The sequence below is a fragment of the Microbacterium sp. NPDC012755 genome (assembly GCF_042901325.1).
Lineage (GTDB): Bacteria > Actinomycetota > Actinomycetes > Actinomycetales > Microbacteriaceae > Microbacterium > Microbacterium natoriense.
Map to the genome: position 1 here is coordinate 1,756,782 of NZ_JBIBCT010000001.1, position 110,337 is coordinate 1,867,118.

Genomic DNA, 110,337 nt, shown 5'->3' on the forward strand with positions numbered 1-110,337 from the left:
GATGAAGGACAAGGAGAAGCTCATCACCGCGTACCACGAGGGCGGCCACGCCCTCGCAGCCGCGGCCATGAACTACACCGACCCCGTCACCAAGATCACGATCCTGCCCCGCGGCAAGGCGCTCGGCTACACGATGGTGCTGCCGCTGGACGACAAGTACTCGGTCACCCGCAACGAACTGCAGGATCAGCTGACCTACGCCATGGGCGGTCGCGTCGCCGAGGAGATCGTGTTCCACGACCCGACCACCGGCGCCTCGAACGACATCGAGAAGGCGACCTCGATCGCCCGCAAGATGGTGCTCGAGTACGGCATGACGACCGAGCTCGGCCCGGTCAAGCTCGGCACCGAGGGCGGCGAGCCCTTCGCCGGCCGCGACATGGGCCGTGGCCGCGAGTACTCCGAGACGATCGCCCAGCGGGTCGACGCCGAGGTGCGCGCCCTCATCGAGCAGGCGCACAACGAGGCCTACCAGGTGATCAGCGCGAACCGCGACATCCTCGACAAGCTCGCCCTCGCGCTGCTCGAGGAGGAGACCCTCGACCACAACCGCATCGCGGAGATCTTCACCGAGGTGCAGAAGCTCCCCGAGCGTCCGCTGTGGTTGTCGAGCGACGATCGCCCCGTATCGGAGCGTCCGCCGATCGAGGTGCCCAAGAAGGACGTCTCGCTCGCGGCATCCGTCGAGGCGCCGTCCGCTGCGCCTCGCACGCAGCCGGGATCGGCAGGTGCCGGTCACGCACGACCTGCGACGGCGTGACCGTGGCCGTCGACCGGGAACGCGTCGCACGCCTCACTCATGAGCTTCTCGAGGCGATCGGCGAGGATCCTGACCGACCGGGCCTCAAGCAGACCCCGTCGCGGATGGCGGAGCTGTACTCGGAGTTCTTCGCCGGCGTGGGAGAAGACCCCGCCGAGCCGCTCGCGCGCACGATCAGCGTGACGAGGGGACCGGCGCCCGACACGCTGCCCTCGGGTGCCGTGCTGCTGCGCGACATCCGTTTCCGCTCCGTCTGCGAGCACCACCTGCTGCCGTTCGCAGGGCACGCGCACATCGCCTACCTCCCCGGAGAGCAGGTCGTCGGGCTCGGCGCCCTCGTGCGGGTGGTGGAGATCCTCGCCGCCCGCCCCCAGGTGCAGGAGCGGCTGGGCGAGCAGATCGCCGACACCATCGCCGAGCATCTCGACACCCGTGGTGTGCTCGTCGTCCTCGACGCCAGCCACGGCTGCGTCACGATGCGCGGCGGACGTCAGCCGGAGGCGACGACCCTCACGATCGCGGCCCGCGGGGAGTACACGGATGCCGTGGCCCGCACCGAGCTCATCGCCCTGATCGGCCGGGGCGCGGAATGACCGGCATCTGGGGGATCGTCAACGTCACGCCGGATTCGTTCAGCGACGGCGGACGCTACCTCGACGTCGAGCGGGCGGTCGCGCACGGTCTGCGTCTGCGCGCCGAGGGGGCGACCGTGCTCGACATCGGCGGCGAATCGACGCGACCGGGCGCCGACCGCGTGACCCCGGAGGTCGAGCAGGCGCGCGTGATCCCTGTCATCGAGCAGCTCACCGCCGCGGGTGCGCCTGTGAGCATCGACACGCTCAATGCGTCGACCGCCGCTGCGGCGGTGCGGGCGGGAGCGCGGATCGTCAACGACGTCTCCGGAGGGCTCGCCGACCCGGAGATGCGCGCGGCGGTGGCCGAGTCCGGCGCCGACTACGCGATCGGACACTGGCGCGGGTTCTCCGCGGACATGTACGCCAACGCCGAGTACCGCCGCGTCGCGCGCGAGGTGGCGGGAGAGCTCCAGGAGCGCATGGGGGAGGCCGCGGCATCCGGCATCGCGCCGTCGCGCCTCATCATCGACCCCGGCGTCGGCTTCGCGAAGGCCGGCCAGCAGAACTGGGACGTGCTGCGCGGGCTCGACGAGATCGTCGCGCTCGGACCCCGTGTGCTCATCGGAACCTCGCGCAAGAGGTTCCTCGCCGAGACCCTCGACCAGGGTGAGCCGATAACGGAGACGCGGCGAGACCTCGCGACCGCCGTTACGAGCGCCCTCGCGGCCCGCTCGGGCGTCTGGGCGGTGCGCGTCCACGACGTGGCCGCGACGCGGGATGCGCTCGCGATCGCGCACGCCTGGGAAGGATAGACCCCCCATGTTCCCCATCGACGAGATCGCCCTCACCGGGCTCACGGTGTTCGGCCGGCACGGCGTCTACGAGCACGAGCGCCGGGACGGACAGGAGTTCACGATCGACGTGCGGCTGAACCTGCCGCTGGGGCCGGCCGCGGCATCCGACGACGTCGCCGACACCGTGCACTACGGGGAGCTCGCCGAGAAGATCGCCGCCGTCGTCGCCGGCGAGCCCGTGAACCTCATCGAGACCCTCGCGGCTCGCATCGCCGATGTCGCGCTCGAGGATCCGCGGGTCCTGTTCGCGACCGTCACCGTGCACAAGCCGCACGCTCCCATCCCGCTCACGTTCTCCGACGTCTCGGTGACCGTCCGCCGGGCCCGCCCCGAATCCGCCGTGGAGTTCTCCGCATCATGAGCCGCAACCTCACCATCCCGCCCGACATCACCGTCCCCCGCGAAGGGAGGGCGGATGCCGTCGCCGTCGTCGCCTTCGGCGCGAACCTGGGCGACCGCGAGGGCACCATCAGGAAGGCGGCGGAGCGGATCGCGCGACTGCCTCTGGTGAGCGACGTGCGCCTGTCCCCCCTGCACGAGACGGTCGCCCTGACCCTGGACGGCCCCGACCCCGACGCGCCGGGCTACGTCAACGCCGTGGCGCTGGTCACGACCCGTCTCGCACCGAGCATCCTGCTCGGCATGCTGCACGCGATCGAGGACGAGAACGGGCGCGAGCGCCAGGTGCGCTGGGGCGACCGTACGCTCGACCTCGACCTGATCGCCTACGGCGACGAGTCCTCCGACGAGCCGAACCTCCAGCTGCCGCATCCTCGCGCCGCCGAGCGGCTGTTCGTGCTCGACCCCTGGCTCGATCTCGATCCCGACGCCGTGCTCTCCGGTCACGGGCGCATCGCCGACCTCGCCGCCGCGCTGCGCAGGCAGGGGAGCGCATGAGGCGCACCTCCGCCGGCGTCCTCGTCGTGCTCGCGCTCGTCGGCGCGGGGGCGGGGTTCCTCGTCGACCAGGTGCTCACCGCGATGGGGAGGGTGACCTTCACCCCGTCTCTGCTGCTGCCCGTCCTCCTCGTGATCGTCGGCGCCGCGGCGCTCGCGCTGGCGTGGCCGGTGCGCCGGAGCGTGCGGACGGGCGTCCGCATCGATCCGTTCCGTGCGACGCGCGCCGTGACCCTGGCCCGCGCATCGAGCCTGCTCGGCGCGATCATGGCCGGATTCGGCGCCGGACTGCTGGTGTTCCTCCTGTCCCGTCCGATAGATCCACAGGTAGGGTCGACTGTGGCGATGATCGCCCTGATCGCGAGCGCGGTCGTGCTCGTGATCGCCTCGCTCATCGCCGAACAGTTCTGCACTCTTCCGAAGGATCCTGATGACTCAGAACCCCGAGAACCCTCCCCTGATCCCGGCTCCCCTGAGTTCGGCGGCAGTCACTGACGGCGGCGCCCTCGACCAGGGCACCTACACGGCGCTGCGCACGACACGCAGCGAGTCGCGGCTGGAGCTCGACGGCGTGTGGCACCAGATCTCCCCGCGCTACGTCGTGTCGCAGATCGTGCAGAACCTGATCTTCATCGCCATCGTGGTGATCGCCGCTCTCGTGCTGGCGTTCGTCCTCGGACAGCTCTGGGCGCTCATCCCCGGAGCGGTGATCGTCGTCATCACGCTCATCACGCTCATCATCCTGCCGAGGCAGGCGCGGGCGATCGGCTACATGCTGCGCGACGACGACATCGTGTTCCGCAAGGGCATCCTGTGGCAGCGGATGATCGCGGTGCCCTACGGGCGCATGCAGCTCGTCGACATCACGCAGGGACCGCTCGACCGCGCCTTCGGGATCTCGCAGCTGAAGATGGTCACGGCTGCGGCGACCACGGGCGTGCAGATCCCCGGCCTCACGCAGGCGGCGGCGGAGGCACTCCGCGACACGCTCATCGAGGTGGCCGAGACCCGCCGGACCGGCCTGTGAGCGAGCAGTTCCCCGCCCAGGCGCAGACCAAGGGCCCCGCAGCGAGCGACTCCCTCGCCGACGGCGAGTGGCATCGGATGCACCCGCTCACCCCGCTCTTCAAGGGCGGGCTGGCGCTGCTCATCATCGGCGGCTTCCTGATCGCGAACCTGCGCGACAGGCTCATCACCTGGGTGATCGACATCTTCGAGCCCGACGCGCACTACGACCAGTACAACGGCGGCGACCCCGTCGACTGGGTGCTGTCGAACAACCTGGCGATCATCGCGCTGCTGTCCGTCCTCGCCCTGGTGGTCGTGCTCATGGCGATCTTCTGGGTGATCTGGCGATTCCAGCAGTTCCGCATCACCGGCGACCACGTCGAGGTGCGCAAGGGCATCATCTTCCGCTCGCACCGCAGGGCGCCGCTCGACCGCGTGCAGGGCGTGAACCTGACCCGCCCGTTCCCCGCCCGCATCATCGGCCTCGCGAAGCTCGAGGTCGTCGGCGCCGGTACCGATGCGAACGTCGACCTCGAGTACCTCGCCACCACCCGTGCGGAGTCGGTGCGCAGCGACATCCTGCGTCTCGCCTCCGGTGCACGTGCGGCGAGGCAGGCGGCCGTGGACGCCGCGTCCGGACGCCCGGTGGCGGATGCCGCGGCGGCGCCGTCGTCGGCTCGCGCCCAGTTCGTCGGATCGGTGAACCACGGCGTCACCGGACTCATCGCCGGTGTCGACCTCGCCGACGTCGCTCCCGAGAGCGTCGTGAAGATCCCGACCGGGCGTCTCGTCGGCTCGCAGCTCATCTCGAGTCTGCTGTGGGTGGCGTTCTTCGTCATCATCCTGCTCGTCGCGACCGGCGGCATCTTCATCGGCGGCCTCATCGACGGGCAGCCGATCACCTCGGTCATCGGGCTCGGTGTGGGATTGGGCATCGGCATCCCCATGGTGATCGCCGTGGTCGGCATCACCTGGGCGCAGATCTCCAAGTCGCTGCGCTATTCGATCGCCCCCACGCCCGACGGCGTGCGCATCACCTACGGCCTGCTCACCACGGTCACCGAGACTCTGCCGCCCGGCCGCATCTTCGCGGTCGAGGTGTCGCAGTCGCTGCTGTGGCGCCCGTTCGGCTGGTGGACGATCAAGATCAACCGCATGGGCGGCAAGAGCGCGGCGCAGCAGCAGTCGGGCAGCGCGCAGCAGTTCAACATCGTGCTCCCCGTGGGCAAGCGGGCCGACGTCGAGCGTGTGCTCGGGCTGATCCTCCCCGACGCCCCCGTCGCCGACATCCCGCTGGTATGGGAGCACGGCATCCTCGGCCCGGTGGCCGGGGACCCCTACCGCACCATGCCCGCCCGCGCCTGGTGGCGTCGACCGGTGTCGTGGAAGCGGCACGGCTACGCGGTCACGGACTTCGGCCTGCTGCTGCGCAGAGGAACGGTCTGGCGCAAGCTCGCGATCTTCCCGTTGGCCCGACTGCAGGGCGTCTCGCTGTCGCAGGGGCCGATCGACCGGGCGCAGCGCGTCTCCGGCGCGCAGGTGCACTCCGTGCAGGGGCCGATCACCGGCCTGCTGTCGGGGCTCGAGAGAGCAGACGCGCTCGACCTCATCAACGGCGTGAGCCGGGCGGCCGTGCTCGCCGCCTCCCGCGATCACAGCCACCGCTGGGGAGAGCACGCCCCGGATGCTGTTGCCGTCCCGCCCGCGTACGCACCGGCGGGTTCCGGGATGCCGCCGACACCGCCGCCGTACATCCCCGGCGCTCCCGTGGCGTCTCCGACGACCCCCGCTCCGCCGGTTCCGCCCGGTACGGCTCCGGTTCCGCCGCCGTACGTGTACCCCGGTACCCCGTCGACCACGTCGGGCGCTCCGGTGCCTCCGCCCTCGACCGCAACGGCCCCGGTTCCGCCGACGTATGCGGCCCCCGCGGCGCCGCCTGTTCCGCCGGTTGCTCCGCCGACGTACGCGGCGCCGCCGGTTCCGCCGGTCGCTCCGGTTCCGCCGGCATACGTCGCCCCGCCGGCCCCGCCCGTCGCCCCGCCGGCCCCGCCCGTCGCTCCGCCGGCCCCGCCCGTCGCTCCGCCGGCCCCGCCCGTCGTCCCGCCCGCATCGACCGATGAGTGACCCCCTGCGCCGCGACGGACGCCTCGGCGTCGGGATCATCGGCGCCGGGCGAGTCGGACCGGTGATCGGCGCGGCGCTCGCCGGTGCCGGTCACGCGGTGACCGGGATGACGAGCGGCTCCGACGACGAACGCGCGTCGGCGGTGCTCCCCGGCGTCCCGGTACTCGATGCGCTCGACGTGGTCCGCCGCAGCGAGCTCGTGGTGATCGCAGTGCCGCACGATCAGCTTCCCGCCCTCGTCGCGGGGATCGCCGAGCTCGGCGGCTGGCAGATCGGTCAGCTCGTCCTGCACACCGACCCGGCCTACGGCATCGAGGTGCTGCGTCCCGCGGCCGAGCGCGGTGCGATCCCGCTCGCCGTGCATCCGGCCATCACGTTCACCGGGACGTCGATCGACCTCCGGCAGCTGCAGGCGGGGTATGCCGCCGTGACCGCGCCCGCTCCCGTCCTCCCGATCGCGCAGGCGCTCGCCGTCGAGATGGGGTGCGAACCGGTCGTGGTCGGCGAGGCCGACCGTGAGGCGTACGCGGATGCGATCGTCGCCGTGACGGAGTTCTCGCGGTCGCTCATCGGCCAGTCGACCGGACGGCTCCGAGAGATCGGCATCGAGAACCCCGGGGGGTACCTCTCGGCGCTGGTGCAGTCCACCGTGGAGCGGGCGCTGCGCGAGGCATCCGATCCCTCTCCGTTGATCTGAGTCTGCGGTGAGCCCGGTACGCGCAGCGGGCTGACGGACATCGCGCTGACCGTCGGGGGATGACGCGCGGAGTACGTGCGTCACGCCGAGGAACGTGTGCCGCGCCGAGCGGCGGATGCCCGCCGAAGGGCCGAGGCCGCCGCTCAGCGGCCTCCCGAGAAGCCTCCTCCGCCTCCTCCGCCGGAGAATCCTCCGCCGAAGGAGCCTCCCGCGCTCGAGGATCCGCTCGCGCTCGGTGCGGAGTACGAGGCGGCCGCCTGCGACGTCGCCGCGAACGCGGAGAGCTGCGAGTACACGAACGGCGCGGTGGGATCGCCGATCCAGGAGGCGCCGTGCCGCTCGTAGGCGTACACGGATTCGAGCACCTGGCCCCATTCGCGCTCCATGCCGAACAGCATCGCGTAGGGGAGGAGCCGCTCGTAGACGACGATCACGTTCGCGCTGCCGTCCTGCCGCCGCTCGGCGCCGGAGTAGGACTGCAGCATCCGGAGGCGATCGGCTTCGGCGACGCGGATGAACTCGCGCACGCCCATCAGATACTCGTGCCTCTCGGCGCCTTCGGGCGTCAGCACCGTGTGCCGTGTGAACGAGTAGATGCTCGACACGAGCACGACGAAGAGGGCGAAGCACATCGCCACGAGGGCGGGCACGGCCGTGATCCGGCCACTGACCACTCCCCAGAGCGCGAGCGCGAAGCCGACGGCGGCCACCCCGTTCGCACACCACTGCAGGATCACGGCGCCGCGGCTGCGCGCCTTGGTGGTGAGGCCCCGCGCGCTGGCGGCCTCCGTTCCCGATGTCGTCAGCGCCGTCATCTTCGCCGCGAACGTCTCGCTGCTCGTCGGCAGCGCGACCACCCCGGCATCATCCGCATCGGTGAACAGGGCGTCGAGGGCGTCGACGTCGAGCGGATCCGGGATTCGCGTGCCGGGCAGTCTCCGCAGTACCGGGTCGGGCGCTCCCTCCTCGATCCGCAGGGTGCCGCGCACGGCGAGATGCACGATCTCCGCGGGGATGGTGTCCTTGGCGCCGGGGACGATGGCCGCAGCGAGAAGCGGGGGCAGCGAGTCGGGGACGTCGTACTGGGCGACGACGATGCCGGTCGCACGGCGCCGCGATCGCGTGAAGGCTGACACGGCGAACCAGCTGCCGACCGAGAGGCCCGCGGCTCCGAGCGCCGCGATGCCCGGGACGGTGTCGGTGGTGTGGTTCGGGGTCCTGGCCGAAGGCTGTGCGACGACGCCTGGTTCGAAGCCGATGGCCACGGTGACGCCCTCGCCCGCTGCGAGTGCTCCGGTCTCGACCGTGAACCGCCCGCCGTCGCGGCCGAGCGTGCACTCATCGGTCGACCCCGAACGGCCGAGGTAGCAGCGTGAACTGCCCGTGAGCTGCGAGGTCAACGCCTCATCGAGGTCGATCTCCGCGTGGAACGACTCGATCGGCTGCGTGCTGTCGAGCGGCAGCAGGTCCCAGTAGAACTCGTCGGCGCGGCCGTCGGCGCGGTGCAGGATCACATCGCGCATCTCGTACTCGATGACGTAAGTGGTCAGGCCGTGCACGTAGGAGTCGTCTCCGGTGAGGACGAAGAGCACGCCGTCGTCCTCGTCGGTCTCGAAGGGTACGTCTGCGCCCGTGCCGTCGGTCACCGAGAGTATGCGGAGATCGAGCCCGGCGTTCTCGTAGGTCATCGGGATACCGCGGACGATGCCCCGGTTCTGGTCGGTGTCGGGGAATCGTGCGGTGAGGGTCTCCGTCGCATGCAGCCGTGCGCGCCCCTCGTCGTCGATGCCGAGCTCCATCCGGGTGTCCCAGGAGGCATAGGAGAAGTCGTCGACGTCGTCCCTTGCAGAGGGAAGCGACTGCGGGATCGACATGGCGGCCACGTCCGGGGCGCGCTCGGCGGAGGGGGATGCCGAGGCCGTTGCGGGCATCGACCAGAGCAGCCCTGCCAACGCCAGGGCGATCACAGCGGCGGCGTGGGCGAGGCGGGGTGCGGCCATGTTCCGAGGCTATCGACTGAGGCTGCGGGCAGGCGACCGCGCGCCGGTAAACTGGAGGGGACTTTCAAGGAGCCCCGCACATGACTGACGCGTCCGCCGCGCCCGAGCAGAACCCTGCGACCACCGACGAAGACATCCATGAGCAGAAGGCGGTGCGCCTCGCCAAGCGTGAGCGCCTGATCGCGAAGCGCGCGGATGCCGGCGGTGGAGCCTTCCCGGTCGGGGTCCCCGTGACGCACTCGATCCCCGCGCTGCGTGCCGAGTACGGCGAGCTCGAGGCCGGCGCCGAGACCGGCGTCGTCGTCGGCGTCGCCGGACGTGTGGTGTTCAGCCGCAACACCGGCAAGCTCTGCTTCGCGACGCTGCAGGCCGGCGACGGCACGCGCATCCAGGCGATGGTCTCCCTCGCGAACGTCGGCGAGGAGTCGCTCGCCGACTGGAAGGAGTACGTCGACCTGGGCGACCACGTGTTCGTGCACGGAGAGGTCATCTCCAGTCGCCGCGGCGAGCTGTCGATCATGGCGGACGACTGGTCCATCGCCTCGAAGGCGATCCTGCCGCTGCCGAACGCCTACTCCGAGCTCAGCGAAGAGGGTCGTGTCCGGAGCCGCTACCTCGACCTGATCGTTCGCGAGCAGGCCCGCACCACCGTGCGCGCCCGTGCGGCCGTGAACGCGAGCCTGCGTGCGACGTTCACGTCACACGACTACCTCGAGGTCGAGACCCCCATGCTGCAGGTGCAGCACGGCGGCGCCTCCGCCCGCCCGTTCATCACGCACTCGAACGCCTTCGACACCGAGCTCTACCTGCGCATCGCCCCTGAGCTCTACTTGAAGCGCGCCGTCGTCGGCGGCATCGAGCGGGTCTACGAGATCAACCGCAACTTCCGCAACGAGGGCGCCGACTCGACGCACAGCCCCGAGTTCGCGATGCTCGAGGCGTACCAGGCGTACGGCGACTACAACCAGATGGCCGCCCTCACCCAGGAACTCGTGCAGAACGCAGCCGTCGCGGTCGCCGGATCGACGACGGTGACGTGGGCCGACGGCACCGAGTACGACCTGGGCGGAGAGTGGGACCGCATCTCGATGTACGAGTCGCTCTCTGCAGCATCCGGTCGCACGGTCACTCCGCAGGACTCCGTCGAGGATCTGATCGCCTTCGCCGAGGCCAGCGGCGTCGACCTGCCTCCGCAGGCCACGCACGGCAAGCTCGTCGAGGAGCTGTGGGAGCACTTCGTGAAGGGCGACCTCGTGCGCCCGACGTTCGTGATGGACTTCCCCGTCGACACGTCGCCGCTCGTGCGCGAGCACCGCGCGATCGACGGCGTCGTGGAGAAGTGGGATCTGTACATCCGCGGATTCGAACTCGCCACGGGATACTCCGAGCTGGTCGACCCGGTGATCCAGCGCGAACGCTTCGTCGAGCAGGCGAAGCTCGCTGCACGCGGTGACGTCGAGGCGATGCCGGTCGACGAGGAGTTCCTGCGCGCCCTGGAGCACGCCATGCCGCCGTCGGGTGGCATGGGCATGGGCATCGATCGCCTGCTCATGGCGATCACCGGTCTCGGCATCCGCGAGACGATTCTGTTCCCGCTGGTCAAGTAGGACGCCCCGCTCCGCGTCGGAACGCCCACTCGGGCAGGAGCCCGTCGCTGACGATCGCATTCAGCAGTTCGGCGAGCCCGTGCTGCGGATCGATGCTGCGCACCAGATCGAGGTAGTGTGCCGCGTGAGTGGAGCGCCCGAGCGCCCACGACAGCCATGCCGCAGCCGTGAGGGGCCCGGGGCGCAGCTCTCGCGGCGCTCTGGCGGCTGCCAGCCGCACCACTGCGAGCGCGAGACGCAGCCGGTCGGGGTCGGGTGTCGGCCCGCGGCCGAGGAAGATGCCGGCGAGGTCGTCGGGGACCATCCGGCCGGTGCCGGAGAAGGCCAGCTGCGCCGACAGCGTGCGCACGCCCCCTCGCCGATCGCTCGCCCACTGCGTGAGAGCGACGTCAGGGAAGACCGGTCGAGCGAGGCACCACAGCAGCGCGGCCGTGGCGAACGCGGGCTGAGACTCCGGGGCGTCCAGCAGGAGCTCGAAGAACTCCGGGAGATCCTCGAGCATGGCGATCGCCGCGATCGCCTGCGGATTCTCCCGCCCGGTCAGGGGGCCGTGCTTCCCCCTGTCGAGGATCTCGGCCACGTCGAGAAGGGCACGTCCGACGCGTTCCTTCTCGCCCAGGTCTGCGCGGGGGAGATCGACGCCCGCCAGCTGGTCGCCGGAGACGTCTCCCACCAGGGGTGCGGTCGGGGAGGGAGCGGTGGGCGCCAGTTCCGGGTCGTCGTCGAGGTAGCTCGCCCACCCGCCCGCGCAGACGCACAGCGCGTCCACGATGCGCAGCCCGGCGTCGTCCGCGCTTCCGATGAGCTCGTCGACCTGCACACCGAGCGGGAGCACGAGCCCGTCTCCGGTTCGCGCAGGGCCGTCGTCCGGGTAGACGACGATGGCCACCCCGTCCACGCCATCCACCCTCGTGACCAGGCCGATGGCGGCCGCGGCGTACGTCGCCGGATCCGACTCGTCGTCGGGGAGGTCGAGGCGCATCGCGCCGTACGCTCTGGCTCCGATGAACGGGAGCAGGACGATGCTCCGCGTGGGCGTGAAGCCGGCGAGGACGGGGACGATGCCGAGGAACTCGGCGGAATCGGATGCACGGAGGATCGTGGTCATCCCCAGAGTGTGCTCGGCCGCAGCATCGCGTGGCGTCGGGAGAGGCCGTTGTGGATGAGAAAGCTGAGGACCCTCGAATGTGAGCGAAGAGTGGCTCGCGTACCATGGGGGCATGGAGAACTTCTGGCTCACGGCTGCCTGGTCGATTCTGCCGACCATCGCCGTGTGCACCGTCTTCTACTTCGTGATCCGCGGCATCCTCCGGTTCGACCGCACCGAGCGGCGGGTGCACGCGAAGATCGAGGCCGAAGAGCGCGCCGCGCGCGGACTCCCGCCCCGCACCTGAGCAACGTCCGCAGCATCGGCTACTGTGAAGCGAGCACCCTCCGCGGTGCCCACTGAGGCGATGTCCGCCGCAGTGACGACTCGCCGAGAGGGCAGTGCATGAGCGCCGAGGCATGGGGATGGTGGGTCGCCGCCTTCCTGGTCGCGCTCGATCTGGCGATCCGCATCACCGCGATCATCGTCATCCCGCGCAACAGGCGCCCCACAGCGGCGATGGCCTGGCTGCTCGCGGTGTTCTTCATCCCCTTCATCGGCGTGTTCCTCTTCCTCCTCATCGGCAACCCGCGGCTGCCTCGTGCCCGCCGCCGCAAGCAGGACCAGATCAACGAGTACATCCACGAGACGAGCGAGCAGCTGCACTTCGGCACGCTCCGGCCGAATGCGCCCAGCTGGTTCCCGCCCCTCGTCGAGATGAACCAGGCTCTCGGCGCGCTGCCGATCTCCGGAGACAACGGCGCGCACCTGATCTCGGAGTACCAGGAGTCGCTCGACGCGATGGCCGACGAGATCCGTCTCGCCCGGGAGTACGTCCACGTCGAGTTCTACATCCTGCAGTCCGACGCGGCGACCGACAACTTCTTCCGCGCGCTCGAGGAGGTGGCGGCCCGCGGAGTGCAGGTGCGGGTGCTGCTCGATCACTGGGCGAACCGCTGGAAGCCGCGGTACCGCCAGACGATCCGGAGACTCAACGAGATGGGCGCCGACTGGCATCTGATGCTGCCGGTGCAGCCGCTCAAGGGCAAGATGCAGAGGCCTGATCTGCGTAACCACCGCAAGCTCCTCGTGGTCGACGGCCGTGTCGCGTTCCTCGGATCGCAGAACGTCACCGACTCGACGTACAACCTGCCCAAGAACATCAAGCGCGGCCTGCACTGGGTCGACCTGATGGTGCGCATCGACGGCCCGGTGGTGCTGAGCGTGAACGCCATCTTCCTGAGCGACTGGTACAGCGAGACCGACACGGTGCTGCAGGAGATCGACATCACGCACGCCGAGACGGGTTCGGGCGATCTCGACTGCCAGGTCGTGCCCTCGGGACCCGGGTTCGAGGTGGAGAACAACCTCCGGCTGTTCCTCGGCCTGCTCTACGCGGCCAAAGAGAAGATCATGATCGTCAGCCCGTACTTCGTGCCGGATGAGGCGCTGCTGCTCGCGGTCACGGCGGCGGTCGATCGCGGCGTCGACGTCGAGCTGTTCGTCTCCGAAGAGGGCGATCAGGCAATGGTCTATCACGCCCAGCGCAGCTACTACGAGGTGCTCCTCAAGGCCGGGGTGCGCATCTGGATGTACCGCAAGCCGTACATCCTGCACACCAAGAGCCTCACGATCGACGACCAGGTGGCCGTCATCGGGTCGAGCAACATGGACATGCGGTCCTTCGGCCTGAACCTCGAGGTCTCGATGCTCGTGCGCGGCGAGGAATTCGTCGCGGAGATGCGCGAGGTCGAGGCCCAGTACCGCGCGCTGAGCCGTGAACTCACGCTGGAGGAATGGATGCAGCAGCCCCTCCGCTCGACGGTGCTCGACAACCTCGCCAGGCTCACGTCCGCCCTGCAGTAGCGGCGTCGAGAGTCCCCCCTGGAACTAGGGGGTACGGGGGAAATATCACGACGGGTAGCCTGTCAGCATGACGTCCCCCACTCGTGTCATCGCCGCCCTGTCCGTCCTCACCGCCGCGCTGCTCGTCGCGGGGTGCACCTCGACGCCCGGGGCGAGCACGCCGACGAGCTCCTCGGCGCCGTCTGCGGGATCGACCGCTCCGGGCGACGATCTCGACGACATCGAAGGCGCGCTGCTCGACGAGGGGCGCATGTTCGCCGTCGTGACCAGGGGATCGTCGACCTGTGTCCCGCAGGTCGATCAGGTCTCCGCTCAGGGGCAGACCGTCACGGTCACCCTCGTGGACGTGCAGTCCGACGGGGCCACGGAGAAGGCCTGCACGGCCGACCTCGCCCCCCGTGCCAGCATCGGCGCGTTCCCGGAGGGCGTCGACCCGACCAAGGACATCACTCTGAACGTGACGTACGGCGCGGTGACCGACGACGTCGACTTCGACGGCGACGCCGCGCTGACCGGTATCCCCGGTTCCTCGACCGACTACACCTCTTCTGCGGGATGGATCGATGACGGCGCACTCGTCCTGCTCACGTGGGGCTCGTCGAGCTGCCCGCCGGTCGTCGACTCCCTCGAAGGGTCCGGTGCAGCCGGCACCGTCACGTTCGTCACGGACGACACCCAGGTCTGCACCATGGACATGGCGCCGCGCGCGACCATCCTCGACTTCGGCGACGACGCCGTGGACGACGACGCGTTCACGCTCACCCTGTCGGGCGGCGGGCTCGACGGAACCGTGTCCGTGCGCTGACCGACGGTCGGCGCGAACCAGCGGCATCCGTCATCGTGGCGCTGCGTGAGCACGCCCGTCAGAGAGCGTGGATCGGGTGTCCGGCAGGGAGCGCGAGAAGAAGCGCGCCGGGGTCGACGCGGCACGTGATCCGTGCCGCCTCGCCGAACTCGTCGCCGTCCAGCTCGATCGGGATGGGCTTCGCAGCGGCGGCCTCGGCGGCGATCCCGCTGAAGTAGTGCACCGACGCGTCCTTGCCCCGCCGCTCGAGCACTCGTCGGCCCGCGCGGAACCGGCGGAGCACGGAGTTGTCCCACCAGATCTTGCGCCAGACTCCGAGCCAGCCGAACGCGCCGCTGGGCTGGATGACCGCGATGTCGAGTGTGCCGTCGGTGATCGACGCGTCGGGGATCAGCGCGATGCCGGCGGGGAGGGTGCCGCAGTTGGCGAACAGGATGCTCTGCACCTTGGTCGTGTGCAGCCGTCCGTCATCCACCTGGAACACCGCGCGGAACGGCTCCGCCGTCGCGAGAGAGCGCGCAGCTCCGTCGACGTAGGCGATCCACCCGACGGACTTCTTCAGATCTGCACGGGTGTTCGCGATCATGTCGGCGTCCAGCCCGATCCCCGCGAGCACGACGAATGCGTGCTCGGCCTCCTCGCCATCGGCTCTGGTGACCCTGGCCCAGCCGATGTCGATGGGATGCCGGTTCTCGCCGAGGGCGGCGCGCACCATCTCCGCCGGGTCGGCGAGCGGCAGACCCAGATTCCTGGCGAGGAGGTTCCCCGTGCCGCTCGGGAGGATCGCGAGCGGCACGCCCGTGTTCGCGATCGCCTCGGCGACCGCGCGCACCGTGCCGTCGCCGCCTGCGACGAGGACGACGTCGACGCCGCGCGCCAGCGCCTGAGCCGTCGCCCCCTGGCCGGCATCCTCGACCGTCGTGGGGTAGAAGGCCGGATGCTCCCACCCGAGGTCCCTCGACAGATCGCGGACAGTCGCGCGGAGGCGCTTCTCGTCGACCTTGATGGGGTTGTAGACGAGTGCGGCCTGGCGGCGTGCGGAAGAGCGCTTCGTCATGGCGCTACTCTAATCCCGACGATCGGCCGCCCTCGCCGCGACCGGAGAGGCGGAGGACCGGGATGGACGATGCGCGCCGCACGCTGCTGACCAGCATGATCGCGGGAGAGCCCGAGCGCCTGCGGCGGCGGAGCATCTCCCTGGGCGTCCCCATCGACGATGCCGACGACGTCGCCCAGCTCACCCTCCTCCGTGCCTGGAGGGGAATCGAGCACCTGGAGCGACCGGAGCCCGGGCAGATGTGCTCGTGGCTGGACACCATCGCCCGCAACGCCGCGATCGACCTGGCGCGGTTGCGGGCCCGACGGCCGGACGCGCCTCTCGACGAGGACACCCCGGATGACGCCGACGTGGCGGGAACCGTCGAGATCCGGACCTTCCTCGACGGTGCGCTCGCCGCGCTGCACGCGCTTCCGGAGACGCTCAGGGAGCCGCTGCTGTTGACAGCGGTCGACGGCCTCACCACGGCCCAGGTCGCGGAGCGCCTTGGCATCGCGCCGGCAACGGCCCGCCAGCGCATCTCCCGCGCGCGCAAGGCTCTGAGCGCGTGCCGGAGGTCGGGCATGGAGGCCGACTGAGGGGCCGGTGACGCCGGCCCCTCAGCATCGTTCAGGCGGTGCCGAAGGGGTTGTCGACGACGTAGCGCCAGCCGTGCTCCTCGTCGTACACGGCGACGTCAGCCGTCGTGCCGGCGAGAGCGATCTCGGATCCGTCGGGGCCGGTACCGGTGATCGTCCAGTCTGCGACGGCGAGACCCACGCCACCGGCCTCGAAGGCGCGGCGGACGGTCATGGTGATCGGCAGGTTCAGCCCCAGGAACTGCTCGAGGGCTCCGCGCACGGCGGCGTCGCCGGTGACCGGCTGGCCCGGCGCGGGCACGAAGACGACGCCGGGAGCGTTGAGGGCCATGAGGCCGTCGAGGTCACGGGCGTTGAAGCGCTCGGCGAAGGCGAGGTTGAGCTGATCGAGGGCGGTGACGGAAGTGGTCACGGGGTGTCCTTTCGTGCGAGACCGGCCGGGTGCAGGTCTCTACGGGGAAGACGACGAACGGGCGGAGTTGTGACAGGCGAGGCGCCCGGAATCGCACCCGTAGAATTGGTGGATGATCGACCTCGCTCTTCTTCGTGACAATCCCGAGATCGTCCGCCGCTCACAGGCTGCCCGTGGAAACGACCAGTCGACCGTGGATGCGGCTCTCGAGGCCGATCGATCGCGCCGTGCGGCGCTCTCCGCGTTCGAGGATCTGCGCGCGGAGCAGAACGCGTTCGGCAAGCAGGTGGCGAAGGCGCCCAAGGACGAGAAGGCCGCTCTCGTGGCGCAGGTGAAGGACCTGTCCGATCGCGTCAAGCAGGCGCAGGTCGTCGCCAACGAGGCGGCTGAGGCGGCATCCGCTGCGCTCGCGCGCATCGAGAACGTCGTGATCGACGGCGTGCCCGCCGGCGGCGAGGCCGACTTCGTCGAGCTGCGCCGCGTCGGCGAGGTGCCAGCCTTCGACTTCGAGCCCCGCGACCACCTCGAGATCGGCGAGATCCTCGGGGCCATCGACATGGAGCGCGGCGTCAAGGTGTCCGGCTCGCGCTTCTACTTCCTGCGCGGCGTCGGAGCGCGTCTGGAGATCGCGCTGATGAACCTCGCGCTCGACAAGGCGCTGCAGAACGACTTCGTGCCGCTGATCACCCCGACGCTCGTGCGTCCCGAGATCATGCAGGGCACCGGATTCCTGGGCGCTCACGCCGATGAGGTGTACCACCTCGACAAGGACGACGACCTGTATCTGGTGGGTACCAGCGAGGTCGCTCTCGCCGGCTATCACAAGGACGAGATCGTCGATCTGTCGAAGGGCGCCCTCCGCTACGCGGGATGGTCCACCTGCTACCGCCGTGAGGCCGGATCATACGGGAAGGACACCCGCGGCATCATCCGCGTGCACCAGTTCAACAAGCTGGAGATGTTCGTCTACACGACCCCCGAGGATGCCGAGGCCGAGCATCTTCGTCTCGTGGCGCTCCAGGAGGAGATGCTGACCTCGCTCGGCCTCGCCTACCGCGTGATCGATGTGGCGGCGGGCGACCTCGGTTCGAGCGCGGCCCGCAAGTACGACATCGAGGCATGGGTGCCCACGCAGGGTGCCTTCCGCGAGCTCACCTCGACGTCGAACTGCACGACCTTCCAGGCGCGGCGCCTCGACGTCCGCCACCGTCCGGAGGACGGTGGCAAGACGGCTCCGGTGGCCACGCTGAACGGCACTCTCGCCACGACGCGCTGGATCGTCGCGATCCTCGAGACGCACCAGCAGGCCGACGGGTCGGTGCGGGTGCCCGAAGTGCTCAGGCCCTACCTGGGCGGACTCGAAGTGCTGGAGCCCGTGGCGTGACCGCTCCCTGGCTCATCGGCCTCGATGTCGACGGAACCATCCTGCTGCAGGACGAGACCATGAGCCCCGGCGTGCCTGAGGCCGTCGCCCGTCTGCGCGACGCCGGCCATGAGGTCACGATCGCCACTGGTCGCAGCTGGATGGCGACCCGGCGCTACGTCGAGGAACTGGGGCTGACTCCGGAGTTCGTGGTGTGCTCGAACGGCGCGGTCACCATGCGCATGGTCGACGGCGAATGGACCAGATGGAACGTGGAGACCTTCGATCCGTCGCCCGTCCTCGCGCTGCTCCAGGACCGTCTCCCCGAGGCGCGCTACATGGTGGAGCTCGGGTCAGGACAGCGCCTGTACACGCAGCAGCTGGACGACTGGACGCTCGACGGCGGACGTCAGGTCACGTTCGAGGAGCTCGCGGACGAGCCGGTGTCGCGCATCGTCGTCGTCTCGCCGGGGCACGACGAGGAGGACTTCCACCGGCTGGTGGCGGATGCCGGCCTCAATGAAGTGTCCTACGCGATCGGCTGGACCGCCTGGCTCGACATCGCTCCGAACGGCGTCGACAAGGGCACCGCGCTCGAGCGGGTGCGCGGCGAGCTCGGCTTCGACGGCGAGCGTGTCCTGGTCGCGGGTGACGGCCGGAACGACATCGGCATGTTCGCCTGGTCGCAGTCGGTCGGCGGGCGTGCGGTGGCTATGGGACAGGCGCCCACAGAAGTGAAGGATGCGGCGGGAGAGGTGACCCTGGACGTGATCGACGGAGGCCTGGCGCGCGCCCTGAACACGCTTCCAGCCCCCGCCCAGGTCAACGCCGGAGAATAGAACTCGGCTAGACTCACGGCTTGTCGGCAGATTCGTCTGTCGGGAGGGTTGTCCGAGCGGCCGATGGAGCTGGTCTTGAAAACCAGTGGGCAGAAATGTCTCAAGGGTTCGAATCCCTTACCCTCCGCTGGTGGCTGTGAGGTAGCCCGAAGGGTGGCCGCTCAGCCACCGATCGGCTGAGTGGGATTCGTGAGGAGGACCGCCGCAGGCGGACCACCGGTTCCCGTACTCTCCGCTTCATGAGGGATGCGCCGCCGGGGAGGGCGAGCATCACCCAGAACCGAAAGGCCCCGAGTGAGTAAGAGCACCCGACGCCGTCGTACCGTCGCACGCCACGGCCAGTTGCGCACGCCAGGGCCGATCAGCCAGCTTCTGGCGTTCATCGCGATCGGCCTCGCAGTCGTGCTCGTCAGCGGCATCGCCGTGGCGGGCTACGTGGTCTACGACCTCACGAGCACGGTCAGCGCGAACGCCGTCGAGCTGGAGGGGCAGAAGGAGCTTCCGCCGGACATCGGCGCCTACGAGGGCGGTTTCAACCTGGTGCTCACGGGCGTCGACACCTGCGAGGACGCCTACAAGCAGTACTTCGGTCCCCGGTGCACCGGTAAGGACGCCGAGGGCACGCTCAACGACGTGAACCTGCTCGTCCACGTCTCCGATGCGCCTCGCCGAGTCACGGTCGTCAGCTTTCCGCGCGACATGATGGTGCGCATCCCGCAGTGCGAAGACGTCGAGGGCAACACGCACTCGGCGATGAGCAAGCAGCCGCTCAACGTCGCCTACTCGGACGCCGGACTCAACTGCGTCGTGAAGACGATCTCCGAGCTCACGGGCCAGGAGGTGCAGTTCGCCGCATCGGTCACGTTCGGCGGAGTCATCGAGATCACCAACGCGATCGGGGGAGTGGACGTGTGCCTCGCCTCTCCGATCCGCGACAAGAACACCGGTCTCGACCTTCCCGCGGGCAACCACACGATCTCGGGCATCACCGCCCTGCAGTTCCTCCGCACCCGCTACGGCGTCGGCGATGGCAGCGACCTGGGACGCATCGGCAACCAGCAGCAGTACATGTCGAACCTCGCGAAGAAGCTCATCAGCAGCGAGACCCTCGGCAATGTGCCGGTGATGCTCAAGCTCGCGACGACCGCGATCGACAATCTCGAGCCGAGCGAGTCGCTCGCCGATCCGATGAAGATCGTGCAGATCGCCCTGGCTCTGAAGTCGGTCAAGTACGAGGACATCGTGTTCCTCCAGTACCCGACGGTCACGGATCCCGACAACGCGAACAAGGTGGTCGCGAACAAGACCGCCGCGCAGGCGATGTGGGACGCGATCAACGCGAACGCGCAGCTTCGGGTGACTCACGAGAACACCAACAGGGATGGCGTCGTCGTCACCGATCCCGGCACCGCGACCGAGACCCCGGTCGACCCGGGCGCGACGCCAGACCCGACCGCGACTCCGGAGAATGTGGTGGCGCTCCCCAACTCCATCAAGGGGACCTCTGCCGCTCAGACGGTCTGCTCCAACGGCAAGGTCAACTGACCCGTTCCTGCTCAGCGCCGCGGCGCGAGGGCGTCGATGAGGCGCTCGACGATGTCGGCCATGTCGACGCTCGGATCGATCATCCACTGCAGCTGCAGGCCGTCGGCGACCGCCTGCAGCACCCGCGCCATGGTGTCGGGGTCGAGGGCCGGCTCGCGCGTGGTGTCGCGGTGGAACCCGGCGGCGACCGCCTCCCGCAGCCGCTCGCTCCGGTCGAGGAAGTACGCGTGGGCGGGATGCTCGGGGTCGACGGCATCCACCGCGAGCCGTGAGAAGAGCTCGACGAGGCCGGGCACCTCGGTGTTGTGGCGGATGACGGCGATGAGTCCGTCTCGGGGGTCGGCGTCGTCGGAGAAGCGCGGATCCATGCCGTCGTGCTCGTCGCGTTTGCGGAGGACGGCGGTGAAGAGCTCCTCCTTCGACCCGAAGTAGTGCAGGAGCGCGGCGGGGGTCACCCCGACCACCTCCGCGATCTGCTTGAGGGAGGCGTTCTGATACCCCCTGCGGCCGATCACCTCGAGGGCGCTCTCCAGGATCTCCTCGCGGCGCGCCACGCCCTTCGCGTATGAACCTCGTCGTGCCATGCATCCGAGGGTAAACCTGAACAACGTTTGATATCGAATCCTGACTGTCGTATGGTTTTCGCAGGACATCGCCGTCGCCTGTGAAAGGAACCCTCATGACCGATAACCCGGCATCCGACCTCACCCTCGAGGAGAAGGCGTCGCTCACCAGCGGCGCGGACTTCTGGACAACCAAGGCCATCGATCGCGCGGGCATCCCGTCGATCATGATGACGGACGGCCCCCACGGGCTCCGCAAGCAGGCGGGCGGCACGGACCACCTCGGTCTCGCGAGCAGCGTTCCCGCGACCTGCTTCCCCCCAGCGGTGGGCATCGGCTCGTCGTGGGACCCTGAGCTCATCGAGCGCGTCGGTGCGGCGATCGGCGTCGAGGCCGCGATCGAAGACGTCGCGGTCGTGCTCGGCCCCGGCATCAACATCAAGCGCTCTCCGCTGTGCGGACGCAACTTCGAGTACTTCTCCGAGGATCCGATCGTCTCCGGCGTGCTCGGTGCGGCCTCGGTGCGCGGTGTGCAGTCGCAGGGCGTCGGCACGTCGCTCAAGCACTTCGCCGCCAACAACCAGGAGTTCGACCGGATGCGGTCGAGCTCCGACGTCGACCCCCGCCCCCTGCGCGAGATCTACCTGCGCGGCTTCGAACGCGTGGTCAAGGACGCAGCGCCGTGGACCGTGATGTGCTCGTACAACCGTCTCAACGGCGTGTGGACCTCTGAGGACCCGTGGCTCCTCACCAGCGTGCTCCGCGACGAGTGGGGCTTCGATGGACTCGTCGTCTCCGACTGGGGCGCCGTGAACGACCGCGTCGCCGGAGTCGCCGCGGGTCTCGACCTGGAGATGCCCGCATCGGGCGGGCGCACGGATGCCCAGCTCGTCGCCGCCGTGCGCGCGGGGGAGCTCGCAGAGAGCGTGCTCGACACCGCGGCATCCCGCGCGATCGATCTGGTGCGCAAGTCGGAGCGGCGCCCGGTCGTCGCTGGTCCGCTGGATGTCGACGCCCATCACGCGCTCGCGCGTGAGGCCGCTGGTCGCTCGATCGTGCTGCTCAAGAACGACGGCGGCGTGCTGCCGCTGTCCCCGTCGCAGAAGGTCGCCGTCATCGGCGCGTTCGCCGCCGAGCCCCGCTTCCAGGGTGCGGGCTCCTCGCTCATCAACCCCACACGGGTGGATGCCGCTCTCGACGCTCTTCGCGCCGTCGCGGGCGATGCCGTGTCGTACGCTCCCGGATTCGCGGTCGAGGGCGGGGCGATCGCGGCGTCAGGGCGCTCGGCTGAGGAGCTGCGCGCCGAGGCCGTGTCTGCGGCGTCGTCGGCCGAGGTCGCGGTCGTCTTCCTGGGGCTGCCCGCCGCGGAGGAGTCGGAAGGCTTCGACCGTGAGCACATCGACCTCCCCGCCGCGCAGCTCGCTCTGCTGGACGCCGTGCTCGAGGTGAACCCGAACACGGTCGTCATGCTCTCCAACGGCGGCGTCGTCGCGCTGCCCTTCGCCGACCGGGTGCCCGCGATCGTCGAGAGCTGGCTGCTCGGACAGGCCGGAGGCAGCGCTGTCGCCGATGTCCTCTACGGAACCGTGAACCCCTCGGGCAAGCTCACCGAGACGGTGCCCGTGCGTCTCGAGGACACCCCCTCCTACGGCAACTTCCCCGGCGAGTTCGGCCACGTCCGCTACGGCGAGGGGCTGCTCGTCGGCTACCGCTGGTACGACGCCAAGGGGCTCGACGTGACCTTCCCGTTCGGCTTCGGCCTGTCGTACACGACGTTCGCGTACGGAGAGGCGACGGCATCCGTCACCGAAAGCGGCGACATCGCCGTGTCGTTCGCGCTGACGAACACGGGTGACCGTGACGGCCGCGAGGTCGCGCAGGTGTACGTGTCGCTGGCGGGGTCGATCGCGCAGCGTGCGCCGCGCGAGCTCAAGGCGTTCTCCTCCGTCGAGCTCGCCGCGGGGGAGACCCGCACCGTCGAGGTCGTCGTGCGCCGAGAGGACCTCGCGTACTGGGACATCCGCGTCGACCGCTTCGTCGTCGAGGGCGGCGAGTACACCGTCGAGGTGGCGGCATCCAGCCGCGACATCCGCTCCACGGTCGCCGTGGCGGTGGAGGGCGACGCCGTCGTGCTGCCTCTCACGATGAACTCGTCGATCGGCGACGTCGTGGCGCACCCGGTCGCAGGTCCCATCGTGATGGGCGCGCTCGGCGGCTTCATGGGCGAGCTGACCGGCGCCGACTCCTCGGCCGCGTCGATGATGCCCAATGACGAGGCGATGCAGAAGATGATGGCGTCGTTCCCGATCGGTCGCCTGGTCGGCTTCCCCGGCATCGACGTGACCTACGAGCAGGTCGAGCAGCTGCTCGCCGCGGCGAACGCGGGCGCGGTGCCGCAGGGCTGACCGGCGCACCGTCGCTGCCCCACCGGCGCCCCTCCTGTGCATCTGCAGAGGAGGGGCGCCGGCATGTGCGGAGGGCAGACGATGGATGCCGGCATCGACCCCGTGTCAGTCGAACTTCGGCAGCGTCAGCGCCTGCCAGGTCTCCGGGCCGACGACGCCGTCCGCTGGTGGAGCGAACATCGTCTGGAAGCTGCGCACCGCGGCATCCGTCTGCGGGCCGAACGAGCCGTCGACGGCGAGCGGCGCAGGGAGCAGAGTCTGCACGGCGCGCACCGCCTCCCCGGTCGCGCCGAGCGAGACGGTGTCGATCAATGCGGGCCAGTCGAGGAGGCCGACCGTCGTGCTGATGAAGGTCGCCCGCAGCGTCTGCTGGAACGCCTGGATCGCTGCGCCGCTGAGGGGTCCGAAGGCGCCGTCGGCGGCGATCGTCGCTCCGCGATGCCGCAGCAGATGCTGGGCGGCCAGCACCCGCCAGTTCGAGTCCTGCGTCGCCCCCACCTTCACGAGCGGCCAGAGATCGGTGCCCGGGATGAGCGCGCTCAGGAACGACCAGGTCTCGTAGCCGGCGGCGCCGTCCTGCCCGAGCCCCCACGCCCACTGGAACTGGCGCACGCGGTCGGCGGTGAGCGGACCGAAGTCGCCGTCGACCACCAGCGGGTCGAGCCCGGGCGAGGGCACGAGCCCGAACTGCTGCACGGCGCGCACCGCGTCTCCGTGATCGCCCTGCTGGCTGGCGACGTAGAGGTGGGGCCAGGTCTGCGGCCCGACCACGCCGTCGGAGGGCAGCCCGACGGCGGTCTGCCGGGCGGACACGGCCGCCGCGGTCTGCGGCCCGTAGACGCCGTCCACGACCACGGTGTGGCCGTGGACGCGCAGGAAGTACTGGATGCTCCGCACCGGCGCCCAGTCAGCGCCAGGTCCGATCGTGCTCCACGGTGCGACGTTCATCGTCTTCTCCTTCGTCGGCGAAAGATCTCTCCCAGGGAAGGAGCGCGCTGAGCCGTCGGTGATACATCGGCGACGGCATCCGGGTCGTTCCACGGCCACGGAGACCCGATTCGTGACTGCACGTCCGACCCGTTATGATTGCAGGGTGCATCCGTGTCTTCGGCTCGGATGCCTGGAGACGTCGCATAGTCCGGCCGAGTGCACCACCCTGCTAAGGTGGAGTCCCCTCACGGGGACCAGGGGTTCAAATCCCCTCGTCTCCGCAGTAGATTCCCTGGTCAGAGCCCGTCTTTCGAGACGCTGTCGACGTTCTCGCTCCGATGATCCGCGCGTGTGGATCCCTGCTCCGGGCGTGCGACAGGAGCGAGCGAGGTTGTGCACGGCACGCGGCCGGGCAGGCGTTGATCGCCGAGAGGACCATCATGACTTCTGGATACTCGGATGCGCCGCTGACCCTGGCTCTCGTGGATCCTCGGTCTCCGGACGGGCGCGCGATTCTGGAGCGGTTCTTCATCGACATCGTCGGCCGGTACTGGGGGCGGCCGGCGACCGCCGCTGAGGTGACGGCGGCGATGCTCGACGAACCGAGCGACGACCTCTGCGGCGACGAGGGGTTCCTGCTCGTCGCCCGAGACGGGGGCCGCGCGGTCGGCTGCGGTGGCATGAGGGTGATCGAGCAGGGAGTCGGGGAACTCACGCGGGTGTTCGTCGACGGCACCGCACGAGGACGCGGCGTCGGACGGGCGCTGCTCGCCGAGATCGAGTCGATCAGCGCGCGTCGCGGCATCCGCACGCTGCGACTGACGGTGCGCGACGACCTCGCCGAAGCGCATCGCCTCTATCGTCGGCTCGGGTACGAGACCGTCGAGCACTTCTCCTCGTCGCCCTACGCCGACCACCAGCTCGCGAAGACCCTGGAACCGCTCGTTCCCTGAGCGGACGGCGCGGGTGGCGGATGCCGCAGGCATCCTGCATCGGTTTCGCGGAGTGACGTCGGCGCGCACTTCCGCGCACCCGGCGTCTGTGGCGGGCTGCGGAGCGTGCCAGTGGCGCGGGCGGAGCGGCGCATGCCGTAGTGGCAATTTCTGCTGTTCTTAACTCGCGGATCGGTGATCGTGGGGTGCACTTCTTTCATACGGTTGTGGCATCCCGATCCGATCACAGTGAGGTGCGCCCGATGACCACTCCGCGGCCCGGTCTTGCGCTGCACGGCGACGGCACCTCTTCCCGCGACGCGTACTTCGTGTCGGACAGCACGGGCATCACCGCGGAGACGCTGGGAAACGCGCTGCTGGCGAACTTCCCCGCGGTGACCTTTCGGCGCCACACCGTGCCGTTCGTCGACACCGTCGTCGGCGCGGACAACGTCGCCGCCGACATCAGGGCGAAGCGCGGAGACGGCGAGGAGCCGATCATCTTCACCACGGTGAAGTCCGCGCAGATCCTCGCCGCGCTCGCCGATGCGGGCGGAGTGATGATCGACCTCCTCGGCGGGCACCTGCGCGAGCTGGAGACGAGCCTCGGGAGCACGGCATCCGAGCAGCTCGGACAGTTCCACGGGGTGGGCGACATGGAGCGCTACTTCGCCAGGATGCGCGCCGTCGAGTACGCCATCGAGCACGACGACGGACAGAGCATGCGCGCCCTCGACATCGCCGACGTCATCATCATCGCGCCGTCACGCTGCGGCAAGACGCCCACGACGATGTACCTGGCACTGCAGTACGGGCTCCTCGTCGCGAACTATCCGCTGACCGACGACGACTACCCCGCAGACGGTCTTCCGCGCACGGTCGCGAAGTACGCGTCGAAGTGCTTCGGCCTCACCACGACGCCCCTCCGGCTCAGCCAGGTCCGGCATGAGCGCCGCCCGGACAGCACGTACTCGAGTCTCGCCCAGTGCACGCTCGAGATCCGCCGGGCCGAGGATCTCTACCGCCGCAACCGCGTGCCCTTCCTGAACTCCTCCACGAAGTCCGTGGAGGAGATGTCCGCCGTGATCATGCAGTCCATGCGGCTGCGGAGCTGAACAGCTCGTCTCGTCTCTGCGTTCGTCTCTGCGTTTCGTCTCTGCGTTTCGTCTCGCTTCGCTCGCTCAACGACCATCGCTCGCTCAACGACCACCGCTCGCTCAACGACCATCGCTCGCTCAACGACCAGGTTCCGACCCGAAAGAAGAACACCATGACCACCATCCTCTGGTTCACGCAGATCGGCATGAACGACGTCGCTCAGGTCGGCGGCAAGAACGCCTCGCTGGGCGAGATGGTCTCGAACCTGTCGGGCGCGGGCGTGAGCGTCCCCGGCGGCTTCGCGACCACCGCCGATGCCTACCGGGACTTCCTCGCGGCGGACGGGCTCTACGACCGCATCCGCTCGACGGTCGAGTCCCTCGACGTCGACGACGTCGCCGAGCTCGCGCGCGTCGGCGCGAACGTGCGCGAGTGGATCGAGAGCCAGCCGCTCCCCGCGGCGTTCGAGTCCGACATCCGCGAGGCGTACGCGACCCTCGTGGCGTCCGACCCACAGCCCGACTCCGTCTCCTGGGCTGTGCGCTCCAGCGCCACCGCGGAGGACCTGCCCGACGCGTCGTTCGCCGGTCAGCAGGAGACGTTCCTCAACATCAGCGGCATCGACAACATCCTCGCCGCCATCCGCAGCGTCTTCGCCTCCCTCTACAACGACCGCGCGATCGCGTACCGGGTGCACCACGGATTCGACCACCACGACGTGGCGCTGTCCGCCGGCATCCAGCGGATGGTGCGAAGCGACGTGGGCGCATCCGGCGTGCTCTTCACCGTCGACACCGAGTCGGGCTTCGACCGGGCCGTGTTCATCACCAGCGCGTACGGGCTCGGCGAGGCCGTCGTGCAGGGCGCGGTGAACCCCGACGAGTTCTACGCCTACAAGCCGGCCCTGCGCGACGGGCGCCCGGCGATCCTGAAGCGGTCGGTGGGGGAGAAGGCCGTGAAGATGGTCTACGCCGATGCGACCCAGGTGGGCGCGAGCACCGTGTTCACCGACGTGCCGGTCGCGGAGCGCGCGCGGTTCAGCATTACGGATGCCGAGGTCGAGGAGCTCGGGCGCCAGGCGCTCGTCATCGAGGAGCACTACGGCCGCCCGATGGACATCGAATGGGGCAAGGACGGCATCGACGGAAAGCTCTACATCCTGCAGGCACGGCCGGAGACGGTCGTGAGCCGCACCGACGGCAACGTGACGCGGCGCTTCGTGCTCGACGCCCCCGGCACGGCGATCACGGTGGGGCGCGCCATCGGGCAGAAGATCGGTGCGGGTCCCGTGCGGGTGATGACCTCGCTGGATCAGATGGACGAGTTCCGCCCCGGCGACGTCCTCGTCGCCGACATGACCGATCCCGACTGGGAGCCGATCATGAAGCGCGCCTCCGCGATCGTCACCAACCGCGGCGGCCGCACCTGTCACGCGGCGATCATCGCGCGCGAGCTCGGCATCCCCGCCGTCGTCGGCACGGGGGACGCCACCTCCGCGCTGCGCGACGGGCAGGAGGTCACCGTCTCCTGCGCCGAGGGGGACGAGGGCTTCGTCTACTCCGGCATCCTCGGTTTCGAGGAGGTCGTCACGCACCTCGACGAGATGCCCGCGAGCCCCGTCAAGATCATGCTCAACGTCGGCACCCCGGATCAGGCCTTCGCCTTCTCGAAGCTGCCCAACAAGGGCGTGGGGCTGGCCCGTCTCGAGTTCGTGATCAACCGGCAGATCGGCATCCACCCTCGGGCGCTGCTCGATCACGACACGCTCCCCGCCGAGCTGAAGGCCGACATCGCCGAGCGCATCGCCGCCTACGACTCTCCGCGGGACTACTTCGTGAAGCGCGTCGCGGAGGGCGTCTCGATGCTCGCCGCGGCCTTCGCACCCGAACCCGTGATCGTGCGACTGAGCGACTTCAAGTCCAACGAGTACGCGAACCTCATCGGCGGCGAGATCTACGAGCCGCACGAGGAGAACCCGATGATCGGCTACCGCGGCGCATCCCGCTACATCTCGGCGGACTTCCGCGAGTGCTTCGACATGGAGTGCGAGGCGCTGCGATTCGTGCGCGACGAGATGGGGCTCACGAACGTCGAGATCATGGTGCCCTTCGTGCGCACGCTGGGCGAGGCGGCCGCCGTCACCGAGCTGCTCGCCGAGAACGGCCTGCGCCGCGGCGAGAACGGACTGCGCGTCATCATGATGTGCGAGCTGCCGTCGAACGCCGTGCTCGCCGACGAGTTCCTCGAGTACTTCGACGGCTTCTCGATCGGCTCGAACGACATGACCCAGCTCACGCTCGGCCTCGACCGCGACTCCGGGCTCGTCGCCGCGACCTTCGACGAGCGCGACCCCGCGGTGCTGAAGATGCTGTCGATGGCGATCGAGGCGTGCCGCAGGGCGGGCAAGTACGTCGGCATCTGCGGGCAGGGTCCGAGCGACCACCCCGACCTCGCCGACTGGCTCGTCGGCGAGGGGATCGAGTCGATGTCTCTCAACCCCGACACCGTGGTCGAGACCTGGCTGCGGCTCGCGAGGCTGAACGCGTAGGCGCGGGGCTCAGCTCGCGGCGAGCACCGAGAGCACGTTCCCTGCGGGGTCGGTGAACCACGCGATGTCGGGTCCGCGGCCGGGGCCGCCGTGCGCGATGCCCTTCGCGTCGGTGCCGAAGTCGGGGTCGACGTAGATCTTCGTCACGACACCGCGGGCGTTGAGCTCGTCGACTGCGGACTCGACGTCGTCGACCGGGAAGTTGAGGATCGTGAAGCTCGCGGGCGTGTGGTTCGGCTTGGCGTACACGAGGATCGAGCCACCCTGGGGTAGACGGATGTCGAGGAACCCCATGGCGTTCGTCGACACGTCGAGTCCCAGGGTCTCGCCGTAGAAGGAGCGGGCCGCGTCGATGTCGTCGACGCTGAACCCGCTGAACGCGTGCGTGGTCTGGAAGGCGGTCATGCGTTCAGCATGCGCCCGTCGGCGCGGCCTGTCCAGAGGCCGGCCGACGGGCATCGCCGATCACTCCGCCGCGGAGTACTCCTCCTCGCCGGCGATCACGGTGAGCACGACGTGAGCCTCGAGCAGCGAGGCCGCCCCATCGGCGAACGGATCGACGTCGAGCACCGCGAAGTCGGCGGCCTGCCCGACGGCGATAGTTCCGCGCCAGGCGCCGTCGCCGACGGATGCCGCGGCATCCCGCGTCGCGTGCGCGATCGCCCGCTCCAGGGGCAGCGCGAACTGCGGATGCACCGCGGGCGCCGACGGGTCCAGTGCCGACGCCCTGGTCGCCGCGACGTACATGTTCGCGAGGGCCTCGTGCGGCGCGGTGGGCGCATCCGTCGAGAAGGCGAGGAGCGCACCGGCATCCTCGTACTCGGGCCAGGCGAACGCGCGGTCGACGCGATCATCGCCGAGCTGGGCGGCCCAGTTCGCGAAGATCGCGGGGTCGGCGTGCACCGGCTGCATCGACGCGGTCACTCCGAGCCTCGCCATGCGTTCGGCTGTGCCGGGGGCCGCATACTCCAGGTGCTCGATGCGATGGCGTCGGGGGCGGTCTCCGTTCTGCGCGACGGCGTGCTCGATCGCGTCGAGTGCGAGCGTGCTCGCGGCGTCGCCGATCGCGTGCATCGCGATCTGCAGGCCGGCCGCATCCGCCGCCGCGACGACGGGGAACAGCCGCTCGGCCGGCCAGATTGCGTCGGCGTTCGACCCGTCGGCGTAGGGGTTCTTCATGGCGGCCGTGCACGCGTCGATCGTGCCGTCGAGCACGAGCTTGATGCCCCGCACCCGCACCCCGGCCTGCGGCGCGGCGTCGAGCTCGGCCGCCCGTGCGACCTGGGCGAGGTTCGCGGCGTCGTCTCCCGTGTTGGCGACGAACCAGTGCGCGTCGATCCGCAGCGGTAGGGCCCCTCGCGCGGCCGCGCGGCCGAGTGCGGCGAGACCGAGCTCATCGAACGCCATGTCGACGGCTCCGGTGACGCCGGACTCCAGATAAGCGGCGACGACCCGCTCGACGTCGGCGTCGCGCTGCGCGTCGGTGGTCGTGGCGTCGCGGTGCGTCCAGGCGAACTGCTGGGCCGCGGTCTCGTACAGCATCCCTGTGGCGTCGCCGGCGGCATCCCTCTCGATGCGCCCGCCGATGGGGTCGGGGGTGTCGCGCGAGATGCCGAGCCTCGCCAGCGCGGCGCTGTTCACCCAGCACGAGTGGTAGTCGTTGGCGTCGAGGAAGACGGGGATGTCGGAGACGGCGGCGTCGATCATCGCGGCGGTCGGCTGGCCGCCCTCGATCGCGTCGAACAGCCAGCCGCGACCGTACAGCTCGCCGTCCGCCTGAGCGCGGGCGGCCCGCAGGCGCTCCTGGATCTCCTCGAGCGTGCGCGCGTCGGTGAGGCCGACCTGTCCGAGCGCGCTGCCCATCATGAGCAGGTGGGTGTGCGCGTCGGTGAATCCGGGCACCACCGCCCGGCCGTCGAGGTCGACGACCGCATCGGATGCCGGAGCATCCGCCTCCGCGCCCACGAAGACGAACGTGCCGTCCTCCACGACGACGGCCTCGGCCCACTGTGCGTCGTCGGCGGCGGTGAAGAAGCGGGCGTTGCGGTACAGCGTGCGGGTCACTTCTACTCCCTCTGGTCGCTCAGTGCGGGTCATGCGGGGATCTCCTCGTGGGCGACGGTGGTGGCGGTGCGCTCGAGGCGCGTGGACAGCAGGGCGATCGCCCCGGCGGGAACGGCGAGGACGAAGCTCGCGATGCCGAGCGCGATCGCGAAGCCCTCGTAGCCGAGCACGCTGACCAGCGCGGCGCCGATCACCGGGGTCAGGGCGGAGCCGACGAGATAGACGGCGAGGAGCGGCCCGGACCAGCGGCCGTCGGCGTCGAGGGCAGCCGAGGTCGAGACGAAGTACATGAACGCGACCGCGTACACGGTGTTCCAGGCGATGAAGACGACGATGAACGCCGTCGGATCGGTGGTGAAGCCCTCGACGATCTTCAGCGCCCCGCCGAGGACGAGCAGGATCACGAGCGGCACCGCCCGGCCGAGCTTGTCGCCGACGATCATGAGCAGCAGGGAGCCGAGGAGTCCTCCGGCGGTCGCGCCGCTGAGGGCGATGCCGAGCCCCTCGGGGGTGAGGCCGGTCTGGTCTGCGCCCATGACTCCGGCCATGGCCCACAGCGAGTCCTCGCTGGCGGCCCAGAGCGCGAACGTCACGAGCAGGCCGAAGCCCGCGATCGTCACGAGGCGAGACCGCGCCGGAGACACCCTGACCGCGCCGGTCTCGGGGATGTCGATCGGCATGGCCTCCGCCACGGCCGCCGCGGCCTGCGGTGCGATGACGGGCGCCGCCGGCAGCCACGCCGACACGAGCAGGCCGATCAGGCTGAACAGCGCCAGAGCGCCGAACACGTCGATGGGGGCGAGGCCGATCAGCGGGATGACGGCGAGCACGACGGTGATGACACCGCGGTTGGCGAGGCCGTTGAACCCGGCGACGCGGTCGGGGTTGCGGAACGCGGCCAGCGCCGCACCGGATGCGGCGACCGCGCCGCCGGCGCCGATGCCGCCGGCGAGGAGCCCCGGAAGCACGAGGCCGGGCAGGAACGCCGCCGCGCCGAAACCGAGGACGGCGAGGGCGAGGCCGGTGCGCGCGACCGTGCGGCGGTGGATGCCGGCGCACAGCGGTGCGATCGAGAGCCCGGAGACGGCGGTGAGCAGCAGGGTCGCCGTCACGAGCCAGCTGGCCGCGAGCACGTCGATGCCGAGGGCGGTCTGCGCCGCGGTGATCATGTACGGGGAGAGGTTGACGCCGAGGTAGCCGGCGATGCCGATGGCGAAGGTGGCGGTGGCGGTCGGCAGGCGGAGGGGGACTCGGGTGCGGAGATCGGGAACGGTCATGGAGGACTCCAAGGGCGGGCGCACGGCGGTGTACGCGGGTGTCGAGTGAGGCGGGATGCGCGGGTGGGGCATGCCACGCATAAACGAATGGTGTTCGTAAACGAATGGTGTTCATTATTATGCACAGAGGAGATGTCGCAGGGAAGACCCTGTGTTGCGAGCACGTGACGATCTCCTGGGAATGAGGAGCCATGCCGAGACCGACCACGCCGCTGCTGTCGGCCGAGATCATCGGCGACGCCGGACTCGCCCTCTCGCGCGCGGGAGAGCCGTTCGGTGTCAACGCCATAGCCCGGAGCCTCGGCGTGCGGCCGTCGTCGCTCTACAACCACGTCGACGGCATGGACGGCATCGTCGAGTTCATGCGCGGGCGCCTCATCATCGGATACCGGGTCGAGCCGTCAGGCGACGCATGGGACGACTATCTGGTCGACGTGCTCCGCACACAGCGCCGCATGTACGCCGACCACCCGCAGCTCGTGCCCCTGCTCATCGGCAAGACGATCACCCACCCCTCGGTGATCGCCGCCTACGACGAGCTCGCGACGGTGCTCGTCGACGGAGGATTCCCCGAAGACGAGATCCTCGCGATCATCGCCCTCATCGACGCCTTCGCCATCGGCTTCGGACTCGACCTCGCCTCCCCGGATGACATCTGGCAGCCGGAGGGGGAGACCCGCACCCTCGGGCGTCTCCTCGACGGAGCAGAGCGCGGCGAGGCCCGCTCCGACCGCACCTTCGAGCTCGGCGTCTCGGTGCTGCTCGACTCGCTGCGCGCGCGGCTGGCCGCCTGAACCCGAGCCGCACCGGTTCGTCGAGGTCGCGGCTCGCCCCCCGGCATCCGTCCCTCATCTCGGGTAGTCTCGCCCGCATGCCCACCGCAGCGACGCAGACCCACAAGCGCGAGGCGTTCGGCTCGCGGAACGTCTTCATCCTCTCCGCGATCGGATCGGCCGTCGGCCTCGGCAACATCTGGCGCTTCCCCTACGTCGCGTACGAGGGCGGCGGAGGCGCGTTCCTCATCCCCTATCTGTGCGCCCTGCTGACCGCCGGCATCCCCCTGCTGTTCTTCGACTACGCGATCGGTCACCGCTTCCGCGGGTCGGCACCGCTCGCCTTCCGGCGCCTGCACCGCTCCGCCGAGACGCTCGGCTGGTGGCAGGTCCTGATCTGCGTCGTGATCTCCGTCTACTACGCCGTCATCATCGCGTGGTCGGCGATGTACACGTGGTTCTCCGCACAGCTCACCTGGGGCCCGGGCAACGAGAACGACTTCTTCTTCTCCGATTTCCTGCAGTCGGCGGACGTCGCGAAGACGGGCGTCTCCACAGAGTTCGTGCCGCAGGTCGGCCTTCCTCTCGTCGTGGTCTGGCTGGCCGTGATCGTGATCATGTGCCTCGGCGTCAAGAAGGGCATCGGGCGCGCGAACATGATCCTCATGCCGCTGCTGACCGTGATGTTCGCGGTGCTCGTGGTGCAGTCGCTCTTCCTGCCCGGCGCCCTCGACGGGTTGAACGCGTTCTTCACACCCGACTGGGAGGCGCTCGCCGATCCCGCGGTGTGGGCCTCGGCGTACGGCCACATCTTCTTCTCGCTCTCGGTGGCGTTCGGCATCATGGTGACCTACTCGTCGTACCTGAAGCGCAAGACCGACCTCACCGGGTCGGGGCTGGTGGTCGCCTTCGCGAACTCGGGCTTCGAGATCCTCGCCGGCATCGGCGTGTTCGCGGCGCTCGGGTTCATGGCACAGGCGCAGGGCACCGACGTCTCCGGTGTCGCCTCGTCGGGCATCGGACTGGCGTTCATCGCGTTCCCCACGATCGTCTCGCAGGCGGCCGGCGGATCGATCATCGGCGTGCTGTTCTTCGGGGCGCTCGTCTTCGCGGGTGTGACGTCGCTGATCTCGATCCTGGAGGTGATCGTCGCCGCCCTGCAGGACAAGCTGGGGTGGAGCCGCATCCGCACGACGCTCACCGTGTCGATCCCGCTGGCGGTCATCTCGATGGCACTCTTCTCGACGACGACCGCGCTCTCGGTCCTGGACACGACGGATGCCTTCGTCAACGCCTTCGGGATCATGGCGGTGGCCCTCGTCGCCGTGATCGTCGTCGCCTGGATGCTGCACAGGCTCCCCGCGCTCAAGGATCACCTGAACCGGCGGTCGAGCTTCCCCGTCGGACGGGTGTGGATGCTGCTCGTCGGCGTGCTCGCACCGGTCGTGCTCGGATACCTCTTCATCACGGGGCTGATCGACAAGATCGCGAACCCCTACGGCGGGTACCCGTCGTGGTTCCTCGGCATCTTCGGGTGGGGCATGGTGATCGCCCTGGTGGTGCTCGCCTTCGGTCTCGCACTGCTGCCGTGGGGTCGGCGCTCCCACGCGAAGGACGACCCCGACTACGACGAGTTCCTCGCGGTCGAGCACTACGACCCCGATCAGGAGACCGCCGCGCACGCGCAGCCCGAGCAGAGGGGAGCGGTCGCATGAGCGCCGCAGCCGTCGTCATGATGATCGTCGCCATGGTCACGGTCTGGGGCGGCCTCATCGCCGCGATCGTGAACCTCGCTCGCCACCCCGAGGTCGCGGAGAGCGAGCCGGAGGCCCCGCCCGTCGAGCTGTAGCGGACGCGCCCGTCAGGGGCGGACCTGGGTCCGGATCAAGGCACTCGCCCTCGACGTCGACGAGGGCGGTGATCCGCCTCAGCTCCCGTAGGGCGCCTTCGGCGGATCCGTCACCACGGGCTGCGGCTCGACCAGACTCTCGTCCTCGTTGAAGTACACCGGCCCGCCAGCGGGGAAGTAGAACTGCGGCACCGAGTCCACACCTTCTGTCGCCGGGATCGAACGCCACGTCAGGACGTCGTCCCCACGGTTCTCGTCATCGCCGACCATCGCCGAGAGAGCATCAGACTCTCCCGGCGTGCACGGGGTGTCGGCCGATGCCGTCACCGTGCCCTCTGCCGGCCGAATGGTCAAGACGGCTCGGCCCACCGCATCGTCCTCGGCGATGACGTTCCACTCGGCGCGGTCTCCCTCGCCGTAGACGGCCGCTTCCGACTCCAGCCCGGCATTCGCGAACGCCTTGACGGCCACGTCGCTGAGGGCCTGTCCGTCGACGTCAGGCAACGCCACGGAGCGTCGGTACGCGAAACGGTAGCCATCGTCGGCAAGGCCGAGATCGCACGCGATCGGGAAGGCTCCGTAGCCCCCGATCGGCACGTCCCACACACCCTCGTGCACGCCCATCAGGACGGTGTGCATGGTGTTCGACATCGCGAGATAACGCTGCTCTCCGTCGCGATACAGCTCATCGCCTTCGGGAGCCGCCTGCGCAGCACATCCGGTCGTCACCAGCACCAGTCCGGCGGCCACGACCGCCCACGCGTAACGCATGGCTGCCACCCTAGTATCCACATTGCCCGGGAGACGAAAGCCCTCGGGCGATCAGCACCCACATGCCGTGCTCGCTGCCCTCGCCACCCACCTCGGTGCCGAGCTCTCCGGTCGTCACGATCGACCTCACGGTGGAGAACGACTCACTGCCTGTGAATCTCGCCCGCCACCCCGAGGTCGCGGAGAGCGAGCCGGAGGCCCCGCGTCGAGCTGTAGCGGACGCGCCCGTCAGGGGCGGACCTGGTTCCTCAGCTCCTCGCCCGCGATGAGCCGTGCGACGTTCTCGTCGATGAGCGCGCTCGCGCCGACGGGCCTGTTGCCTGCGACGTGCGGGGTGATCACGAGGTTCGGCGTCGTCCACAGCGGGGACTCCGCGTCGAGGGGCTCGGTCTTCATCACGTCGATCGCGGCGGTGCGGAGCCGGCCCGTCGCCAGTGCGTCGATCAGGGCGTCCTCGTCGACGGTGGCGCCGCGGCCGACGTTCACGAACACGGCCCCCGGCTGCAGCATCCCGAACACCGGGGCGTCGAAGAGGCCGGCGGTCTCAGGAGAGGCGGGGACGAGGGAGACGAGGACGTCGGTCTCGGCCAGCACCTCGGCGGCGTCCGCCTCCGCGCGCACCTCGAACCCGGACCGGATGCCGGAGCTGCGGGCGATGCCGTGCACGTCGGCGCCGAGCAGACCGAGCATGGGGGCGAGTCGTGCGGCGATCGAGCCGAAGCCCCAGATCGTCACGCGGGATCCGGCGAGGGTGTACGCGGAGCGGGTCTCCGCGGCGCTCTGGGCGGAGATGAAGTCCGCGTCCCACCGCCGTTGGCGCTGCGCGTCGTGGAGCAGGTCGAGTCGGCGCACCGCCCCGAGGATCAGCGCGAGAGCGTGCTCGGCGACGGGGCCGTCGTGCAGGGAGCGCCCGGAGCAGATCCGCACGTCCGCGGCGAATCCGGCGGCGAGTACGGCATCCGGCCCCGCAGCCAGCGTCTGCACGAGCCGCAGCTCCGGCAGATCCCGCACGGCGTGGTCGAGCTGGCGCCCCGGGTTCTGCCAGGTGACCAGCACCTCGGCATCCCTGTGCTCTGCGGGGATGTCCGCGGACACGTCGTAGACCACGACCTCCGCATCGGATCCGAGCTGCAACTCGATGGTGTTCGGGACAAGGATCTTCATGGCGCCTCCCTCACCAGGAAAGCACATCGCGCACGGGGCCCGGTGCGGGCATGATCGGATCGGACCGGAACGATCGGGTGCGAGCCCGCCGCCGGAAGGGATGCTGGACAGGAAAGGAGGACCCCATGATCGGAGCACTCAACGCACTGGTCGATCTCGTGGAGCGGGATGCCGCGGCCGAGGTCGACGTCGCCGGGTTCGCCCGCGCGCAGGGAACCACCGAGTACCACCTGCGCCGGATGTTCTCGGCGCTCGCCGGAATGCCCCTGTCGGAGTACGTCCGGCGCCGTCGTATGACGCTCGCCGCCGCGGAACTCGTCGGCGGGGCGCCGAACGTCCTGGACGTCGCGGTTCGACACGGCTACGGCTCGGTCGAGGCGTTCGGCCGGGCGTTCCGCGCCGTGCACGGCATCGGCCCGGCGGAGGCGCGACGAGACGGGGGTCCTCTCCGCACACAACCCATGCTCCGGTTCCGCCTGAGCGTAGAAGGGAGCGTCCCCATGGACGTCACCGTCATCACCCTGCCCGAACTCGTGCTCGTCGGCCACGCCGCCCGCGTGCCGCTCATCCACGAGGGCGTCAACCCGCACATCCAACAGCACATCGCCGCCATCGCACCCGAGGAGCACGTGCGGCTCAAGGGGCTGAACGACGCCGAGCCCTCCGGCATCCTCGCGGTGACCGGCGACATCGAGCCGGACGCCCCCGAGGGGACGACGCTGACCTACCTGCACGGAGTGTCCCTGGCGCCGACCACCGCCGTGCCGGACGGCCTCGACGTCGTGCGCGTCGAGAGCGGAGCCTGGGCCGTCTTCTCGGCGACCGGTCCGTTCCCCGACACCCTGCAGAGCCTGTGGGCGGCGACCGCGACCGAGTGGTTCCCGTCCAATCCCTGGCGGCTGCGTCCCGGCCCCTCGATCGTCCGCTACCTGGAGTTCACCGGGACGCACGCGACCTGCGAGCTGTGGCTGGCCGTCGAACCGGAGTGACGGCGGTCGACGGCACGCACCATCAGACTTGATGGATCCGAAACGGGATTTGGACCGCTTGCGGCGCTTCTCTGCGTTGCTTTCCTGCTGACGCGCGACAATCGGCGGAATTGACCTGTCCGGGGGGATCAGCATGTCAGCATCAGAACGGAACGTCGCGGCACTCGTCGGAAACGGCATGTCGATAGCGTTCGAACCCAGCCTCAACCTCACGAGCATCACAGAGGAGGTCCTGCGTCGTATCGAGTCCGAGGACGGAGGCCAGGTCGTTGAGGCGATGAAGAAGGTCGCGGAGTGGGCTCTTCCCGACGGCGCGAGCAGCGATCACGATTTCGAGTTGCTGGTCGGGGCGTTCGGGTTCGAATCGCGTACTCTGGGCCTTCTCGATTCGCTCGCAGCTCTGCGCGAACCCGCCGACGAGGACCTGCGAGACGCCATCGACGCCGTCGCCAGGTTCGCGCAGCGTGTGCGCGACGGCGGAATCGCCCACGTTCTCGAGGTCATCGCCGAACGATCCCATGCCTCGCAGGAGCGGGCGGCTCCGATGCGACGGCTCATGTCAGCGCTCATCCATGACTTCGACGGGCGGATCTCCATCGGGAACCTCAACTACGACACTCTCTTGCTCGCGGCTCTCATGAAGGTGTGCCCGAAGGAGTTCTCAGATCTCGGAGACGGGCGAAAGGAGACGACAGTGGTGCTCGGACTGAGCGAGCATCCGGCAAACCGACTTCGACGTAGACGCGCCGACTTCCCGAAGTACCAGCGGGTGAGGCTGCTGCATCTTCACGGGTCCCTCACTTACTGGTCCGACGGAGACACCTCTGTAAAGGTCTCCTTGCCCGAACTTGAAGCCGCCTCGCCCTGGCGCGCGATCCGATCGGGGGAGACGACCGCGAGACCGCTCGTCGTCCTCGCGAATCCGCAGGAGAAGCCCGAACAGGTGCGACGGCACCCCTTTGGCTTGGCGTATGACCTCTTCTCGGATGCGCTCGACGAGGCCGACAGCTGGCTGGTGGTCGGTTACTCGTTCAGGGATGAATCGGTGAATCTGCGGATGCAGGAGTCGCTGGCCGCCTATGAGGAGCCGCCGCGGATGCTCGTCGTGACGCACGGAGACTCGCCGAGCCGTCAGGAGATCAGCCGCGCGCTGGGGGTGGAGCCGTCGAGCACTCATGCGTGGCTGCATATCGACAAGCGCGGTGCGTACGGTCTGGAGGCGCGTTCGTCGTGGTCGTGGTTCACCGGAGGAGACGAATGAACTGGTGGCACCGGCGGCGCAGCGTCCCACCAACACCAACACCAACACCAACACCGGACGCACTCTCCCCGCGAGACATCGTCGCGGGGTATGACGAGTACGTCGCGGGCGTCAGGACGAAACTCACCACAGCCGCGATCACCGTCGTGATCCTGGGGGTGCTCGCCGCGAGCCTGGGAGTTCTGACGTCGATGGCGCCCGACTCGCAGGGGCAGACGCCGGTCCTCTTGCCCGTCTCCGCGGAGCTCGCGGTCGGCGGATTCAGTCTGCTCGCCGCGGTCGCTATCGCCCTGCAGTTAGCGGTGCGTGCAGAGGACGCGCGCGTGTGGGCCGCATCGGCAGGGGATCCTCCACGACAGAACGGCGTCGCGCACGAGGCCCGTACCGTGGGCCGGAGGTTGTTCCTTTCGCAGTTCGCCGAGCTGATGGTGCCCGTTTCACTCGGCCTCGGACTCTACGTCTCCTGGCCGTTCGTTGTCCAGGAGCCTCTTCATCTTCTCGGGGTGCTCGCGCCCCTCGCCGGAGGACTGATCGTCGCAGTGGTGGCCGCGGATGCCAGCGCCGCCGCCGACCCGATCTTCTCGCAGCGCGCGCAGAAGGTCGCGTGGGCCCAGAAGAAGCGCCGGGTCCTGGGGAGCGGGCTACGCACGGCGATGTCTCTGATGGTGCGGCCTTCGGCGAAACGGATCGCGATGAGTGTGGCAGGGCTCGTCTTGGTGCCCCTCGCAGTGGGAGTCTCTGCCGCATCGCTGCGCTACATGCTCCTGGGCGAGCTGCCGACCCCCGCGGTGGTCGCCCCTCTCGCCGTCGCGGCCCTTGTCGTGGCCGTCCTGATGATGGTCTTTGCCACCTCGCTTTTCGTGCTCGCCATGGAGCGCGACCGTGTCACATTGTTCGCGGCGGCGACTGTGTTCGCGATGCTTCTCGTGCTCTACGTCCTGCAGGCGCTTCAGCTGGTGATCGACGACGGAACGCCGTCCGCGTCATCGGCGCTGGGCGGGCTCCTCATGCTCTCCCTCGTCGTCGCGCCAGGACTGCTCGCGGCATCGTCCCTGCGGGATCGCGGCGAATCCGAGTCGATCGGGCTTCTCCGATGGATAGCGGTCGGAGCTCTGAAGAAGGCCATCCGTCAGGGGGTCGTGAACGTGAATCGGCCGTGCGAACGCCGCAATGGTATGGCCATCGCGGCCGCATTGCTCGCGGTGCTTGTACCCCTGGGGTACTTGCTGGCGATGGTCGCGGACGCGCAGCTTCGCCGGGCGGCGTTCTCGGATGCGCCTCAGCGCGGTGGAGGGTGGGTGCGCGCCGCTCGTATCGTGACCTGGGTGACTGTCGTGGTGGGCTTGTCGGTCGCCGTCGTGCTCGTCCTCTGGGTGCGGTTCACCGCTCGCTGATCAGCGGTCGAGCGTTTCGAAGGTCTGTGATCCGGCCCGTTTCCTCTCCCAGCGCTCGCGGGTGAGGAAGGCGAGCTGTCCGGTCTTGGTCGGCAGGTCGACGCGCGGGCCGAGCTCGAAGCCGGACTTCACCGCCCGTGCGACGGCGCGCTCGTTGCGCACGTCGGGCTCGATCACGAGGCGGTCGACGTCGGGGCCGGCGAACAGGAATTCCGCCATCGCGTCGGCGACGAGCGAGGTGAACCTCGCGACGGGCGCGCCGCGGTCGCCGAGCAGGAAGTGGAGGCCGGCGTCTCCGGGGAGGGCGTCGTAGACCTCGCCGAGCGGATCGTTCTCGGGCTCGTACGTCTGCAGGAGCACGATCGGAAGCCCGTCGCGGCGCACGAGGAACGCGTGGTGGCTCGGCAGTCCGTCGACGAAGAGGTAGAGGTCGCGCAGCTCCTCTCGCGGAAGTTCGGAGAGCCCCCAGAAGCGCGAGGCGGGGCGGCTGACCCAGTCGTGCAGCAGGTCGAGCTCGGCCACCGGATCGAGCACCGTGAACTCCAGGCGCCCGAGAGCGGGCGAGTCCGTCGTGTGCACGACGGCGCCCGCCGGACCGCTCGCCAGGCGGGAGGTGCGGATGACGGTCATGATGCTCCTGTCGGGGTGTCGGCGTGCAGCGCCGCCCAGTCGGTGACGACCCTCGTGGGGTGGACGGCGGCCCAGTCGCGGAGCTGGTCGGAGAAGTGCGGGGAGTCGGGGGCGCCCGCGGCGCCGAACGGCACGCTCCACAGGCTCTGCTCGCGGTCGGCGAGGTCCCATGCCCACCGGGCGACGGAGCCCCGCCAGGCGCGGTCGGTGAGCCCGGGGGTCGATCCGGTGCAGCGCACGGCATCCCCGTCTCCGGACAGCTCGACGTCGAGACCCGCGACCGGGGCCGTGGCTCGGGGGACATCCGCGAGGACGTGCGTCGGCAGCATCCGGTGCGTCGATCCCCAGGAGCCGGCGTCCGCCGCCCTCTCCAGAGCCCGCCGCACCAGAGCGGGGGCGTCGTCGCGCAGGGCCGGATGCTGGAGCAGCCGGGGGAGCACCGCGGCGACCTGTCCTTCGACGCCCATCCACGGGTCGAAGACCGCGCCGAAGGGGTGCGGCTCCCGCAGCGGCGCCAGCGTCGGATGCGCGGCCGTCTCCTGCACGAGCGCGTCGCGCCAGGCGCCGAAGGCGCCGGCCGCCTCGGAGCCGGCATCCATACGTCCGTCCCATGCCGTGATGAGGTCGCGGACTCGCACGGCCGCGGGGGAGAGCGAGGCGTCGGGAGAGGGGAGCAGAGCGCGCAGCGGCGCCGTCGACCCCGATGCGGTGTCGCCCCAGATCGGCTCGAGGTCCGCGGGGGTGCGCGGGGCGAGGTCGGCGAGAAGACGGGCGATGCGCGACGCCCGATGAGACGACGGGTACGCCCAGCCGAGATCGATCGCCGCGGCGGACGGGCGCTCGTTCGCGTCGACGGCGACATCGCGCACGACGACGGCGCCGACCCTGTCGCGGTCGGGGGCGGGAGCGACGGAGGCGGCGGAGTGCGCGCGTCGGCGTTCGTCCCTCTCCCGTCGGGGGACCGTCCCGACCGTGGCCGACAGCACGTCGCCTCCGCGGTCGGCGGCGAGCACGCGATTGACGGGATCGATCCAGTGGTCGAAGGCAGAGATCACGTCCTGAGCCGTGCGCGCCCGCAGCAGCGGCAGGAGCGCTCCGGCCCCGAGATCGGCGTTTGTCCGCGCGGGATGCCGGATGCTCCAGGCCCGCAGCCCGCCGTCGTGCGGATGCGGATCGGTGACGATGCAGCCGCGAGACGTCTCCAGCGACTCGACCTCGATCGTGCCGCCTCCGCGCACCGCGATCAGCGACCTGAGCACCTCGACGGGCTCCCACCCGTGGGGTCCGAGCGCCTCGTACCCGCCCTGCACGGTCCGCAGACGCTCCTCGAACACGTCCACGCTGTGCGCGATCGCGTTCGTGATGCCCCAGGCGGCGTCGCCGGTGTGACCGAAATGCGGCACGCCGGGCACGCCGGGGAAGGCGAGCCCGATCACGTCGAACTCGTCGCACGCGAGCCTGACCTGCTGATACACGCCGGGGAGCTCGAAGATCCGGTGCGGGTCACCCGCGAGCAGCGGCATCCCGCTGGCGGTGCGCGATCCGTGCAGCGCCCAGGCGTTGCTGCCCGCCGTCGGGGTCGTCTCCTCACCGGCGTCGCCGGCGAAGAGGTCGACCCATTCGTCGCCGAGCGCCAGCGCGACCCGCTCGCGCCACAGCACGTGCGGGAACGTCGAGAACAGCGCGTGCGCGACGTGCAGCACGCCGAGCGGATCGTGGTCGTCCCAGGCGGTGAGCGGCCGGGTGTCTCCGAACGTCTCGTCGAGCACGCGGAACTCCGCCGCGCGGGAGCCTGCGGCATCCATCCCTCGGCGCACGCCCCCGGCATAGGCGCTCACGAAGGCGCGATCCTCCTCACCGAGTGCGTCGAACGCGCGCCGCGCGGTCTCGTCGAGCCGCGCTCGTCGGGCGAAGACGTCCCACACGACGCCCGCCTCCCCGATGAGCTCGGAGAGACGCCCCGCCGAACGCAGCCGGTCGATCTCGATCTGCCAGCCGCGGTCACGCGCGGTGACCTCACCCTGCGCCTCGGCGAGATCCCGCACGTCCGTCGCCCGGATGTGCGGGATGCCGAGGTCATCCCGGAACACCTCTGCCATCCGCTCAGCCTCCCACGGTCTCCCGTGCAGCGGGCTGCGGGATGCGCGCACGGCCGATGGGGTTCTTCAGCCGCCCCGCGTACATCAGCGACGAGGACTGGTCGGCGAGGTCCACCATCCTCAGGGTGTTGCGCAGCTGCAGCCGGTTCAGGCAGGAGTGCGCGAACGAGTCCGCACGCAGATCGACCAGGGACTCCAGCTCCGGATGCTCGGCGGCGTGCTCGTCGACCGTCTCCGCGACGAGCCGCCAGAACTCGATCTCCGGGAGCACCCCGTCGACGTGGAGGATCCCGGCCAGATGGCGCAGCACCCCGTCGAAGACATCGGTGAAGATCGCGAGCGCCTTCTCCTCGTCGTCGACGGGGGAGACGATCCTCCGCACATCCTCCGGCAGCGTGCGCGCGGAGAGCAGCGCCACCTCCTCGCCGATGTCCTTCATGAACACCCCGGTCGGCACGTGCTCGTCGAGGATCAGGATGAGGTTCTCGCCGTGGGGCATGAAGGCGAGGTCGTGCGCGAGCAGGCAGTGCACGACCGGACGAAGGTAGGCGCGCAGCACGCTGCGGACCCACTCCGCCGCGGGGATGCCGGAGGCGCGGACGAGTGCTCCGACGACCGAGCGGCCCTCTCCGTCGCGGTGCAGGAGCGAAGCCAGGGTGGCCAGCCTCTGCGAACCGGAGGCCAGGGGCACGGGGCTCTCCCGCCACAGGGCCGCGAGCATCTTCCGATGCGCCGACGGCTCCGCCGTGCGGTGGTAGGCGTCGCCCGTGTATCCGATCGACGCGCGCTCGCGCAGCACCCGGAAGCCGGCGTCCCGCAGGGTGTCGTCGCCCGCAGTGAGCTCGGCGACCCAGTCGTTGATCGCCGGAGTGACGCGCATGTAGGCGGGGGAGAGGCCGCGGAGGAAGCCCATGTTCTGCACGGCCAGAGCGGTCTTCACGTAGTGACGGTGCGGGTGGGAGATGTTGAACATCGTCCGCACGGACTGCTGGGCGCGGTACTCGTCCTCGCTCTCCCCGATGAGCACGAGGTCGCGGCGGGCGAGGTCGGGGGCGAAGGTGATCGTGACGCGGTTCTCCCACTGCCACGGATGCACCGGCAGCAGGTGGAAGTCGGCCGGGTCCTCGCCGAGGTCGCGCAGACGCGTTGCGAACCGGTCGCGCTCCGCGGCGCTCAGCTCACCGGACAGCAGCTGCTCCTCGTCGATCCCGGTGCCGAGCGCGAGGTGGGAGGAGGAGCGGCGCGCGGCCGTCCACACCAGATGGAACGGGCGTCCTGCCTCCGGGGCGAACGCCGCATGGTCGGAGACGCCGAAGCCGATGCGCCCGTTGTTGGCGACGAACCCGGGGTGGCCCTCGGTCATCGCCGCCTCGACGGTCTGGAAGTCGGCGTCGGCCAGAGCATCCGCCGTCGGCCCGCCCTGCGCGATCTTGAACATCGAGCCGGCCAGCGTGGAGGCGATCTCCTCGAGGTAGAGCGGCAGCAGCTCGTCGGAGAGGCCCAACTGCGGCTGCAGCTCCAGGATCAGCTGCTGGGTGTCGAGATCCGTCGCCGTCCCGCGGACGAGACGGCGGATGCTGTCTTCATCCACGATCCAGTGGTCGAGCTCTGCACGGACGGCGTCGAACAGGTACTCGGCGTCGCCCAGGGGAACCGTGAGGCGCCAGCCGCCGTCGTCGCGGCGCTCAGGGGAGATGAGCCGCTCGTGGGCGAACTCCGCGATGGCCTTCGCCACGAGGTGGCGCTGCGCGCGCTCGAGGGCGTCGGGGGTCAGGTGGTCGGCGGGCGCGATCATGCGCGCTCCCCTCGGTCGAGGCAGGCGAGCGCGGATGCCGCGAAGGCCTCCCGCGTGCAGGTGGACAGCATCGCGGTCTTGAGGTGACCGCCCTCGTCGACGACGACCTCGCCGAGCTCCTGGAAGCCGGCCCGCACGTTCTTCGCGCGGATCCTCTCGTTGCGGACGTCGGGCTCGACCACCACCCGCGTCGCGCCGAGTCCGTCGAAGCACCACGTCATGACCGCGGCGAACACGGCGTCGGTCAGACCGTGCCGCGTGACGGCTCCGGGCGGGGAGATGAGGACGTGCATGCCGAGGTCTCCCGGCGCCGCCTCATGCACCTCGGTCAGCAGCACGCGGGCGGGGTCGTAGGTCTCGGCGTAGAACGCGGGGGCGCCATCGATCAGCCCCAGCCATGCCTGCTGTCCCGGCGCGGTCGTCACGGAGGCGAGGTACTCCTCGACCTGCGCGGCATCCAGAGCGGTCATCCCCCAGAACGCCGAGTGCGGATCGGACAGCCAGCTCTGCAGCACGACGGCGTCGCGCCGCGAGTCGGCGGGGATCAGGGTGATGTCGAGGTCCGTCGCGACGCTCATCGTGCGACCTCCCCCGCGTGGAGCGCCGGCGCGCGTCCGGCATCCGCGGGGATGCCGAAGTCCTGGAACGCGATGCGACGCTCGATCGGGTAGACCTCGCGCCCCGTGATCGAGGCGAGGATCGACGAGTTGCGCCACGCCCCGAAGCCGAGGTCGGGCGCGGTGAGGCCGTGGGTGTGCTCCTCGCCGTTCTGCACGAAGACGCGCCCGCGGCCGCCGTCGACGCTGTAGTCGCGTGCGACGTCGAGCCTGCCCAGCGCATCCCAGTCGAGGCGGTCGGCGATGCCGGAGAGGAACGGCGGCGTCTCGGCCGAGTATCCGGTCGCGAGCACCAGCGATGCGGTCTCCCGCTCGTGCTCCTCGCCGAGCTGTCCGTGCTGCAGGGTGAGGCGGTGCCGGGTGCCGTCCCACGACGCCGCCGTCACCTCGGTGTCGGTGAGCAGCGTGGTCGGCACCGGCCCGTCGGCGCTGAGCCGGTAGAGGGTGTCGTAGATGTCGTCGATGAGGTCGGCGGAGATGCCCTTGTACAGGCTCCGCTGCTCGCGCCCCAGATGTTGGCGCAAGGCGATGGGGAGCGAGTGGAAGTGGTCGGTGTACTCGGGGGAGGTCATCTCCAGCGTGAGCTTCGTGTACTCCATCGGGAAGAACCGCGGCGAACGGGTGATCCAGTCCAGCCGGTATCCGCCGTCGCGGGCGCCCTCCAGAAGGTCGCGGTAGATCTCGGCCGCGGACTGGCCGCTGCCCACGACCGTGATCGAGTCGGTGGCCCTGAGCGCGTCGCGGTTCTCCAGGTACTCCGAGCTGTGCACGGCATGACCCGAGACGTCGCGCAGCGCCTGCGGCACCCGGGGCCTGGTCCCGACGCCGACGACGACGTGCCTGGCGCGCAGCGTGCGCTCCTCGCCCGTGTCGGTGCGCATCGCACGGACGACGTAGACATCGTCGGCCGGATCGTGCTCGACGGCGACGACCTCGCTGTTCCACTGCAGCTGGGGGAGCTGTGCGGCCGCCCAGCGGCAGTAGGCGTCGTACTCGGCGCGCAGTGCGTAGAAGCTCTCGCGGATGTAGAAGGGATACAGCCTGCCCGACTGCTTCAGCCAGTTGAGGAAGGAGAACGGCGAGGTGGGGTCGGCCATCGTCACGAGATCGGCGAGGAATGGCACCTGGATCGTCGCGCCCTCGATCATCATGCCGTGGTGCCACCGGAAGCCGTCGGCGCGGTCGAGGAACACGGCGTCCAGCCCGAGCGGATCCGCCAGGCACGCCAGGCCGAGATTGAAGGGGCCGATGCCGACGCCGACGATGTCGTGCACGTGCGCGCTCATGCCGAGGCCTCCGCCCCGACGAGGGCGTCGTCGAGATCGGCGGACATCCCCGCGAGCGCCGCCGCGGCATCCTTCACCATGCCGAGGATCGCCCGCACGTCGTCGAGGGTGGTCTCGGGATTCAGCAGGGTGAGCTTCAGACAGGGGCGGCCGTCGATCACGGTCTTCGCGACGAGCGCGCGGCCGGACTCGAACAGCACGCGTCGCACACCGGCGACGAGCGCGTCCTGCGCGGCCGGGCTGGCACCGTCCGGGCGGACACGGAAGAGCACCGTGCTCAGCTGTGTGCGACCGACGAGCTCCAGGTCGGGGTCGGCCTCGACGAGATCCCCGACGGATGCCGCGAGGTCGATCACCTCGTCGAAGAGGGCGCCGACGCCGTCGGCGCCCATCGCGCGGAGCGTCACCCACAGCTTCAGCGCGTCGAAGCGGCGCGTCGTCTGCAGGGACTTGTCGACCTGGTTGGGCTCCTCGTTCTCGACGGGGTTCAGGTAGTCGGCGTGCCATGCGCCGGCGGCGAGATCGCGCGGCTCGCGGACGAGGATCGCGCTCGACGACACCGGCTGGAAGAAGCTCTTGTGGAAGTCCACGGTCACCGACCGCGCCCGCTCGATGCCGTCGAGCAGGTGCCGGCGACGCGGCGAGACGAGCAGGCCGCCGCCGTACGCGGCATCCACGTGCATCCACACGCCGTGGGTCTCGCAGACGTCGGCGAGGAGCGCGAGCGGGTCGATGACGCCGCGGTCGGTGGTCCCGGCCGTCGCGACGACCGCCATCGGCACGCGGCCGGCGGCGCTCGCCGCGGTGAGGGCAGCGTCGAGGGCGGAGGGCAGCATCCGTCCCTCGCCGTCGTCGGCGACCTCGATCACCGCGTCCTCCGCGAGTCCGAGCAGCAGTGCGGACTTGCCGACGCTGAAGTGGCTGGATGCCGTGGCGAGGACGACCAGTCGCGGGATCGCCTCGGAGCGGGGGGAGGAGAGCATGGCCAGCGCGGCCTCCCGCGCGAGGAAGAGGGCGTGCAGGTTCGACTGGGTGCCGCCGGAGGTGAAGACCCCGTCGCCCGCGGAGAACCCGGCCCAGCCGGTCGCGAGCTCGATGAGGCGCCGTTCCATCAGCGTGCCGACGGCGGATTGGTCGTAGGTGTCGACCGAGGTGTTCACGGCCGCGAGGACCGACTCCGCCGCGACGGCGGGGAGCGCGACGGGGCAGTTCAGGTGGGCCGCGTACATCGGGTGGTGGAACCACACCGCGTGGGCGAGGAACAGCTCGTCGATCTCCCGGATCGCGGAGGGGGTGCCGATGCCCGATCCGGTGAGGTCGACGGCATCCACGAGCTGTTGCAGTTCGACGCGGGATGCACCGGACGCGGGCTGCGCTGTCTCGGCGAATCTGTCGGCGACCCGCGAGGTGGTGCGGGCGATCAGCGAGCGGTAGACATCGGCGGTGGACGAGGTGAGCAGCTCAGGCACGAATCGACTCCTTAGTTAGGATTGCCTATCCTACATAAAGAAGTTTATGGACGCAGTCATAAATCGTCGCACACCGACGGCGACGACGAGGACGCGAGCGCTCAGGCGGTCGCGGGCTTCTCGCTCCACACCAGGAGGAAGGCCCCGAGGGCGATCATGAGGCCGCCTCCCGTGGCGCCCATCGCCTCGAGTCGGCGCGGAGAGCGGCCGAACCAGTCGCGGGCCGCGCTCGCGAGCAGCACCCAGATCGCATCGCAGGAGACCCCGATCGCGACGGTGATCGCACCGAGCACGAAGAGCTGGAGAGGCACCGAGCCCGTGTGCAGATCGACGAACTGCGGAAGGATCGCGAGGAAGAACGCGATCGACTTGGGGTTGCTCACGCCGACCACGAAGCCCTCGACGAGCACGCGGATCCCCGACCTCCGCGGCTGCACGCCGGTGATGGCGCCCGCCGCATCCTTCCGGTGCCTGATCGCCTGGATGCCGAGGAACACGAGGTAGCCGGCGCCGAGCACCTTGACGATCGTGAACAGCACGACCGACTGGGCGATGATCGTCCCGACACCGAGAGCGACGGCGCCGACGAGGAGCAGCGACCCGAGCGCGGTGCCCAGGATGCTGAGGAAGCCGCCGAGTCGGCCGAGCGCCATCGCGCGTCCGATCGTGAACAGCACCGTGGGCCCAGGGATCACGACCATGATGAACGCCGCGATGATGAAGCTCGTGAGGGTCTCGGCGCTGAACATGAGGAGAGCCTAGAGCCTCTCGCGTCGTTCCGTGGCGGGGGAGAGAGCGGGCGGCCCGATCGGCCGCCCGCTCTCGGTCAGGCTGCGTCCCAGAAGCGGTCTTCCGCGGCCTGGTCCTCGCTCATCAACCACACCTCGACGATCCGGTCGCCCGCGACGCGGAAGACGTCGACGCCGTGCTGATCGAGGTCGTCCTGCCCGTCGCGTCGCGCGCGGAACCGCACGGTCATGGAGACGAGGTCGCCGCTCTCCGTCACCGATTCCGGCTCCAGGGCGAACGTCCCGCCGCTGAGCTGCATGAACCGGCCCAGGTGGGCGACGATGGCCGCGGGACCGACGTGATCTCCCGACAGCTGGTTCGATCCCGGCTGATGCCACACGGCATCCGCCCCGAAGGTCGCCGCGAGCGCCTCCATGTCTCCGGCGGCCATGGCCGCCCCGTACTGTCCGACGACGTCGATTGCCGACATGATGAACCTCCCTGTGGCCCGTTACTCTGGGCATCCAGCGTCTCCAGCGAGGGCTGGTCACCTCAACGTCACCGAACGGAGCGGCGGATGCCCACCGACTGGACCGTCTTCTCGGCCCGATGCCCCTCTCGCACCTCGCTCGCGCGCATCGCCAACAAGTGGACGGCCATGATCGTCGTGCTCCTGCACGAGCAGCCGCTGCGGTTCGGCGAGCTTCATCGACGGGTCGAGGGCATCGCGAAGAAGGTGCTCGTCGATACGCTGCGGGCACTGGAGCGCGACGGGATGATCGAGCGGACGACCGACGACGACGGCCACGTCCGCTACGCGCTCACCCCGCTGGGCGCGACCCTCCACGAGCCGCTGCAGGCGCTGCAGGTGTGGGCGGAGTCGCACGTCGACGATGTGCTCGCGGCGCAGGACCGCTACGACGAAGCGGTCGACGAGCGGGTGCTCGGCGACCGCTGAGCCGCGATCAGCGCGGCGGGTTCTCCGGCAGCCACTCCGCGAGCGTCGTCGGGAAGATCTGCGCGCCTTCGACGGGGAGCAGGGTGCGCTCCTCGATGTGCGCCCCGAAGTACTGCGCATCCGGATCCTGCACGACGACGCGGTCGTCTCCGCGGAACGCGAGCCCTCGACGGATGAACTCGTCCATCGGGAACACCTCAGGACCCGCGATCTCGATGCCGCCGTTCAACGGGGCTCCGACGGCGGTGCGGGCGACGGCCGTCGCGACGTCGTCCGCCGCGATGGGCTGGATCAGCGCGCCGGGCAGCCGCACCTCGGCGCCCGCCGCGACGGTGGCCGCGATGCTGCCGATGAACTCGAAGAACTGCGTCGCGTGCACGAACGAGTACGGGACCCCCGATTCGGCGATGAGGGCCTCCTGCGCCGCCTTCGCGTGGAAGTAGTCGATGTCCTGCGGACGGTCGGTGCCGACGATGGTCAGGGCGACGTGGTGGCCGACCCCCGCGGCCTTCTCCGCGGCGAGGAGGTTCGCGGTCGAGGTCGTGAAGAACTCTCTCACCGCATCCTTCTCGAACGACGGGGAGTTCGTGACGTCGACGACCACGTCGGCGCCGTCCAGCGCCTCGGCGAGCCCCTCGCCGGTGATCGAGTCGACGCCGGTGCCCGGCGAGGCGGCGACCGCCTCGTGGCCGTGCGCGGTGAGCTTCGAGACGACCTTGGACCCGATGAGTCCTGTGCCCCCGATGACGACGATCTTTGCCATGTCCAGCCTTTCTCTGCGACGCACCGAGTGGTGCGCTCCCCAGCTGTGACCGGATGACGTGCGCGGGTGTGACAGGTTCAGCCGCGCAACCGGCGCAGCTTCTCCGGATCGCGCATCGACCACACCGATACGAGGAGACCGCGTCGAGCCGACGCGCACACGGCCGCCACGGCTTGTCCGTCTCGGCGCACGACGAGCCCCGTCGCTCCGTTGATCCCGACGACGGCGATGTCCGTCGAGCAGACGAGCAGCGCGCCCGCCACAGCATCACGGCCGACGATCTCCCCGCCAGTCCCCGCCGGACCGCCGTCCACGATCAGGGTGACGTCGGCGGCGAGCAGGTCTCCGATGCTCGTCGCATCCCCGGCGGTGATCGCGGCGGCCAGTCTCTGCATCAGCGCGGCATCCGGTGCGTCCCGGCTGCGACGCCGCCACCACGCCGGCATCCGCCGAGACGTCATGCCCTGGTCGGCTCCGCGTTGCGGAGCTTGTCGGGGGCCATGACCCAGAACAGCTGCTCGATGCCGTCGGGGCCCGCCGTGATCGTCACGAGGGTGGTGACATCACCGTCGACGGCGAGGGTCGCGGCCGGTTGGCCGTTCACCTCGACCCAGCCGACCTGCTTTCCGGTCCAGAAGTGCCCGGAGAACGCGGCGATGAACGCCGCCACCCTGCTGCGTCCCGCGACGGGGATGCGTGCGGCGAGCTTCGCGCCGTTGCCGTCGGTGCGGCTCACGACGTCTTCCGCGAGAAGGCTCTCCAGCGCGTCCACGTCGCCGCGCTGGGCGGCCGTGACGAAGGCCTCCAGCAGACGGCGCTGCTCGTGCGCGCTCGCCGTCGTCCTCCGGGCGGAGGAGAGGTGGGCGCGCGCCCTGCTCACCAGCTGACGCGCGTTGACGGCCGTCGTCGCGATGATCTCCGCGATGCGCGGATACGGGTAGTCGAACGCCTCCCGCAGCACGTAGGCCGCCCGCTCGGTCGGGCTGAGCTTCTCGAGCAGGATCAGCACGGCGTACTGCAGCGCCTCGCCCGTCTCGGCTCCGAGAGTCGGGTCGTCGTCCGTGTTCACCGGTTCGGGCAGCCACGGTCCGATGTACGTCTCCCGACGCGCGTGCGCCGACTGCAGGGCGTTGATCGAGAGCCTGGTGATGATCGTCGCGAGGAACGCCGCCGGCTCCCGGATGCCGGAGCGATCGGCGCGCTGCCAGCGGATCCAGGTCTCCTGCACCATGTCCTCGGCGTCGGCCACCGTCCCCAGCATCCGATACGCGATGCCGAACAGTCGCCGTCGCTGGGCGTCGAACACGGCGACGGCCTCGTCCAGATCGCCCTCCGTCATCGGCCCCTCGTCTCGTCGATCCAGGGTACGCCCGCCGGTCGCGCGCACGCCTCGTCAGCTCTGACCGGATGCCCCCGGCATCCGTGACACGACCCTCGCACACAGCGCCAGGTGAGAAGCTAGAAGGATGACCGGATCGATCGCCCCGCTGACCGAGGCCGAGGTGCAGCGTCTGCGCGCCGACTTCCCGATTCTGCAGTCCGAGGTGAACGGGCACCCGCTCGCCTACCTCGACTCCGGAGCGACCTCACAACGGCCGTTCGCGGTGCTCGACGCGGAGCGCGAGTTCGCGTCGACCATGAACTCCGCCGTGCACCGCGGCGCGCACACCCTCGCGGCCGAGGCGACGGAGCTGTTCGAAGACGCCCGCGCGACGGTGGCCCGGTTCGTCGGGGCCTCCGACGACGAGATCGTCTGGACCTCCAACGCCACCGAGGCGATCAACCTCGTCGCGTACTCGATTTCGAACGCCTCGCTCGGACGCGGGGGAGCGGCCGCGGAGCGCGTGCGCCTGCGGGCGGGCGACGAGATCGTCACGACCGAGATGGAACACCACGCCAACCTCATCCCGTGGCAGGAGCTCGCCGCGCGCACGGGAGCGACGCTCAAGGTCGTCCCGCTCGACGACGACGGCGCGCTGCGGCTCGATGTCGCCGCCGAGCTCATCACCGAGCGCACGAGGATCGTCGCCTTCACGCACGTCTCGAACGTGCTCGGCGTGATCAACCCCGTGGACCGGCTCGTCGCGCTCGCCAGGGCCGTCGGCGCGCTCGTGCTCCTCGACGCCTGCCAGTCGGCGCCCCACCTGCCGCTCGACGTGAAGGCGCTCGACGTCGACTTCGCCGTGCTCTCCGGGCACAAGATGCTCGGGCCGACCGGCATCGGCGCGCTGTACGGACGACGGGAGCTGCTGGAGGCCATGCCCCCGTTCCTCACCGGCGGCTCCATGATCACGACGGTCACGACGACCGAGGCCGAGTACCTGCCGCCGCCGCAGCGCTTCGAAGCGGGCACGCAGCGCGTCTCGCAGGCGATCGCGCTCGCCGCGGCCGTCGACTACCTCTCCGAGGTGGGCATGGATCGCATCGCCGCGCACGAGGCCGCCTTCGGTGCGCGTCTCGTCGACGGGCTGAGCGAGATCGAGGGCGTGCGCGTCCTCGGCGCCGGCATCGACCTGCCGCGCGTGGGTCTCGCGAGCTTCGACGTGGACGGCATCCATTCGCACGATGTCGGGCAGTACCTCGACGACCTCGGCATCGCGGTGCGCGTGGGCCACCACTGCGCGCAGCCGCTGCACCGCCGCCTCGGCATCACCTCGTCGACGAGGGCGAGCACCTATCTCTACACGACGGATGCCGAGATCGACGCCGTCATCGCGGGCGCGGCCGGCGCCATCGACTTCTTCCGGAGGGGCGCATGAGCGACCTGCAGAACCTGTACCAGGAGCTGATCCTCGACCATTCACGCACCCCGCACGGCTTCGGGCTGCGCGGCGAGATCGCGGCGCAGTCGCACCAGCTCAACCCCACCTGCGGCGACGAGATCACCCTGCAGGTGCATCGGGCGGCCGACGGCTCGGTCGAGGCCATCGCCTGGGAGGGGCACGGCTGCGCGATCTCGCAGGCATCCGCCTCTCTGCTGTCCGAGCTCGCCGAGGGGCTGACGGTGGACGACCTGGAGATGCGCATCGCCTCCTTCCGTGAGGCGATGCGCTCCCGCGGAAAGATCCTCCCCGACGAGGAGCTGCTCGGCGACGCCGCGGCGCTCGGCGGCGTCTCGAAGTACGTCGCCAGGGTCAAGTGCGCGATGCTCGCCTGGGTCGCCGCGGAGGATGCGCTCGCCAAGAGCTGAGGAGCCGGACATGAGACGGGAGCCCCTTCCTGCGGGCGCGAGCTGGCAGCATCAGGGCGCCAGGCGCGGCTTCGAGGTCGCCTTCTTCGCGCACGAGACCGACGGTGGATTCCGCCTCTCGGGCAGCACCTCGGCGAACGAGTCGTCAGCTCTGTGGGCCGTGGACTACGAGGTGACGGTGGATGCCGCGTGGAGGACGGTCGCCGTGCGGGCCATGACCAGGACCGAGGCAGGGCGGCGCGGCGTCGCGATCGACCGTGACGCAGACGGGAGGTGGCGGGTCGACGGGCTGCTCCGCCCCGATCTCGACGGCTGTGTCGACATCGACTTCGAGTCCTCCGCGGTGACGAACACCCTCCCCGTGCATCGCATCGACTTCACAGAGGGCGTGGGCGTCGACGTCCCCGCGGCATTCGTCAGGGCGGAGGATCTGCGCGTCGAGCGTCTCGAGCAGCGCTACACGCTGATCGAGGCGGTGGAGGAGAGGGCGATCTTCCACTACGAATCGTCGACCTTCGACTTCGCGTGCGACCTCGAATACGACGCGGCGGGTCTCGTCCTCGCCTACCCCGGCATCGCGGTCAGAGACTCCTAGCTCGCCGTCCTCTCGCGGCCGCGCGCGGCACTGCGAGTGTCGTGTGTATCTACGGTGCGACTTGGGGACAGTCTAAGAAGCTGGTGGCCTTCAGTGTGCGACGCTCGCGCATGACGAGCTGTGCGCATCCGTCAGCGTGACGGGTTGAGGTCGTACTCCGTGGTTTCGGTGTTCCATGCCACTGGTTCGTCGTCGAGCTGCACTGACCAGTCGGCGTCCGGGACGGCGCGCCTGGCGGCGGAAAGCCCTCGGAGCAACTTCTTGACCGCACGCGGCGCCGTGAAGAGATTGGACGGGAGCTTGCTCGAGCCGGAAAGCTCCCAGTTGTCGGTGCTCACGACGGTCTCGGGTTCGTCGTAGAACGCCAGCGGCTCGGTGCCGCTCGGCAGCGCCGCCCCGTCGAATGCGGTGTTGAGAGCATGCGCTTCGTCGGGAGTGAGTGGGCGTTCGCGGGCAAGCGAGTAGTAGACGGAAACGCCCATGTACTTTTCAATCCTCTTCTTCGTGGTCTCCGAAGACTGATGCTGGTCAGTCTGGGACCGATGGTAGTCAAGGAGAGGCGTGGCCGAGGTGTGGCGCTGCCGGCCAGTTCGCCTATCCGCGCCCTGCGGCGGACTGGACAGCGTGGTCCGCGTGACCAGGCATCCGGAGTCGCAGTATCGTGTTCCCACACACGGGGGCATCTGGGGGTTTCATCTTGTCCACACCGAGCTACTACCGACACCGCCTGAGGCGCATGACGGGGCGCGACTCCACCGAGTCGCATCGCGCGGCGACGCCGCTGGAGCTGCTGTTCGACCTCACCTTCGTCGCGGCCTTCGGCGTCGCGGGCAACGCGCTCGCATCGTCCATCGCCCACGGCGACATCCTCGCCGGGATCGGCGCGTTCGCCTTCGCGATGGTCGCGATCATCTGGGCCTGGATCAACTACTCGTGGTTCGCGTCGGCGTTCGACACGGACGACTGGCTGTTCCGCGTGCTCACGATGGTGCAGATGGCGGGAGTGATCGTGCTCGCGATCGGCCTGCCGACGATGTTCGCGTCGATCGAGCGCGGGCAGCCCGTGCAGAACGAGGTCATGGTCGCCGGCTACGTCGTGATGCGCGTCGCCGTGATCGCGCAGTGGCTCAGAGCGGCGCACGGCAACCCGAAGTACCGCGCGGTCGCGAAGACCTACGCCGTGTCGATCGGCATCGCGCAGGTCGGATGGGTGCTGCTGATCTTCCTCCCGCTCGATCCGCTCGGCTTCGTCCTCGCCGCGATCGTGGTGCTCGCGATCGACTGGTCGAGCCCGATCCTCGCGGAGGCGAAGGGCGCCCACTACGGAGGCGGAGCGACGCCGTGGCATCCGCACCACATCGCCGAGCGGCACGCCCTGCTCACGATCATCGCTCTCGGGGAGACGGTCTTCGGAACCCTCGCCGCGGCGCAGTCGATCACGGCGGCGGAGGGCTGGACGGTCTCGTCGGTCATGGTCGTCGGCCTCGGCGTCCTGATGGCGTTCGCGCTGTGGTGGGTCTACTTCCTCGTGCCGAGCGCGCCGATCCTCGCGGTCCGCCGGTCGAAGGCGCTCGTGTGGGGGTATGGGCACATCCTGCTGTTCGCGTCGATCGCCGCGGTCGGCGCGGGGCTGCACGTGATCGGCTACGTCTACGACGAGCACTATCACGTGAGCACTCTCGTCGCGATCTCCTCGATCGCGGTGCCCGTGCTGATCTTCATGGTCACGCTCTACCTGCTGCACGCCTGGCTGGTCTCCGCGCTGCCGAAGAACACCCCGATGCAGTCGGCGGAGATTGCCCTTCCGGTGGTCGCGATGATCTTGGCGGCCGTCGGCTGGCCGCTATGGGCCTGCCTGCTGATCGTGGTGATGTCTCCGGTTGCGATCGTGCTCTCGTTCGAGCTCGGTGGTTGGCGTGTGCTCGATGCACAGCTCGACGCGGCGGTGAAGAAGGGGGCTCGGGCGAGGGCCTGACGTCCGCTCGACGGCATGACGCGACATGATGGAGTCATGTCGATCCAGCTCGCTCCTCTGCCCGCCGACCGGTTCGACGAGTGGAGGGCTGCTGCCGAGGTGCGGCTCGTGGAGCGCTCCCGGCGTTCGGGCTACCGGGTCGGAGCGGATGCCGTCGAGTACGCCGCGCGCGTGTTCGCGGAGGTGCTCCCCGAGGGCGTCGACTCGCCGGCCGCCCGCGTCCTCGTCATCACCGAGGGCGCTCGCGAGCTCGGCACGCTGTGGCTCGCGCTGGCGGGGGAGAAGCTCTTCGTCCTCGAGCTCGCGGTCGAGGACGTGTTCCACGCCGACGAGCTGTTCGCGGAGATCGTGGTCATCGCCCGTCAGCAGGGCGCCACACGGCTCAGCGCCGGGCTCTTCCCGCAGGACGAGGCCGGCCACGCACTCATCGCCGGGAGGGGATTCACCCTCGCCTCGATCCAGATGGTCCTCGAACCCCTGCCAGAGCGCGCCGCGGAAGACGACGTCGTGGTCTCACCCATGACGGCCGAGCGCTTCCCCGGGTACGCGGAGGCCTCGGAGGCGGCGTTCGCCGGAGACCTCGTCGACTCCGGGCGCTACACCCCCGAGGAGGCGGTCGCCGAGTCCCATCGCCAGATGCAGCTCGAGCTCCCCGACGGGCTCGACTCGGCGGGCCAGTCGTTCTTCACGGCATCCGTCGAGGGGGTCGAGGTCGGGGTCCTGTGGATCGGCGCGCGCCTGCGTGATGACCGCCCGCACGCCTTCGTGCTCGACATCGAGGTGGCGGCCGACCAGCGACGCAGGGGATACGGGCGGGCGCTCATGCTCGCCGTCGAGCGGGAGGCCCGGGCGTTCGGGGCCGACTCGGTCGGACTGCACGTCTTCGGCTTCAACACCGGTGCGATCGAGCTCTACGAGCGGCTGGGGTACCGACGCGTCGAGGAGTCGTATTTCCTTGATCTCTGAGACGGGAATACATGGAGGGCCGCGAGGTTTCCCCCTGCATGAAAACTCTCGGAATCATCGGTGCAGGACACATCGGCAGTCAGATCGCGCGCGTCGCGGTGGCGCACGGGTACGACGTCGTGATCGCCAACTCGCGCGGACCTGAGACGCTGGCCGACCTCGTCGCGGACCTCGGTCCGCGTGCGAAGGCCGGAACGGCGGTCGAAGCGGGCGAGGCGGGTGACGCGGTCGTCGTGACGGTGCCGCTGCGCGCCATCGACCAGATCCCCGTCGAGCCTCTCGCCGGCAAGATCGTGCTCGACACCAACAACTACTACTTCGAGCGCGACGGGCGCATCGAGGCGCTCGACAAGGGTGAGACGACGACATCCGAGATCGTCCAGCGGCACCTGCCGACGTCCAGGGTCGTGAAGGCCTTCAACCACATCTTCGCGGCGGACATCACGTCCGACGGCGCTCCGGCGGGCTCGGAGAACCGTCGTGCGCTCGCCGTGGCCGGAGACGACGCGGAGGCGGTCGCCTTCGTCACGCGCTTCTACGACGAGATCGGATTCGACGCGGTGAACGTCGGTCCGCTCAGCGAGTCCTGGCGGGTCGAGCGCGACCGTCCGGCGTATGTCGTCCGGCAGAACGCCGATGAGCTACGGGCGAACCTGGCTATCGCGAACCGCCTGCCCTGAGCGGGCGGCAGTGCGAAGGGGAGCGGATGCTGCGGCATCCGCTGCCCTTCTTCGTGTCCGCGTGGGTGATCCATGCGCACCGTTGGAATACCAGATTGCCGTCGCCTTCCGCATGGTGAGAGAATTCGAGCATGACGGAGGCGGGGGCCGGCGAGCTCGAGTCGGTGCGAGTGGCGAGCGTGCTGCGCGACGACATCATCCTGGGGCGGCGGGCGCCGGGATCACGGCTCGTGGAACGCGACATCGCCGCCGAGCTCGACGTCTCGCGGCTGCCCGTCCGCGAGGCGATCCGCGCTCTGGTCGCCGAGGGGATCGTCGTCTCGAGGCCGCGCAGGTGGGCCGTGGTGCGCGAGTTCACCCACCAGGACATCCAGGAGTTCGGCGAGGTCCGCGAGGCCATCGAGACCTTGATCTTCGTCTTCGCGGCGCAACGCCACGACGATGAGGGGCTCTCCCGGCTGCGCGCCGCTTACGAGACCGAGTTCCTCGCGGCGCAGGCGGGCGATGCCGAGGCCGCCCGCATCGCGGCAGCGCACTTCCACGGCGTCGCCGCCGACCTCGCGGGCAACTCGATGCTCGCCGAGCTCATCGGCGTCTTCGTCACGCGGCTGAGGTGGCTGTTCGGTCAGCATGACGACCTGCTGGCCATGGCCGAAGAGCACCGCGTCCTCCTCGACGCGGTGGCCGCGCGTGACGTCGAGGCTCTCCGGCGACTCGTTCCGGAGCATCTGGCGTCCGGCCAGGCGGCTGCGGAGGCGCGTCTCGGGAACGTCGCCTACGCGATCTGAGCTTTGCGGGAATAGCCGGTTCGGGCGTATCGTTGTCGATAGGTAGATACCCCTAGGGGGTATAGGTTCCGACCTTCGGGACACTGCCGAGAGGAAGCACATCATGAACACCACCACCTACGCCGTCACCGGGATGACCTGCGGACACTGCGAGGGCTCGGTGCGGAGCGAGGTCGCCAAGCTCGACGGAGTGACGGGCATCGAGGTCAGCGCCGCATCGGGCACGCTCGTCGTGACCTCCGATTCCGCGCTCGACGACGCGGCCGTCCTGGCCGCGGTCGACGAGGCCGGCTACCGCGCCGCGCGCGCCTGAGGGGCGATCATGGCAGGCGCAGGAGCGACCTACGATCTCGAGATCGGCGGCATGACGTGCGCGTCGTGCGCGTCGCGCATCGAGAAGCGGCTCAATCGCATCGACGGGGTCACGGCATCCGTCAACTATGCGACCGAGAAGGCGCACGTCGAAGCCGCACCGGGCATCGACGTCGACGACCTCATCTCCGAGGTCGTGCGCACCGGCTACTCCGCCGCGCTCCCGCGCGAGGAGGACGACGGTGAGCCCGATGCCGCGTATCGGATCCTGCGTCTGCGCCTGATCGTCGCCGCGGCGCTGGCGATCCCCGTGATCGTCCTCGCGATGGTCGAGCCGCTGCAGTTCCCCGGCTGGCAGTGGGCGTCGCTCGTGCTGGCCACCCCCGTCGTCACCTGGGCCGCCTGGCCGTTCCACCGCGCGACCTGGCTGAACGCCCGCCACCGCGCCGTGACGATGGACACCCTGATCTCGGTCGGCGTCACGGCCGCCTACCTGTGGTCGCTGTACGCGCTGTTCTTCGGCACTGCGGGCATGTGGGGGATGACCCACCCGTTCCGGTTCACGATCGAGCGCGGCGACGGGCTCGGCAGCATCTACCTCGAGGTCGCCGCCGGAGTGACGATGTTCCTGTTGCTCGGGAGGTTCCTCGAGCAGCGGTCGAAGCGCCGCGCGGGCGCCGCCCTGCGGGCACTCGGAGAGCTGGGTGCGAAGGACGTCGCGATCCTCCGAGACGGCGTCGAGACGCGGGTGCCGCTGTCTCAGCTCCTCGTCGGAGACGTGTTCGTCGTGCGCCCTGGTGAGAAGATCGCGACCGACGGCATCGTGCTGGACGGCTCATCGGCCGTGGATGCCTCGATGCTCACCGGCGAGTCCGTCCCCGTCGAGGTGACGCCGGGCGACACGGTCACCGGCGCCACGGTCAACGTGGGCGGCCGCCTGCTCGTCACGGCCACGCGCATCGGCTCCGACACGCAGCTTGCTCGCATGGCGCAGCTCGTCGAGGAGGCGCAGTCGGGCAAGGCGGAGGCGCAGCGCCTCGCTGACCGCCTATCGGCCGTGTTCGTGCCGATCGTGTTCGCGATCGCCGTGGTGACCCTCGCCGTGTGGCTCCTCGCAGGAGGCGGCGCCGCTGCGGCGTTCACCGCCGCCGTCGCCGTCCTCATCATCGCGTGCCCCTGTGCGCTCGGTCTCGCGACGCCCATGGCGCTCCTCGTCGGCACGGGGCGAGGAGCCCAGCTCGGCGTGCTCATCAAGGGCCCCGAGGTGCTGGAGTCCACGCGCCGCGTCGACACGATCGTGCTCGACAAGACCGGCACGGTGACCAGCGGACGCATGACCCTGCTCGATGTCGTCCCCGCAGCCGGCGAAGACCGTCTGCAGGTGCTGCGGCTGGCGGCCGCCGTCGAGGAGGCATCCGAGCACCCGATCGGGCAGGCCATCGTGCGGGCTGCGGTCGAGCAGTTCGGCGACCTCCCCTCCGTGTCCGACTTCCAGAACGCGCAGGGTCGAGGGGTCTCGGGTGTCGTCGACGCGCACGCCGTGATCGCGGGGCGCCCGTCGCTGCTCGCCGACTGGGCGCTGCATCTTCCGGCCGATCTCGCCGCGGCGTTCGAGCGTGCGGAGTCCGAGGCGCGCACGGCCGTGGCCGTCGCGTGGGACGGTGCGGTGCGCGGCATCCTCGTCGTCGCCGATCAGGTCAGGCCCAGCAGCGCCGACGCGATCGCGGCTCTGCGGGGCCTCGGCCTCACCCCCGTGCTGCTCACGGGCGACAACGAGACGGCCGCGACGCAGGTCGCCGCACAGGTGGGCATCGACGAGGTGCGCGCCGGCGTGCTCCCCGAGGGCAAGGTCGCCGAGGTCGCCGCGCTGCAGGCGCAGGGCAGGGTCGTCGCGATGGTGGGCGACGGCGTGAACGACGCCGCTGCTCTCGCCTCGTCCGACCTCGGCATCGCCATGGGCACGGGAACGGACGCCGCCATCGAGGCATCCGACCTGACCCTCGTGCGGGGCGACCTGTGGGGAGCGGTCGACGCCATCCGGCTCGCGCGCCGCACGCTGGGCACGATCCGCGGCAACCTGTTCTGGGCCCTCGCGTACAACGTCGCGGCGCTCCCGCTCGCGGCTCTCGGTCTGCTCAACCCGATGCTCGCGGGTGCCGCCATGGCGTTCTCGAGCGTGTTCGTGGTGCTGAACAGCCTCCGACTGCGTCGGTTCCGCAGCGCCGCGCCCGGGATGAGAACGGTCTAGGAGCGCCCCAGGTGCGGAGCTATATTTAGCGCTACACGGATTCTTTCCGGAAGTCATGCGTTCTGGGGAGCGAGATGCGGAGTATCGCGGTGGTCGTCGGGGGGCTGCTGGTGATCGGCGGCGGAGTCCTCGTCGTGTCCGCGGATCAGCAGCGCGTGGCGGCTCTGCAGGAGGCCAAGACCGCCGTCGAGGATGCTCGCGGAGAGGTCGCCGAGCTTCGGACCGCGAACCACGGGCTGTCCGAGAAGCTGGCGGCCCTGCGGTCGCGGATCGCCGAGCAGGACGCGCAGCTCTCCGACGTCACGGGGTTCCTGCAGTGAGGCGGATGCTGGCGGTCACGGCGGCACTCGCGGTCGTCGTCGCCGCGGGCGTCGTCGGACGGGCGAACGCCCTCGATGCGGAGCGGGCGGAGACCGTCGCCCAGCTGCGTGCCGTCGTGGCGTCGCTGGACGACGCCCAGGGGCGCTCCGACCACCTGCACGGGTTGATCGATGCCGCGGAGAAGGATGCCGCGGACAGGGCGGCCGTGCTCGCCGTCAGGCCCGCGTTCACCACGGAGGTCGCCGCGCTGACCTCGGCGCTGAGCGGTGCTGAGGGCAAGATCGACACCTCGGCGACCAGGGCCTCGGCGCTGTCGGCGCAGCAGTCCGTGCTGGCCGAGCGCAAGGACCCCGCGGTCGTGCAGGCCGCGACCGCGACGGTGCATGCGCTCACGGCGAAGGTGACGGGCGACGTGGCGACGTGGCAGGCGGCCCAGTCGGCCCGGAGCGGACCAGGGGGACCGGCGTGGTCGTCGAGCGGGCCGGACGGCTATGCACGGGTGCGCGCGGCGCTCGACCGGGTCGGCGGTGCCGGGGTCGGTCTGTACGAGTCGACTTCGTGCGCGGGCGGGAGCGCGGCGGCGTGCGCCAACAGCAACGGCTACATCAAGTACAGCGCCGGCATCGTCGGCTGGAGCGCCGATCGCTTGAACTGGGCCATGGCGCACGAGCTCGCGCACATCTACCAGTTCCAGGTGTGGGGTGCGCTGACCTCGTCATCGACATATCAGACCATGTTCGGCAGCGACCCGGAGTTCCTCGCGAACTGCATGGCCGTCGTGCGAGGCTTCCCCGGGGCGGTCGGATGCGAAGCCGACCAGCAGGCCTGGGCGTCGGGGATCTGGGTCGGCGCGGTCCGCTGAGTCAGGAGATCGGGGTCGTCGTGTCGATCGCCTCGCGGAGCGGCCGCCGCATCGCCTTCCAGTAGGAGCGCGGCGCGAGGCGCACGAGCACGTCGATGAGCCCGGCCTCCCTGCCCACCATCGTGCGCGCGCGGCGCCGCTCGGTCGCGCGGACGATCTGCGCCGCGGCATCCGCAGGCTCGGTGTGGTACATCGCCGCCTGCGCCGAGGCCGCCCTCGCCGCCACCGCCGGGTCGATCGCGGCCGCATAGCGGCCGTGCAGGATGATGCCCGTGCGGACGCCTGCGGGGTACACCGCCCCGACGGTGACCGACGTGCCCTCCAGTTCGTGCCGCAGGGCCTCGGAGAAGCCGCGGACGGCGAACTTGCTCAGCGAGTACGGGATCCGCCCCGCCGGCGCTGCCAGCGCGTAGACGCTGGCGAGGTGCGTGATGTGCGCGGCCGGCGCCGCCCTGAGCGCCGGCAGCAGGGCCTTCGTGATCGACACCGTGCCCCAGAGGTTCACGTCGACGAGCCAGCGCATCTCCTCCATCGTCAGCTGCTCGAGGCTGCCGAGCATCGACGATCCGGCGCAGGTGATCAGCGCGTTGATCCGAGGGTGGGCGGCGACGATGTCGGCGGATGCCGCGAGCACGGCGTCGTCGTCGCGGAGATCGACGACGTGCGTGGTCACGGTCGTGCCGGCGAGCTCGGCGGCGACGGCATCCAGCGCCTCCGCGTTGTGGTCGATGAGTGCGAGATGCGCGCCGGAGGCGGCCAGCAGGCGCGCGATGTCGGCGCCCATCCCGCTGGCGGCGCCGGTGATGGCGGTCGTGCTTCCGGCAAGGGCGAGACGCTGCATGCATCCTCCTCCTGGCGCGTTTCCGGGTGTGCGCCCTCGTGCTTCGTCGCAGGCGGGGAGTTCCTGATCGTGATCCATTCTGACCGACCAGCCGGGGGAGGGGAACCGCTACGCTCGTGAGAGAGGAGGTTGCGGTGGGACGAACTGCGGATGCCATCGCTGAGGGCGTCGCGATCGCGACCTCTGCCGCGCGCCTCGCCGTGAAGAACCACATCCTCGTCGGGACGATCGCCGAGGACGGCGTGTTCGACACCGAGAAGTACATCGCCGACACCCGTGAGGCACTCCGCGCGATGGCCGAGGAGGCCGAGGAGTCGGAGAAGGCGCTGAACGCCCTCCGCAAGCGCGCCCGCGGCCGGCATTCCGACCCGGTCGGCACCCACGACTACCGCGATCGCGATGTGCGCAACCTCAAGCGCAGAGCCAAGCAGTCGCACGGCGTCGCCGCGAAGCTGCGCGAGATGATGGAAGACCCCGAAGAGCTCGGCGTGATCGTCGAGGAGGCCCGCAAGGCCGCGTGGGCCGACGTGCGCCACAACCTCGATCGTCGCCTCAAGGTGGAGGGGATGCGCCCCGACCAGGACCCGGACTACGAGCGCATGCGCGAGGCGCGGATGCAGGCGCTGAGGCTCGTCGATCTGCAGGCGCTGTCCTCGGAGCAGCGGGCCAAGGAGAAGCGCAGGAAGAAGCAGCAGAAGGCGGCCGAGAAGGAGTCCGCGAAAGCCTCCAAGGGGTCGTCGAAGGGCGACTGAGGCCCCGTTTCGCTTTCCGGCGGAGACTGTTGTAGGCTGTTCCACGGCCCGCTGAGCGGGCTGGGCGCCCGTAGCTCAATGGATAGAGCATCTGACTACGGATCAGAAGGTTAGGGGTTCGAGTCCCTTCGGGCGCACACTGTGTTGAGACAGTGATGAGACGGCTTCCGCTTCGGCGGGGGCCGTTTCTGCGTTGACGGGCGCTATGAGTCCCACGGTTCGAGCGGCGGGAGCGCCGTCTGCGGCCGTCATCCGGCAGAGGACGGCCGCTAGTATCGGCAGCGTGTCCTCCGGTCTCTTCCATGCGGGTCTGCGCCGACCGCCGCGCACGGCGGCACGACGCATCGTGTGGGGAGTCGTGACTCTTGTGCCTCTCGGCGCGATCGCCGCGTGCTTCACCGTCGTCGCCGTGTTGGGGTGGTTCGGCGAGGTCGCTCAGACGGACACGGAGAGGATCTCGTTCACGGTCTTCGCCGTGATCTTCGATCTCATCTTCGTGCTGACCCTCGTCTTCGGCGCCGTGGAGGTGAAGCGTCAGTTCGCCCGGGAGAGGGCGCCCGCATCCGGGGAAGAGCGGTAGTCGCTCGCCCAGCCTGCTGTCGGCTCCCGTCCGCCGCTCAGGATAATCTCGAAGGTGTGACTGCATCCCGAGCCGAGGCCGCGTACTCCCGCGCTGTCACGGCGTTCAGCACGCCGACCCTCGACCTTCTCCACGGCCGATTCGCGCCGTTCGTCGTCGCCTCCCTCTCGATCCTGTTCACGGCGGATCGCGCCTCCGTCCCGATCGCCGAAGCCCATGCCGAGCTGACCGAGGTGCTCGATGAGCTGAGGGCGGCGGACGATGACGAAGATGACCGCCGGGTGCCCGCGGGTAGCGGTCGCGACGTGTGCCGGCACTGGGTCCGTCTGGGCTGGCTGGTGCAGCAGATCGACGACGACGTCGAGGTGTACCGTCTCTCCGCGCACGCCGTGGAGGCGCTGGAGATCGCCGGGCGAACGGGCGGCGGACGCACCCGCGTCTCCAACTCCCGCGTCCGGACCCTCCTCGAGGCCGTCGAGCACCTGGCCGACAGCGCGGAGGCTGACCCCGCACGTCGTCTCGCCCGCCTCCATGAGGAGCGGGCTCTGCTCGACGCGGAGATCGCGCGGATCGAGGAGTCCGGCCATGCCGACCCCCTCGACGACGAGGAACTGCTCGAAGAGGCCGAGAACGTCCTCCACCTGGCGCGCGAGCTGCCGGCCGACTTCACCCGGGTGGCGGAGTCGCTCAAGGCGATGCAGCGCGACGTCGTCGCCCATCTGCGCCGTGACGAACGGCCGACGGGCGAGGTGCTCCGCGAGTACCTGCAGCGTGCGCAGGACGTCATGCAGTCGACCCCCGAGGGACGCGCCTTCTCCGGCGCGCTGCGGCTGATCGGCGACCCGGAGCGCATCGACGCGCTCAACGACCAGCTCCACACCCTGCTCAGGCAGCCGTTCGCGCGGATGCTCGACGGGAGCCGTCGCGCCGAGCTCGACGCGATCGGCCGCAGGGTCGAGCTCGGTGTCGAGGAGGTGCTGGCGGCACAGCGCCGCGCATCCCACGTCATCACAGGACAGGTGAAGACCCACGACCCCCTGCGGGACCGTCAGATCGACGACCTGCTGCGCGACGTCATCGCCGGCCTCCACGCGTGGAGCGGTGCGGGATCCGTCGCCGAGCCGGTGCGCAGCATGCCGCTCGTCGATCTCGGCCACCTCCGGCAGACCTCGAGCGACGTCCGCCCGCCCGGAGCCCCGGCTCCGCTCGCGGACGCCGTCGACGTCGAGTTCGTCGACGCCGACACCAGGGCCTGGGGCGGGCCGCGGTACGCGGAGCTGGAGGAGTACGTCGCGGGCCTCGGGGAGGAGTTCGACCTCGGCACGGCGTTCGCGCACGCCGCAGACGACACCCGCCGCCCCGTCGACCTCCTCGGCCTGCTCGAGATCGCCCATCGCAACGGCATGAGCGAGGGCGACGACGTGTCGGTGGTCGTCGCCCTGCGTCCGGACGGCACCACGCGACGGTTCGCGTTCGGTGCGGTCACGGCTCGCACCACGAAGGAAGAAGCACATGACTGACGAAGACTTCGAGACGGCGGCGCCGGTCGATGATCCGTTCATCTCCCCGGTCGCGATGGAAGACGACATCGAGGAGCACTTCCCGGGCGACCGCGGAACGCTCGACCCCGAGATCCGACGGGTGCTCGTGCACATCCTCCAGCGCCGGTTCATCGCCGCCGAGCGCAACCGCCGCGAGTGGACGCTGCTGCTCGACCACCAGCAGGTGATCGAGTCGCGCCTGAACGACCTGTACCTCCGTCTGGTCGTCGACCACGGCCGCGGTTTCGCCTACAAGCAGCAGCTGCGTTCCGACGAGATCGACATGCCCGTCCTCCTCAAGGACACCCCGTACTCGCGCGCCGAGACCCTCGTGCTCGTGCATCTGCGCACGGTCTACCAGCGCGAGTCGGCCGCGGGCGAGGCATCCGTCCGCATCGACGTCGAAGACGTCGAGCAGACCGTGCTGAGCTACTTCACCGAGGTCGAGGGCAGCACGGCCAGGCAGCAGAAGGCGATCAGGAACGCCCTGGACCGCCTCGACCGAGAGGGCATCGTGCACGAGGAGACCAGCGGGCGCTACCGGATCAGCGCCCTCGTCGAGGTCGTCCTCAGCGCGGAGACGCTCAAGGAGCTTCGAGAATGGCTGCGATCGCAGGAGGTCGTCGCGCGATGACGATGGTGGACACGCTCTTCGGACTCATCCCCGCCGGTTCGCGGGGGCAGCAGTGGGTCGCCGAAGACCTGCAGCTGATCAACTGGGGCGGATACGACGGCGGACCGCACCGCGTGCGATTCTCGCCCTACGCGACCCTGCTCTGCGGTGGATCGGGGTCGGGCAAGTCCACGCTGATGGACGCCTACATCGCGCTCATGATGCCGCACACGACGCCCTTCAACGGCGCATCGAACGGCGGCGTCACCGGCCGCCCGCGCGGAGACGAGCAGCGGAACATCCTGTCCTACGGTCGAGGCAAGATCGACGAGTCCCGCACGGAGGACGGCACGAAGCTGCGGGTCCTCCGCGGAGACGGCGAAGACACCTGGAGCGCGATCGCGACGACGTGGCTCGACCACGACGGGACCCGATTCACCGCGGTGCGTGCGTGGTACATCCCCGCCGACGCGCGGGTCCTCGAAGACACCGTCCGCGTGCGCGCCACCGTGAACGGCCCGTTCGATCTGGCGCGGCTGGAGCAGGCCGCGGCGCAGCGCCTCTCCGACGCCGCCGTCCGCGACGCCGGGCTGGAGACCCTCGCCACCGATCGCGAGTTCTCCGCGCGCCTGCACGCCGTGCTCGGCATCGGCGCCGCGGGCTCCGGTGCGAAGGCGATCAGCCTCCTCGCGCGGATCCAGGCTGGTCAGCAGATCACCACGGTCGACGACCTCTACAAGAAGCTCGTGCTCGAAGAGCCGGAGACGATGGCGACGGCGGATGCCGTGGTCGCGCACTTCGACGAACTCGAGAGCACGCGCACGCGCATGCTCACCGCGAAGCAGCAGGTGAGCGCGCTCGAGCCGATCCGCGGCATCAAGGAGCGGATCGCGGCGGCAGCAGAGCGCGTGCGCGTGATCGACGAGGTGGGCGTGTTCTCCGAGCCGTCGTCTCTCGCCGCACTGTGGAGCGCCGAGCGTCGCCTCGGTCTGCTGCGTGAGGTCGAGACGGAGCTGGGCGACCGCACGCGTTCGCTGCAGCTCTCCGTCCGGGAGAAGCGCGCGCTCGTCGAGGCGGCTGACGTGGAGCGCGAGGGGCTTCTCGACGTGCTGCGCCAGTCGGGCGGAGACCGGCTGGAGACGGCGCAGCGCGAGCTCAGGGTCGCCGAGCGTCGTCTGGAGGAGGTGCGCCGCGAGCGTGAGCGCTTCGACCTCGTCGCGAAGGAGCTCGGCGCCGACGTGACGTCTGCGGCGGACTTCGAGGCTCTCGTGAAGGGAGCCCGCAGCGCGGCGCCCGGTGTGTCGGTGCGCGACCTGCGCGCCGAATTCGCCGACGCCGAGACCGCGCGTCGAACGGCGAAGTCCGAGCTGGATCGTGCGCAGGGTGAGCGGGACCGCACGAGCCGGATGCGCAGCAGCATCCCCGCGCACCTGGACGAGTCCCGCAACATGCTGGCGGAGGCGGCCGGGCTCGATCCGAGCGAGCTGCCCTTCGTCGGCGAGCTCGTCGAGGTGCGCACCGAGTTCGAGCCCTGGCGCGAGGCGTTCAACCTCGCCCTCGGCGGCTTCGCGAGGACGCTTCTGATCGACGTCGCCCATCTCGACGGCTTCCGCGCGGCGATCAACGGCATCCGCACTCCGGAGCGGCTGAACTATGAGGGCGTGCACACCGGGCTGGCCGAGCTGCGCGCCGCAGACGCAAAGACGCTCCCCGGTCGCCTCGACCACCAGAAGAGCCCGTTCACCGGATGGCTGCAGCAGCGTCTGCAGGAGCGCTTCGGGTACGTCTGCGTCGACTCCTCGGCGCAGCTCGGCGACCATCAGAAGGCGCTCACGATCACCGGACAGGTGTCGCAGGGTAGCCGTGGCGCGCACGGCGGGCAGGGCCGCGGCAACCTGCTCGGCTTCACGAACGACCGTCGGCTGCGCGAGCTCGACGAGCAGCTGCAGGAGCTCGCCTCCCGGTACGAGGAGGCGGCATCGGCGGCGCAGGATGCCGAGACCGCGCTCGACCGCATCGAGGCGCGCTCGAAGGCGTTCGCGAGGATCGAGGATCTCACCTGGGAGCAGATCGACGTCGCTGCGGTCGAGGCGGAGCGCATGCGCTGGCTCGCCGTCGAGGCGGAGGTCACCGAGGGGAACCCCGAGATCGCGCAGCTCACGCGGCAGGCCGATGAGCTGAAGGTCCGCGCCGGTCGTCTCCGCCAGGAGGAGGCTCGGCTGACGAGCGACCTGGAGCAGGCGCAGGCGCACTGGGCTCAGGTCACGGACGAGGTCGACGCCTGCCAGAGCGTGATCGATGCTGCCGACGCCGGCGGCATCGCGCTGGAAGACGGCCATGCGTCCTTCCTCGACTCCCGGTTCCTGCTCGTCGACGCGGCGAGCCCGACCGCCGCGCAGCGGCTCGCGCACCTCGACACTGCCCTGCGCACCGCCGCTCAGCGTCTGCTCGAGGATCGTCGTGCCGCCGCGGAGGCCCACGACGAGCAGCGCGAGAGCATGCGCCGGCTCATGACGGGCTTCCTGGAGCGCTGGAACGACCTCACGATCCTGCCCGACCCCGACGAGTCGGTCGCCGAGTTCGAGAGCATCCTGGAGGCGCTGCAGACCAACGGGCTGCACGAGCTCGAGATCGAGTGGCGGGACAGTCTCCTCAAGCTCTCCGGCAACGACCTCACGAGTCTCGACTCCACGCTCGCCCGTTCCCGTCGCGAGATCAAGGACCGCATCGAGCCGATCAACCGGATCATGGCCGAGCTGCCCTTCTACGACGACGATCACCGGCTGCAGATCGCGCCGCGGGAGAACCAGTCCGAGGCGCGCAAGCGATTCCTCAGGGAGCTCCGCGAGGTCAGGCAGCTGATCGAGGCCGCCTCCACGGATGCCGAGCGCGATGCCGTCTACCGCAGGATGAGCCGTCTCATCGGGCGGATGCGGCGCACCGCTCCGGACTTCGCGGAGCTCATCGACGTGCGCAACCACGTGCGGGTGAGCGCGGAGCGCATCCACGCCGTCACTCGCGAGCATGTCGCCCTCTACGACCACATCGGGGAGAAGTCCGGAGGCGAGTCGCAGGAGCTCGTGGCGTTCATCGTCGGCGCCGCGCTGCGCTACCAGCTCGGCGACGCCGGCGCCCCGCGTCCTCGTTACGCGCCGGTGTTCATGGACGAGGCGCTGATCAAGGCCGATGCGCACTTCACGAAGCGGGCGATCGGCGCGTGGCGCGGGCTCGGGTTCCAGCTCGTCATCGGCGCGCCGAACGACAAGTACAGCGCGATCGAGCCGCACGTCGACGTCGAGTACGACATCCTCAAGGACACCAGGGGCCGCTCCTGGGCCAAGGCGAAGGTCGGGCTCCCGGATATCGGGTGAGCGGGGCGGCGCCGGACGGAGAGCACTGAAGCGCCATCCGGTGAGCCGTCCGCCGACGGCTCACCGGATGCGGACTGCGGGAGCGCTCAGTGCTCGACGGCGTAGACGAGCTTGACGACGCCGTTCGCGTAGGCCTCGGAGTCGAGGAGGCGCAGGTTCTGGCGGTCGCGGTCCTCGGAGCTGAAGATGCTCTTGCCGCCCGAGAGCAGGTACGGGAACATCAGCAGGTTGTACCGGTCGATCAGGCGATCCTCGCCGAGGCGGCGGGCCAGCTCGGCGCTGCCGTGGATGAAGAGAGCGCCCTCACCTGACTCCTTCAGGCGCGCGACATCCTCCGAGGAGCGGAGGATGATCGTCGGGCCCCAGCCGTCGACCAGCGCGCTCTCGTCGAGGGTCGACGAGACGACGTACTTCGGAAGCTCCTGGTAAGCGGCGTGGTCTTCGGAGGTCGGCCAGAACGCCGAGAACGCCTCGTAGCTGCGGCGGCCGAACACGAGGGCGGTGGTGTCGGCCAGCTCTTCGCCCTTCAGGGAGTACGCGGCCGGGTCGAACGCGGTGTCGAACACCCAGCCGCCGCTGCGGTGGCCCTCCACGGTGCCTCCGGGGGAGTCGACGATGCCGTCGACGGTGATGAATCCGGTGTAGACGAGTTCGCGGGCCATGATGCTTCCTTTCTGCGGTGACGATCGCCGTTCGATCGTCTCACTACTGCGTCGAACGAGATGCGCGCGGATCGACATCCGTCCCGAATCTTCGTCCGGCGATCTTCAGGAGCGTCGAGAATGGCGGATCGGATGCGTAGGCACCCACCATGCGCGACGGCTCGGTGGGCGCGGCGGGGCGGTGGGCGCGACGGCTAGAGCAGGCTCGTGATGGCGGGGTCGCGGCGGGCGACCTCGGTCGCCGTGGAGATGATCGCGTGGCGCATCGCCGCCACCGCGAGCGCAGGTGTCACGTCAGAGCGGTGGGCGAGGCTGATCGTGCGCGTCATCGAGGGGTGCGCGAAGCGGACCGACCGCAGCTCGGGTCGATCGAGCAGCACCATGGCGGGCACGACGGCGACGCCGACTCCGCGCTCGACGAAGCGGAGCACGGCATCCATCTCCGCCCCCTCCAGCACGACGTTCGGGGTGAGGTCGGCGGCGCGGAAGGCGGCATCCGTCGTCGTCCGCAGGGAGTAGCTGTCGTCGAAGACGATGAGCGGCAGCGTGGACAGCCGGTGGATGTCGATCACCGCGTCCTCGGCGATCGGGGGATGGGCGGCGGATGACACGACCACCAGCTCCTCGGCGAGTAGAGGGGTACGTGTGAGGCTCACCCCCGGAACGGGCTGCGCCGTCGACTCGGTGATGAGGGCGATGTCGACAGCGCCTACCGCCAGCTGCTCGACGAGCAGGCGGGAGCCGCTCTCGGTGAGATGGAGGTCGACGTCGGGGTAGGAGGAGTGGAACGCGCTGAGGGCCTCGGCGACGAGGCTGATGCACAGGGTCGGCGGAGCCCCGAGGCGCACGCGTCCGCGGCGGAGCCCGGCCAGCTCGCCCATCTCCTCGCGGATGGCGTCGGCCTCGGCGAGCATCCGCTGCGCCCGGGGGAGCAGCGTCTCTCCTGCGGCGGTGAGGGCGATGTGTCCGCGTGCCCGGTGGAACAGCTCGGCCCCGAGCTCACGCTCGAGTGTGGAGATCTGCCGGCTCAGCGAGGGCTGCGCCAGGTGCAGGCTCTCGGAGGCTCTGGTGAAGTGCCCGAGCCGGGCGACCTCCACGAAGCCGCGCAGCTGCTCCAGATTCATGGCCATAGCTTAGCCGCATGATTCTGACTCGGACTATGCATTGGAGTTATTAGGCGACCCTAACTAGCGTGGCCGACATGAGTACACGCGAACGTCAGATCTCCACCACCGTCCTCGTCATCGGCACGGGCGGATCGGGGCTGCGAGCGGCGATCGAGATCGCCGAGCACGGCGTCGACGTCGTCGCCGTCGGCAAACGACCGCGGAACGACGCGCACACATCACTCGCCGCCGGCGGCATCAACGCGGCCCTCGGCACGATGGATGCCGAAGACAGCTGGCAGCAGCACGCCGCCGACACCATCACGGAGAGCTACCTGCTCGCCAACCCGCACACGGTCGAGATCGTGACCCAGGGCGCCGAGCGCGGCATCCGCGACCTCGAGCGCTGGGGCATGGACTTCGCCCGTGAAGACGACGGCCGCATCTCGCAGCGCTTCTTCGGCGCCCACACCTTCCGACGCACCGCCTTCGCCGGCGACTACACGGGCCTCGAGATCCAGCGCACCCTCGTGCGGCGGGCCGAGCAGCTCGACGTGCCGATCCTCGACGGCGTTTACATCACGCGTCTCCTCGTGCGCGACAACGTCGTGTTCGGCGCCTACGGATTCGACCAGGCCGACGGCACGCGGTACCTGATCCATGCGGACGCCGTGATCCTCGCCGCCGGTGGACACAACCGCATCTGGCGGCGCACCTCCTCCCGCCGCGACGAGAACACCGGAGACTCCTTCCGGCTCGCGGTCGACGCGGGCGCCCGCCTGCGCGACCCCGAGCTCGTGCAGTTCCACCCGTCCGGCATCATCGAGCCGGAGAACGCGGCGGGCACCCTCATCTCCGAGGCCGCCCGCGGCGAGGGCGGTGTCCTGCGCAACGCCCTCGGCGAGCGCTTCATGCCGAAGTACGACCCGGAGCGGATGGAGCTGTCCACCCGCGACCGCGTCGCGCTCGCCGCGTACACCGAGATCGCCGAGGGACGGGGCACCGAGAACGGCGGCGTGTGGCTCGACGTCTCGCACCTGCCCCGAGAGACGATCATGACGAGGCTGCCCCGGGTCTACCAGACGATGATGGAGCTGCAGATGCTCGACATCACGACCGACCCGATCGAGATCGCCCCGACGGCCCACTATTCGATGGGCGGCGTGTGGGTGCGGCCGGAGGATCACCAGACCGACGTCGACGGGCTGTACGCGATCGGCGAGGCGTCCAGCGGTCTGCACGGAGCGAACCGCCTCGGCGGCAACTCGCTCATCGAGCTGCTCGTGTACGGGCGGATCGTCGGACAGGCCGCGATGGCGCACGCCGCAGGCCTCGACGCCCAGCGCCGTTCGGCGGATGCCGTGGCGCAGGCGCGGGCCGAGATCGATGACCTCCTCGCCGCGGACGGGCGGGAGAACGTGCGCGCCCTGCAGCGTGCGATCCGCGACACCATGACCGCCTACGCCGGGGTGGTCCGCTCGGAGGAGGGGCTCCGCACCGGACTCGCCGAGCTCGACCTCATCGAGGGGCGCATGGAGGACGTCGGCATCCACCCCGACATCGCCGGGTTCCAGGACCTCGCTCACGCCTTCGACCTCAAGGCCTCGGCGCTGGCGGCGCGCGCGACGTTGGAGGCCGCGCTGGAGCGTCGCGAGACCCGCGGATGCCACAACCGCAGCGACTTCCCCGACACCGACCCGACGCTGCAGGTCAACCTCGTCTGGAGCCCGCGCGAGGGCATCACGCGCGAGGAGATCCCGCCGATCCCCGCCGAGATCGCCGAGCTGATGCGCGAGGTCGACACGAAGGGCAAGCTCGTCGAGTAGCCCGGCGCTCCACCAGCTCCCGTCGCGAAAGATCCCGCTCAGGTTCCCCCGGAGCGGGATCTTTCGCGACCGGAGCGAACCCGGAGCGACCGGAGCGGGCGGGACGTCAGCGGCTGATGTCGGCGACGGTCGCGCCGGTCGCGGCCGCCGACAGCGACAGCGCCACGTCCGCCTGGCTCAGGATGCCGACCAGCAGGTGATCCTCGATCACGGGAAGACGGCGGATCTGATGCTCCCGCATGAGGTCGAGGGCCACGCGCACGTCATCGTCGGCGGCGACCGTCACGGGCTTGCCCTTGGCGAGCGCACCGGCGGGCGTGCTGTCGGGGTCGAGGCCTGCGGCGATCGCGCCGACGACGATGTCGCGGTCGGTGAGCATCCCCTTCAGCCTGCTGTCCTCCCCGCAGATCGGCAGCGCGCCGACATCCAGCTGGGCCATCAGTGTCGCGGCGATCTGCAGCGAGTCGTTCTCGCCGATGCAGCGCGGGCTGGGGGTCATGATCTCTCGTGCGGTGGTCATCGTCTTCCCTCTCGTCTCGATCGTTCGTCCTGATGTCCTGCGATGCGCCGTGATCCGCGGATGCCGTGTCAGGCGCCGGTGCGCGGATCCCGCTCCGGGCCGTCCGAGTAGTCCGGCCGCGGGGGCTGCACGGGCTGATCCGAGTACTCGCCTCCCTCTCGTCCTCCATACGGGCGTCCGTGGTCGGCGAACTCCTCGCGGGCGAACACGAGGGTCCACGGTCCGGCGGTGAACCGGGCTCCGGTGCGGAGCGTCTCCGTGCGGGCGCCTCCGTGCGTGGCATCCGTGCCGGGGCTGGCGTTCATCTCGCCCTCCCCGTGCAGCTCGAGGACGTACTCGTCGCGCTCGTCGTGCGTGATGGTGGCGTGCAGCGGCTCGGTGTCGGCGAGGCGCAGGTCGCTGTCGTCGGCCGAGCCGATCCGCACCAGGTCGGACTCGATCGCGTACTCGGCGCGGTCGTCGTCGCGGGCGATGCGCAGGCGCGGCGACCCTGCTCCCCACTCCGCGTGGGTGGTCGTGGGAACGTACCCCTCGTCGTCGGGAATGCCGACGTCGTCTGCACCGCGGTCGTCTCGTGCGTCCATGGACCGCACCTCCTCCGTGTCGGCCCTCAGGCTAGGCAGACGCGGATGCTGTGGCGCAGGGGGTTGACTTCAGTCCTCCGCAGTGATCCCGTCTTCGCTGGAGATCATGTCGGCCGTGACGAGGACGATCCCGCCGGAGGAGTTCGCGGAGTTCGCCATCGCCGCGATCCACTCCGGCTGCAGCGGAGGGGGAGTGGGATCGTCGAACACGAACCGCAGCGGGATCGACGGATGCAGCCAGATCGTCGAGCGACCGGGGACGTCGCCCTCCGGGTGCGCCCACGACAGGGTGAAGCTCTCGTTGCGACGGAGCTTGGTCGCCACGACCACCTTGAGGTGCGCCAGGGCGAGGTCGTCGATGTGGATCGGATCGTCGGCGTTGCCGTAATAGAACATGCCCATGCGTTCTACGCTACGCAGAGAGGGTTTGGTCCGACAGCATTCGTCGGGCCTCTGTCATCGAGTCGAGGAGAACAACGGATGGGCAAGTTCGTCTACGAGGGCGATGTGAAGACCGAGATCGAGGATCGTGCCCTCACGCACCTTCAGCTGGTGATCACGGCGAAGCTGCGTCGGGGCGAGCCGTTCCCGTTCAGCTGGCGTGAGGACGCGAGCGTGGGCGGCGGGCGGACGACCGTGTGGATCCAGCCGGGCAGCGCCCTGGTGTTCAAGTACTTCGGCAGCAGGCAGCCGTCGATCAATCGGGCCTGGATCGAGGCGCTCGCGTTCACCGCCAACGCGCCGAGCGGCCTCTACCTGGTGCCGGAGCCCGCGGAGGCCGGCTCGGAGCCGGGGTCGGGCGAGGTGCCGGTCACTCCGCCGATCTGAGGCGCAGCGGGCGCGGGGTCAGGGGAGATCGAGCTGGTCGAGGTTGAGTTCGCCCGAGGCGTTGAGCCGATTCATCATGGCCGTCACGCGCGACGGATCCAGCGCGGGGATCTCGGCGTGGTCGAATCCGAACTGCAGGGGGATCGCCGGATGGATCCAGATGGTCATGCGCGCGTCCGGCCCGTCGCCCTCCGGCCTCCAGGTGAGCATGAAGCTCTCCTGACGCCGCAGCTTCGTCGAGATGACGATCTTCACGTGCGCGAGAGTGACATCGTCGATCGGGATCGGCCCCGAGGTGCCGTCGTACTTCAGCCTGCCCATACCGCCCAGTATCGCCGATGCCCGGAGGCGGCGGGTGACAGCCGCCTCCGGCACGTCGTCACTTCGTCTTCGGAGTGCGGTTCTCCGCGCTGACCATCCAGGAGAGCTGTTCGACCCTCTCGAGGATCGCGTGCAGCATGTCGGCGCTCGTCGGATCCTCCTCATCGACCTCGTCGTGCACATCGCGGCAGGTCGCGGCGACCGCGTCGAGCCGGGCGGTCATCAGATCGATGGCGTCGCTGGTGAGGATCTCCCCCTGCGGCGCGTCGGCGAGCGTGGTGCTCTTCGCCACGACGGCGCTCCTCCCGTCGGGGAGCGCGTGCAGCGCCCGCATCCGCTCGGCGATCGTGTCGGCGAAGCCGCGCGCCGCGTCGATGATCTCGTCGAGCTGCAGGTGCGTGTCGCGGAAGTTCCTGCCGACGACGTTCCAATGCAGCTGCTTGCCCTGGCTCGCGAGCTCGATGAGATCGACGAGGACGCGCTGGAGGTCGTCCGTCAGGGCGGCCGAGGCGGTGAACGCCGACTCTGCTCCCTCCTTCGCCGTGCGCCGCGCGGTGGACGACCGCGGCGATCTCGTCGCGGTCTTGCCGGTCTTCTTGATGTCTGCAGCGCTCATGTGCGTCGCCGTCCCTTCGTGGTGGTCTGTCGTCTCGTCGTCCGTGAACGGCTCACGCTAGGTGCGGATGCCGGTGAGGGGAACGGCCTTGCGCGCGTCGACCGGGGGAGGTACACGCGCGTCGGGATCGCGGAGACACGCCGTCGCCGAGGGCGCGGGGCGTAGGCTGAGACGGTGACTGCGTACGTCTCGGCCTTCGACCTGTTCTCCATCGGAGTGGGACCCTCGAGCTCCCATACGGTCGGCCCGATGCGGGCGGCTCTCGAGTTCGCCGGGCGGCTCGGAGCGACCGACGCGATCGACCGCGTCACCAGGGTCGGCAGCACGCTCTACGGCTCACTCGGCGCCACCGGCATCGGTCACGGGACGCCGGATGCCGTCGTCGCCGGTCTCCGCGGACTCGCCCCGGAGACCTGCGACCCCGCCGATGTCCGCTCGGCGTGGACCGACTTCCCCGCGGGGGCGTCGCTCCGCCTGAACGGCACGCACGAGGTGGCGTTCAGCAAGGACGACATCGTCTTCGCGCCCCGCACGCGCCTCCCGGGTCACCCGAACGCCATGACCATCACGGCCTGGGATGCCGACGGCGGCACCGTCGCGGAGGAGACCTACTACTCGATCGGCGGCGGCTTCATCCGCCGCGACGGCGAGGAGGCGAAGCTCTCCACCGCCGCCCTGCCGTACTCGTATGCGGATGCCGCGTCCCTCCTCGCGCTGTGCGATGAGAACGGGCTCACGATCGCCGAGCTCGCGCGTCTCAACGAGACCGCGATGCGCAGCGAGGAGGAGGTCGCCGCGGGGCTGGACGCGATCTGGGACGCGATGGCCGCATGCGTCGACGCAGGGCTGCACGCCGACGGCGTCCTTCCCGGCATCCTCAAGGTGAAGCGTCGCGCGGGAACGATCCGCGCGCAGCTCGACGCCTCGGAGGCGGACGGCCACCGGGAGCTCCCGGGCGAATGGCTGGGCGCCTTCGCTCTCGCGGTGAACGAGGAGAACGCCGCCGGCGGACGCGTGGTCACGGCCCCGACGAACGGTGCGGCAGGCATCCTGCCCGCCGTCGCGATGTACTGGTGGCGCTTCCTCGCCGACTCTGGTCTCGGCGCGGGCAACGCGGTGACCCCCTACGGCGAGCTCGTCGGCAGCGCCCTGCTCGGCTTCGGCGCGGAGGCGTCGCTCGTCGCGGTCGGCGCGATCGAAGACCCCGACGCCGTCGCCGAGGCGAACCGCCGCCGTGGCATCCGCCGCTTCCTGCTCACCGCGACCGCTCTGGGATCGCTGTTCAAGGCGAACGCCTCGATCTCCGGCGCGGAGGGCGGATGCCAGGCCGAGGTCGGATCGGCGTGCGCCATGGCCGCCGGCGGGCTCACCGCCGTCATGGGCGGCACCAACCGGCAGATCGAGAACGCCGCGGAGATCGCGATGGAGCACCACCTCGGGCTCACGTGCGACCCCATCGGGGGCCTCGTGCAGATCCCCTGCATCGAGCGCAACGCGATCGCGGCGTCGACCGCCGTCACCGCGACCCGCCTCGCCCTGCGCGGCGACGGCAGCCACTACGTCTCCCTGGATGCCGTCGTCGAGACCATGCGCCAGACCGGACTCGACATGTCGACGAAGTACAAGGAGACCAGCGAGGGCGGCCTCGCGGTCAACGTCATCGAGTGCTGACGGCATCCCCGTCTCATGTCAGCGGCTCCGGGTAGCCTCCTCGGAGGAGGTGGCATGGAGTCGATCTGGAAGGCCGGCAGCAGGCGTCGCCGCGAGCAGCCGGTGGTGGCGGTGCGCCCCGCCGACGACGCTCCGGCGCCGAGCCGGCAGTGGCCGACCAGCATCCCCGCCGTCGCGCAGGTGCTGCGTGACGGCATCGACCTCGCCCCAGGAGTGACCTTCCTGGTGGGCGAGAACGGCAGCGGCAAGTCGACCATCGTCGAGGGGGTCGCCGTGGCCTACGGGCTCTCGCCCGAGGGCGGTTCCCGTCAGGCCATGCACAGCACCCGCCCGACCGAGTCCCCGCTGTCGGACTGGATCCGACTGCAGCGCGGCGTGGGGGCCAACCGCTGGGGCTTCTTCCTGCGGGCCGAGACGATGCACTCGTTCTACACGTACCTCGAAGAGAATCCGTCGACGAGGGGTCCCGACATCCCGTTCCATGAGATGAGCCACGGCGAGTCGTTCCTCGCGATCCTGGAGAGCCGCTTCGACGAGCCCGGCTTCTACTGTCTCGACGAGCCCGAGGCGGCGCTGTCGTTCCAGTCGACGCTCGCGCTCATCGCCGTGCTCCAGCGCATCGTCGACGACGGCGGTCAGGTGCTGTGCGCCACGCACTCGCCGGTGCTCGCCGCCCTGCCCGGTGCGCAGATCCTCGAGGTCGGTGACTGGGGCATCCGCCCCGCCGCGTGGAACGACCTCGAACTCGTGAACCACTGGCGGTCGTTCCTCGACTCGCCGGAGCGCTACCTGCGGCACCTCCTCGCCTGAGCTCATGTGCGGCGGCGGGGCCGCAGGCCGCGGTCACCTGAACGCAGGTGCCGACGGCGCAGAGCGGTCACCGGGGTCGTAGGCTGTCGAGCATGACCGAGTCGAGAGCGCCGCGGCGCCGCGGGCGCCCCCGCGGAGGAACGGACTCGCGGGAGCGGATCATCGGAGCGGCGGTCGACGAGTTCGGCGAGCACGGATACGACGGCTCCACGATCCGGTCGATCGCCGCGCGCGCCGGGGTGGACTCCGCGCTCGTGCACCACTATTTCGGCACCAAGGCCGATCTGTTCGCCGAGGCCGTCGGCATCCCGCTCCGGCCCGACATCGACGTGCCCGCGATCCTCGCCGGCCCGCAGGACGAGGTGGGGGAGCGGCTCATCCGCTACCTGTTGGACTCGTTCGAGCAGCCGGAGATCCGCCGCCGCGGGGTCATGCTCATCCGCACCGCGATCGGCAGCAAGCTCACGACGCCGCTGCTGGCGGGGTTCCTCTCGCGCGAGCTGATCGGACGCATCGCCAAGACCCTCGGCGTCGACGATGCGCAGCTGCGCGCCAGCCTCGTCGCCTCCCAGGTGGCGGGGCTCCTCATCGCACGGTACGTCGTGAAGCTCCCCGCGCTGACGGCGGCGCCGATCGACGAGCTCGTCGCCAGGGTCGCACCGACGGTGCAGCGGTACCTCTTCGACTGACGCGACGGATGCCGCGGCCTCCCCCGTGTCTCTGCCGACTGGCCCGGTGTGGAGGGGATGCCGTGGCGCCCTCGTCTCGGCCGATTCGTGCGGTGCGGTGCGGAGATGATGCCGTGCCCCGGGCACAGCTTCGGAGTGGAGTGGGCGACACGCCGTGGCCGGCCCTCCGATGCGGCGTGTCGGAATCGAGGTCCGAAGTTGTGCCCGGGGTGAGATCCGAAGTTGTGCCCGGGGTGAGGTCCGAAGTTGTGCCCGGGGTGAGGTCCGAAGTTGTGCCCGGGGTGAGGTCCGAAGTTGTGTCCGGGCGCAGATGAGTCCGCCCCGCCACGACATCCATTGACCTCGGCGGCGCCCGGGCGCATAATTCATCACATGATGAATAACTCGGCGGTCGAGATCACCCAGCTGCGGGTGCGGCGGGGGCGGACGCGCGTGTTCGACGGCATCGACCTGACGATCCCGCGCGGAGAGATCACGGGGCTCCTCGGCCCGTCGGGGTGCGGCAAGACGACGCTGATGAGATCGATCGTCGGCGTGCAGCGGATCGCCTCGGGTGAGGTCTCCGTGCTCGGCGAGCCCGGTGGCTCGGCACGCCTGCGGAATCGCGTCGCCTATGGGACGCAGGGGGCCGCGGTCTACGGGGATCTGACCGTGCGGCAGAACCTGTCGTACCTCGCGGCGCTGCTGAGGGCGCCGAAGGGAGACGTCGACCGCGTCATCGACGAGGTCGGTCTCCGCGATCAGGCGGGGCAGCTCGTCGAGTCCCTCAGTGGTGGGCAGTCCACGCGGGTGTCTCTCGCGATGGCGCTGATCGGCGCTCCGGAGCTCGTCGTGCTGGACGAGCCGACCGTGGGCCTCGACCCCGTCCTCCGGGCCGAGCTCTGGGGGCTGTTCCGCGCACTGGCCGATCGCGGCGTGACGATGATCGTGTCGAGTCACGTCATGGACGAGGCGCTGCGCTGCGACCGGCTGCTGCTCATGCGCGACGGCCGCATCATCGCCGACACGACCCCGCGGGCGCTGCTCGATGACACCGGGACGTCCGATCCGGAGGCCGCGTTCCTCGCCCTGATCGAGAGGGACCGTGCAGCCCACGGGTCGGGCCGCCGCAGCCGCAGGGAGGTGTCGGAATGAACGGCCGACGGATGCTCGCCACCGCCGCACGCGTGCTCGGGCAGCTGCGACACGATCCGCGCTCCATCGCGCTGATGCTGATCGCGCCGAGCCTGCTGGTCGGGCTGTTCGCGTGGCTGTTCAGCGACCAGGACGGCGTCTTCGACCGCTTCGGCGGGGCGATCCTCGCGCTGTTCCCGTTCATCGTGATGTTCCTGATCACCTCGATCACGACGCTGCGGGAGCGTCGGTCGGGCACCCTCGAGAGGCTCATGACGACGCCCCTCGGCAAGGCCGACTTCATCCTGGGGTATGCGCTCGCGTTCGGTCTGATGGCGGTGCTGCAGGCCGTGATCACGGTGTCGTTCGCGGTCGGGGTGTGCGGACTCGACGTCGAGGGTCCGCTGTGGCAGCTCGGCCTCGTCGCCGTGGTCGACGCGCTGCTCGGCACCGCGCTCGGACTGCTCGCGAGCGCCTTCGCGCAGACCGAGTTCCAGGCGGTGCAGTTCATGCCGCTGCTGGTGTTCCCGCAGATCATCCTCGGCGGACTCTTCATGCCGAGGGATCAGATGCCCGACGTGCTGCACGCGATCTCGGACTGGCTGCCGCTGAGCTATGCGATCGATGCGATCGGCGCGGTCACGACCGGCGACGAGGGATGGGACGTGTACGGGCCGCTGCTCGTGGTCGCGGCGTTCGCGGTGGGCGCGCTGGTGCTGGCGGCGCTGACGTTGCGGAGGCGCACGCGCTGAGCGCAGCGCACGACGTCGAGCAGGGGCGGGCACGATTTCGGACGCAGATGCCGACACTCCGTGTTCAGGGTGCCGCCCGTCGGCGTGTCGGTGGCCATCTCCGAATCTGTGCCCGGGTGCCCGAGCGTGGGGAGTCGGCCGGGATGGAGGCTGAGGCCGGGCGGTCTCACCGCGCGGCGCGGTTCTTGGTGTGCCTGGTCGGCGCGGCATCCCACGGGTCCTCAGGCCACGGATGCTTGGGATAGCGCCCGCGCATCTCCGCACGCACCTGCGCATACGGACCCGACCAGAACGACGCGAGATCGTCGGTCACCGCGAGGGGGCGTCCGGCGGGGGAGAGCAGGTGGAAGAGCACGGGAACCCTGCCGTCGGCGAGCCGCGGGGTCTCGGCCCAGCCGAAGCACTCCTGCAGCTTCACGGCGACGACAGGGCGTGCGCCGGGGTCGTCGATGGGCGGGTAGGCGATGCGGATGCGGGAACCGGTGGGCACCTCGAGACGTTCCGGCGCGAGCTCGTCCAGCCGCGCGGCCTCCGGCCAGGGCAGCAGGCGGCGGAGGGCGGGGGCCAGGTCCACTCTCGCGGTCGGGGCGCCGCCGGCCAAGGCGTCGAGCTCCGGCGCGAACCACCCGTCGAGCGTGGCGAGCAGAGCGGCGTCGGAGACGTCAGGCCAGGGCGACCCGCACTCGCGATGCAGCAGCGCCAGGCGGCGGCGCAGTCCGTCGGCGACATCCGACCAGGTGAACATGCTCAGACCGTCTCGTCCGATCGCCCGACGGACCGCCTCGCGCCCGGCCTCCGCCGACGCGCGCACCGGGGAGGAGGAGAGCACGATCGCTCCGACGCGGCGTTCGCGGCGGGCCTGCACCCGACCGCCGACGAACTCCGCCTCGACGCGATCGGTCAGCAGATGGCTCGCGGCCTCGTCCCGCTGCTGTTCGCTGAGCACGGCGGCGGATCGCACGATGGCGCCGGATCCCGCGGCTGCGCGTCCGCTCGCGCGCGCGACGTCGGCCACAGCCAGCCACTCGGCCGATGCCAGGGGACCGCGCAGCCCGGCGCGGGTGCCGGAGGCCAGCAGGTACGTCGCGCCCTCGGCCGTGCGCTCGACGCGGCGGGCGATCCGCTCGGGGAAGGCCAGGGCGACGACGAGTCCGGCGCCGTCGAGTCCGGAGCGGGCATCAGGCGCCGGGGCGACCAGACGCTGCAGGCGATCGACGTCGCTGCTCCACCTCCGGGCCTCCGGACTGCGGGCTCCGCGGAGGTCGATGAGCGCCCGGGCGACCTCGGAGTCCGCGATGCGCACGTCGCCGCCCAGCAGCGCGACGACCTCGGCGGCGAGCCGGCTGCCGACCAGGGGGCTGCCGTCGCGGAGGGCGCGGGCGAGCCGCGGATCGGCCGGGATGCGGGCGAGTGCGCGGCCGTCGTCGGTGGCGCGGCCGTCGTCGTCGATCGCCCCGAGACCGCGCAGCACGGACAGGGCGTCGTCCAGAGCGTCGGCGGGCAGCGGGTCGATCAGACGCAGGCCCGACCCGCCCGGTGCTCCCCAGCAGCTGAGCAGCAGCGCGGCGTCGGCGAGATCGCTCGTCGCGATCTCCGGGGCCGGACGTGCGGGAGCGGCCGCGTACGTGCGTTCGTCGACGCAGCGGATCACGGTCCCCGGGCCCTGGCGGTTCGCGCGTCCGGCGCGCTGCACGCAGGTCGCTCTGGATGCCGCCGCCGTGACAAGTCCGGTCATCCCGCGCACCGCATCGCGCTGCGGATGGCGGGACAGGCAGCTGTCGACGACGAGACGCACACCGGGAACCGTGAGCGAGGACTCCGCGAGCGAGGTGGTGACGATGATGCGCGGCGGCTCCTCCGGGCGGCGACCGCGGATCACGGCATCCTGCTCGCTCGCGCGCAGCTGCCCGTGCAGCTCCCGCACGTCGAACCCGCCGCCGGTGTCTCTGAGACGTCGGGCGACCTCGGACACCTCGCGGGCACCGGGGGCGAACACCAGCACGTCGGCTGTCGAGTCGTCACGGGTCAGGTCCCGAGCCGCGGATGCAGTGGTGCGTGCGACGTGATCGAGGAAGGCCCACGTCACCCCGCGATCGTCGAGACGCGGGGCCGGGCTCGGTGCCCAGCGTTCGGTGAGGGGGAAGGCGGGGACGTCGTGATCGACCACAGGGGCGGGCGTGCCGTCCGTTCCGATGACCGCGGCGATGCGGTCGGCGTCGAGCGTGGCCGACATCGCGACGAGCACGAGGTCGTCTCGGAGCTCGCGGACCTCGGAGAGCAGGCCGATCAGGAGGTCGGTCTCCAACGCGCGCTCATGCACCTCGTCGATGATCACGGCGTCGACGCCGTCGACGCCGTCGAGGCCGGGGTCGTCCAGCATCCGCCGCAGCAGCACGCCGGCGGTGACGAACTCGACGCGCGTGTCCCGCCCGGCCTGGCGCTCGCCGCGCACCGTGAATCCGACTCGGCCGCCGAGGGCCGTGCCGTCGAGCTGTGCGAGCCGTCGGGCGGCGGAGCGGGCGGCGACCCGGCGCGGCTGGGTGACGATCACGCGCCCCGCGGAGCGGTTCGCCAGCAGCGGCGGCACGAGCGTGGTCTTGCCGGTACCGGGAGGGGCGCTGACGACCACCGCGGTGCTCTCGTCGAGAGCGGAGGAGACGGCGTGGAGACCGGCGGAGAACGAGAGACCTGCGCCGAGAGCGGCGAGGTCGAAGGCGCGCGTCTCCGTCATCCTCCGAGTCTAGGCATCGCCGGGAAGACGACGGATGCCGCGACCGAACCGGCCGCGGCATCCGCTCTTCTGCGTGTCTGCTCGACTACTCCGCTGCGGGAGGCGGAGGAGTGGTCGGCTTCGGCTCGCGCTTGGCGGGCGCGGGGGCGGCCGCGGCGACGCCGGCGCCGATCCCGCGTCCGACGGCCTGACCCTGGATGATCGACGCGAGGTCGAGTCCGGTCGCCGCGCTGACGCTGTCGAAGACCGACTTCAGCGCCTTGGCGCTGTCGGCGCCGACGAGTTCCGACGCGCCGTCTCCGGAACCGCCGATGATCGACACGTTGCCGATGGTCGAGTAACCCTTGGCGAACTCGGCCATGATCGCGGGGAGGGTCTCGAGCACGCGCTGCGAGAGGAACGCGTCCTGGTTCGACGCGATGGCCTTCGCCTCGGCCTCGACGGCTGCCGCGCGCGCCTCGCCCTCGGCGCGGATGGCGTCGGCCTCGGCGTTGGCGCGCAGACGGCGGGCCTCTGCCTCTGCCTCGGCCTGGGCGCGGAGCGCGTCGGCCTCACCGGTCGCACGGGCGATCGCGGCCGCAGCCTCACCGGCGGCCTTCGCCTGGTCGGCCTGGGCCTGCTGCTCAGCGATGCGGGTGCGGGCCTCTGCCTGCTTGACCTGCTCGATCGCCGCGGCCTCAGCCGCACGCTCGCGCGTGTACAGCTCGGCCTGTGCGCGGGTCTCCGCCTCGTACCGCTGCGCGTCGGCGACGCGCTTGACGTCGGCATCCAGCTGGGCCTGCTTGTTCTCGGCCTGCTGCTGGAGCACCGCCTGCTCGGTCTGCGCGCGCGTGAGGTTCTCGGCCTGCTCGGCCTCGGCGCGGGCCCGGCCGATTCCGGCGTTGGCGTTCGCGGTGTTGGTGTCGAGCGCGGTCTGCTCGATCAGGTTCGCTTCCTGGTTGGCGATGTTCTTCTGGTTGATCGCACGGTCGGCGTTGGTCTGCGAGATCTCCGCGGCCTGTCGCTTCGCCTGGATCTCGGGGGCGCCGAGCGACTGGATGTAGCCGACCTTGTCGGTGATGCCCTTGATCTGGAACGAGTCGAGGATGAGGCCCTGCTCGGCGAGCTCCTGCGAGACGTCGGCGGCGATCTGGTCGGAGAATTTCTTGCGCTCGCGCATGAGCTCGACGACCGAGAGCGTGGCGACGATGCCGCGCAGGGCGCCCTCCAGCTGCTCGGTGGTGAACTGCTCGATCGCCTTGTCCTGCGAGGCGAAGCGCTCGGCGGCGCGGCGCACGTACAGCGGGTCGGAGCCGATCTTCACGATCGCGACGCCGTCGACGTTGAGGGTGACGCTGTCGAGCGACTGCGCCTCGGCGTTGAGCGACACCTGCCGCGAGCGCAGGGAGATGATCTCGTGGCGCTGCGTGATCGGGTTGACGAGCGACTTGCCGTTCACGATGACCGTGACGGGGGACTCCTCCATCTCGGCGCGGCTCGATCCGTCGGCCGAGATGATGGCTCGCTGCACCTTCTGTTTGCGCCCGGAGATGACGAGAGCCTCGTCAGCTCTGGCGACCTTGATCCAGCTGCGTGCGAACAGCAGCAGGATCAGGAGCAGGACGACGACGATGACGACCGCGATCCCGACGATGATGAGGATGCCGACGATTCCGGCGATCTCCATGGATGACCTCCCTTTGCCCCCCTCGGGGGTGGTCTGCGATGCCGACGCGGAGATGTCGGCACTCGGTTCCACCCTGCCAGAAATGCGCGGGGGCCGCTGAAGGGTCGTTCAGTCTAAGCGTCGCGCGTTCGGCGAGAAGTCGGGCGTTCGGCGAGAACGGGCGTGCGGGTGCGTCCGGCTCAGGAGGTCAGCGCCGGCGCAGCTTCTCGGCGAGGTCGCGGAGGGTGCGGAGCTCGTCGTCGTCGAGGCGCGACATGCGGTCGGCGATCGAGCGGCCGTGCACCGTCGCGAGGGCGCGGAACGCCCTGGCGCCGGCATCCGTCGCCCTGATGAGGGCTCCGCGGCCGTCGTCGGGGTCGGGGCACTTGGCGATGAGCCCGCGGGTGACCATTCGGTCGACCAGGCGGGAGACGCTGGGCTGGCTGATCAGCATGTTGCCCGTGACGTCGCGCAGCCGCGAGGTCATCTCGGGGGAGCGGGTGACCGTGAGCAGCACGTCGTACTCGGCCTGGGTGAGGTGGGCGTCGTCGAAGTCCTGGACCATCTCGTCGAACAGTTCGTGCTGCGCGCGGAACAGGCTCTCCCATGCCTCGAGAGCGAGTTTGCGATCGGTCATGGAGAACAGCGTACTGGGAGCCGCCGACACGGGCGGGGCCGACCGGAAGGGTCCGGCCGGCCCCGGTCGGTCAGCCCTGGTCGTGCTCGGGAGTCATCCACTGCACGAGCTGATAGATCACGCCGTTCGGGTCGGCCATCTGGAAATAACGCTCTCCCCACGGTTCGGTCTCGATGGGCGTCACGATGTCGACGCCCGTCTCGCGCAGCCGCGCGTAGTCCGCGTCGATGTCGTCGACGGTGAAGACGACGAGCAGGCCGGATGCCGATCCCGCCTGCGATGCGGGCCTGAAGGTGGAGAGTCCGGTGCGCAGGTAGATGAGGTGGAAGCCGGCCTGCGGGTGGCTGAGGGAGCTGAACCCGTCGGCCGACATGGCGACCGAGAAGCCCAGGTGCTTCTGCGCCCAGGCGGCGGAGGCCTCGACATCGGGGACGTTGAGTGAGAGAGCGGACGAGGTGATCTGCATGGGGATCTCCCTTTCGGTAACGTTGTACGTCGTACAATGTAGCTGGTACAACGCAGACGTGGCAAGATCATTCCCGTGACGTCAGAACGCACCGGATCCGGTGAGCCGAGCAGGACGCTCGCCCTCCTGTGGGGTCAGCCGGTCGAGCCGCGCAAGGGGCCGGCCCGGTCGATCACCGCGGCGAAGATCGTCGCGGCGGCGCTGACTCTCGCCGACGACGAAGGGCTCGCGGCCGTCACGATGCGCGCCGTCGCCGAACGGGTCGGGGTGTCGACGATGTCGGTGTACACCTACGTCCCTGGAAAGCCCGAGCTGCTCGACCTCATGGTCGACGCCCTCTACCTGTCGATGGAGCGTCCGGACTGGGGTGCGCAGTCCTGGCGCGAGCGGCTCGAGGCGGTGGCGGAGTCCAACCGGATGCTGCTGGCCGCGCATCCGTGGCTGACCGAGGTCGCCGCGCTCAGCCGCCCTCCGCTCGGACCCGGCGTGATGGCGAAGTACGAGCACGAGCTGTCGGCGTTCGACGGCGCCGGTCTCTCCGACGTCGACGTCGATGCGGCTCTCGCCTACCTGCTCGGGTTCGTGCAGTCGCACTGTCGCGCGGCTCACGACGCCGATCGCGCGACGACCGACACGGCCCTCAGCGACGCCGAGTGGTGGGCCGCCAACCAGCCCCTGCTCGCGCGTGCGTTCGACCCTGCGGTCTATCCCCGGGCTGCGCGCATCGGAGCGGCCGCGGGTGAGGCGCAGGGAAGCGCATGGGATGCCGGGCGGGCCTGGCGGTTCGGTCTCACGCGGACCCTCGACGGACTCGCTGCGCTCATCGACGCCGGCTGACGAGGCGGATCCGTCGCGGCGTGACCGGACGCAGTAAGGGCCGATCGGAGAGGCTTCCGACCGGCCCTTGTCCCTTGCACCAAGAGGTCCTGCAATCACATGAGGTGGATGCCACAGCAAACATTCACCGTGCGATCACTCTATAACGGCGAGGTAACGAATGCAACGGTTTGATCACGGAAATCTGTGAGAGGTGAGAGCGTGTCCCACCTTCTCGTTCTCGCCGATCAGGGCTTCGCTGGGACCGCGTAACTGCAGCGGCCGATTGGTGCTGTCTTGCAGGATGATGAGGCATGGACCAAGACAGAATCGATGCTGCGATACAGGCGTACTACGGCAGTGTTTTTGATGAGCATGCGCGGCTGACCACGCGGTCCGCGCAGGGTCGGCTCGAGTTCGAGCGCACACAGGAGGTCGTTCGAACCGCCACCCCTGCACCGGCGCGAGTGCTGGATGTCGGAGGGGCCACTGGTGTTCACGCGGCCGCGCTGGCACGCAGCGGGTACCAAGTGGTGTTGATCGACCCTGTTGAGAGCCAGGTTGCTGCGGCACGACAGATCGGGACATTCACCGCTGCGGTCGGAGACGCCCGACAGCTCGACTTTCCGGAGGACTCGTTCGACGCGGTTCTCATGGCTGGCCCCCTCTATCACCTGGCCGAGCGCGAGGAACGCCTGCACGCACTGAGCGAGGCGCGCCGAGTGTGTCGACCCGGCGGATTCGTGCACGCTGCGGCGATTCCCCGGCTGTTGGCTTTCGCCGCGGCGGCCCTCGATCCTGACCTCCTCGACGCCTCCCTCGACGCGTGGCTGGACCTGTTGAGACACGGCGCACCGGTTCCCTCTCTCCGCTTCCCGGGCGGTCACTTCCACACTCCGCAAGAGCTCCAGGAGGAGATGACCGAAGTTGGTCTTCGAAACGTGACAGTCATCGGGCTCGAAGGCCCGGCCGGTGTCGCTCTGGAGAGCGTCGCTGAGGTGACCGACGCCGACTTTTCTGCGGCGATGCAACTCGCCCGAACGTTCGGAGACATGCCGGACATCCGCGACTTCAGCAACCATCTCCTGGGTTCCGGAATCGTCTGAATCTCGAGCGGTCAGCATCGAATCAGTTGTCGCCTGAGCCGTCCCCACCGGCGCTATTCTAGTGCTAGAGTAACCGCCATGAACCTGACCCCGACCGAGCTGACCATCCTGGGGCTCATTGCCGAGCAGCCTCGGCACGGCTATGACCTCGAGCAGGTGATCGAGCAGCGCGGCATCCGCCGGTGGGCCGACATCGGGTTCTCGTCGATCTACTACGTGCTCACGAAGCTGGAGGGTCGTGGACTCATACAGTCCGAGGGCGCAAAGGCCGGTGCCAGATCGAGGAAGGTGTTCCACGCGACAGAAGCGGGCAGGCGCGCGGCGGAAGAAGCCGCTGTCGCGTTCATCGCCGAGAGGCGAACCGTCGCGCATCCCGCCCTCGTTGGTCTCGCCAACCTCGCCCTTCTCCCGGAGCAGGAGTACGCGGACGCGCTGCAGCGACGTCTGGTCTGGATCGACGAGCGGATCTCCGAGGTCATCGCGGCCGAGCGCTCTCAGGGTGCTCTGCCTCTGGCCGCGCGCGAGGTCTTCTCCTACTCGCTGTGCCTTCTCGAGGCGGAAAGGGCGTGGCTCGCGGCGCGAGTCCAGGTGTCCGATGAGTGATCAGATGCGGCAGGGCCACGGTGGCGAACGGGATGATGCGACGATCATCGACGGGATCGACGCCTCGGGAGGACTGCATTGCGAGACGACGGCCCTCGGCGTGCTGCTGGAGCACACGGGGCTCTCGCTGTCCGAAGCGATGCTGTTCGGGCTGGGGTCGGGTCTGTCGTTCATCTACTGGGATTCCGCGCGGCAGGAGCTCCCGTTCCTCGGCGGACGGGTGAAGCCCTTCGAGCTCACCCAGAACCTGACCTCGCGCCTGGGAATCGAGCTGCGGGTCGAGGAGACCACCTCGCCTCGGAAGGCGTGGGATCGGTTGCGCGCGCAGATCGATCGGGGAAAGCCCGTGGGTCTGCAGCTCGACAGCCATGATCTGGACTATTTCGGGTCTCGGGTGCATTTCGCCGGCCACGTTGTGGCCATGTACGGCTACGACCACGACAGGGCGTACCTGGTCGACACGGCCCAGCAGGGAGGTGAGGTCTCGACGAGTCTGGAGAGCCTCGCGCGTGCTCGGGCAGCGCGGGGTCCGATGTCTGCACGGCACCGCGCCTTCGTCGTGGATGTTCCCGCCGCCGCCGCGCGACCCGAGCGGATCCGCGAGTCGATCGTCCCGGCGATCACCGCCTGCGCCGAGGAGTTCCTCGCGCCTCCGATCGCCAACCTCGGCAATCGCGGCATCCTCACCACGGCTGCGCGCCTTCCGACCTGGCTCGACCGGGTCGACGACCCCGCCCGCGACCTCCCCGTCATCGCCATGCTCATGGAGCGGGCCGGCACCGGAGGGGCCCTGTTCCGCAACATGTACCGGGACTTCCTGACCGAGAGCGCAGAACTCGTCGTGCATGAGGCTCATGCCGACGTCATCCGTGAGAGCGCGGTCCTGTTCGCGGAGTCCGCGCTCCTGTGGACTCGGGTCTCGGAGTCGATCGCGCGGGCAGGCGAAACGCAGGATGCGGAGTCGCTGGTCGAGGCGGCAGAGATGCTGCGGCGCATCGCGGAGATCGAGACGGCCGCGATGACACGGCTCGCTTCGCTGAGCGACACGGGGGAGACCCGTGGAGCGTGACGCCGTCGGCATCCGTGCTGAATCGCCGGGTAGCGTGGCGAGGGTGGATGACCAGATCGCGGGCTGGCTGAGCTCGGCGCGATACGCGACGCGTGCGGCGGAGTCGAGGGCGGAGTTCGCCCAACTGGATGATGCGGTCGGCTCAGGTGACGTGGCGGTGCGTCTCGCTGCCGTTCGTCGGCTGAGCGCCCTCGCGAGAGCGGAACTGGGCTGGTTTCTTCTTCCCGTGCGCGAGTACTTCCTGAGCACGGAGACGAGGCGGATGCTCGGTGCGGCGCTCAGTGTGGAGACGGACGTCAAGGTGCGCGACAGCCTGCTCAACACGGTGCGTCACGCCTCGGAACGGTGCGTGACGCACACGATGTGGGAGCCGGTTCGAGCCGCAGAAGACGAGCGGGAGTGGTGTGACTGGGTGCACCTGATCGCTGCGACTTTCAGCGTCGCTCCGGACCTGAGCACGCGGGCCGAGGCAGCCTACCTCCTCGCATTCTGCGATGACGCGCGCGCCTGGGAGGTCTACCAGGAGGTGATTCCTCGCCGGTCCGGACTCCTGCCGATGTTGGAGATGGCGATAGAGCGCTACCCGCTCAGCATCAGCGATGAGACCGGTGCCGCGCTCCTGGCCTTGGCTGACGCGGTCGGCTCTGCGCACCCGCGGCAGAGGTATCCCGCAGCCGGCATTCGCACGGTGCTCACCGCGCGCCTGACCTGGTCAGTGCGCGGCGAAGATCTCGCGGGCGCGGGCGACGATGTCGTCCAGCCGGGACTGCAGGTACGGTCCGGGGCATTCGGTCCCCGACCAGATCTCCCTGTGGCTGATGACGTGTTCCCTGTCGATCGTGAACGACACCGGCACGCCGTCCAGCGTCCTGCCGTCGTAGGTCGCGAGCCACGCGATCATCTGGGCGAGCTCCTCCAGCTGCACCGCCGTCACGGTGTAGTCCGGCGCTCCCGTGGCGTCCAGGGTCTCCACGGCCAGCGACCGCCAGTTCCAGTCGGCGCCGGTCGATGACGGCTTCGCGCCGGGGCGGATGAGCTCGAAGACGGACCCGTCGTTCCGCAGATAGAAGGTGGGCGCGGAGGAGCGCCTGTTGCAGCGCGAGAGGAAGTCCAGCTGCTCCTCGGTCGTGCCCGTGTGGTGGATGACGAAACGGTCGATGATCGGCGTCACCGTGTGGTGGTCGCTTCCTGCGGTGTCACGCGTCGACCGAGCTATGGGGTTCCGGCAGTCCGCGAACCCGAGCGGCGCCTCGAGGCCCTTGAACGCGCGATCGTAGACGGGTTCGTACTCGGGCAGCCCCCTCGGATTGTCCGGGTCCACGGCAGGCGCCCCGCCGTCTGCGCCCGGGGGAATCGTGGCGAGCAGGATTCCCGCTGCCGTGACGGCGACGCCCGAGCCCGCAGCGATCAGGAAGCGTCGACGGGTGTGCGCCGACGGGCTTCCGTCAGGATCGTGTGCGGGGGAGTGCTCCATCTGCCCATCTAACACGCTCGGTCGAGCAGCCGAGGTTCATGGCGGCTGTCAGCGGGCAAAACAGCATCAGCGGGGCCGGCGACCGTCTGGATGGGCATCATCTGGCGCGGATTGCGGGAGTCTGCAACGTTCGGGAGCCGTCCGGGAATGTACTTGCAAAGGACAGGGGAAGATGATGGACGATTCCGATCTCGACGGCGCACTCTCCGCCGCGATTATCCCGTTGCCCACCTCGATGTCGCGAGAAGCGGCTCTCATGGTGGAGGCGACGAAGCCGTCGCGCCTGCGGCGAGGAGCTCGTCGCCGACCTCGTTGGCTGGTCCCGGTCCTGGTCGCAGGGTCCCTCGTCTTGACCGGCGCCGGGAGTGTCACCGTCGCGCAGCTGTCCGGTTGGCCTTGGGTGGAGCTCCCCGATGGATCGCTGCGGTCGGATCGAATCCCCGTCGACTACACCACGGACGAGGGGCACTCGGAAACCTGTGGCGCGTATGTGGAGCTTCGAAATGCAGACAAGGCTGATATCGAGGCGCTCAACGACGCGATCGAGCGACGCGATTGGACAGGGTTCGGGCAGCTGCTCTACGCACGCGGCGCCCCTGTCGAGGACGACCCTGACAGTGAGGCCCGAGTGGGGGACCAACTGTATCCGGAGCTCGTCGCCTTGACGAAGGATGCGGTTCCCGGGGTTCTTGATCTCGATGAATCCGTCGACGTTCCCGTGGGGGAACCGGACGGCCCGGTTGTTATCGCCGCGATGGGTATGAGCTGTCGGGTGGATGAGAAGTGAGCGCGCGCAAGGACGGTGAAATCGCACGATTCGAGCGAGCGGTGACCGAGAACTCCTCCGCTCTGCTCGCCTACTTCGCCCGTCGGGTCGAACCGGCCTTCGACGCCGCCGACCTCCTCGCGGACACCTTGCTGACGCTGTGGAGAAAGGCGAACGTCCTCCCGAAGGACGACGGCGATGTCAGGCCTTGGATGTTCGGCATCGCGAGGAATGTGCTCCTCCACCATCGCCGAAGCGCAGCACGACGTCTTGCGCTCGCCGACCGCCTACGCAGTCAACTCTCAGCGGAACCCGCTGTCGGATTCGTCGACTCGTCGGCTTTCGATGAACTTCGCGATGCCTTGAGATCCTTGGAAAAGCTCGACCAGGAGATCATCAGCCTGCTCCACTGGGACGGGCTCTCTCTCAGCGAGATCGGACGGGTCTTGAAGATGAAGGACGGCACCGTCCGCAGTCGCTACCATCGAGCGCGGGCGTGCCTCCGTCTGCAGCTCTCTGACGCGGAGCAGGCGGCCGCAGAGACATACGCGGATGTCGCCACAGGCTCCGGGGACGAGCGGCGATGACGACGCTCAGAACCTCGGCTGAAAACCGTCTCCCATCGGCTCGCGGCGGCGCACCGTCCGACGGCGGTGCGCCCGTTCACGCGGCCGCGTTCGCGTCCGGGGGTGTGCTCGTCGCCTCATGGTGGCATCGTGGACGGATGCGAGCAGACAGGTCGGGAACAGCCGTCGCCGTCGGGGGGATCGTCGTCGGCAGCGTCGCCGCGATCGTCCTCGCGGCGCTCATCCTCACGGGCGTTCTCGGCGCGACGCTGTGGTTCACGGTGATCGCCATGATCCTTCTGGCTGTGTCTCATGGCATCGCTCTGATGTCGATGCGCCGCCGACGCGACTAGCGTCTCGCGCGGAGCTCTCGGCGTGACGGCGATAAGTCCCGTCCCGCCGCCAATGTGGAGCCCCCGTCGTCACCCGGCCTCTTCGACCGGCCACCAGCGGCTGCCGATCACCTTCGGGTCGGTGCCGACGCGGGAGATCGCACGCTCGATGACGTCCACGCTCTCCGGGTCGTCGATGCTGACCTCCGCGCGCACGTGCACCTCCGTGTTCTTGCCGTGGCGCACCCGCACCGATCGCAGGGTGAGCTCCGGGTGCGTCGCGGCCTGGAGCAGCAGGGCGCGGACCCGCTGCTCGCTCTTCTCGCCCGTCGTGACCTCGAGCACGAAGTCCTGCGGGGCGCCGGCGTCGGTGCCGTCCTCCGTCGACTCGTCCTCGGCGTTGAGCCGCAGCCTCCGGTTGAGCGCAGTGCTCAGCGGGCGCAGCAGGATGTTGGTCGCCGAGACGAGGATCGCCCCTCCGGCGGCGAGCAGCGGCATCCCGGCTCCGGCGAGGGAGCCGACGGCGGCCGCGCACCACAGCGTCGCCGCCGTCGTGAGTCCGCGGATGTTGAGTCCCTCGCGCAGGATCACACCGGCGCCGAGGAACCCGATGCCGGAGACCACCTGAGCGGCGACACGTGTCGGATCAGCGGTCTCGCCGGGGAGCGCCTGCGATCCGAGGATGACGAACAGCGCGGCGCCGAGCGACACGAGAGCGTTCGTGCGCATGCCGGCGGTGCGCATGCGCCATTGCCGTTCGAGGCCGATGAGGGCGCCCAGCCCCGCAGCCAGAGCGGCGGTGAGGAGCAGAGCGCCCGTGTCGAGGAGGGTCATACCCCTCAGCCGGCGAGACGAGCGCGCAGGGCTTCGAGGTCGTCGTCCGACAGTCCTCCGCTGCGAAGGTACTCGGCCGACCCGCCGCGCTCGTCGATCCACGCGAACGCGGCCTCGATCGCCTGCGGGGGCGTCGCGGTGACGAGATCGGTGAGGGCGGGGACCAGCGGCATGCCCCAGCTCCTGGCGCGCTCCAGCATCCGATCGGCCCAGTCGCCCGCGAGGTTCGTCTCGCTCTGCACGTAGTCGGCGACCACGGCGGCGCGGTCCGCACCGGCCGCGTCGAGCAGCAGTGCCGTCGCGACGCCGGTGCGGTCCTTGCCCGCGGTGCAGTGCACGAGCACAGCGCCGCGGCTCTCGTCGGAGGGCCGTGCGACGAGCCGCGCGACCTCGGCGAACGACGCCGCAGCCGATCCGAGCATGCCCACGTAGAGATCCGCCAGCGACGGGATGCGCGAGAGCATCGCCCGCGCGGCCTCGCCGTCGAGATCTCCGAGGTCTCCGAGATCGCCGGGCGACGGCATCCCGGTCATCGACCCCTCGAGCAGAGGGAGGCCGACCTCGACGAACGAGCGCTCCGTGCCGAGTCGGTTGGGGGCGTCCACGCGTTCGAAGTCGCTGCGGAAGTCGACGATCGTGCCGATGGGGCTGTCGCTCAGTGTGCGGATGCCGTCGTCGGTGATGCCGGCGAGAGCGTCGGAGCGGTAGAGCACGCCCGCGCGGGTGACGCCTCCCGCGGAGAGCGGCGTGCCTCCGGTGTCCCGGGAGTTGTAGGTTCCGGCGATGATGGCGCTCACGCGACCTCCTCTTTCTGCGCGGCGCTGGCCGCGGCGGTGGTCCGCCCTGCGTCGTACACGTCGCGCCGCAGCACTCGGCGCAGACCCGGCAGGGTCAGCAGCGATGCGAGCACGGCGGCGGCCGCGACGAGGTACAGGGCGGTGTAGTTCTTCTCTCCTCCGGCGACCGGGTCGCTCCCGCCGATCAGCACGACGAGGGGAGCGATGGCCGGGGCGATCGACTGCGGCAGGGTCTTGGCGACGTTGAAGATGCCGAGGTACTTGCCCTCCTCGCCGACGGGCAGCGTGCGCATCGCGAGGGCGAGGTCGACCGCGTAGTAGGCGCCGAGCGCGAACCCGGCGAGCAGCGTGCTCACCCAGAACACCGAGAGGTCCTGCGTGAACGCCTTGAGCAGCAGCGACAGCGCCATGAGCAGCGCCGACCCGATGATGAACGGCGCGTAGTTGCCCCGGCGGGAGGCGAGGTAGCCGCACGCGAACGCGGCGACGAAGTTCAGTGCCGCCCCGGCGAGCGCCGCCGTAGAGGTGAGGGATGCCGCGGCGACCTGATCCATGTCGAGTCGGATCATCAGGTAGAAGAGTCCGAAGGTCGACACCACGGTGAACCCGAACTGCATGGTCGCCCGCTGCACCCACACCAGCGTGAACATCGGCGCCTTGGCCGGGTTGAACAGGAAGGCGCGGAACACCTGTGCGATCGAGCCGCGCTCTCCGTCGACCCGCTCGATCGGCGGGTCGGGGATGACGAGGCACACGATCGCGACGATGATCACGGCGACGATCGGCATCGCGAGGACGACGATCGTGAGGTTCGACGCGAAGAACGCCGCGACCAGCATGGCGGGCACCATCCCGAGGAAGCCGATCGCGCCGAAGATGCCGGACGCCTTGGCGCGCTGCTCCTCGGGGACCTGATCGGCGAGCAGCGCGGAGAGTGAGGCCAGCGTCGCGTTGTACGCCGCCTGCGACAGCACCCAGGCGACGACGAGAACGGGGATGCTGGGGGCGACGGCCATGAGCACGGCCGCGAGGACACCGCCGACCACGCCGCCGATGAGCCAGGGACGGCGTCGGCCGAAGCGACTGCGCGTGCGGTCGGAGAGGTGGCCGAAGATCGGATTGGCGACGAGGGCGGCGAGAGCGCCGAGCGCCGTGACGAGACCGAGCGCTCCTTCCTTCTGCGACTCCGGCACGAGCTGGAGCACCTTCAGGGAGAGCGAGACGACGAGCGGGGTGACGAGAGCGCCGAGTGCGGCGAGCTCGATGAGCGCGAACAGGTAGATGCGCGACATCGGCACGCGCGTCTGCGGGGTGGGGGGAGTGGTGTGCATGGGTCCTTCCTCGGTCCGTGTGGTCCCTCATTGGACCAGCCGTTCCCTTCCCAGGGGTAAAAGCTTAGTGACCACTAAGTTAATTCAGCCGACGATAACGCGCGGATTCCTCCCCGCGCAAGAGGTCGTCGAAAATTCACTTAGTCGTCACTAGGTTTTATGGTCTACTGGAGCGGATGCCACTGCCCGCAGCCGCCGAGCCGACGAAGGACGCCGACATGACCGACACCACGATCTCCGCCGCAGAGACGCGCCTCGACGCGCTGCTCTCCGCTATGACCATCGAGGAGAAGGTCGGCAGTCTGCTCGTCGCGCGCATCGTGACCGGCGCCGGCGGCACGCTCTGGGAGGGCGCCGACGACGAGTCGCCGTTCGGGTTCGCCCCCACCACCGCGCTGCTGCGCGAGCGCCATGTCTCGCACGTGACGCTGATGAACCCCGCCCCGGTCGCCGAGCTGGCGAGGTGGGGCGAGGCGATCCGAGGCGTCGCGGCGTCGACCAGGCTCGGCATCCCCGTCTCCGTCGCCTCGGACCCCGTGCACGGCCGCAGCCGCAATCACGATGTCGCGATGAGCGGCGGCGGCTTCACGTCGTTCCCCGAGCCCATCGCCCTCGCCGCGACCCACGACCCCGCGCTCGTGCGCGAGGCGGCGCGGATGATCGGCGCGGAGCTCAGGGCGGCCGGCATCCACATCGCGCTGCACCCGATGGCCGATCTGGCCACCGAGCCGCGCTGGGCCCGCGTCTCCGGCACCTTCGGCGAAGACCCCGGCCTCGCCTCCCGCCTCGTGAGCGAGTACGTCACCGGCCTCGGCGAGTCGGGCGTCGCCGCGACCGTGAAGCACTTCCCCGGCGGCGGACCCCAGCGCGGCGGTGAGGACGCTCACTTCGAGCGCGGCGCCCACACCGTCTATCCCGGCGGACGCTTCGACGACCATCTGCGCCCCTTCGCCGCAGCGATCGACGCCGGCGTCGTGCGGGTCATGCCGGGTTACGCCGCGCCGCTCGGGCTGGAGTACGACGAGGTCGGCTTCGCGTTCGAGCGTCGCCTCATCACGGATCTTCTGCGTGACAGGCTCGGCTTCGACGGGGTGGTCGTCACCGACTTCAACATCGTGAACGGCATGCATCTGCCCCGCCTCGGCGTCGAGCTGCCCGTGCGGGCGTGGGGGATGCTGGACGCCGACCCCGTGCAGCGCGTCGTGCGGCTGCTCGACGCCGGGGTCGACCAGTTCGGCGGCGAGGACGATCCCGCGCCCGTGCTGGAGGCGCTCGACCGCGGCCTCGTGTCGGAGGAGCGCATCGACGAGTCGGTGCGGCGCGTCCTGCGCGAGAAGGAGCGGCTGGGGCTGTTCGACGATGCGGCTGCACGCGCGGCTGCCCCCGCCGAGGTCCGCGAACGCATCGCGATCCCCGCGCACCTCGCGATCGGCGAGCGCGTGCAGCGGGCGTCCGTCGTGGCGCTGCAGGGCGAGCCCGTCGCGCTGACCCCCACCACCCGCGTGCACGTCGAGGGGATGGACACGGACGCCCTCGCCGGACGCGCGCTCGTCGTCGACGACCCGGCATCCGCCGATCTCGCGATCCTCCGCCTCGCGGCCCCGTACGAGCAGCGCGAGGGGATGCTGGAGCAGGGGTTCCACAGCGGCAGCCTGGAGTTCTCCGACGAGGAGGTCGCGCGGATCTCCGACATCGCAGCGCAGACTCCGACCGTGATCGACGTGTTCCTCGACCGGCCCGCCGTGCTGACTCCGCTCGCCGAGCTCGGGGTGACTCTTCTCGGTACGTTCGGCGTCGACGACGGCATCCTGCTCGACGCCGTCTCCGGTCGCGCCGCGACCACCGGGCGCCTACCGTTCGACCTGCCCCGGTCGATGGCGGCGGTGGAGGCGTCGCGGGAGGACGTGCCCTTCGACACGGCAGATCCGCTGTGGCGTTTCGGGAAGGGTCTCCACTGGCCGAACATCTCGTAGGGTTCTAGGGTGAGCAGCTCCGAGTCCTCCACCGACGTCGACAAGCGCGTGGCCCGCGGCGACGCCCGACGCACGCGGATCCTGGCGGCAGCCACCACGGAGTTCGGGCGCAAGGGGTACGAGAGCACCCGCATCGCCGATATCGCACGCGCCGCCGGGGTGACGGATGCCGGAGTGCTGCACCACTTCGCCACGAAGCACGACCTGTTCATGGCCGTGGTCGAGCGCCGCGAGGAGGTCTACCAGACCATCACGCTGCCGACGGATTCGGTGCGCTCGCTGTTCGACCAGTTCATCGCGGCCGTGCGTCGGGCCGCCGAGGAGCCGGAGCTGCTGCGCTTCCGCGTCATGCTCACCGGTGCCTCGCGCATCGCGGGGCACCCCGTCGAGGGCAGAGCGCAGCGCACCCTCGAAGCCGCACTCGACTCCCTCATCCCGCTCGTCGAGGAGCGCATCGCCGCGGGAGAGATCGCCAGGGGCACGGATCCGCAGCAGCTGATCCTCGAGCTGCTGGCGCTCAACGAGGGCATCCGCGATCAGTGGTCGACACTGCCGGAGCGCATCGACTACGTCGCCGTGTTCACCGCGGCCGCGAACGGACTGTACGAGCGGGTGCGCGCCTAGGACGCCGCCGTCTACGCCCCGACGGTCGCGACCCGCTCGCGGCGACGCAGGATGATCGCGCGACGAGCACGGTGCAGCACCGGCATCGCGCCGTAGATCACGATGGGCACGGCGATGCTGACGAGGACGAGTGTCCTGACGATCATCGGGAGCGGTGCGAGGAGGTCGCCGAGGATCAGATTGAGGATCGTGAGCGTGGGGAACACGGCGATCCAGATCATGAGGGCGAGCTGATGCTTCGAGGGCGGCGCGACGGCCGGTGCGCCGGGTGCGGGCGGGGTGTCGGATCGTGCGGTCATGGGAGTGCTCCTTCGGGGTCTTTCGGTCGGTGGTGCGGGGTGGCTCAGTCGGCGGGCGCCGACGGTGAGGCGGTGCGTGCTCGGGAGAGCGCGGCCTGCAGGTCGTCGGCGACGAGGTCGGCGTTGATCGCGATCGCCGTCGCAGAGCCCTGCCCTGCCGCGGTGATGACCTGGGCGCGGGGGTCCGCGGCGTTGCCGGCGACGTAGACGCCGGGGACGGTCGTGGCGCCGCCGGTGCGCTGAATGATCCACCCGGCCTCGTCGACACCGCATCCGAGGTCTCTCAGCAGCGCGTCGTTCGCGACGAAGACGGGGCGGACGAACAGGGCTCGTCGGGGGATCCGTCGCCCGTCGTCGAGTTCGATCGCCGTGAGCACGTCGTCGTCGATGACGAGCCCGCGGACCTCTCCCGGCTGGATCCGGACGCCTCGCGCGTCGAGCAGTTCGCGCTGTTCGTCGCCCAGAGCGGTGTCGCCGACGAAGAGGATCACATCGTCCGACCACTGGCGGACGAGGATGGCGTGGGCGATCGCGTCCGCGTCGCCGCCGAGGACACCGAGGGGTTGATCGCGCACTTCGTAGCCGTGGCAGTACGGGCAGTGGAGCACGTCTCTGCCCCACCGTTCGGAGAGGCCGGGGAGGAGGGGGATCCGGTCGTGAAGGCCCGTGGTCGCGAGCACTCGGCGCCCCCGCACGGAGGTGCCGTCGGAGAGTTGTGCGACGAACCCCGGCGTGAGGGCCACGACCGTGTCGTGGATGATCGCACCGCCGTACTCGATGACCTCGGCGCGTCCGGCGGCGAGGAAGTCGGCGGGCGGCATCCCCTCGCGGGAGAGGAACCCGTGCATGTGCGACGCGGGAGCATTGCGGGGGTGACCCGCGTCGATCACCGCGACCCGGCGTCGAGCTCGCAGCAGGACGAGGGCTGCGCTGAGCCCTGCGGCGCCTCCGCCGATGATCAGTGCGTCGTAGTCGTTCATGAGGCAAGGATCGATCGTCGGCACCGGTTTCGGCAAAGTTCGTTGCCGTTTCCGGGATGGATGGGTCACACTGACGGGATGGACCCGTCTGCGATGATCGACTCGGCGCTGGACGCCGTCGGTCCGCGTCTGAAGTGGCTGCGCGGTCAGCGCGGCATGACCCTGGCGGCGCTGTCGTCGGCCACAGGGATCTCGACAAGCACCCTGTCACGTCTCGAGACGGGGCAGCGTCGGCCGAGCCTCGAACTGCTGCTCCCTCTCGCGCAGGCGTATCGGGTGCCGCTGGATGAGCTGGTGGGAGCGCCGGAGGTGGGCGATCCGCGGGTGCGTCTGAAGCCGAGGCGGGTGAACGGGCGAGTGGTCATCCCCCTCACTCCGCAGCCCGGATCGGTGCAGGCGTGGAAGATCCTGATTCCCGGCGGTCAGATCAGGCCGGAGCCGCGGGCGCACGAGGGGTACGAGTGGCTGTATGTACTGAGCGGGCGGATGCGGCTCATCCTCGGCGCTCACGATCTGACGCTGGAAGCGGGCGAGGTCGCGGAGTTCGACACGCACGTGCCGCACTGGTTCGGAAGCGCAGACGGCGCTCCCGCGGAGGTGCTGAGTCTGTTCGGTCGTCAGGGAGAGCGCGCCCACGTCCGCGCAGGCGGGGGCCAGAGGTCGGAGTGAGCCACGCGCCGTTCCTGGCACGTGGCGCTGGCAGGGTGCCGTCTGCGTCAGGGCGCCACTCGTGCCGGCATCATGGGCGTCAGGACCCCAGCTCGGCCCGGCGCCTTCTCAGATAAGCGACCTCCCCCGAGTTCTGCGCGAGAGAGATCGCCGCGTCGTACGCCACCCGGGCCTCGTCATCGCGGCCCAGTCGCGCGAGCAGCAGGGCGCGGGCCGCGGGGAACGGGGGATATCCGCCGAGGTCGGCGGTGAGACCGTCCATCAGAGCCAGACCAGAGATCGCGCCCTCGGACTCCCCGACAGCGATGGCTCTGCTGAGCCGCACGACCGGAGAGGGGTCGATCAGCACCAGCTGATCGTAGAGCGCCACCACCTGCGACCAGTCGGTCGCCGCCCCGTCGGTGTGCACCGCGTTGATCGCGGCCAGCAGCTGAAAGCGACCGGGCGCGACGCCGGAGGCCAGCCGTTCGCGCACGAGTGCGTGCCCCTCGGAGATGAGCGCGGCATCCCACAGCATCCTGTCCTGCTCGAACAGCGGGATCAGCTCACCCGCGGGCGAGACGCGCGCTGCGCGCCGAGCGTCGATCAGCAGCATCAGCGCCAGCAGCCCCGCGACCTCGCCGTTCGCCGGAAGCATCTCGCGCAGCAGACGGGTGAGGCGGATCGCCTCGGCGGTGAGCTCCTGACGCAGGGGAGGAGAGGCGGAGCCCGATGCGAGGTACCCCTCGTTGAAGACGAGGAACAGCACGGCCAGCACTCCCGACGTCCGCACGGGCAGATCCTCCGCCGTCGGCATGCGGTACGGGATGCCGCTCGCCGCGATCTTCGCCTTCGCCCGGGTGATGCGCGCGCCCATCGTCGTGTCCTGCACGAGGAACGCGCTCGCGATCTCCGGCACGCTCAGGCCGCCGACCATGCGCAGCGTGAGCGCGACGCGCGACTCCATCGCCAGCGCCGGATGGCAGCAGATGAAGAGGAGCCGCAGCCGATCATCGTCGATCACGCCGAGCGGCGTCGTCTCGCCGTCGTACACGAGCATCGCCTCCCTGTGCCTCGCATCCCGCGTGCTCTCACGCCGGATGCGGTCGATCGCCTTGCGGACCGCCGTCGTCGTCAGCCACGCCCCCGGCGCGGGAGGGACCCCGTCGTCTGGCCAGCGCTCGGCCGCCGTCGCGAACGCCTCGGCCGCCGCATCCTCGGCCGTGTCGAGGTCGCCGAAGCGCTTGGCGAGCGTCGCGACGACCCGCGCCCACTCTTCGCGGTGGGCGCGGGACAGGGCGTCGCGGACCTCGGTCACACGGGCGGCGGAAGGATCGGACGGATCTCGAGCCGGCGATTGCACGCCTTCGATCCCTCGGCCATCAGCTTGAGCGCGACGTCGAGGTCAGGGGCCTGGATGATCCAGAGCCCCGCGGCCCACTCCTTCGCCTCGGCGAACGGGCCGTCGGTGAAGATCGGCTCGGCGCCGCGCCCGTCGACGACCGTCGACGCCGTGGGATCGGCCAGTCCGGCGGCGAAGACCCAGTGTCCGCCGGCGACCAGCTTCTCGTTGAACGCGTCGATCGCCACGGCCTCCTCTTCGGTGCCGGACTCGCTGCGATGGTCGATGACGTTGACCAGGTAGTGCATGCGGTCGTTCCTCTCACTGCGCGTAGACGGGGCGGCCGCCCACTCGATGGGTCGATGCGATGATCCCGGTGCCGAACACCGTCGAGTCGACCAGCTCCAGGGCGAAGTCGCGACCGCTCTGCGGGAACAGCTTCTCTCCTTCGCCGACGATCACGGGAAACTGCACGAGGTTGATCTCGTCGACCAGCTCGTTCTCGAGGAGCCAGCGTGCGAGCGCTGCGCTGCCGACGACGAGGAGTTCGGCTCCCGGCTGCGATTTCAGGTCGCGGATCGCCCCGGCGACATCTCCCGAGACCACGGTGGTTCCCGACCAGGCGGGCGCGGTCAGCGTATTCGAGACGACGTACTTCGGCGCCGAGCTGATCGCCTCGCCGAACCCGCCGTCGTCGCTGCGTGCTCCCCAGAACGTCTCGAACAGGCTGAACGTCTTCCGGCCCAGCAGAAACGCGTCGGGGCGGCGCCAGGTGTCGAGGATGTACTGCGCCGCATCCGCGTCGCCGAAGGGGATCGCCCAGCCTCCGCGGGTGAAACCGGGGTCCATCTCCTCGTTGTTGCCGCCGTTCGCTTGAGCGACTCCGTCGAGAGTGACCTGCAGGCTGATGGTGAGCTTCATGATGAGTTCCTTTCTCTCACCAGTACCACGAACGCGGAAGGGCGGATTCGACATCCTCGAACTGAAATATCGGTCTAACTGGGATGCTAGCTAGGCGTTCGCTGAAAAGGCTCGCGCAAAACCCCTAGGGTGGGGGGTTGTGGGTCTCCTGATTCAGGGGATATTTAGCAACGGGTAACCGGGGGAGAACGGGATGCCGATGAAGTGGGGATTCGGGCGCGCCCGGAAAACACAGCTCAAGGGTTCGAAATCCATTGCGGCGGCGGTGGTGGCGGTCGTCGTGACCGCTCTCGCTGCGGTCAACGTGGTGGTGGTCGACCAGGGAACGGCGGTGGCCGCAGGCGGTCTGTCGTGCGGTGACGTCTACACCCAGCAGGGGGTGAGCCCGCGGAACATCTGGCAGATCGAACGCACCGGCGGAGCGCAGACCTCCGTCGGATCGTTCTCGATCGCCGGCGCGACCGGCAACCTCAACGGCACCGGCATCTACGACGCCGACCGAGACGGCTACGGCGAGATCATCGTCGGGGTCCTCCCTGCCAACGCCGGCACGGCCCGCTCGATCTATCAGTACTCCAGCATCACCGGTCAGACCACGCTGCTCGGCGCGGGAGAGGCCAACACCGCGGTGACGCACGGCGCGATCAACCAGGCGAACGGCCACTACTACTACGGCGGCCTCACCGGCAACGTCCTGAACGTCTACGGCTTCAACACGACCACCAACCAGTCCATGGGCCTCGTCGCCACCGGCACGATCCCCAACGGCGGCGGCAACGGCGACTGGGCCTTCGACAGTCAGGGCAACCTCTACGTCGTCGCCGGCGGCAGCGGCGCGGGCACGGTGAACGTCGTGAGCGTCATCGACCAGAAGATCCCGGCCACCGCCGGCACCCCCGTGGCGATCACGGCCACCGAGCTCGTCCGCATCGACGCGAACGGCACGGCGCTCAACGGCATCGCCTTCGCGGGCGACGGCTACCTGTACGTGGCGGGCGGCAACCGCATGTACAAGGTCAACCCCACCAGCGGCGCGGTCATCAGCAACGTCCCCTTCGCCACCGCCGGTTCGGTCGACATGGCCTCGTGCGCCTCCCCGAACACGGTCTCCATCGTCAAGGACTTCCCGGCGGGGCGTCACACCGCGTCCGACCAGGTCACGATGACGATCTCGGGTGACGGCATCACCAAGGGCAACACGGCGACCACCGCCGGCACGGCCTCCGGCGTCCAGCCGCAGGAAGCCGGTCCCGTCCTCGTGCTCTCCGGCCAGCAGATCACCGTGACCGAGACCGGCACGGGAACCGGCAGGCCCAAGTACGACTCGAGCTGGACCTGCGTCGACCGCAACTCGGGCAACGTCCTGGCCTCGGGCACGGGCAGCACGGGCTCGTTCATCGTGCCGGACGGCGGGCCGAAGGGCGTCGCCGCGGTGTGCACGTTCACGAACGGCGCCCGGCTTCCGCACGTCTCGCTGCAGAAGACGGCGAGCACCTCGACCCTCGTCGCCGGCGAGACGGTGACCTACTCGTTCAAGGTCACCAACGACGGCAACGTGCCGCTTCACGACATCTCCGTGTCGGAGACCGCGTTCACCGGCGCCGGAGCGATGTCGGCGATCAGCTGCCCGGCGCTGCCCCAGCCGCTGGCGACCGGAGCCTCGACCACCTGCACCGCGTCGTACGTGGTGCGCCAGGCCGACGTCAATGCCGGAGCCGTGGACAACACCGCGACCGCGCGAGCCGTCTCTCCCGACGACATCGCCGTGACCTCGACCCCCTCCAGCGTCCGCCTCACCGCGACGCAGACCCCGGGCATCACGATCAAGAAGTCCTCCGACACCGCCGTGCTCGTCGTCGGCGAGACCGTGAAGTTCAGCTTCGTCGTGACGAACACCGGAAACGTGACGCTGAACAACGTCGGCGTCAACGAGACCGCCTTCACCGGCGCCGGCACGATGTCGGCGGTGAGCTGTCCCGCTGATCGGACTCTCGCCCCCGGTGCGCAGCTCGTCTGCACGGCCACGTACGTGGTGCAGCAGGCGGATGTCGATGCCGGCTCCATGGACAACACCGCGACCGCGACGGGCACCCCGCCCTCCGGCATCCCGGTGACCTCCGACCCGTCGACGACGCGCACGCCGTCGGTCCCCGACCCGTCCGTGTCGATCGTCAAGACGGCCGACCGCGCCACCCTGGTCGCAGGTCAGACCGTGACGTACTCGTTCCGTGTGACGAACACGGGCAACGTGACGCTGACGAACGCGTCGGTCGTCGAGGGGACGTTCTCCGGAGCGGGCTCGCTCTCGGCCGTGACGTGCCCGTCCGACCGCACGCTCTCCCCGAACGAGTTCATGGACTGCACGGCCACGTACGTGGTGCAGCAGGCGGACGTGGATGCCGGCGTGCTCGACAACACGGCCACCTCGACCGGCACCCCGCCCTCGGGCGGCCCCGTGACGTCCGAACCCTCGGCGGCGCACCTCACCGCAGCGCAGACGCCCTCGGTGGCGCTGGTGAAGACCGCGGACCGGACGAACCTCGTCGTCGGTCAGACGATCACGTACACGTTCGCGATCACGAACACGGGCAACGTGACGTTGACCGATACCGCTGTGGTGGAGGGGTCGTTCTCCGGCGCCGGCGCCCTGTCGGCCGTCTCGTGCCCCGCCGATCGGACGCTCGCCCCCGGTGGGGAGCTCGAGTGCACGGCGACGTACGTGGTGCAGCAGGCGGATGTGGATGCCGGTGCGATCGACAACACGGCCACCGCCACGGGCACCCCGCCGTCGCGGACCCCGGTGGTCTCCGCTCCGTCCGAGGCGAAGGTCACGGGTGCGCAGGCTCCCGCGATCACGATCGCGAAGACCGCGAACCGGACGAACCTCGTCGCGGGCGACACGGTGACCTACTCGTTCCGTGTGACGAACACGGGCAACGTGACCCTGACGGACGCCTCCGTGGTGGAGGGGACCTTCACGGGGGCGGGCTCGCTCTCCGCCGTGACGTGCCCGGCCGACCGGACGCTCTCGCCGGATGAGTTCATGGACTGCACGGCCACGTACGTGGTGCAGCAGGCGGATGTGGATGCCGGCTCGGTCGACAACTCCGCGACCGCGACGGGCGCCCCGCCCACCGGCGACCCGGTGACCTCGACGCCTTCCGCGGCGAACATCACCGGAACGCAGACTCCGGCGATCTCGATCAAGAAGTCCTCCGACACCGCCGTGCTCGTCGTGGGCGAGACCGTCACGTTCTCGTTCGTCGTCACGAACACCGGCAACGTCACGCTGACGGATGCCGCCGTGCAGGATGTCTCCTTCACGGGCGCCGGCACGATCTCGGCCGTGGACTGCCCGGCCGACCGGACGCTGACTCCCGGTGCGCAGATGGTGTGCACGGCGACCTACGTGGTGCAGCAGGCGGATGTCGATGCGGGTTCCATGGAGAACACCGCGACCGCGACGGGCACTCCGCCCTCCGGTACCCCGGTGACCTCAGACCCGTCGACGACGCGCACGCCGTCCGATCCGGAGCCGTCGGTGTCGATCGTCAAGACCGCCGACAAGCGCACGCTGGTCGCCGGCGAGACGGTGACGTACTCGTTCCGTGTGACGAACACGGGCAACGTGACGCTGACGAACGCCTCGGTCGTGGAGGGGACGTTCTCCGGCGCAGGGGCGCTCTCGGCCGTCGACTGCCCGGTGGATCGGACGCTCTCGCCGAACGAGTTCATGGACTGCACGGCCACCTACGTGGTGCAGCAGGCGGACGTGGATGCCGGACGCATCACGAACTCCGCGACGTCGACGGGAACTCCTCCGACGGGTGATCCCGTCGTGTCGGGGCCGTCCGAGGTGAGCATCGCCGCGACGCAGTCCCCGGCGATCACGATCGTGAAGTCGGCGGACAAGACGCAGCTCGTGCTCGGCGAGACCGTCACCTACACGTTCCTCGTGACGAACACGGGCAACGTCACTCTGTCTGACGCCTCCGTGGTGGAGGGCGAGTTCACTGGTGCGGGTGCGCTGTCGGCGCTGGACTGCCCGACGGACCGGACTCTCGCTCCCGGTGGGGAGCTGGAGTGCACGGCGACCTACGTGGTGCAGCAGGCGGATGTCGACGCGGGAGCGGTGGACAACTCCGCGACCGCCACGGGCACCCCGCCCACCGGTGACCCGGTGGTCTCGGAGCCCTCTGAGGTGAACATCACGGCGACGCAGTCTCCGGCGATCACGATCGTGAAGTCGGCGGACAAGACGCAGCTCGTGCTCGGCGAGACGGTGACGTACACGTTCCTCGTGACGAACACCGGCAACGTGACCTTGACCGACGCGTCCGTCGTCGAGGGGACGTTCACCGGTGCGGGTGCGCTGTCGGCACTGGACTGCCCGGCGAACCGGACCCTGGCTCCCGGCGGGGAGCTGGAGTGCACGGCCACCTACGTGGTGCAGCAGGCCGATGTCGATGCCGGTACGGTGGACAACTCCGCGACCGCCACGGGCAACCCCCCGACCGGTGACCCGGTGGTCTCGGAGCCCTCTGAGGTGAACATCACGGCGACGCAGTCTCCGGCGATCACGATCGTGAAGTCGGCGGACAAGACGCAGCTCGTGCTCGGCGAGACGGTGACGTACACGTTCCTCGTGACGAACACCGGCAACGTCACTCTGTCTGACGCCTCCGTGGTGGAGGGCGAGTTCACTGGTGCGGGTGCGCTGTCGGCGCTGGACTGCCCGACGGACCGGACTCTCGCTCCCGGTGGGGAGCTGGAGTGCACGGCCACCTACGTGGTGCAGCAGGCCGATGTCGATGCCGGTACGGTGGACAACTCCGCGACCGCCACGGGCAACCCCCCGACCGGTGACCCGGTGGTCTCGGCGCCGTCCGCAGTGAACATCACGGCGACGCAGTCCCCGGCGATCACGATCGTGAAGTCCTCCGACAAGACGCAGCTCGTGCTCGGCGAGACCATCACGTACTCGTTCGTCGTCACCAACGCCGGCAACGTCACCCTGAGCGACGTGGCGATCGAGGAGGGCGCGTTCACGGGCGCAGGAGACATCTCCGCGGTCGAGTGCCCGGCCGACCGCACGCTCGCACCCGGTGCGCAGCTGATCTGCACGGCGACGTACGTCGTGCAGCAGGCCGATGTGGACGCGGGGCGTGTGGCGAACACCGCCACCGCGACGGGCACGCCTCCTGGTGGCGACCCGATCGAGTCGGACCCGTCGACCACGACGAGCGATGCGACCCCTGCCCCGGCACTCGCGATCGTGAAGACCGCGGACAAGACCGACCTCGTCGTCGGCGAGACCGTGACCTACACGTTCACCGTGACCAACACCGGCAACGTGACGATGTCTGCGGTGGCCGTCGCCGAGGGCGACTTCAGCGGCGCCGGTGAGCTCTCGGCTCTCGACTGCCCTGACGCGCGCACCCTCATCCCCGGTCAGCAGCTCGTCTGCACGGCGACCTACACGGTGCAGCAGGCCGATGTGGATGCCGGTGCGCTCGAGAACAGCGCGACGGCATCCGGGAATCCGCCCGCCGGCGAGCCTGTCGTGACGGACCCGTCACGTGTCGTCATCGAGGGGACCCAGAACCCCGCGCTGTCGCTCGTGAAGGTCGCCGACAAGCAGGTCGCACGGGAAGGCGACACCGTCACCTACACGTTCACGGTGACCAACACCGGCAACGTGACGATCGCTGACGTCGCCATCGCCGAGGGAGCCTTCACCGGCGCCGGCGCGCTGTCGACGCCCTCGTGCGCCGACGGTGCACGCAGCCTGGCGCCCGGCGAGAAGGTCGTCTGCACGGCGACGTACGTCGTGCAGAAGGCCGACGAGAAGAAGGGCTCCCTGGAGAACACGGCGACGGCGACCGGAACGCCTCCGAGCGGACCGAAGATCGTCTCCGACCCCTCCACCGCGAAGACCGGAGTGCTCGCGGTCGCGCTGCCGCCCACGGGCGGTGAGCTCGCCGTCGGCGCGCTCACGTTCTCGGTGCTGCTGATGCTGGCGGGCGCCGGACTCGTCGCTCGCACCCGTTCGCGTCGGTCGCGCACCGCATGACACCAGGAGACGCCGCAGCACACTCCCCGTGCCGGCGTCTCCTGGCTCCCGCTCCGTGCGGGGCCGAGGAGTGGAGGTCGGCCCCGCACGGACTCCGGAGATCAGGGCGCGCTCGGCGCGCTCTGATCATCCCCTCGCCAAGCCCACGGCGCTCCGCTGCTCCACGAGCGGACAGGTGAACACGTCGCGCTCGCCCAGCCCCACGCGGTTGATGTAGCGGACCACGATCGCGTACGACGCGAGCAGCCCGACGCGTGTGTACCGCACGTCGTGCGCATCGCAGTACGCGGCGACGACCGGTGCGGCCCTGCGCAGATGCGGCCGAGGCATCGACGGGAAGAGGTGGTGCTCGACCTGATAGTTGAGCCCGCCCATCGCGACGTCCAGGAAGCGGCCGCCCTTGACGTTCCTGCTCATCAGCACCTGACGCCGGAGGAAGTCCAGGGTCATGTCGCGGGGCACCACCGGCATCCCCTTGTGGTTCGGGGCGAACGCGATGCCCATGTAGAACCCGAAGAGCCCCAGCTGCACGGCGAGGAAGACGAAGGCGATCCCCGGGGAGAGCACGAGGAAGACCAGCACCAGATAGCCGATCATGCGGATGCTGAGGAAGGCGATCTCCGCCCACCTCCTCTCCAGGCGCCCCTTCGTGAACACCCGCCGGACGCTCGACGCGTGCAGCGACAGCCCCTCGAAGAGGAGGATCGGGAAGAACAGCAGCCCCTGGTGCGCCC

Annotated in this window: 107 protein-coding genes and 3 tRNA genes (2 of these 110 running past the window's edge); 65 read left to right on the plus strand and 45 right to left on the minus strand. The window is 69.8% G+C overall.

Features of this window, described 5'->3' with window-relative positions:
* The 9 genes in view from ftsH to ACFY5A_RS08115 are tightly spaced (at most 7 nt apart) and all read left to right on the plus strand, a layout consistent with a single transcriptional unit that may run on beyond the window.
* Window positions 1-760 carry the final stretch of an ATP-dependent zinc metalloprotease FtsH gene (gene ftsH, locus ACFY5A_RS08075; RefSeq protein WP_105674877.1) on the plus strand. It extends 1,241 nt beyond the left edge of the window, so the window shows 760 of its 2,001 coding nt (coding positions 1,242-2,001); the start codon falls outside the window, past its left edge; it ends in the stop codon at window positions 758-760.
* A 2-nt stretch (window positions 761-762) separates the two neighbouring features.
* Window positions 763-1,353: a GTP cyclohydrolase I gene (gene folE, locus ACFY5A_RS08080; RefSeq protein WP_105674901.1), complete on the plus strand. Its 591-nt coding sequence runs from the start codon at window positions 763-765 to the stop codon at window positions 1,351-1,353.
* Complete coding sequence (gene folP, locus ACFY5A_RS08085) at window positions 1,350-2,147, plus strand: dihydropteroate synthase (RefSeq protein WP_387233017.1); 798 nt, start codon at window positions 1,350-1,352, stop codon at window positions 2,145-2,147. Before folE ends, folP begins: the two co-directional genes overlap by 4 nt.
* Before the next feature lie 7 nt (window positions 2,148-2,154).
* Window positions 2,155-2,550, plus strand: coding sequence for a dihydroneopterin aldolase (gene folB, locus ACFY5A_RS08090; RefSeq protein ID WP_341940382.1), 396 nt, complete (start codon window positions 2,155-2,157; stop codon window positions 2,548-2,550).
* On the plus strand, window positions 2,547-3,086 hold the full coding sequence (gene folK, locus ACFY5A_RS08095) for a 2-amino-4-hydroxy-6-hydroxymethyldihydropteridine diphosphokinase (protein ID WP_341940381.1): 540 nt from the start codon (window positions 2,547-2,549) through the stop codon (window positions 3,084-3,086). Before folB ends, folK begins: the two co-directional genes overlap by 4 nt.
* Complete coding sequence (locus ACFY5A_RS08100) at window positions 3,083-3,580, plus strand: DUF3180 domain-containing protein (RefSeq protein WP_341940380.1); 498 nt, start codon at window positions 3,083-3,085, stop codon at window positions 3,578-3,580. Before folK ends, ACFY5A_RS08100 begins: the two co-directional genes overlap by 4 nt.
* Window positions 3,516-4,112, plus strand: coding sequence for a PH domain-containing protein (locus ACFY5A_RS08105; protein ID WP_105674867.1), 597 nt, complete (start codon window positions 3,516-3,518; stop codon window positions 4,110-4,112). The genes ACFY5A_RS08100 and ACFY5A_RS08105 overlap by 65 nt, the downstream gene beginning before the upstream one ends.
* Window positions 4,109-6,217: a PH domain-containing protein gene (locus tag ACFY5A_RS08110; RefSeq protein WP_387233022.1), complete on the plus strand. Its 2,109-nt coding sequence runs from the start codon at window positions 4,109-4,111 to the stop codon at window positions 6,215-6,217. The genes ACFY5A_RS08105 and ACFY5A_RS08110 overlap by 4 nt, the downstream gene beginning before the upstream one ends.
* On the plus strand, window positions 6,210-6,914 hold the full coding sequence (locus tag ACFY5A_RS08115) for a DUF2520 domain-containing protein (RefSeq protein WP_387233026.1): 705 nt from the start codon (window positions 6,210-6,212) through the stop codon (window positions 6,912-6,914). Before ACFY5A_RS08110 ends, ACFY5A_RS08115 begins: the two co-directional genes overlap by 8 nt.
* A gap of 143 nt (window positions 6,915-7,057) precedes the next feature.
* Here ACFY5A_RS08115 and ACFY5A_RS08120 read toward each other — a convergent pair whose 3' ends face one another.
* Window positions 7,058-8,914, minus strand: coding sequence for a DUF2207 domain-containing protein (locus ACFY5A_RS08120; RefSeq protein ID WP_387233029.1), 1,857 nt, complete (start codon window positions 8,912-8,914; stop codon window positions 7,058-7,060).
* Window positions 8,915-8,994: 80 nt separating this feature from the next.
* On the opposite strand from ACFY5A_RS08120, the gene lysS reads away from it, so the two are divergent.
* The gene (gene lysS / locus ACFY5A_RS08125) at window positions 8,995-10,521 is read left to right on the plus strand and encodes a lysine--tRNA ligase (protein WP_341940376.1); all 1,527 of its coding nucleotides are present in this window, start codon (window positions 8,995-8,997) and stop codon (window positions 10,519-10,521) included.
* On the opposite strand, the gene ACFY5A_RS08130 is transcribed toward lysS, so the two are convergent.
* Window positions 10,514-11,629, minus strand: a complete 1,116-nt coding sequence (locus ACFY5A_RS08130) for a DUF4192 family protein (RefSeq protein WP_387233032.1) — start codon at window positions 11,627-11,629, stop codon at window positions 10,514-10,516. The genes lysS and ACFY5A_RS08130 overlap by 8 nt on opposite strands.
* Window positions 11,630-11,741: 112 nt before the next feature.
* Between ACFY5A_RS08130 and ACFY5A_RS08135 the strand changes: the two genes are divergently transcribed.
* The 3 genes from ACFY5A_RS08135 (at window position 11,742) to ACFY5A_RS08145 (ending at window position 14,279) form a co-directional block, all read left to right on the plus strand.
* The gene (locus ACFY5A_RS08135) at window positions 11,742-11,915 is read left to right on the plus strand and encodes a hypothetical protein (RefSeq protein ID WP_181155902.1); all 174 of its coding nucleotides are present in this window, start codon (window positions 11,742-11,744) and stop codon (window positions 11,913-11,915) included.
* A gap of 98 nt (window positions 11,916-12,013) precedes the next feature.
* Window positions 12,014-13,474 (plus strand): cardiolipin synthase, encoded by a 1,461-nt coding sequence (gene cls, locus ACFY5A_RS08140; RefSeq protein WP_105674857.1) that lies wholly within the window; start codon window positions 12,014-12,016, stop codon window positions 13,472-13,474.
* 67 nt (window positions 13,475-13,541) lie between these two features.
* Window positions 13,542-14,279 (plus strand): hypothetical protein, encoded by a 738-nt coding sequence (locus tag ACFY5A_RS08145; RefSeq protein ID WP_387233036.1) that lies wholly within the window; start codon window positions 13,542-13,544, stop codon window positions 14,277-14,279.
* A gap of 58 nt (window positions 14,280-14,337) precedes the next feature.
* Here the strand turns inward: ACFY5A_RS08145 and ACFY5A_RS08150 are convergent, their stop codons facing one another.
* Window positions 14,338-15,336: a diacylglycerol kinase family protein gene (locus ACFY5A_RS08150; RefSeq protein ID WP_341940371.1), complete on the minus strand. Its 999-nt coding sequence runs from the start codon at window positions 15,334-15,336 to the stop codon at window positions 14,338-14,340.
* A gap of 62 nt (window positions 15,337-15,398) precedes the next feature.
* On the opposite strand from ACFY5A_RS08150, the gene ACFY5A_RS08155 reads away from it, so the two are divergent.
* Window positions 15,399-15,914, plus strand: coding sequence for an RNA polymerase sigma factor (locus ACFY5A_RS08155; RefSeq protein ID WP_341940370.1), 516 nt, complete (start codon window positions 15,399-15,401; stop codon window positions 15,912-15,914).
* Window positions 15,915-15,945: 31 nt separating this feature from the next.
* On the opposite strand, the gene ACFY5A_RS08160 is transcribed toward ACFY5A_RS08155, so the two are convergent.
* Window positions 15,946-16,326, minus strand: coding sequence for a nuclear transport factor 2 family protein (locus ACFY5A_RS08160; RefSeq protein ID WP_341940369.1), 381 nt, complete (start codon window positions 16,324-16,326; stop codon window positions 15,946-15,948).
* Window positions 16,327-16,438: 112 nt separating this feature from the next.
* On the opposite strand from ACFY5A_RS08160, the gene serS reads away from it, so the two are divergent.
* The 4 genes from serS (at window position 16,439) to ACFY5A_RS08180 (ending at window position 20,073) form a co-directional block, all read left to right on the plus strand.
* A complete protein-coding gene (gene serS / locus ACFY5A_RS08165; protein WP_341940368.1) occupies window positions 16,439-17,710 on the plus strand; it encodes a serine--tRNA ligase in 1,272 nt (423 codons plus the stop codon).
* Window positions 17,707-18,528, plus strand: coding sequence for an HAD family hydrolase (locus tag ACFY5A_RS08170; protein WP_341940367.1), 822 nt, complete (start codon window positions 17,707-17,709; stop codon window positions 18,526-18,528). Before serS ends, ACFY5A_RS08170 begins: the two co-directional genes overlap by 4 nt.
* A gap of 42 nt (window positions 18,529-18,570) precedes the next feature.
* Window positions 18,571-18,655, plus strand: a tRNA-Ser gene (locus tag ACFY5A_RS08175).
* Window positions 18,656-18,822: 167 nt separating this feature from the next.
* Window positions 18,823-20,073 carry an LCP family protein gene (locus tag ACFY5A_RS08180; protein ID WP_387233042.1) on the plus strand — a complete coding sequence of 417 codons (1,251 nt, stop codon included), beginning with the start codon at window positions 18,823-18,825 and terminating at the stop codon, window positions 20,071-20,073.
* An 11-nt stretch (window positions 20,074-20,084) separates the two neighbouring features.
* On the opposite strand, the gene ACFY5A_RS08185 is transcribed toward ACFY5A_RS08180, so the two are convergent.
* The gene (locus ACFY5A_RS08185; RefSeq protein ID WP_341940365.1) at window positions 20,085-20,657 is read right to left on the minus strand and encodes a helix-turn-helix domain-containing protein; all 573 of its coding nucleotides are present in this window, start codon (window positions 20,655-20,657) and stop codon (window positions 20,085-20,087) included.
* A gap of 95 nt (window positions 20,658-20,752) precedes the next feature.
* Here ACFY5A_RS08185 and ACFY5A_RS08190 point away from each other — a divergent pair, with 95 nt between their 5' ends.
* Complete coding sequence (locus tag ACFY5A_RS08190; protein WP_387233046.1) at window positions 20,753-23,041, plus strand: glycoside hydrolase family 3 C-terminal domain-containing protein; 2,289 nt, start codon at window positions 20,753-20,755, stop codon at window positions 23,039-23,041.
* A gap of 105 nt (window positions 23,042-23,146) precedes the next feature.
* Here ACFY5A_RS08190 and ACFY5A_RS08195 read toward each other — a convergent pair whose 3' ends face one another.
* The gene (locus ACFY5A_RS08195; protein WP_387233049.1) at window positions 23,147-23,989 is read right to left on the minus strand and encodes a peptidoglycan-binding protein; all 843 of its coding nucleotides are present in this window, start codon (window positions 23,987-23,989) and stop codon (window positions 23,147-23,149) included.
* Between the two features lie 174 nt (window positions 23,990-24,163).
* On the opposite strand from ACFY5A_RS08195, the gene ACFY5A_RS08200 reads away from it, so the two are divergent.
* The 4 genes from ACFY5A_RS08200 to ppsA all read left to right on the plus strand — a co-directional run bounded on the left by ACFY5A_RS08200 (window position 24,164) and on the right by ppsA (window position 28,549).
* Window positions 24,164-24,252 (plus strand) — tRNA-Ser (locus ACFY5A_RS08200).
* Window positions 24,253-24,411: 159 nt separating this feature from the next.
* Complete coding sequence (locus tag ACFY5A_RS08205) at window positions 24,412-24,924, plus strand: GNAT family N-acetyltransferase (RefSeq protein ID WP_387233053.1); 513 nt, start codon at window positions 24,412-24,414, stop codon at window positions 24,922-24,924.
* Between the two features lie 242 nt (window positions 24,925-25,166).
* On the plus strand, window positions 25,167-26,018 hold the full coding sequence (locus tag ACFY5A_RS08210) for a pyruvate, water dikinase regulatory protein (RefSeq protein WP_341940266.1): 852 nt from the start codon (window positions 25,167-25,169) through the stop codon (window positions 26,016-26,018).
* A 155-nt stretch (window positions 26,019-26,173) separates the two neighbouring features.
* Window positions 26,174-28,549 (plus strand): phosphoenolpyruvate synthase, encoded by a 2,376-nt coding sequence (gene ppsA, locus ACFY5A_RS08215; RefSeq protein ID WP_387233057.1) that lies wholly within the window; start codon window positions 26,174-26,176, stop codon window positions 28,547-28,549.
* A gap of 9 nt (window positions 28,550-28,558) precedes the next feature.
* On the opposite strand, the gene ACFY5A_RS08220 is transcribed toward ppsA, so the two are convergent.
* Genes ACFY5A_RS08220 through ACFY5A_RS08230 form a run of 3 tightly spaced genes read right to left on the minus strand, consistent with a single transcriptional unit; the run spans window position 28,559 to window position 31,890 of the window.
* The gene (locus ACFY5A_RS08220; protein WP_341940264.1) at window positions 28,559-28,954 is read right to left on the minus strand and encodes a VOC family protein; all 396 of its coding nucleotides are present in this window, start codon (window positions 28,952-28,954) and stop codon (window positions 28,559-28,561) included.
* 60 nt (window positions 28,955-29,014) lie between these two features.
* Window positions 29,015-30,646 (minus strand): amidohydrolase, encoded by a 1,632-nt coding sequence (locus ACFY5A_RS08225; RefSeq protein WP_387233061.1) that lies wholly within the window; start codon window positions 30,644-30,646, stop codon window positions 29,015-29,017.
* Window positions 30,643-31,890, minus strand: a complete 1,248-nt coding sequence (locus ACFY5A_RS08230) for an MFS transporter (protein ID WP_387233063.1) — start codon at window positions 31,888-31,890, stop codon at window positions 30,643-30,645. The genes ACFY5A_RS08225 and ACFY5A_RS08230 overlap by 4 nt, the downstream gene beginning before the upstream one ends.
* A gap of 191 nt (window positions 31,891-32,081) precedes the next feature.
* Here ACFY5A_RS08230 and ACFY5A_RS08235 point away from each other — a divergent pair, with 191 nt between their 5' ends.
* The 3 genes from ACFY5A_RS08235 to ACFY5A_RS08245 all read left to right on the plus strand — a co-directional run bounded on the left by ACFY5A_RS08235 (window position 32,082) and on the right by ACFY5A_RS08245 (window position 34,512).
* A complete protein-coding gene (locus ACFY5A_RS08235) occupies window positions 32,082-32,684 on the plus strand; it encodes a TetR/AcrR family transcriptional regulator C-terminal domain-containing protein (RefSeq protein ID WP_387233066.1) in 603 nt (200 codons plus the stop codon).
* Window positions 32,685-32,761: 77 nt separating this feature from the next.
* Window positions 32,762-34,378 carry a sodium-dependent transporter gene (locus tag ACFY5A_RS08240; RefSeq protein WP_387233069.1) on the plus strand — a complete coding sequence of 539 codons (1,617 nt, stop codon included), beginning with the start codon at window positions 32,762-32,764 and terminating at the stop codon, window positions 34,376-34,378.
* Entirely contained in the window at window positions 34,375-34,512 is a 138-nt protein-coding gene (locus ACFY5A_RS08245) for a methionine/alanine import family NSS transporter small subunit (RefSeq protein ID WP_386948312.1), read from the plus strand. Before ACFY5A_RS08240 ends, ACFY5A_RS08245 begins: the two co-directional genes overlap by 4 nt.
* A 78-nt stretch (window positions 34,513-34,590) precedes the next feature.
* Here ACFY5A_RS08245 and ACFY5A_RS08250 read toward each other — a convergent pair whose 3' ends face one another.
* Window positions 34,591-35,292, minus strand: a complete 702-nt coding sequence (locus tag ACFY5A_RS08250) for a hypothetical protein (RefSeq protein WP_387233072.1) — start codon at window positions 35,290-35,292, stop codon at window positions 34,591-34,593.
* Window positions 35,293-35,511: 219 nt separating this feature from the next.
* Window positions 35,512-36,447 (minus strand): NAD(P)-dependent oxidoreductase, encoded by a 936-nt coding sequence (locus ACFY5A_RS08255; protein ID WP_387233075.1) that lies wholly within the window; start codon window positions 36,445-36,447, stop codon window positions 35,512-35,514.
* A gap of 125 nt (window positions 36,448-36,572) precedes the next feature.
* Between ACFY5A_RS08255 and ACFY5A_RS08260 the strand changes: the two genes are divergently transcribed.
* The 3 genes from ACFY5A_RS08260 (at window position 36,573) to ACFY5A_RS08270 (ending at window position 40,091) form a co-directional block, all read left to right on the plus strand.
* A complete protein-coding gene (locus ACFY5A_RS08260; RefSeq protein ID WP_387233078.1) occupies window positions 36,573-37,436 on the plus strand; it encodes a GyrI-like domain-containing protein in 864 nt (287 codons plus the stop codon).
* A gap of 133 nt (window positions 37,437-37,569) precedes the next feature.
* On the plus strand, window positions 37,570-38,697 hold the full coding sequence (locus tag ACFY5A_RS08265) for an SIR2 family protein (protein WP_341940257.1): 1,128 nt from the start codon (window positions 37,570-37,572) through the stop codon (window positions 38,695-38,697).
* Window positions 38,694-40,091 carry a hypothetical protein gene (locus tag ACFY5A_RS08270; protein ID WP_341940256.1) on the plus strand — a complete coding sequence of 466 codons (1,398 nt, stop codon included), beginning with the start codon at window positions 38,694-38,696 and terminating at the stop codon, window positions 40,089-40,091. The genes ACFY5A_RS08265 and ACFY5A_RS08270 overlap by 4 nt, the downstream gene beginning before the upstream one ends.
* On the opposite strand, the gene ACFY5A_RS08275 is transcribed toward ACFY5A_RS08270, so the two are convergent.
* The 8 genes from ACFY5A_RS08275 to ACFY5A_RS08310 all read right to left on the minus strand — a co-directional run bounded on the left by ACFY5A_RS08275 (window position 40,092) and on the right by ACFY5A_RS08310 (window position 49,206).
* Window positions 40,092-40,721, minus strand: coding sequence for a GNAT family N-acetyltransferase (locus ACFY5A_RS08275; RefSeq protein ID WP_341940255.1), 630 nt, complete (start codon window positions 40,719-40,721; stop codon window positions 40,092-40,094).
* A complete protein-coding gene (locus tag ACFY5A_RS08280; RefSeq protein WP_387233083.1) occupies window positions 40,718-42,820 on the minus strand; it encodes a penicillin acylase family protein in 2,103 nt (700 codons plus the stop codon). Before ACFY5A_RS08280 ends, ACFY5A_RS08275 begins: the two co-directional genes overlap by 4 nt.
* 4 nt (window positions 42,821-42,824) lie before the next feature.
* Window positions 42,825-44,615 (minus strand): IucA/IucC family protein, encoded by a 1,791-nt coding sequence (locus tag ACFY5A_RS08285; protein WP_387233086.1) that lies wholly within the window; start codon window positions 44,613-44,615, stop codon window positions 42,825-42,827.
* On the minus strand, window positions 44,612-45,193 hold the full coding sequence (locus tag ACFY5A_RS08290) for a GNAT family N-acetyltransferase (protein ID WP_387233089.1): 582 nt from the start codon (window positions 45,191-45,193) through the stop codon (window positions 44,612-44,614). The genes ACFY5A_RS08285 and ACFY5A_RS08290 overlap by 4 nt, the downstream gene beginning before the upstream one ends.
* Window positions 45,190-46,518, minus strand: coding sequence for a lysine N(6)-hydroxylase/L-ornithine N(5)-oxygenase family protein (locus ACFY5A_RS08295; protein ID WP_387233092.1), 1,329 nt, complete (start codon window positions 46,516-46,518; stop codon window positions 45,190-45,192). Before ACFY5A_RS08295 ends, ACFY5A_RS08290 begins: the two co-directional genes overlap by 4 nt.
* A complete protein-coding gene (locus ACFY5A_RS08300; protein ID WP_387233095.1) occupies window positions 46,515-47,987 on the minus strand; it encodes a pyridoxal phosphate-dependent decarboxylase family protein in 1,473 nt (490 codons plus the stop codon). Before ACFY5A_RS08300 ends, ACFY5A_RS08295 begins: the two co-directional genes overlap by 4 nt.
* Window positions 47,988-48,088: 101 nt before the next feature.
* Window positions 48,089-48,736 (minus strand): LysE family translocator, encoded by a 648-nt coding sequence (locus ACFY5A_RS08305; protein WP_341940249.1) that lies wholly within the window; start codon window positions 48,734-48,736, stop codon window positions 48,089-48,091.
* A gap of 77 nt (window positions 48,737-48,813) precedes the next feature.
* The gene (locus ACFY5A_RS08310) at window positions 48,814-49,206 is read right to left on the minus strand and encodes a nuclear transport factor 2 family protein (RefSeq protein WP_105674797.1); all 393 of its coding nucleotides are present in this window, start codon (window positions 49,204-49,206) and stop codon (window positions 48,814-48,816) included.
* Window positions 49,207-49,293: 87 nt separating this feature from the next.
* Here ACFY5A_RS08310 and ACFY5A_RS08315 point away from each other — a divergent pair, with 87 nt between their 5' ends.
* Window positions 49,294-49,674, plus strand: a complete 381-nt coding sequence (locus ACFY5A_RS08315) for a helix-turn-helix domain-containing protein (protein WP_105674795.1) — start codon at window positions 49,294-49,296, stop codon at window positions 49,672-49,674.
* A gap of 7 nt (window positions 49,675-49,681) precedes the next feature.
* Here ACFY5A_RS08315 and ACFY5A_RS08320 read toward each other — a convergent pair whose 3' ends face one another.
* The 3 genes from ACFY5A_RS08320 to ACFY5A_RS08330 form a co-directional block, all read right to left on the minus strand.
* Entirely contained in the window at window positions 49,682-50,437 is a 756-nt protein-coding gene (locus ACFY5A_RS08320; RefSeq protein ID WP_341940248.1) for an SDR family oxidoreductase, read from the minus strand.
* Between the two features lie 77 nt (window positions 50,438-50,514).
* Entirely contained in the window at window positions 50,515-50,898 is a 384-nt protein-coding gene (locus tag ACFY5A_RS08325; protein WP_341940247.1) for a hypothetical protein, read from the minus strand.
* Window positions 50,895-51,776 carry an RNA polymerase sigma-70 factor gene (locus ACFY5A_RS08330; protein WP_387233100.1) on the minus strand — a complete coding sequence of 294 codons (882 nt, stop codon included), beginning with the start codon at window positions 51,774-51,776 and terminating at the stop codon, window positions 50,895-50,897. The genes ACFY5A_RS08325 and ACFY5A_RS08330 overlap by 4 nt, the downstream gene beginning before the upstream one ends.
* 127 nt (window positions 51,777-51,903) lie before the next feature.
* Here ACFY5A_RS08330 and ACFY5A_RS08335 point away from each other — a divergent pair, with 127 nt between their 5' ends.
* Genes ACFY5A_RS08335 through ACFY5A_RS08345 form a run of 3 tightly spaced genes read left to right on the plus strand, consistent with a single transcriptional unit; the run spans window position 51,904 to window position 54,222 of the window.
* Complete coding sequence (locus tag ACFY5A_RS08335; protein WP_387233103.1) at window positions 51,904-53,196, plus strand: aminotransferase class V-fold PLP-dependent enzyme; 1,293 nt, start codon at window positions 51,904-51,906, stop codon at window positions 53,194-53,196.
* Complete coding sequence (gene sufU, locus ACFY5A_RS08340) at window positions 53,193-53,627, plus strand: Fe-S cluster assembly sulfur transfer protein SufU (protein WP_341940244.1); 435 nt, start codon at window positions 53,193-53,195, stop codon at window positions 53,625-53,627. Before ACFY5A_RS08335 ends, sufU begins: the two co-directional genes overlap by 4 nt.
* 10 nt (window positions 53,628-53,637) lie before the next feature.
* The gene (locus ACFY5A_RS08345) at window positions 53,638-54,222 is read left to right on the plus strand and encodes a putative glycolipid-binding domain-containing protein (protein ID WP_387233106.1); all 585 of its coding nucleotides are present in this window, start codon (window positions 53,638-53,640) and stop codon (window positions 54,220-54,222) included.
* Between the two features lie 131 nt (window positions 54,223-54,353).
* Here ACFY5A_RS08345 and ACFY5A_RS08350 read toward each other — a convergent pair whose 3' ends face one another.
* Window positions 54,354-54,704: a hypothetical protein gene (locus ACFY5A_RS08350; RefSeq protein WP_387233108.1), complete on the minus strand. Its 351-nt coding sequence runs from the start codon at window positions 54,702-54,704 to the stop codon at window positions 54,354-54,356.
* A 254-nt stretch (window positions 54,705-54,958) separates the two neighbouring features.
* Here ACFY5A_RS08350 and ACFY5A_RS08355 point away from each other — a divergent pair, with 254 nt between their 5' ends.
* The 8 genes from ACFY5A_RS08355 to ACFY5A_RS08390 all read left to right on the plus strand — a co-directional run bounded on the left by ACFY5A_RS08355 (window position 54,959) and on the right by ACFY5A_RS08390 (window position 62,374).
* On the plus strand, window positions 54,959-56,197 hold the full coding sequence (locus ACFY5A_RS08355; protein WP_387233111.1) for a low temperature requirement protein A: 1,239 nt from the start codon (window positions 54,959-54,961) through the stop codon (window positions 56,195-56,197).
* 36 nt (window positions 56,198-56,233) lie between these two features.
* On the plus strand, window positions 56,234-57,163 hold the full coding sequence (locus ACFY5A_RS08360) for a GNAT family N-acetyltransferase (protein ID WP_387233114.1): 930 nt from the start codon (window positions 56,234-56,236) through the stop codon (window positions 57,161-57,163).
* 38 nt (window positions 57,164-57,201) lie between these two features.
* Window positions 57,202-57,843 (plus strand): NADPH-dependent F420 reductase, encoded by a 642-nt coding sequence (locus tag ACFY5A_RS08365; protein WP_387233117.1) that lies wholly within the window; start codon window positions 57,202-57,204, stop codon window positions 57,841-57,843.
* Between the two features lie 131 nt (window positions 57,844-57,974).
* Entirely contained in the window at window positions 57,975-58,631 is a 657-nt protein-coding gene (locus ACFY5A_RS08370; protein ID WP_341940238.1) for a GntR family transcriptional regulator, read from the plus strand.
* 103 nt (window positions 58,632-58,734) lie between these two features.
* Window positions 58,735-58,944 (plus strand): heavy-metal-associated domain-containing protein, encoded by a 210-nt coding sequence (locus ACFY5A_RS08375; RefSeq protein ID WP_181155899.1) that lies wholly within the window; start codon window positions 58,735-58,737, stop codon window positions 58,942-58,944.
* 9 nt (window positions 58,945-58,953) lie between these two features.
* On the plus strand, window positions 58,954-61,191 hold the full coding sequence (locus tag ACFY5A_RS08380) for a heavy metal translocating P-type ATPase (protein WP_387233121.1): 2,238 nt from the start codon (window positions 58,954-58,956) through the stop codon (window positions 61,189-61,191).
* A 74-nt stretch (window positions 61,192-61,265) separates the two neighbouring features.
* Window positions 61,266-61,511, plus strand: a complete 246-nt coding sequence (locus ACFY5A_RS08385; protein WP_387233124.1) for a hypothetical protein — start codon at window positions 61,266-61,268, stop codon at window positions 61,509-61,511.
* Between the two features lie 5 nt (window positions 61,512-61,516).
* Window positions 61,517-62,374 carry a hypothetical protein gene (locus ACFY5A_RS08390; protein ID WP_387233126.1) on the plus strand — a complete coding sequence of 286 codons (858 nt, stop codon included), beginning with the start codon at window positions 61,517-61,519 and terminating at the stop codon, window positions 62,372-62,374.
* A 1-nt stretch (window position 62,375) separates the two neighbouring features.
* On the opposite strand, the gene ACFY5A_RS08395 is transcribed toward ACFY5A_RS08390, so the two are convergent.
* Window positions 62,376-63,215, minus strand: a complete 840-nt coding sequence (locus ACFY5A_RS08395; protein WP_387233129.1) for an SDR family NAD(P)-dependent oxidoreductase — start codon at window positions 63,213-63,215, stop codon at window positions 62,376-62,378.
* Between the two features lie 134 nt (window positions 63,216-63,349).
* Between ACFY5A_RS08395 and ACFY5A_RS08400 the strand changes: the two genes are divergently transcribed.
* The 6 genes from ACFY5A_RS08400 to ACFY5A_RS08425 all read left to right on the plus strand — a co-directional run bounded on the left by ACFY5A_RS08400 (window position 63,350) and on the right by ACFY5A_RS08425 (window position 70,072).
* Entirely contained in the window at window positions 63,350-63,967 is a 618-nt protein-coding gene (locus ACFY5A_RS08400) for an asparagine synthase (protein ID WP_341940234.1), read from the plus strand.
* A 64-nt stretch (window positions 63,968-64,031) separates the two neighbouring features.
* Window positions 64,032-64,104, plus strand: a tRNA-Arg gene (locus tag ACFY5A_RS08405).
* A 146-nt stretch (window positions 64,105-64,250) separates the two neighbouring features.
* Window positions 64,251-64,547 carry a hypothetical protein gene (locus tag ACFY5A_RS08410; protein ID WP_341940233.1) on the plus strand — a complete coding sequence of 99 codons (297 nt, stop codon included), beginning with the start codon at window positions 64,251-64,253 and terminating at the stop codon, window positions 64,545-64,547.
* Window positions 64,548-64,603: 56 nt separating this feature from the next.
* Window positions 64,604-66,067 (plus strand): DUF3375 domain-containing protein, encoded by a 1,464-nt coding sequence (locus tag ACFY5A_RS08415; protein ID WP_387233133.1) that lies wholly within the window; start codon window positions 64,604-64,606, stop codon window positions 66,065-66,067.
* On the plus strand, window positions 66,060-66,722 hold the full coding sequence (locus tag ACFY5A_RS08420; RefSeq protein WP_223587109.1) for a DUF4194 domain-containing protein: 663 nt from the start codon (window positions 66,060-66,062) through the stop codon (window positions 66,720-66,722). The genes ACFY5A_RS08415 and ACFY5A_RS08420 overlap by 8 nt, the downstream gene beginning before the upstream one ends.
* Entirely contained in the window at window positions 66,719-70,072 is a 3,354-nt protein-coding gene (locus ACFY5A_RS08425) for an ATP-binding protein (RefSeq protein WP_387235911.1), read from the plus strand. Before ACFY5A_RS08420 ends, ACFY5A_RS08425 begins: the two co-directional genes overlap by 4 nt.
* An 86-nt stretch (window positions 70,073-70,158) precedes the next feature.
* Here the strand turns inward: ACFY5A_RS08425 and ACFY5A_RS08430 are convergent, their stop codons facing one another.
* A complete protein-coding gene (locus ACFY5A_RS08430; protein WP_341940231.1) occupies window positions 70,159-70,734 on the minus strand; it encodes a dihydrofolate reductase family protein in 576 nt (191 codons plus the stop codon).
* Between the two features lie 194 nt (window positions 70,735-70,928).
* Complete coding sequence (locus tag ACFY5A_RS08435; protein WP_105674891.1) at window positions 70,929-71,858, minus strand: LysR family transcriptional regulator; 930 nt, start codon at window positions 71,856-71,858, stop codon at window positions 70,929-70,931.
* A gap of 77 nt (window positions 71,859-71,935) precedes the next feature.
* Here ACFY5A_RS08435 and ACFY5A_RS08440 point away from each other — a divergent pair, with 77 nt between their 5' ends.
* Window positions 71,936-73,666, plus strand: a complete 1,731-nt coding sequence (locus ACFY5A_RS08440) for an L-aspartate oxidase (protein WP_387233138.1) — start codon at window positions 71,936-71,938, stop codon at window positions 73,664-73,666.
* Window positions 73,667-73,772: 106 nt separating this feature from the next.
* Here ACFY5A_RS08440 and ACFY5A_RS08445 read toward each other — a convergent pair whose 3' ends face one another.
* From ACFY5A_RS08445 to ACFY5A_RS08455, 3 genes are all read right to left on the minus strand, one after another.
* Window positions 73,773-74,186 (minus strand): CBS domain-containing protein, encoded by a 414-nt coding sequence (locus ACFY5A_RS08445; protein WP_341940229.1) that lies wholly within the window; start codon window positions 74,184-74,186, stop codon window positions 73,773-73,775.
* Between the two features lie 68 nt (window positions 74,187-74,254).
* Window positions 74,255-74,770, minus strand: a complete 516-nt coding sequence (locus ACFY5A_RS08450; RefSeq protein ID WP_341940228.1) for a hypothetical protein — start codon at window positions 74,768-74,770, stop codon at window positions 74,255-74,257.
* Window positions 74,771-74,839: 69 nt separating this feature from the next.
* Window positions 74,840-75,172: a hypothetical protein gene (locus tag ACFY5A_RS08455; protein ID WP_105674750.1), complete on the minus strand. Its 333-nt coding sequence runs from the start codon at window positions 75,170-75,172 to the stop codon at window positions 74,840-74,842.
* A gap of 78 nt (window positions 75,173-75,250) precedes the next feature.
* On the opposite strand from ACFY5A_RS08455, the gene ACFY5A_RS08460 reads away from it, so the two are divergent.
* Window positions 75,251-75,598: an ATP-dependent DNA ligase gene (locus tag ACFY5A_RS08460; protein WP_105674748.1), complete on the plus strand. Its 348-nt coding sequence runs from the start codon at window positions 75,251-75,253 to the stop codon at window positions 75,596-75,598.
* 18 nt (window positions 75,599-75,616) lie between these two features.
* Here ACFY5A_RS08460 and ACFY5A_RS08465 read toward each other — a convergent pair whose 3' ends face one another.
* Together ACFY5A_RS08465 and ACFY5A_RS08470 are read right to left on the minus strand one after the other, a co-directional pair.
* Window positions 75,617-75,919, minus strand: coding sequence for a hypothetical protein (locus ACFY5A_RS08465; protein WP_387233143.1), 303 nt, complete (start codon window positions 75,917-75,919; stop codon window positions 75,617-75,619).
* 58 nt (window positions 75,920-75,977) lie between these two features.
* Complete coding sequence (locus tag ACFY5A_RS08470; RefSeq protein ID WP_341940226.1) at window positions 75,978-76,535, minus strand: DNA starvation/stationary phase protection protein; 558 nt, start codon at window positions 76,533-76,535, stop codon at window positions 75,978-75,980.
* 174 nt (window positions 76,536-76,709) lie between these two features.
* Here ACFY5A_RS08470 and ACFY5A_RS08475 point away from each other — a divergent pair, with 174 nt between their 5' ends.
* The 5 genes from ACFY5A_RS08475 (at window position 76,710) to ACFY5A_RS08495 (ending at window position 81,570) form a co-directional block, all read left to right on the plus strand.
* Window positions 76,710-78,206: an L-serine ammonia-lyase, iron-sulfur-dependent, subunit alpha gene (locus tag ACFY5A_RS08475; protein WP_341940225.1), complete on the plus strand. Its 1,497-nt coding sequence runs from the start codon at window positions 76,710-76,712 to the stop codon at window positions 78,204-78,206.
* A gap of 54 nt (window positions 78,207-78,260) precedes the next feature.
* Entirely contained in the window at window positions 78,261-79,016 is a 756-nt protein-coding gene (locus ACFY5A_RS08480) for an AAA family ATPase (RefSeq protein ID WP_341940224.1), read from the plus strand.
* Window positions 79,017-79,108: 92 nt separating this feature from the next.
* On the plus strand, window positions 79,109-79,705 hold the full coding sequence (locus tag ACFY5A_RS08485) for a TetR family transcriptional regulator (RefSeq protein ID WP_105674738.1): 597 nt from the start codon (window positions 79,109-79,111) through the stop codon (window positions 79,703-79,705).
* 372 nt (window positions 79,706-80,077) lie between these two features.
* A complete protein-coding gene (locus tag ACFY5A_RS08490; protein WP_387233147.1) occupies window positions 80,078-80,839 on the plus strand; it encodes an ABC transporter ATP-binding protein in 762 nt (253 codons plus the stop codon).
* Window positions 80,836-81,570 carry an ABC transporter permease gene (locus ACFY5A_RS08495; protein ID WP_387233150.1) on the plus strand — a complete coding sequence of 245 codons (735 nt, stop codon included), beginning with the start codon at window positions 80,836-80,838 and terminating at the stop codon, window positions 81,568-81,570. The genes ACFY5A_RS08490 and ACFY5A_RS08495 overlap by 4 nt, the downstream gene beginning before the upstream one ends.
* A 166-nt stretch (window positions 81,571-81,736) precedes the next feature.
* Here ACFY5A_RS08495 and hrpB read toward each other — a convergent pair whose 3' ends face one another.
* The 4 genes from hrpB to ACFY5A_RS08515 all read right to left on the minus strand — a co-directional run bounded on the left by hrpB (window position 81,737) and on the right by ACFY5A_RS08515 (window position 87,049).
* Window positions 81,737-84,301: an ATP-dependent helicase HrpB gene (gene hrpB, locus ACFY5A_RS08500; protein WP_387233153.1), complete on the minus strand. Its 2,565-nt coding sequence runs from the start codon at window positions 84,299-84,301 to the stop codon at window positions 81,737-81,739.
* Between the two features lie 85 nt (window positions 84,302-84,386).
* Window positions 84,387-85,967 carry an SPFH domain-containing protein gene (locus tag ACFY5A_RS08505; protein ID WP_341940219.1) on the minus strand — a complete coding sequence of 527 codons (1,581 nt, stop codon included), beginning with the start codon at window positions 85,965-85,967 and terminating at the stop codon, window positions 84,387-84,389.
* A gap of 187 nt (window positions 85,968-86,154) precedes the next feature.
* Entirely contained in the window at window positions 86,155-86,583 is a 429-nt protein-coding gene (locus ACFY5A_RS08510; RefSeq protein WP_105674730.1) for a MarR family winged helix-turn-helix transcriptional regulator, read from the minus strand.
* Between the two features lie 70 nt (window positions 86,584-86,653).
* Window positions 86,654-87,049, minus strand: coding sequence for a VOC family protein (locus tag ACFY5A_RS08515; RefSeq protein ID WP_105674728.1), 396 nt, complete (start codon window positions 87,047-87,049; stop codon window positions 86,654-86,656).
* A gap of 75 nt (window positions 87,050-87,124) precedes the next feature.
* On the opposite strand from ACFY5A_RS08515, the gene ACFY5A_RS08520 reads away from it, so the two are divergent.
* The 4 genes from ACFY5A_RS08520 (at window position 87,125) to ACFY5A_RS08535 (ending at window position 90,643) form a co-directional block, all read left to right on the plus strand.
* Window positions 87,125-87,886, plus strand: coding sequence for a TetR/AcrR family transcriptional regulator (locus ACFY5A_RS08520; protein WP_387233158.1), 762 nt, complete (start codon window positions 87,125-87,127; stop codon window positions 87,884-87,886).
* A 293-nt stretch (window positions 87,887-88,179) separates the two neighbouring features.
* Entirely contained in the window at window positions 88,180-88,971 is a 792-nt protein-coding gene (locus ACFY5A_RS08525; protein ID WP_387233161.1) for a class I SAM-dependent methyltransferase, read from the plus strand.
* Window positions 88,972-89,049: 78 nt separating this feature from the next.
* Window positions 89,050-89,574 carry a PadR family transcriptional regulator gene (locus ACFY5A_RS08530; RefSeq protein WP_387233164.1) on the plus strand — a complete coding sequence of 175 codons (525 nt, stop codon included), beginning with the start codon at window positions 89,050-89,052 and terminating at the stop codon, window positions 89,572-89,574.
* A complete protein-coding gene (locus ACFY5A_RS08535) occupies window positions 89,567-90,643 on the plus strand; it encodes a BtrH N-terminal domain-containing protein (RefSeq protein WP_387233167.1) in 1,077 nt (358 codons plus the stop codon). The genes ACFY5A_RS08530 and ACFY5A_RS08535 overlap by 8 nt, the downstream gene beginning before the upstream one ends.
* A gap of 712 nt (window positions 90,644-91,355) precedes the next feature.
* Here ACFY5A_RS08535 and ACFY5A_RS08540 read toward each other — a convergent pair.
* Window positions 91,356-92,117, minus strand: a complete 762-nt coding sequence (locus tag ACFY5A_RS08540) for a peptidoglycan recognition family protein (RefSeq protein ID WP_387233170.1) — start codon at window positions 92,115-92,117, stop codon at window positions 91,356-91,358.
* 172 nt (window positions 92,118-92,289) lie between these two features.
* On the opposite strand from ACFY5A_RS08540, the gene ACFY5A_RS08545 reads away from it, so the two are divergent.
* The 3 genes from ACFY5A_RS08545 to ACFY5A_RS08555 all read left to right on the plus strand — a co-directional run bounded on the left by ACFY5A_RS08545 (window position 92,290) and on the right by ACFY5A_RS08555 (window position 93,802).
* Window positions 92,290-92,904 carry a hypothetical protein gene (locus tag ACFY5A_RS08545; RefSeq protein ID WP_341940197.1) on the plus strand — a complete coding sequence of 205 codons (615 nt, stop codon included), beginning with the start codon at window positions 92,290-92,292 and terminating at the stop codon, window positions 92,902-92,904.
* Window positions 92,901-93,470, plus strand: a complete 570-nt coding sequence (locus ACFY5A_RS08550; RefSeq protein WP_387233174.1) for an RNA polymerase sigma factor — start codon at window positions 92,901-92,903, stop codon at window positions 93,468-93,470. The genes ACFY5A_RS08545 and ACFY5A_RS08550 overlap by 4 nt, the downstream gene beginning before the upstream one ends.
* Window positions 93,471-93,607: 137 nt before the next feature.
* Window positions 93,608-93,802, plus strand: coding sequence for a hypothetical protein (locus tag ACFY5A_RS08555; RefSeq protein ID WP_341940195.1), 195 nt, complete (start codon window positions 93,608-93,610; stop codon window positions 93,800-93,802).
* A gap of 69 nt (window positions 93,803-93,871) precedes the next feature.
* On the opposite strand, the gene ACFY5A_RS08560 is transcribed toward ACFY5A_RS08555, so the two are convergent.
* From ACFY5A_RS08560 to ACFY5A_RS08570, 3 genes are read right to left on the minus strand one after another with little or no spacing between them, the layout of a single operon-like run.
* Window positions 93,872-94,615, minus strand: coding sequence for an MgtC/SapB family protein (locus ACFY5A_RS08560; protein ID WP_105676919.1), 744 nt, complete (start codon window positions 94,613-94,615; stop codon window positions 93,872-93,874).
* 5 nt (window positions 94,616-94,620) lie between these two features.
* Window positions 94,621-95,412, minus strand: a complete 792-nt coding sequence (locus ACFY5A_RS08565; protein ID WP_387233178.1) for a tyrosine-protein phosphatase — start codon at window positions 95,410-95,412, stop codon at window positions 94,621-94,623.
* On the minus strand, window positions 95,409-96,743 hold the full coding sequence (locus ACFY5A_RS08570; RefSeq protein WP_387233181.1) for an MFS transporter: 1,335 nt from the start codon (window positions 96,741-96,743) through the stop codon (window positions 95,409-95,411). Before ACFY5A_RS08570 ends, ACFY5A_RS08565 begins: the two co-directional genes overlap by 4 nt.
* Window positions 96,744-96,919: 176 nt before the next feature.
* Here ACFY5A_RS08570 and ACFY5A_RS08575 point away from each other — a divergent pair, with 176 nt between their 5' ends.
* Both ACFY5A_RS08575 and ACFY5A_RS08580 read left to right on the plus strand, forming a co-directional pair.
* Window positions 96,920-98,716 (plus strand): glycoside hydrolase family 3 protein, encoded by a 1,797-nt coding sequence (locus ACFY5A_RS08575; RefSeq protein ID WP_387233184.1) that lies wholly within the window; start codon window positions 96,920-96,922, stop codon window positions 98,714-98,716.
* Window positions 98,717-98,725: 9 nt separating this feature from the next.
* Window positions 98,726-99,340, plus strand: coding sequence for a TetR family transcriptional regulator (locus tag ACFY5A_RS08580; protein ID WP_341940191.1), 615 nt, complete (start codon window positions 98,726-98,728; stop codon window positions 99,338-99,340).
* An 11-nt stretch (window positions 99,341-99,351) separates the two neighbouring features.
* Here the strand turns inward: ACFY5A_RS08580 and ACFY5A_RS08585 are convergent, their stop codons facing one another.
* Complete coding sequence (locus tag ACFY5A_RS08585; protein WP_341940190.1) at window positions 99,352-99,639, minus strand: hypothetical protein; 288 nt, start codon at window positions 99,637-99,639, stop codon at window positions 99,352-99,354.
* A gap of 44 nt (window positions 99,640-99,683) precedes the next feature.
* Window positions 99,684-100,619 (minus strand): NAD(P)/FAD-dependent oxidoreductase, encoded by a 936-nt coding sequence (locus tag ACFY5A_RS08590; protein WP_341940189.1) that lies wholly within the window; start codon window positions 100,617-100,619, stop codon window positions 99,684-99,686.
* 78 nt (window positions 100,620-100,697) lie between these two features.
* Between ACFY5A_RS08590 and ACFY5A_RS08595 the strand changes: the two genes are divergently transcribed.
* Complete coding sequence (locus tag ACFY5A_RS08595; RefSeq protein ID WP_341940188.1) at window positions 100,698-101,288, plus strand: XRE family transcriptional regulator; 591 nt, start codon at window positions 100,698-100,700, stop codon at window positions 101,286-101,288.
* Window positions 101,289-101,367: 79 nt separating this feature from the next.
* On the opposite strand, the gene ACFY5A_RS08600 is transcribed toward ACFY5A_RS08595, so the two are convergent.
* From ACFY5A_RS08600 to ACFY5A_RS08610, 3 genes are read right to left on the minus strand one after another with little or no spacing between them, the layout of a single operon-like run.
* Entirely contained in the window at window positions 101,368-102,585 is a 1,218-nt protein-coding gene (locus ACFY5A_RS08600; RefSeq protein ID WP_387233188.1) for an RNA polymerase sigma factor, read from the minus strand.
* Window positions 102,582-102,917: a YciI family protein gene (locus ACFY5A_RS08605; protein ID WP_387233191.1), complete on the minus strand. Its 336-nt coding sequence runs from the start codon at window positions 102,915-102,917 to the stop codon at window positions 102,582-102,584. The genes ACFY5A_RS08600 and ACFY5A_RS08605 overlap by 4 nt, the downstream gene beginning before the upstream one ends.
* Window positions 102,918-102,930: 13 nt before the next feature.
* The gene (locus ACFY5A_RS08610; RefSeq protein ID WP_387233193.1) at window positions 102,931-103,530 is read right to left on the minus strand and encodes a dihydrofolate reductase family protein; all 600 of its coding nucleotides are present in this window, start codon (window positions 103,528-103,530) and stop codon (window positions 102,931-102,933) included.
* Window positions 103,531-103,810: 280 nt separating this feature from the next.
* On the opposite strand from ACFY5A_RS08610, the gene ACFY5A_RS08615 reads away from it, so the two are divergent.
* Window positions 103,811-109,603 carry a hypothetical protein gene (locus tag ACFY5A_RS08615; RefSeq protein ID WP_387233196.1) on the plus strand — a complete coding sequence of 1,931 codons (5,793 nt, stop codon included), beginning with the start codon at window positions 103,811-103,813 and terminating at the stop codon, window positions 109,601-109,603.
* Window positions 109,604-109,729: 126 nt separating this feature from the next.
* On the opposite strand, the gene ACFY5A_RS08620 is transcribed toward ACFY5A_RS08615, so the two are convergent.
* Window positions 109,730-110,337 carry the 3' portion of an acyl-CoA desaturase gene (locus ACFY5A_RS08620; RefSeq protein WP_341940183.1) on the minus strand. It continues 496 nt past the right edge of the window, so the window shows 608 of its 1,104 coding nt (coding positions 497-1,104); the start codon falls outside the window, past its right edge — the gene reads right to left on this strand; it ends in the stop codon at window positions 109,730-109,732.

What these genes read in the sequence shown, in the direction of transcription:
- folP (WP_387233017.1), top strand. Translation starts at nt 1,350, where the DNA reads ATGACCGGCATCTGGGGGATCGTCAACGTCACGCCGGATTCGTTCAGC.
- folB (WP_341940382.1), top strand. Translation starts at nt 2,155, where the DNA reads ATGTTCCCCATCGACGAGATCGCCCTCACCGGGCTCACGGTGTTCGGC.
- folK (WP_341940381.1), top strand. Translation starts at nt 2,547, where the DNA reads ATGAGCCGCAACCTCACCATCCCGCCCGACATCACCGTCCCCCGCGAA.
- ACFY5A_RS08100 (WP_341940380.1), top strand. Translation starts at nt 3,083, where the DNA reads ATGAGGCGCACCTCCGCCGGCGTCCTCGTCGTGCTCGCGCTCGTCGGC.
- ACFY5A_RS08105 (WP_105674867.1), top strand. Translation starts at nt 3,516, where the DNA reads ATGACTCAGAACCCCGAGAACCCTCCCCTGATCCCGGCTCCCCTGAGT.
- ACFY5A_RS08115 (WP_387233026.1), top strand. Translation starts at nt 6,210, where the DNA reads ATGAGTGACCCCCTGCGCCGCGACGGACGCCTCGGCGTCGGGATCATC.
- ACFY5A_RS08120 (WP_387233029.1), bottom strand. Translation starts at nt 8,914, where the DNA reads ATGGCCGCACCCCGCCTCGCCCACGCCGCCGCTGTGATCGCCCTGGCG.
- lysS (WP_341940376.1), top strand. Translation starts at nt 8,995, where the DNA reads ATGACTGACGCGTCCGCCGCGCCCGAGCAGAACCCTGCGACCACCGAC.
- ACFY5A_RS08130 (WP_387233032.1), bottom strand. Translation starts at nt 11,629, where the DNA reads ATGACCACGATCCTCCGTGCATCCGATTCCGCCGAGTTCCTCGGCATC.
- ACFY5A_RS08135 (WP_181155902.1), top strand. Translation starts at nt 11,742, where the DNA reads ATGGAGAACTTCTGGCTCACGGCTGCCTGGTCGATTCTGCCGACCATC.
- cls (WP_105674857.1), top strand. Translation starts at nt 12,014, where the DNA reads ATGAGCGCCGAGGCATGGGGATGGTGGGTCGCCGCCTTCCTGGTCGCG.
- ACFY5A_RS08145 (WP_387233036.1), top strand. Translation starts at nt 13,542, where the DNA reads ATGACGTCCCCCACTCGTGTCATCGCCGCCCTGTCCGTCCTCACCGCC.
- ACFY5A_RS08150 (WP_341940371.1), bottom strand. Translation starts at nt 15,336, where the DNA reads ATGACGAAGCGCTCTTCCGCACGCCGCCAGGCCGCACTCGTCTACAAC.
- ACFY5A_RS08155 (WP_341940370.1), top strand. Translation starts at nt 15,399, where the DNA reads ATGGACGATGCGCGCCGCACGCTGCTGACCAGCATGATCGCGGGAGAG.
- serS (WP_341940368.1), top strand. Translation starts at nt 16,439, where the DNA reads ATGATCGACCTCGCTCTTCTTCGTGACAATCCCGAGATCGTCCGCCGC.
- ACFY5A_RS08185 (WP_341940365.1), bottom strand. Translation starts at nt 20,657, where the DNA reads ATGGCACGACGAGGTTCATACGCGAAGGGCGTGGCGCGCCGCGAGGAG.
- ACFY5A_RS08190 (WP_387233046.1), top strand. Translation starts at nt 20,753, where the DNA reads ATGACCGATAACCCGGCATCCGACCTCACCCTCGAGGAGAAGGCGTCG.
- ACFY5A_RS08195 (WP_387233049.1), bottom strand. Translation starts at nt 23,989, where the DNA reads ATGAACGTCGCACCGTGGAGCACGATCGGACCTGGCGCTGACTGGGCG.
- ACFY5A_RS08205 (WP_387233053.1), top strand. Translation starts at nt 24,412, where the DNA reads ATGACTTCTGGATACTCGGATGCGCCGCTGACCCTGGCTCTCGTGGAT.
- ACFY5A_RS08210 (WP_341940266.1), top strand. Translation starts at nt 25,167, where the DNA reads ATGACCACTCCGCGGCCCGGTCTTGCGCTGCACGGCGACGGCACCTCT.
- ppsA (WP_387233057.1), top strand. Translation starts at nt 26,174, where the DNA reads ATGACCACCATCCTCTGGTTCACGCAGATCGGCATGAACGACGTCGCT.
- ACFY5A_RS08220 (WP_341940264.1), bottom strand. Translation starts at nt 28,954, where the DNA reads ATGACCGCCTTCCAGACCACGCACGCGTTCAGCGGGTTCAGCGTCGAC.
- ACFY5A_RS08225 (WP_387233061.1), bottom strand. Translation starts at nt 30,646, where the DNA reads ATGACCCGCACTGAGCGACCAGAGGGAGTAGAAGTGACCCGCACGCTG.
- ACFY5A_RS08230 (WP_387233063.1), bottom strand. Translation starts at nt 31,890, where the DNA reads ATGACCGTTCCCGATCTCCGCACCCGAGTCCCCCTCCGCCTGCCGACC.
- ACFY5A_RS08235 (WP_387233066.1), top strand. Translation starts at nt 32,082, where the DNA reads ATGCCGAGACCGACCACGCCGCTGCTGTCGGCCGAGATCATCGGCGAC.
- ACFY5A_RS08240 (WP_387233069.1), top strand. Translation starts at nt 32,762, where the DNA reads ATGCCCACCGCAGCGACGCAGACCCACAAGCGCGAGGCGTTCGGCTCG.
- ACFY5A_RS08245 (WP_386948312.1), top strand. Translation starts at nt 34,375, where the DNA reads ATGAGCGCCGCAGCCGTCGTCATGATGATCGTCGCCATGGTCACGGTC.
- ACFY5A_RS08255 (WP_387233075.1), bottom strand. Translation starts at nt 36,447, where the DNA reads ATGAAGATCCTTGTCCCGAACACCATCGAGTTGCAGCTCGGATCCGAT.
- ACFY5A_RS08260 (WP_387233078.1), top strand. Translation starts at nt 36,573, where the DNA reads ATGATCGGAGCACTCAACGCACTGGTCGATCTCGTGGAGCGGGATGCC.
- ACFY5A_RS08265 (WP_341940257.1), top strand. Translation starts at nt 37,570, where the DNA reads ATGTCAGCATCAGAACGGAACGTCGCGGCACTCGTCGGAAACGGCATG.
- ACFY5A_RS08270 (WP_341940256.1), top strand. Translation starts at nt 38,694, where the DNA reads ATGAACTGGTGGCACCGGCGGCGCAGCGTCCCACCAACACCAACACCA.
- ACFY5A_RS08275 (WP_341940255.1), bottom strand. Translation starts at nt 40,721, where the DNA reads ATGACCGTCATCCGCACCTCCCGCCTGGCGAGCGGTCCGGCGGGCGCC.
- ACFY5A_RS08280 (WP_387233083.1), bottom strand. Translation starts at nt 42,820, where the DNA reads ATGGCAGAGGTGTTCCGGGATGACCTCGGCATCCCGCACATCCGGGCG.
- ACFY5A_RS08285 (WP_387233086.1), bottom strand. Translation starts at nt 44,615, where the DNA reads ATGATCGCGCCCGCCGACCACCTGACCCCCGACGCCCTCGAGCGCGCG.
- ACFY5A_RS08290 (WP_387233089.1), bottom strand. Translation starts at nt 45,193, where the DNA reads ATGAGCGTCGCGACGGACCTCGACATCACCCTGATCCCCGCCGACTCG.
- ACFY5A_RS08295 (WP_387233092.1), bottom strand. Translation starts at nt 46,518, where the DNA reads ATGAGCGCGCACGTGCACGACATCGTCGGCGTCGGCATCGGCCCCTTC.
- ACFY5A_RS08305 (WP_341940249.1), bottom strand. Translation starts at nt 48,736, where the DNA reads ATGTTCAGCGCCGAGACCCTCACGAGCTTCATCATCGCGGCGTTCATC.
- ACFY5A_RS08310 (WP_105674797.1), bottom strand. Translation starts at nt 49,206, where the DNA reads ATGTCGGCAATCGACGTCGTCGGACAGTACGGGGCGGCCATGGCCGCC.
- ACFY5A_RS08315 (WP_105674795.1), top strand. Translation starts at nt 49,294, where the DNA reads ATGCCCACCGACTGGACCGTCTTCTCGGCCCGATGCCCCTCTCGCACC.
- ACFY5A_RS08320 (WP_341940248.1), bottom strand. Translation starts at nt 50,437, where the DNA reads ATGGCAAAGATCGTCGTCATCGGGGGCACAGGACTCATCGGGTCCAAG.
- ACFY5A_RS08325 (WP_341940247.1), bottom strand. Translation starts at nt 50,898, where the DNA reads ATGACGTCTCGGCGGATGCCGGCGTGGTGGCGGCGTCGCAGCCGGGAC.
- ACFY5A_RS08330 (WP_387233100.1), bottom strand. Translation starts at nt 51,776, where the DNA reads ATGACGGAGGGCGATCTGGACGAGGCCGTCGCCGTGTTCGACGCCCAG.
- ACFY5A_RS08335 (WP_387233103.1), top strand. Translation starts at nt 51,904, where the DNA reads ATGACCGGATCGATCGCCCCGCTGACCGAGGCCGAGGTGCAGCGTCTG.
- sufU (WP_341940244.1), top strand. Translation starts at nt 53,193, where the DNA reads ATGAGCGACCTGCAGAACCTGTACCAGGAGCTGATCCTCGACCATTCA.
- ACFY5A_RS08345 (WP_387233106.1), top strand. Translation starts at nt 53,638, where the DNA reads ATGAGACGGGAGCCCCTTCCTGCGGGCGCGAGCTGGCAGCATCAGGGC.
- ACFY5A_RS08350 (WP_387233108.1), bottom strand. Translation starts at nt 54,704, where the DNA reads ATGGGCGTTTCCGTCTACTACTCGCTTGCCCGCGAACGCCCACTCACT.
- ACFY5A_RS08355 (WP_387233111.1), top strand. Translation starts at nt 54,959, where the DNA reads ATGACGGGGCGCGACTCCACCGAGTCGCATCGCGCGGCGACGCCGCTG.
- ACFY5A_RS08360 (WP_387233114.1), top strand. Translation starts at nt 56,234, where the DNA reads ATGTCGATCCAGCTCGCTCCTCTGCCCGCCGACCGGTTCGACGAGTGG.
- ACFY5A_RS08365 (WP_387233117.1), top strand. Translation starts at nt 57,202, where the DNA reads ATGAAAACTCTCGGAATCATCGGTGCAGGACACATCGGCAGTCAGATC.
- ACFY5A_RS08370 (WP_341940238.1), top strand. Translation starts at nt 57,975, where the DNA reads ATGACGGAGGCGGGGGCCGGCGAGCTCGAGTCGGTGCGAGTGGCGAGC.
- ACFY5A_RS08375 (WP_181155899.1), top strand. Translation starts at nt 58,735, where the DNA reads ATGAACACCACCACCTACGCCGTCACCGGGATGACCTGCGGACACTGC.
- ACFY5A_RS08380 (WP_387233121.1), top strand. Translation starts at nt 58,954, where the DNA reads ATGGCAGGCGCAGGAGCGACCTACGATCTCGAGATCGGCGGCATGACG.
- ACFY5A_RS08385 (WP_387233124.1), top strand. Translation starts at nt 61,266, where the DNA reads ATGCGGAGTATCGCGGTGGTCGTCGGGGGGCTGCTGGTGATCGGCGGC.
- ACFY5A_RS08390 (WP_387233126.1), top strand. Translation starts at nt 61,517, where the DNA reads ATGCTGGCGGTCACGGCGGCACTCGCGGTCGTCGTCGCCGCGGGCGTC.
- ACFY5A_RS08395 (WP_387233129.1), bottom strand. Translation starts at nt 63,215, where the DNA reads ATGCAGCGTCTCGCCCTTGCCGGAAGCACGACCGCCATCACCGGCGCC.
- ACFY5A_RS08420 (WP_223587109.1), top strand. Translation starts at nt 66,060, where the DNA reads ATGACTGACGAAGACTTCGAGACGGCGGCGCCGGTCGATGATCCGTTC.
- ACFY5A_RS08425 (WP_387235911.1), top strand. Translation starts at nt 66,719, where the DNA reads ATGACGATGGTGGACACGCTCTTCGGACTCATCCCCGCCGGTTCGCGG.
- ACFY5A_RS08430 (WP_341940231.1), bottom strand. Translation starts at nt 70,734, where the DNA reads ATGGCCCGCGAACTCGTCTACACCGGATTCATCACCGTCGACGGCATC.
- ACFY5A_RS08435 (WP_105674891.1), bottom strand. Translation starts at nt 71,858, where the DNA reads ATGAATCTGGAGCAGCTGCGCGGCTTCGTGGAGGTCGCCCGGCTCGGG.
- ACFY5A_RS08440 (WP_387233138.1), top strand. Translation starts at nt 71,936, where the DNA reads ATGAGTACACGCGAACGTCAGATCTCCACCACCGTCCTCGTCATCGGC.
- ACFY5A_RS08445 (WP_341940229.1), bottom strand. Translation starts at nt 74,186, where the DNA reads ATGACCACCGCACGAGAGATCATGACCCCCAGCCCGCGCTGCATCGGC.
- ACFY5A_RS08450 (WP_341940228.1), bottom strand. Translation starts at nt 74,770, where the DNA reads ATGGACGCACGAGACGACCGCGGTGCAGACGACGTCGGCATTCCCGAC.
- ACFY5A_RS08455 (WP_105674750.1), bottom strand. Translation starts at nt 75,172, where the DNA reads ATGGGCATGTTCTATTACGGCAACGCCGACGATCCGATCCACATCGAC.
- ACFY5A_RS08460 (WP_105674748.1), top strand. Translation starts at nt 75,251, where the DNA reads ATGGGCAAGTTCGTCTACGAGGGCGATGTGAAGACCGAGATCGAGGAT.
- ACFY5A_RS08465 (WP_387233143.1), bottom strand. Translation starts at nt 75,919, where the DNA reads ATGGGCAGGCTGAAGTACGACGGCACCTCGGGGCCGATCCCGATCGAC.
- ACFY5A_RS08470 (WP_341940226.1), bottom strand. Translation starts at nt 76,535, where the DNA reads ATGAGCGCTGCAGACATCAAGAAGACCGGCAAGACCGCGACGAGATCG.
- ACFY5A_RS08480 (WP_341940224.1), top strand. Translation starts at nt 78,261, where the DNA reads ATGGAGTCGATCTGGAAGGCCGGCAGCAGGCGTCGCCGCGAGCAGCCG.
- ACFY5A_RS08485 (WP_105674738.1), top strand. Translation starts at nt 79,109, where the DNA reads ATGACCGAGTCGAGAGCGCCGCGGCGCCGCGGGCGCCCCCGCGGAGGA.
- ACFY5A_RS08490 (WP_387233147.1), top strand. Translation starts at nt 80,078, where the DNA reads ATGATGAATAACTCGGCGGTCGAGATCACCCAGCTGCGGGTGCGGCGG.
- ACFY5A_RS08495 (WP_387233150.1), top strand. Translation starts at nt 80,836, where the DNA reads ATGAACGGCCGACGGATGCTCGCCACCGCCGCACGCGTGCTCGGGCAG.
- hrpB (WP_387233153.1), bottom strand. Translation starts at nt 84,301, where the DNA reads ATGACGGAGACGCGCGCCTTCGACCTCGCCGCTCTCGGCGCAGGTCTC.
- ACFY5A_RS08505 (WP_341940219.1), bottom strand. Translation starts at nt 85,967, where the DNA reads ATGGAGATCGCCGGAATCGTCGGCATCCTCATCATCGTCGGGATCGCG.
- ACFY5A_RS08510 (WP_105674730.1), bottom strand. Translation starts at nt 86,583, where the DNA reads ATGACCGATCGCAAACTCGCTCTCGAGGCATGGGAGAGCCTGTTCCGC.
- ACFY5A_RS08515 (WP_105674728.1), bottom strand. Translation starts at nt 87,049, where the DNA reads ATGCAGATCACCTCGTCCGCTCTCTCACTCAACGTCCCCGATGTCGAG.
- ACFY5A_RS08525 (WP_387233161.1), top strand. Translation starts at nt 88,180, where the DNA reads ATGGACCAAGACAGAATCGATGCTGCGATACAGGCGTACTACGGCAGT.
- ACFY5A_RS08530 (WP_387233164.1), top strand. Translation starts at nt 89,050, where the DNA reads ATGAACCTGACCCCGACCGAGCTGACCATCCTGGGGCTCATTGCCGAG.
- ACFY5A_RS08535 (WP_387233167.1), top strand. Translation starts at nt 89,567, where the DNA reads ATGAGTGATCAGATGCGGCAGGGCCACGGTGGCGAACGGGATGATGCG.
- ACFY5A_RS08540 (WP_387233170.1), bottom strand. Translation starts at nt 92,117, where the DNA reads ATGGAGCACTCCCCCGCACACGATCCTGACGGAAGCCCGTCGGCGCAC.
- ACFY5A_RS08545 (WP_341940197.1), top strand. Translation starts at nt 92,290, where the DNA reads ATGATGGACGATTCCGATCTCGACGGCGCACTCTCCGCCGCGATTATC.
- ACFY5A_RS08555 (WP_341940195.1), top strand. Translation starts at nt 93,608, where the DNA reads ATGCGAGCAGACAGGTCGGGAACAGCCGTCGCCGTCGGGGGGATCGTC.
- ACFY5A_RS08560 (WP_105676919.1), bottom strand. Translation starts at nt 94,615, where the DNA reads ATGACCCTCCTCGACACGGGCGCTCTGCTCCTCACCGCCGCTCTGGCT.
- ACFY5A_RS08570 (WP_387233181.1), bottom strand. Translation starts at nt 96,743, where the DNA reads ATGCACACCACTCCCCCCACCCCGCAGACGCGCGTGCCGATGTCGCGC.
- ACFY5A_RS08575 (WP_387233184.1), top strand. Translation starts at nt 96,920, where the DNA reads ATGCCACTGCCCGCAGCCGCCGAGCCGACGAAGGACGCCGACATGACC.
- ACFY5A_RS08585 (WP_341940190.1), bottom strand. Translation starts at nt 99,639, where the DNA reads ATGACCGCACGATCCGACACCCCGCCCGCACCCGGCGCACCGGCCGTC.
- ACFY5A_RS08590 (WP_341940189.1), bottom strand. Translation starts at nt 100,619, where the DNA reads ATGAACGACTACGACGCACTGATCATCGGCGGAGGCGCCGCAGGGCTC.
- ACFY5A_RS08595 (WP_341940188.1), top strand. Translation starts at nt 100,698, where the DNA reads ATGGACCCGTCTGCGATGATCGACTCGGCGCTGGACGCCGTCGGTCCG.
- ACFY5A_RS08605 (WP_387233191.1), bottom strand. Translation starts at nt 102,917, where the DNA reads ATGCACTACCTGGTCAACGTCATCGACCATCGCAGCGAGTCCGGCACC.
- ACFY5A_RS08610 (WP_387233193.1), bottom strand. Translation starts at nt 103,530, where the DNA reads ATGAAGCTCACCATCAGCCTGCAGGTCACTCTCGACGGAGTCGCTCAA.